Origin of the sequence: Nocardia acidivorans NBRC 108247 (genome assembly GCF_001625085.1) — a bacterium.
GTDB lineage: Bacteria > Actinomycetota > Actinomycetes > Mycobacteriales > Mycobacteriaceae > Nocardia > Nocardia acidivorans.
In genome coordinates, this window is record NZ_BDAW01000007.1 from 1 (window position 1) to 92,877 (window position 92,877).

General features: G+C 67.2%; 79 protein-coding genes and 3 pseudogenes. 52 read left to right on the forward strand and 30 right to left on the reverse strand.

From position 1 onward, the window contains the following. The 5 genes and pseudogenes from NA10_RS02395 to NA10_RS02415 form a co-directional block, all read right to left on the reverse strand. A pseudogene (locus NA10_RS02395) lies at positions 1-1,929 on the reverse strand (endonuclease); the annotation flags it as partial. A gap of 269 nt (positions 1,930-2,198) precedes the next feature. After that, positions 2,199-3,617 (reverse strand): annotated as a pseudogene (locus NA10_RS02400) (TIGR02678 family protein); the annotation flags it as partial. Then, positions 3,617-5,269 (reverse strand): TIGR02677 family protein, encoded by a 1,653-nt coding sequence (locus tag NA10_RS02405; RefSeq protein ID WP_373862331.1) that lies wholly within the window; start codon positions 5,267-5,269, stop codon positions 3,617-3,619. The pseudogene NA10_RS02400 and the gene NA10_RS02405, both read right to left, overlap by 1 nt. Before the next feature lie 175 nt (positions 5,270-5,444). Continuing rightward, entirely contained in the window at positions 5,445-6,341 is an 897-nt protein-coding gene (locus NA10_RS02410) for a serine hydrolase (RefSeq protein WP_067562747.1), read from the reverse strand. Continuing rightward, positions 6,338-7,213, reverse strand: coding sequence for a LysR family transcriptional regulator (locus NA10_RS02415; RefSeq protein ID WP_067562876.1), 876 nt, complete (start codon positions 7,211-7,213; stop codon positions 6,338-6,340). The genes NA10_RS02410 and NA10_RS02415 overlap by 4 nt, the downstream gene beginning before the upstream one ends. Before the next feature lie 178 nt (positions 7,214-7,391). Between NA10_RS02415 and bla the strand changes: the two genes are divergently transcribed. Next, positions 7,392-8,330 carry a class A beta-lactamase gene (gene bla / locus NA10_RS02420; RefSeq protein ID WP_067562878.1) on the forward strand — a complete coding sequence of 313 codons (939 nt, stop codon included), beginning with the start codon at positions 7,392-7,394 and terminating at the stop codon, positions 8,328-8,330. A 3-nt stretch (positions 8,331-8,333) separates the two neighbouring features. Here bla and NA10_RS02425 read toward each other — a convergent pair whose 3' ends face one another. Next, entirely contained in the window at positions 8,334-9,101 is a 768-nt protein-coding gene (locus tag NA10_RS02425) for a DUF2127 domain-containing protein (RefSeq protein WP_067562750.1), read from the reverse strand. Positions 9,102-9,351: 250 nt separating this feature from the next. Further along, entirely contained in the window at positions 9,352-10,545 is a 1,194-nt protein-coding gene (locus NA10_RS02430) for an XRE family transcriptional regulator (protein WP_218021427.1), read from the reverse strand. Positions 10,546-10,679: 134 nt separating this feature from the next. Between NA10_RS02430 and NA10_RS02435 the strand changes: the two genes are divergently transcribed. Further along, positions 10,680-11,039, forward strand: a complete 360-nt coding sequence (locus tag NA10_RS02435) for a hypothetical protein (RefSeq protein WP_084514231.1) — start codon at positions 10,680-10,682, stop codon at positions 11,037-11,039. Positions 11,040-11,084: 45 nt separating this feature from the next. On the opposite strand, the gene NA10_RS02440 is transcribed toward NA10_RS02435, so the two are convergent. Further along, positions 11,085-13,646, reverse strand: a complete 2,562-nt coding sequence (locus NA10_RS02440; RefSeq protein WP_067562752.1) for an AMP-binding protein — start codon at positions 13,644-13,646, stop codon at positions 11,085-11,087. Positions 13,647-13,714: 68 nt separating this feature from the next. Next, positions 13,715-14,608 carry a PAC2 family protein gene (locus tag NA10_RS02445; protein ID WP_067562754.1) on the reverse strand — a complete coding sequence of 298 codons (894 nt, stop codon included), beginning with the start codon at positions 14,606-14,608 and terminating at the stop codon, positions 13,715-13,717. Positions 14,609-14,808: 200 nt separating this feature from the next. Here NA10_RS02445 and metH point away from each other — a divergent pair, with 200 nt between their 5' ends. The 3 genes from metH to NA10_RS02460 all read left to right on the forward strand — a co-directional run bounded on the left by metH (position 14,809) and on the right by NA10_RS02460 (position 20,944). After that, positions 14,809-18,387 carry a methionine synthase gene (gene metH, locus NA10_RS02450; RefSeq protein ID WP_067562757.1) on the forward strand — a complete coding sequence of 1,193 codons (3,579 nt, stop codon included), beginning with the start codon at positions 14,809-14,811 and terminating at the stop codon, positions 18,385-18,387. Positions 18,388-18,467: 80 nt separating this feature from the next. After that, a complete protein-coding gene (locus tag NA10_RS02455) occupies positions 18,468-20,174 on the forward strand; it encodes a serine/threonine-protein kinase (protein WP_067562758.1) in 1,707 nt (568 codons plus the stop codon). An 83-nt stretch (positions 20,175-20,257) separates the two neighbouring features. Further along, positions 20,258-20,944 carry an HAD family hydrolase gene (locus tag NA10_RS02460; protein ID WP_067562761.1) on the forward strand — a complete coding sequence of 229 codons (687 nt, stop codon included), beginning with the start codon at positions 20,258-20,260 and terminating at the stop codon, positions 20,942-20,944. A 290-nt stretch (positions 20,945-21,234) separates the two neighbouring features. Here the strand turns inward: NA10_RS02460 and NA10_RS02465 are convergent, their stop codons facing one another. Both NA10_RS02465 and NA10_RS02470 read right to left on the reverse strand, forming a co-directional pair. After that, positions 21,235-22,041 (reverse strand): acyl-[acyl-carrier-protein] thioesterase, encoded by an 807-nt coding sequence (locus tag NA10_RS02465; RefSeq protein WP_245676973.1) that lies wholly within the window; start codon positions 22,039-22,041, stop codon positions 21,235-21,237. A 144-nt stretch (positions 22,042-22,185) separates the two neighbouring features. Then, the gene (locus NA10_RS02470) at positions 22,186-22,587 is read right to left on the reverse strand and encodes a hypothetical protein (protein WP_218021428.1); all 402 of its coding nucleotides are present in this window, start codon (positions 22,585-22,587) and stop codon (positions 22,186-22,188) included. A 141-nt stretch (positions 22,588-22,728) separates the two neighbouring features. Between NA10_RS02470 and NA10_RS02475 the strand changes: the two genes are divergently transcribed. After that, complete coding sequence (locus tag NA10_RS02475; protein WP_067562764.1) at positions 22,729-23,097, forward strand: MmcQ/YjbR family DNA-binding protein; 369 nt, start codon at positions 22,729-22,731, stop codon at positions 23,095-23,097. A 133-nt stretch (positions 23,098-23,230) separates the two neighbouring features. Here NA10_RS02475 and NA10_RS02480 read toward each other — a convergent pair whose 3' ends face one another. Together NA10_RS02480 and NA10_RS02485 are read right to left on the reverse strand one after the other, a co-directional pair. Continuing rightward, complete coding sequence (locus NA10_RS02480) at positions 23,231-24,151, reverse strand: toprim domain-containing protein (RefSeq protein ID WP_067562766.1); 921 nt, start codon at positions 24,149-24,151, stop codon at positions 23,231-23,233. 245 nt (positions 24,152-24,396) lie between these two features. Beyond that, on the reverse strand, positions 24,397-25,782 hold the full coding sequence (locus NA10_RS02485; protein ID WP_218021429.1) for an NAD(P)/FAD-dependent oxidoreductase: 1,386 nt from the start codon (positions 25,780-25,782) through the stop codon (positions 24,397-24,399). Positions 25,783-25,982: 200 nt separating this feature from the next. Between NA10_RS02485 and NA10_RS02490 the strand changes: the two genes are divergently transcribed. The 6 genes from NA10_RS02490 to hisG all read left to right on the forward strand — a co-directional run bounded on the left by NA10_RS02490 (position 25,983) and on the right by hisG (position 31,505). Continuing rightward, positions 25,983-26,900 (forward strand): HalD/BesD family halogenase, encoded by a 918-nt coding sequence (locus NA10_RS02490; RefSeq protein WP_245676974.1) that lies wholly within the window; start codon positions 25,983-25,985, stop codon positions 26,898-26,900. Between the two features lie 15 nt (positions 26,901-26,915). Then, positions 26,916-27,761, forward strand: a complete 846-nt coding sequence (locus tag NA10_RS02495) for a class I SAM-dependent methyltransferase (protein WP_245676975.1) — start codon at positions 26,916-26,918, stop codon at positions 27,759-27,761. Then, positions 27,758-29,560 carry a choline/carnitine O-acyltransferase gene (locus NA10_RS02500; RefSeq protein WP_067562774.1) on the forward strand — a complete coding sequence of 601 codons (1,803 nt, stop codon included), beginning with the start codon at positions 27,758-27,760 and terminating at the stop codon, positions 29,558-29,560. The genes NA10_RS02495 and NA10_RS02500 overlap by 4 nt, the downstream gene beginning before the upstream one ends. Before the next feature lie 47 nt (positions 29,561-29,607). Then, positions 29,608-30,189 (forward strand): TerD family protein, encoded by a 582-nt coding sequence (locus NA10_RS02505; protein ID WP_067562889.1) that lies wholly within the window; start codon positions 29,608-29,610, stop codon positions 30,187-30,189. 95 nt (positions 30,190-30,284) lie between these two features. Beyond that, positions 30,285-30,566 carry a phosphoribosyl-ATP diphosphatase gene (locus tag NA10_RS02510; protein WP_174562468.1) on the forward strand — a complete coding sequence of 94 codons (282 nt, stop codon included), beginning with the start codon at positions 30,285-30,287 and terminating at the stop codon, positions 30,564-30,566. An 87-nt stretch (positions 30,567-30,653) separates the two neighbouring features. Then, a complete protein-coding gene (gene hisG / locus NA10_RS02515) occupies positions 30,654-31,505 on the forward strand; it encodes an ATP phosphoribosyltransferase (RefSeq protein WP_067562777.1) in 852 nt (283 codons plus the stop codon). A gap of 112 nt (positions 31,506-31,617) precedes the next feature. Here the strand turns inward: hisG and NA10_RS02520 are convergent, their stop codons facing one another. Further along, positions 31,618-32,493, reverse strand: coding sequence for a RecB family exonuclease (locus NA10_RS02520; protein WP_067562778.1), 876 nt, complete (start codon positions 32,491-32,493; stop codon positions 31,618-31,620). 105 nt (positions 32,494-32,598) lie between these two features. Between NA10_RS02520 and NA10_RS02525 the strand changes: the two genes are divergently transcribed. Next, positions 32,599-33,432, forward strand: a complete 834-nt coding sequence (locus NA10_RS02525; protein WP_067562781.1) for a tRNA (adenine-N1)-methyltransferase — start codon at positions 32,599-32,601, stop codon at positions 33,430-33,432. 82 nt (positions 33,433-33,514) lie between these two features. Here NA10_RS02525 and NA10_RS02530 read toward each other — a convergent pair whose 3' ends face one another. Together NA10_RS02530 and NA10_RS02535 are read right to left on the reverse strand one after the other, a co-directional pair. Then, complete coding sequence (locus NA10_RS02530) at positions 33,515-33,940, reverse strand: MTB12 C-terminal domain-containing protein (RefSeq protein WP_067562784.1); 426 nt, start codon at positions 33,938-33,940, stop codon at positions 33,515-33,517. Positions 33,941-33,979: 39 nt separating this feature from the next. Next, positions 33,980-34,441 carry a WKL family lipoprotein gene (locus tag NA10_RS02535; RefSeq protein ID WP_245676977.1) on the reverse strand — a complete coding sequence of 154 codons (462 nt, stop codon included), beginning with the start codon at positions 34,439-34,441 and terminating at the stop codon, positions 33,980-33,982. A gap of 243 nt (positions 34,442-34,684) precedes the next feature. Between NA10_RS02535 and arc the strand changes: the two genes are divergently transcribed. Continuing rightward, positions 34,685-36,445: a proteasome ATPase gene (arc, locus tag NA10_RS02540; RefSeq protein WP_067562790.1), complete on the forward strand. Its 1,761-nt coding sequence runs from the start codon at positions 34,685-34,687 to the stop codon at positions 36,443-36,445. A 124-nt stretch (positions 36,446-36,569) separates the two neighbouring features. Here the strand turns inward: arc and NA10_RS02545 are convergent, their stop codons facing one another. After that, positions 36,570-37,013, reverse strand: a complete 444-nt coding sequence (locus NA10_RS02545) for a MarR family winged helix-turn-helix transcriptional regulator (RefSeq protein ID WP_084514234.1) — start codon at positions 37,011-37,013, stop codon at positions 36,570-36,572. A 74-nt stretch (positions 37,014-37,087) separates the two neighbouring features. Here NA10_RS02545 and NA10_RS02550 point away from each other — a divergent pair, with 74 nt between their 5' ends. Continuing rightward, entirely contained in the window at positions 37,088-38,848 is a 1,761-nt protein-coding gene (locus tag NA10_RS02550) for an ABC transporter ATP-binding protein (RefSeq protein WP_067562792.1), read from the forward strand. A 57-nt stretch (positions 38,849-38,905) separates the two neighbouring features. On the opposite strand, the gene NA10_RS02555 is transcribed toward NA10_RS02550, so the two are convergent. Continuing rightward, positions 38,906-39,316: a hypothetical protein gene (locus NA10_RS02555; RefSeq protein WP_067562794.1), complete on the reverse strand. Its 411-nt coding sequence runs from the start codon at positions 39,314-39,316 to the stop codon at positions 38,906-38,908. 234 nt (positions 39,317-39,550) lie between these two features. Between NA10_RS02555 and NA10_RS02560 the strand changes: the two genes are divergently transcribed. From NA10_RS02560 to NA10_RS02570, 3 genes are read left to right on the forward strand one after another with little or no spacing between them, the layout of a single operon-like run. After that, positions 39,551-41,062 carry a serine/threonine-protein kinase gene (locus tag NA10_RS02560; protein ID WP_067562797.1) on the forward strand — a complete coding sequence of 504 codons (1,512 nt, stop codon included), beginning with the start codon at positions 39,551-39,553 and terminating at the stop codon, positions 41,060-41,062. A 4-nt stretch (positions 41,063-41,066) separates the two neighbouring features. After that, the gene (locus NA10_RS02565) at positions 41,067-42,302 is read left to right on the forward strand and encodes a DUF7373 family lipoprotein (RefSeq protein WP_067562802.1); all 1,236 of its coding nucleotides are present in this window, start codon (positions 41,067-41,069) and stop codon (positions 42,300-42,302) included. Between the two features lie 3 nt (positions 42,303-42,305). Then, on the forward strand, positions 42,306-43,814 hold the full coding sequence (locus NA10_RS02570; RefSeq protein WP_067562803.1) for a serine/threonine-protein kinase: 1,509 nt from the start codon (positions 42,306-42,308) through the stop codon (positions 43,812-43,814). A 7-nt stretch (positions 43,815-43,821) separates the two neighbouring features. Here the strand turns inward: NA10_RS02570 and NA10_RS02575 are convergent, their stop codons facing one another. Further along, positions 43,822-45,273: an aminotransferase-like domain-containing protein gene (locus tag NA10_RS02575; protein ID WP_174562466.1), complete on the reverse strand. Its 1,452-nt coding sequence runs from the start codon at positions 45,271-45,273 to the stop codon at positions 43,822-43,824. Between the two features lie 122 nt (positions 45,274-45,395). Between NA10_RS02575 and NA10_RS02580 the strand changes: the two genes are divergently transcribed. From NA10_RS02580 to NA10_RS02620, 9 genes are all read left to right on the forward strand, one after another. Continuing rightward, positions 45,396-46,232: a nitrilase-related carbon-nitrogen hydrolase gene (locus tag NA10_RS02580; RefSeq protein ID WP_067562804.1), complete on the forward strand. Its 837-nt coding sequence runs from the start codon at positions 45,396-45,398 to the stop codon at positions 46,230-46,232. After that, on the forward strand, positions 46,232-47,650 hold the full coding sequence (hydA, locus tag NA10_RS02585; RefSeq protein ID WP_067562806.1) for a dihydropyrimidinase: 1,419 nt from the start codon (positions 46,232-46,234) through the stop codon (positions 47,648-47,650). The genes NA10_RS02580 and hydA overlap by 1 nt, the downstream gene beginning before the upstream one ends. A 19-nt stretch (positions 47,651-47,669) precedes the next feature. Then, positions 47,670-48,707, forward strand: a complete 1,038-nt coding sequence (locus NA10_RS02590; RefSeq protein WP_067562809.1) for a TIGR03842 family LLM class F420-dependent oxidoreductase — start codon at positions 47,670-47,672, stop codon at positions 48,705-48,707. 82 nt (positions 48,708-48,789) lie between these two features. Beyond that, a complete protein-coding gene (locus NA10_RS02595; RefSeq protein WP_084514236.1) occupies positions 48,790-49,752 on the forward strand; it encodes an ABC transporter permease in 963 nt (320 codons plus the stop codon). Positions 49,753-49,799: 47 nt separating this feature from the next. Further along, complete coding sequence (locus tag NA10_RS02600; RefSeq protein ID WP_245676981.1) at positions 49,800-50,600, forward strand: ABC transporter ATP-binding protein; 801 nt, start codon at positions 49,800-49,802, stop codon at positions 50,598-50,600. Beyond that, complete coding sequence (locus NA10_RS02605) at positions 50,597-51,370, forward strand: ABC transporter permease (protein ID WP_245676982.1); 774 nt, start codon at positions 50,597-50,599, stop codon at positions 51,368-51,370. Before NA10_RS02600 ends, NA10_RS02605 begins: the two co-directional genes overlap by 4 nt. Further along, positions 51,367-52,509 (forward strand): ABC transporter substrate-binding protein, encoded by a 1,143-nt coding sequence (locus NA10_RS02610; RefSeq protein ID WP_067562813.1) that lies wholly within the window; start codon positions 51,367-51,369, stop codon positions 52,507-52,509. Before NA10_RS02605 ends, NA10_RS02610 begins: the two co-directional genes overlap by 4 nt. 99 nt (positions 52,510-52,608) lie before the next feature. Further along, on the forward strand, positions 52,609-53,244 hold the full coding sequence (locus NA10_RS02615; RefSeq protein ID WP_067562905.1) for a TetR/AcrR family transcriptional regulator: 636 nt from the start codon (positions 52,609-52,611) through the stop codon (positions 53,242-53,244). Further along, entirely contained in the window at positions 53,241-54,764 is a 1,524-nt protein-coding gene (locus NA10_RS02620; protein ID WP_067562815.1) for a glycosyltransferase family 39 protein, read from the forward strand. The genes NA10_RS02615 and NA10_RS02620 overlap by 4 nt, the downstream gene beginning before the upstream one ends. A gap of 12 nt (positions 54,765-54,776) precedes the next feature. Here NA10_RS02620 and NA10_RS02625 read toward each other — a convergent pair whose 3' ends face one another. Beyond that, the gene (locus NA10_RS02625) at positions 54,777-55,508 is read right to left on the reverse strand and encodes a peptidylprolyl isomerase (RefSeq protein ID WP_084514237.1); all 732 of its coding nucleotides are present in this window, start codon (positions 55,506-55,508) and stop codon (positions 54,777-54,779) included. A 175-nt stretch (positions 55,509-55,683) separates the two neighbouring features. Between NA10_RS02625 and NA10_RS02630 the strand changes: the two genes are divergently transcribed. Continuing rightward, complete coding sequence (locus NA10_RS02630) at positions 55,684-56,364, forward strand: TIGR00266 family protein (RefSeq protein ID WP_067562818.1); 681 nt, start codon at positions 55,684-55,686, stop codon at positions 56,362-56,364. 414 nt (positions 56,365-56,778) lie between these two features. On the opposite strand, the pseudogene NA10_RS38425 reads toward NA10_RS02630, so the two are convergent. Together NA10_RS38425 and NA10_RS02635 are read right to left on the reverse strand one after the other, a co-directional pair. Then, positions 56,779-57,147 (reverse strand): annotated as a pseudogene (locus tag NA10_RS38425) (hypothetical protein); the annotation flags it as partial. Next, positions 57,051-57,569 carry an NUDIX hydrolase gene (locus NA10_RS02635; protein WP_067562820.1) on the reverse strand — a complete coding sequence of 173 codons (519 nt, stop codon included), beginning with the start codon at positions 57,567-57,569 and terminating at the stop codon, positions 57,051-57,053. The pseudogene NA10_RS38425 and the gene NA10_RS02635, both read right to left, overlap by 97 nt. Positions 57,570-57,710: 141 nt before the next feature. Between NA10_RS02635 and NA10_RS02640 the strand changes: the two genes are divergently transcribed. Together NA10_RS02640 and NA10_RS02645 are read left to right on the forward strand one after the other, a co-directional pair. Beyond that, a complete protein-coding gene (locus NA10_RS02640) occupies positions 57,711-58,088 on the forward strand; it encodes a nitroreductase family deazaflavin-dependent oxidoreductase (protein ID WP_067562822.1) in 378 nt (125 codons plus the stop codon). A gap of 408 nt (positions 58,089-58,496) precedes the next feature. Next, positions 58,497-59,930, forward strand: coding sequence for a glycosyltransferase family 39 protein (locus NA10_RS02645; protein WP_245676983.1), 1,434 nt, complete (start codon positions 58,497-58,499; stop codon positions 59,928-59,930). A gap of 264 nt (positions 59,931-60,194) precedes the next feature. Here the strand turns inward: NA10_RS02645 and NA10_RS02650 are convergent, their stop codons facing one another. The 3 genes from NA10_RS02650 to NA10_RS02660 form a co-directional block, all read right to left on the reverse strand. Next, entirely contained in the window at positions 60,195-62,255 is a 2,061-nt protein-coding gene (locus NA10_RS02650) for a CocE/NonD family hydrolase (protein WP_157555974.1), read from the reverse strand. Positions 62,256-62,410: 155 nt separating this feature from the next. Next, positions 62,411-63,685, reverse strand: coding sequence for a PucR family transcriptional regulator (locus NA10_RS02655; RefSeq protein ID WP_067562828.1), 1,275 nt, complete (start codon positions 63,683-63,685; stop codon positions 62,411-62,413). Positions 63,686-63,692: 7 nt separating this feature from the next. Further along, complete coding sequence (locus NA10_RS02660) at positions 63,693-65,498, reverse strand: AMP-dependent synthetase/ligase (protein ID WP_084514239.1); 1,806 nt, start codon at positions 65,496-65,498, stop codon at positions 63,693-63,695. Positions 65,499-65,762: 264 nt separating this feature from the next. Between NA10_RS02660 and glnA the strand changes: the two genes are divergently transcribed. Next, positions 65,763-67,199 carry a type I glutamate--ammonia ligase gene (gene glnA, locus NA10_RS02665; RefSeq protein ID WP_067562912.1) on the forward strand — a complete coding sequence of 479 codons (1,437 nt, stop codon included), beginning with the start codon at positions 65,763-65,765 and terminating at the stop codon, positions 67,197-67,199. Here the strand turns inward: glnA and NA10_RS38065 are convergent. After that, positions 67,184-67,798, reverse strand: a complete 615-nt coding sequence (locus NA10_RS38065; protein WP_067562833.1) for a TetR/AcrR family transcriptional regulator — start codon at positions 67,796-67,798, stop codon at positions 67,184-67,186. The two genes, glnA and NA10_RS38065, sit on opposite strands and share 16 nt — an antisense overlap. A 101-nt stretch (positions 67,799-67,899) precedes the next feature. Between NA10_RS38065 and NA10_RS02675 the strand changes: the two genes are divergently transcribed. From NA10_RS02675 to NA10_RS02695, 5 genes are all read left to right on the forward strand, one after another. After that, a complete protein-coding gene (locus NA10_RS02675; protein WP_084514240.1) occupies positions 67,900-68,388 on the forward strand; it encodes a nitroreductase/quinone reductase family protein in 489 nt (162 codons plus the stop codon). A gap of 35 nt (positions 68,389-68,423) precedes the next feature. Further along, positions 68,424-68,783, forward strand: coding sequence for a nuclear transport factor 2 family protein (locus NA10_RS02680; protein ID WP_067562836.1), 360 nt, complete (start codon positions 68,424-68,426; stop codon positions 68,781-68,783). 285 nt (positions 68,784-69,068) lie between these two features. Beyond that, a complete protein-coding gene (locus tag NA10_RS02685; RefSeq protein WP_067562837.1) occupies positions 69,069-71,039 on the forward strand; it encodes a hypothetical protein in 1,971 nt (656 codons plus the stop codon). A 32-nt stretch (positions 71,040-71,071) separates the two neighbouring features. Further along, positions 71,072-71,431 carry an arsenate reductase family protein gene (locus NA10_RS02690; RefSeq protein WP_067562840.1) on the forward strand — a complete coding sequence of 120 codons (360 nt, stop codon included), beginning with the start codon at positions 71,072-71,074 and terminating at the stop codon, positions 71,429-71,431. A gap of 292 nt (positions 71,432-71,723) precedes the next feature. Beyond that, entirely contained in the window at positions 71,724-71,945 is a 222-nt protein-coding gene (locus tag NA10_RS02695) for a TetR-like C-terminal domain-containing protein (protein WP_067562842.1), read from the forward strand. 13 nt (positions 71,946-71,958) lie between these two features. On the opposite strand, the gene NA10_RS02700 is transcribed toward NA10_RS02695, so the two are convergent. Both NA10_RS02700 and NA10_RS02705 read right to left on the reverse strand, forming a co-directional pair. Continuing rightward, complete coding sequence (locus NA10_RS02700; RefSeq protein WP_245676984.1) at positions 71,959-72,321, reverse strand: DUF4873 domain-containing protein; 363 nt, start codon at positions 72,319-72,321, stop codon at positions 71,959-71,961. Next, positions 72,318-73,235, reverse strand: coding sequence for an AurF N-oxygenase family protein (locus NA10_RS02705; protein ID WP_169812516.1), 918 nt, complete (start codon positions 73,233-73,235; stop codon positions 72,318-72,320). The genes NA10_RS02700 and NA10_RS02705 overlap by 4 nt, the downstream gene beginning before the upstream one ends. A 97-nt stretch (positions 73,236-73,332) precedes the next feature. On the opposite strand from NA10_RS02705, the gene NA10_RS02710 reads away from it, so the two are divergent. Genes NA10_RS02710 through NA10_RS02720 form a run of 3 tightly spaced genes read left to right on the forward strand, consistent with a single transcriptional unit; the run spans position 73,333 to position 76,294 of the window. Continuing rightward, positions 73,333-74,043 (forward strand): TetR/AcrR family transcriptional regulator, encoded by a 711-nt coding sequence (locus NA10_RS02710; RefSeq protein ID WP_067562920.1) that lies wholly within the window; start codon positions 73,333-73,335, stop codon positions 74,041-74,043. A gap of 54 nt (positions 74,044-74,097) precedes the next feature. Then, the gene (locus tag NA10_RS02715) at positions 74,098-74,712 is read left to right on the forward strand and encodes a TetR/AcrR family transcriptional regulator (RefSeq protein ID WP_245676986.1); all 615 of its coding nucleotides are present in this window, start codon (positions 74,098-74,100) and stop codon (positions 74,710-74,712) included. A 25-nt stretch (positions 74,713-74,737) separates the two neighbouring features. After that, on the forward strand, positions 74,738-76,294 hold the full coding sequence (locus NA10_RS02720; RefSeq protein ID WP_067562846.1) for an FAD-dependent monooxygenase: 1,557 nt from the start codon (positions 74,738-74,740) through the stop codon (positions 76,292-76,294). A 9-nt stretch (positions 76,295-76,303) separates the two neighbouring features. Here NA10_RS02720 and NA10_RS02725 read toward each other — a convergent pair whose 3' ends face one another. Further along, on the reverse strand, positions 76,304-77,476 hold the full coding sequence (locus NA10_RS02725) for a DUF418 domain-containing protein (RefSeq protein ID WP_067562850.1): 1,173 nt from the start codon (positions 77,474-77,476) through the stop codon (positions 76,304-76,306). Between the two features lie 255 nt (positions 77,477-77,731). Between NA10_RS02725 and dop the strand changes: the two genes are divergently transcribed. From dop to NA10_RS02790, 13 genes are all read left to right on the forward strand, one after another. Beyond that, positions 77,732-79,231, forward strand: coding sequence for a depupylase/deamidase Dop (gene dop / locus NA10_RS02730; protein ID WP_067562852.1), 1,500 nt, complete (start codon positions 77,732-77,734; stop codon positions 79,229-79,231). Between the two features lie 157 nt (positions 79,232-79,388). After that, positions 79,389-79,583 carry a ubiquitin-like protein Pup gene (locus NA10_RS02735; RefSeq protein WP_067536347.1) on the forward strand — a complete coding sequence of 65 codons (195 nt, stop codon included), beginning with the start codon at positions 79,389-79,391 and terminating at the stop codon, positions 79,581-79,583. A gap of 26 nt (positions 79,584-79,609) precedes the next feature. After that, positions 79,610-80,431 (forward strand): proteasome subunit beta, encoded by an 822-nt coding sequence (gene prcB, locus NA10_RS02740; protein ID WP_067562854.1) that lies wholly within the window; start codon positions 79,610-79,612, stop codon positions 80,429-80,431. Beyond that, positions 80,428-81,204, forward strand: coding sequence for a proteasome subunit alpha (gene prcA / locus NA10_RS02745; RefSeq protein WP_067562856.1), 777 nt, complete (start codon positions 80,428-80,430; stop codon positions 81,202-81,204). Before prcB ends, prcA begins: the two co-directional genes overlap by 4 nt. Before the next feature lie 340 nt (positions 81,205-81,544). Further along, entirely contained in the window at positions 81,545-82,903 is a 1,359-nt protein-coding gene (gene pafA, locus NA10_RS02750; protein WP_218021430.1) for a Pup--protein ligase, read from the forward strand. A gap of 123 nt (positions 82,904-83,026) precedes the next feature. Further along, entirely contained in the window at positions 83,027-84,019 is a 993-nt protein-coding gene (locus NA10_RS02755) for a helix-turn-helix transcriptional regulator (protein WP_174562467.1), read from the forward strand. Continuing rightward, the gene (locus tag NA10_RS02760; RefSeq protein ID WP_281180138.1) at positions 84,016-85,119 is read left to right on the forward strand and encodes a helix-turn-helix transcriptional regulator; all 1,104 of its coding nucleotides are present in this window, start codon (positions 84,016-84,018) and stop codon (positions 85,117-85,119) included. The genes NA10_RS02755 and NA10_RS02760 overlap by 4 nt, the downstream gene beginning before the upstream one ends. A 29-nt stretch (positions 85,120-85,148) precedes the next feature. Further along, on the forward strand, positions 85,149-86,159 hold the full coding sequence (locus NA10_RS02765) for a 2-dehydropantoate 2-reductase (RefSeq protein WP_067562859.1): 1,011 nt from the start codon (positions 85,149-85,151) through the stop codon (positions 86,157-86,159). 66 nt (positions 86,160-86,225) lie between these two features. Further along, the gene (gene tatA / locus NA10_RS02770) at positions 86,226-86,495 is read left to right on the forward strand and encodes a Sec-independent protein translocase subunit TatA (RefSeq protein WP_067562862.1); all 270 of its coding nucleotides are present in this window, start codon (positions 86,226-86,228) and stop codon (positions 86,493-86,495) included. A 94-nt stretch (positions 86,496-86,589) separates the two neighbouring features. Continuing rightward, positions 86,590-87,564 (forward strand): twin-arginine translocase subunit TatC, encoded by a 975-nt coding sequence (tatC, locus tag NA10_RS02775; protein WP_067562864.1) that lies wholly within the window; start codon positions 86,590-86,592, stop codon positions 87,562-87,564. Between the two features lie 2 nt (positions 87,565-87,566). After that, positions 87,567-90,263 carry a DEAD/DEAH box helicase gene (locus tag NA10_RS02780; RefSeq protein ID WP_067562867.1) on the forward strand — a complete coding sequence of 899 codons (2,697 nt, stop codon included), beginning with the start codon at positions 87,567-87,569 and terminating at the stop codon, positions 90,261-90,263. Between the two features lie 114 nt (positions 90,264-90,377). Then, positions 90,378-91,067 carry a DUF4333 domain-containing protein gene (locus NA10_RS02785; RefSeq protein ID WP_067562870.1) on the forward strand — a complete coding sequence of 230 codons (690 nt, stop codon included), beginning with the start codon at positions 90,378-90,380 and terminating at the stop codon, positions 91,065-91,067. Positions 91,068-91,216: 149 nt separating this feature from the next. Continuing rightward, a complete protein-coding gene (locus tag NA10_RS02790; protein ID WP_067562872.1) occupies positions 91,217-91,615 on the forward strand; it encodes a hypothetical protein in 399 nt (132 codons plus the stop codon). Positions 91,616-91,631: 16 nt separating this feature from the next. Here NA10_RS02790 and NA10_RS02795 read toward each other — a convergent pair whose 3' ends face one another. Then, entirely contained in the window at positions 91,632-92,600 is a 969-nt protein-coding gene (locus NA10_RS02795; RefSeq protein WP_067562874.1) for a 5'-3' exonuclease, read from the reverse strand. Between the last annotated feature and the right edge of the window lie 277 nt (positions 92,601-92,877).

A 92,877-nucleotide genomic window follows, 5' to 3' on the forward strand; every position in this document is an offset into this window, starting at 1 on the left:
CTGGCGGCGGCCGCGGATCTCCTCGGTCAGCGGCTCGGTACGATCGGCCAGCACCTCCGCCGGGGTGGCCGGGACCGCAGGGTCCTCGCCGAATGGGCCGCCGCTCGACATGGTGTCCGGACCGCTCGCACGGGCCGCTGCCGATGTCGTGGTGCCCTTACGATCGGAACCGTTCGGGGACGGGCTGACATCGGTGGGGCGCTCGGCCTCGCCCGCCTTCGCGACGTTGCCCCGGGCGGTCGGATCGGTCGCGCCCTTGTCCGCCGCCGCGCCCGTGGCGGCTGTGCTCTTGCGTCCGCGTCCCTTGCCGGAACCGCCTGGCGCGCCGAGCATTCCGGCGGCCGAGTTGTGGCGTTGCGGGCCGGGGTTCTCCGTGCCCGCGGCGGCGAGGGCGTCGTTGAGGGCTTCGAAGAGGCCGTCGCGGATGGGGGAGTACACCTCTCGGTGCTCATCCCACCAATTGCGCAGGGAGACCGCGGTATCGGAGCGTGCCAGGGTGACCGACGCCTCGGCCTGGGCGAGTTCCGCGGCGGCCGCCTCGCGGAGTTCGCCGGCGCGCTGGGCGGCTCGTTCGGCGCGGGTGCGCTCGGTCACCGCGGCATCGACCATGGTGAGGGCGCGGCGGACGGCGCGGACGTCGGCGTCACGCTCCTCGGCGTGGCTGCGCACGGTGGTGGTGAGGCGGTCGGCGCGAGCCTGTTCGGGCAGCGCGGTCCACGCGATACCGGCTTCCTCGGCGGCGGAACGCAATTCGTCCTCGCCGCGGGCCAGGGCGGAGGCGGCGTGCTGTACCGCGGACTGCGCGCGCTCGGATTCCTGGGCGCGCTGATCCACGGTCTGGCGGGCCTTGAGCGCCTTGTCGCGGTGCACGGCCGAGGAGGTCTCGAGGCGGCGCACCGCGTCGGCGAGATCGTCGAGCTGCTGCTTGCCCTCGTAAGCGCTGGAACGCTGCAGGGTTTCGCGATCGGAGAGCGCCTGTTCGTACGCGCGGTCGGCATCCTCGGCGCGGGTTTCGACGGCGGCGCGATCGGCTTCGCGGCGCCGGCGCAGGGCCGCGGCGGCGTGCAGGGCGGTGCTGGCGTGCGTCACTGTGTCGAGGCGGGAGCGGACCTGGTCGATATCGGTCTTCGCCTGCACCGCAAGGTATTTGCGATACACGCCGACGAACGCGCGGGTGGCGGTGTCGGCCTGCACGAGCCCCTCGAGGGTGCGCCCGACCTCCTCCATATCGCTGAACGAGCGTGCCGCGTCCAGGATCAACTGCTCGTCCAGGGGCCGCAGACCGTCGGTGAGCGCCTGTGAGAGTCCGCGCGGGTCCAGGTTCTTGGCCAGCTGCGGACGGCGCAGCGTCAGAATCAGATTGATGAGCTGGTCGTAGCGCTGCTGGCCGAGCCCGAACATGCGGGCGTCGATGGCGGCGCGGTACTCCACCGGCCGGTCGACAATGGCGTCGCCGCCGATCTGCTCGGCCAGCTGCTTGCGGGTGAGCGGCCGATCATCGGGTCCCAGCAGTGAGAAGTCCACGCCCACACGACCATCTGCGACGAAGTACCAGCGCGTGACCTTGTCCGAGGACCGGGTGGCGCGCATGCCGATGCCCACGGTCACCGTCTCGGGCTCGTCCCAGCTACCGCGCGCGAACTCCATCCACACGTACGAGTAGGCCGATTCCTGTTTGCGGTACAGCAGATTCGACTTCATGGTGCGCTCTTCGCCCGCGAACGGATTCAACCGGCGCGGTTCGATGCGCCCGTCCAGCACGAACGGGAACAGCACCTCGAGGGCCTTGGTCTTACCCGAACCATTGGGCCCGCGCAGCACCAAACGCCCGTCGGCGAAGCAGAACTCCTGGTCCCGGTAGTCCCACAGGTTGACGATGCCCGCGCGGGTGGGGACGAAGCGGACGCCACCGTGAATGAGGTCGGCCATCAGTTCCCGGATCCCTTCTCTGTAGCGACAAGCTCGGTGTGATCCGCTGCGGGATCGGGTTCGGCGTCGGCGGGTGGGTCGGCCTCGGAGATATCCGGTGCCGGAACCGGTTCGGCCTCGCCGGGTGTATCCACGGCCGCGACATTCGCCGCCGGGGCGGGCTCACCGTCGGGTGGCAACTCGGTGGCGCGATCGGGTGCCGGAACTGATTCGGCCGAGGCGGCGGTATCGAGCGGGGCCTGCTCCGCCGAGACCGATTCTCCCGGGTCCTCCGCGCCCATATCGCTCGGTGAGATGAACAATTCGGTCTCCGCGCGGGTGCGGATGGTGACGATCGCGCCGCGGTAGCGGGCCAGTGCGGGCAGGATGAGCAGGCCGGAGCCGAGGTCGTGCGGCGGTGCGGGGGTTCCGGATTCGCCGGTGTCGACGCGTTCGACGAGGTGGAGTCGCTCCAGGAGGCTGACGACCTCGGCGGTGAGGCCGGGTACATCGGCCTGCCACTGTGCGGCGAAGGTGGCCCCGTAGCGGGCCGCCAGCATTTTGACGGTTTCGCGGATCCATGCGGCGTCGATGAAGGGGTATACCGGGATCTCCGGCTCTTCCCGCTCGGCGAAGTCCGAATCCTCTTCGGTGGCAAAGATATCCACGGTGTCGGCGAGCGGTGCGAAGACCGTCGTCGCCGGAATCGCGGTGTCGAGTTGTTCGGCCAGGTCGGCGAGCGGGCGCTCCGGGCGGGGGATCTGCGCGACGGGATTGTCGAGATCCAGTACCAGATCGGCGATTTCACCGGCCAGCAGCAGTGCGACCTGGGCGAGGGTGCCAGTGCCCGGGAACCGCACATCGGAGAGCCGGCCCGAACTGTCGATCAGCGCAACGCCTTCCGCGCGCCGCTCGGCCTTGAGGCCGGTGACCTGCTCGACCTCGCGCACCAGTTTCTCCTGCGCGAGCAGTGACCGATGCGGCTCCCGGAGATCGGCGGCGTACACCACCGGCTGTTCCACCAGCGCCCGTCGCACCGCGCGTGAGGCCAGAGCCATTGCGGGGGAACGGGTATCGCCGCCACCGGCCTCCTCGCCGAGCAGCCCGGTGACGCTCTGCAAATGCTGCAACGCGCGCGGCGGGCGGAACAGCGCGAACACCACGGAGCGGTCGATATCGTACAGCGCCTCTCCCGCTTCGGGATCGCTCGCCCAGCCACCCGCGTCACCATCGGCGAGGGTGACCGCGCCGCGCGCGGCGAGCCAGCCTACCGCGTCCACGAAGGCATCGCGGTCCCCGGCTCGGTCGGCCGCCAGATCCAGCCCGTCCACCCGTTCGGTGTACGCCGCGACCTGATCGGCCAACTCGGACAGCGTGATCTGATCCCCGGCCCGGCCGAGCGCCGCGAGCGCCAAGGCGAGATAGGCGTACCGTCGCCGATCGAACAATCGATCGGCGGCCGTTCGCGCGGGTCGTCCCGCATCGAGCTTGTCCAGCACCGGGAACAGCCGTGCCGTCGTCTCGGTGACCTCGAGCCGATACCCGAACAGCTCCGCCAGATCCTCCCGCAGCTCGGTCGCCCACCGCCGAATCAACGGCAGCGCAATGCGATCCGGATAACTCCGGGTGATCAGATGATTGGCCAGCACCACCCGCGCGGCCCGCTGATAGCTGTCCAGCGCGAGTGAGTCGATGGTGCGCGCGTGCATCAGCCCACCTCCTGCTCAGTGCTTTGCCCCGCGCGCTCAGCCGCTTCGGCGCTTGCCGCTTCGCCGTCGAGCTCTGCCATATCGCGACCTGCCGCGTCACCGCGGTGTTCCCCGTGCGCATCCCGTCTGCCACCGGCCCCGGGAACACTTCCGGCCCCGGCGGCCCGGCCCACGGGGGCCTTGCTCTTTCGCGCGGACACTGTTTCGCGCACCTGAAGCCTGCGATTGTTGAGGTGGAGCAGTCCGCGCGAGGTGCGCACCACGGTCGAACCCTCGCATTCGGAGACCGTCAGTGTCACCCCGCTATCGGAACCCGTTGTGCCCGAAACCCTTCCGCTCACCGGCACCCATGCGGTGGAGGCGGCGTCGATGAGGCGCAGCAGCACCTCGGTCTCGCGTTCGTCGAGTTCACGCTCGTGCACGCCGGCCGCGGCGAGCGAGCGGGCGGCGGCCGAACGGGCGCGCTGGGTGTCGAGCTGGGCTGCGCGCAGACGGCGAATTCCCGCGTCATTGCGCTGCAATCGCGCGGGGGCTCCCGGCGTGGGCGGTCGCCCGGTCTCGGCGAGTGTGCGCGCGATCTCCAAAGGTGGTGCGTCCCACCAGGATCGAATCGCCGGAATGATATCCGCGTCCGGATGCTGCATGGCCAGATGCCGTGGCCGCCCCAATCCGAAGACCGCGTCGAACAGCGCGTGCGCCGCATCGGCCGTGGGTGCGGCGGTGAACCAGCCCGCCAGATGCCGCAGCGCCGATTCCCGGCTGACCCCGCCCTTGCGCGTCTCGGTCACCCGGCGCAGCAGGGACAGCACCGCCGCGATGGCGCTCATGGTCGCCTCGCGCAGCCGCTCGCATTCGGTGAGTCCGCCCTCGCTGCCGTCGCCCACGAACCAGGACCGCAGCCCCTGCCAGCGCGCCCGCCAATCCGCCTGGCGCTCGGCGTTATTGAGCAGTACGCGCTCATCGCAGCGCGCCGCCCGCTCGATGAGCTCCTCGACCCCGGTCTCCTCCACCTCCCGAATGGCGGCGGCCAGGCGCGGCGCGAACCGCGCCAGATCCATGGAGAACTCCCGCATATGCGCGAGCAGCGCGTCCTTATGCGCCAGGAACGCCTCGGGTGTGGCCTCGGTGGTGCGCACCAGATCGCCGAGCGTCAGGTAGAAATGCGCCGCCCGATCCGCCAGATCCGACAGCGCCCGATCGAGCCGATTCAGCACCCGATACACCCGCGGAGCGTCGCCGCTCCCGTTGGCCTCGGCCAGGGTGTGCAGATCCGCCAGCAACTCCGGCAACACCAGCCTCGACAGCGCCGCCTCGTCGAGCCGCGCCTCCAAAACCTCCGACACCGCCCGATAGGCCTGAAACCCGGCCTGTGAGAACTGATACACGAAATGCCGATTCCGATACTCGGCCAGCGTCGCCGCCCGAGTCCCGTCATAACTGCGCTCGAGCACCCCCCACTGATGCAACTGCTCCAACAGCGGCCCCACCTCCGTCGGCGTCAATTCCGGCCCCCCGGGGCAACGATTGAGCGTGTCGACAACATCGGAGGCGTGCAACAGCACCACATAGGCCCCCCGCGCCATATCGAAAGCACGCAAAACCCACAGGTAGTCCCCGCGCTTTTCGGCCGTGGCGAAGGAGAACAGCCGCAGCCGCCCGGCATGCGGAAACTCCTCCGCCCCGGCCCCTCCGGGGTGCTGTAGCAATCCGTCAGCGGACTCGGTCACCGGAGAAGAGTAGTACTCCCCACCGACCGCTCCGGAATCGCGCCGAATGTCGGCGCGCCAACCCGCCTCGGCCACCGGAGGTTGCCGCCGAGGGGGCGGCTTACTCCGGCAGGGGGCGGCGCAGTTCGGTGACGGCTATGCGGGCGGCTTCGGCTATGGCGGCGTCGACGGCGGGGAGGGTGGGGTCGGCGCGGGCGGCTCGGGTGAAAACGGCTACGGCTACCGGGTGTTCGTGGGGGAATTCGACTACGGCGACCTCGTTGCGGATGATGCCTACGGTGCCGGTTTTGCCGGCTACGGTGACGCCGCGGTGGGGGAAGCCGGCGGCGATGCGGTGCGGCCAGACCTGGTTGCGCATGACGGCGCGGACGAAATCGGTGTGGGCGGGGGTGAGCAGGGCGCCGGTCCAGAGGGCGGAGAGGAAGCGGGTCATCTCCTCGGGGGTGGTGGCGCTGGCGTAGGTGGGGTCGTAGGCGGCGATGGACCAGGCCTCGTCATTGTCGGCGAGGGTGGCGAAAGCGGCTGCGGTGCTGGGGGTGTCGGTATCGCGGACCAGGCTCTCGAACTGATCGGCGGTGCCGCCGACAATGCGGGTCTCGTGCAGGCCGAGATCGCGCAGCAGGTCTTCGACGGGGCCGAGGCCGACCTCGCCGAGCAGGACGTCGGCGGCGGCATTGTCCGAGACCGTCATCATGGAGGTGGCCAGATCGCGCCAGCTCATGGTGACCGGATCATGCAGTGCGGCAATGCCGGTCGGGCCCGGGGTGCAGTCGGAGGGGGTGACCGTGATGCGGGCGGTGGGGTCGATGCGCCCGGCCTCGACGCCGCGGCAGAAGGCGACGAAGAGCGGGAGTTTGTAGACCGAGGCGGTCACCACCCGTTCGTGCGCGTCCACCGCGACCTCGGTACCGGGGTCGGCGCACCGGCGGGCGTGCAGCCAGCCGCTGCATCCGGCGTCGGCGAAGACGGCGCGAATGCGTGCCGCGGCCATGCTCATCGCAGCCGCTCGCGATACAGCACCCGATCCACCGCATCGGCCTGCGCGTTCGCGCCGGGACGGTGAATCACCCGGAGCCGCAACGCGATTGCCTGCGGAGCCAGGCGTAACCAGGTGACCCCGGGCGTCTCGGCCGGAGGTGTCGCGGTGAGCCCGAAGCTGGTTCCGGCGGCGACCGCGGCGAGTACGGCGCGATCGTCCCGCGCGGTGAGGGTGGCGGCATCGAGGCCGCGCTCCCGCAGCAGATCCACCACGGTGTCGAAGGCGGGTGGATTGGCCGCGCGCGGCGAATGGGCGAAACTCAACCCCGCGAGCATCGGCAGCGTCGGTCGCTCGGCCTCGGCACTGCGGTGATCCGCCGGAACCACCAGCCAGCGCGGCACCTTGATGACCGGTCCGGCATCCACACCGTCGACCAGCGCCGGATGTTCGATCACCGCGACCTCGCACACCCCGGCCCGCACATCGGCCACCAGATCCACGGTGTTCCCGATCGTCGTGGAGACGGTCGACTCCGGACCGCTCATGTCCCGCAGCGCGGTGACGCAACCGGTCACCATCCGATCGGGCAGCGCGGTGATCGCACCCCAGGCCACCGTTCCGCGCGCCTGCGCGATGCGCTGCGCCTCGGCCAGCAGTCGCTCGGCGTCGTCGACCAGCAGCCGGGCGCGCGGCAGCAGTTGCGTGCCCGCCGAGGTGAGCATCGCCCCCTGCCGGGTGCGGTGAATCAACTCCACGCCCAGATGCTCCTCCAACCTGCGCAAACCCTGGGACAGCGGCGGCTGGGTCATATCCAAGGCGGCGGCCGCCCGGCCGAAATGCCCCTCGTCCGCGACGGAGACGAAGAAGCGAAGGTGGCGGACCAGATCCATGCCGCCATTGAACCAGCCGCACCCGCACGCACCCGGCGCACCGACGCGCACCGCCCGGTGATCGGCCCCGGGCGCCCGGGGTGAACTGCGGCGATATCGACTCCGACTCGCGGGCCCGAGGGTGTGCTATTGGCCGGGCCGCCGCCGGAGATGGTGAGCTGCGCTGGTGAATCCCACCGTGCTCAGCCCCCTGCTTCCGCACCGCCGACTCCTGGCGGCGGTGCTCGCCGTCGGCGCGTTGACCGCCGTCACCGCCTGCGGTGACCATTCCGACGACACCGCCGCCGCGACCTCCAGCGTCACCCCCGCAAACGCCGCCGACACCGGGGCATTCGCCGATCTGGAGGCGAAATCCGGTGGGCGACTGGGCGTATACGCGATCGACACCGGCAGCGGGAAGACCGTCGCCTATCGTGACGGCGAACGCTTCCCGATCGCCTCGACCTTCAAGGGTGTGGCCTGCGGCACGCTCCTGCGCGCCCACCCGCTGTCCTCGGGCTTCTTCGATCAGGTGATCCACTATCCCGCAAGTGATCTCGTGAACTACTCGCCCGAGACCGAGAAGCATGTCGACTCCGGTATGACGGTCGCCGAGCTGTGCAAGGCCGCGATCACCCTGTCGGACAACACCGCTGGAAACCAGATTCTCCAACTGCTCGGCGGTCCGGAGGGTCTCACCGCCGCCATACGCGCCCTCGGCGACCCCACCACCCGGCTGGATCGCTGGGAGACCGAACTGAACACCGCCATCCCCGGCGATGAGCGCGACACCACCACCCCGGCCGCGCTCGCCGCGGACTACCGCGCCCTGGTCCTGGGCGATGCGCTCGCCGAACCCGAACGCGCACAACTCAAGTCGTGGCTGCTGGCCAATACCACCGGCGGTAAACGCGTCCGCGCGGGCGTACCGGCGGACTGGACCGTCGCGGACAAGACCGGGACCGGAGACTACGGCGCCGCCCTGGACGCGGCCATCGTCTGGCCGCCGAATCACGCCCCGGTGGTCATCGTGGTGCAGACCGCCAAACCCGACCAGCACGCCGAGGGCGATAACGCCATGATCGCCGAGGCCACCAAACTGGCGGTTCAGGGCCTCGGCATACCGGGTCGGGGCTGATACTCAGGCGCCGGCCTGCGCCGCCACCGCCGAACGCTCCACGGTCAGCAGGCTTTCCGTGTGGTGTTCGGCGTAGTACGCCTTCGCCCCGCCATTGAGTCCGAAGAGCCGCTTACTCCACAGCAGCCAGATGACCGCGGCGAGATTGATCAGCAGCGCGCCCGCGCGCAACACCGTCACCTTCTCGGTCAGCTCGTAGATCTCCACGGGCAGGAAGATGCTGGTGGCGATGACCGCGAAATACTCGCCCCAGCGCTTGACCAGCCACAGCCCCACGGCCTCGATGATCTGGATGGTGGCATAGGCGAATATGCCGACCGCCACCCAGATCAGCACGGTGGGGGAGAGCGTGAAGGCGGTGTCGATCCAGTGCACCACCTTGGAATGATCGGGATCCCAGCCGATCTGATCGGCGAGCTGCCGGATGAGCGGCAGCTCCTCACCCCATTTGTCCCGCCAATGCTCCTGTGACCCACGAAGTTTGAGCACACCCGCGCCCACCAGAATGAGCACCAGCGCGCGAATCACCCGCTCGGCCGCGAGCAACCGCATGATGATGCGATCGCGCAGCAGATGCCCGCGCGGCACCTCGGGCGCGTCATCGGCCGGACCGTGCCGGCGCGGCTCACCCGGTACGAAGTCACCGCACCGCAGGCAACGCCATGACTCCCCGGCGGGCGTTGTCACATGCAGGCGCGCGGCCAGCTCGGGCTCATCGGGCGCATAGGTCTCGTGCCCGCGGGTAGCGCAGGTCCACAGACTGAAATCCATGGCGCGAGCCTAACCGGAAGGTCGGTCACCCGTGGTGAACGTCGGCCGCACGAGGTTGCGCTGCGCGGCGAACCCGTGCCGGGTCGGCCGTCCCGGGAACCCCGTGCCACATCGGTTGTCCACCCGGCGAACCCGCGCGAGTTGATGCCGAGGCGAACTTCGACCTCGAACGATGGCCGGGCGGCGCGCCGCCTCCGGCTCGAACGATGGGCCGGGGCGGCGCGTCACCTCCGGCGTTCGCGCCTCGTGCTCAGCCCGCGGCGAGTGAGCGCAGTTGATCCAGGTAGGTGCGGGTGCGCGGATCGCTCGGGAAGCGCTGGATCATTTCCCGCGCGGTCTCCCCGGCGATCCACATGAGCGAGGGGAGGGAGCGGCGCTTACCGGTGAAGGCGCGCATGCCCTCATCGAGTGCGAGCTCCAGATTGCGATCGCGCACCGCCACCACCGCGAGGGTCAGATGCGCTTCGGACACCCGCATGGGTTTGCGGATCGTACCGTCCGGTCGGGTGGCGGACGTGATCACCTGGCGCGCATAGCTTTCCGCGAGTCGATCGTCCCCGGCCACCCGGCAGCAGTCCATGGCGTAGAAGTCGAACTTCTGCGGATCCACCACGAAGTGATTGTCCAAATTGGCCGGATGGTCCAATCTATCCAGTATCGAACGCCCCTGGGCGAGTGCGGCTTCCACCTCGCGCCGATCACCGAGGCGGGCCCAGGCCTTGGCGCGCTGGGCGCACAGCTGCACCCCGACGCCGAGATGTCCGGTACTTGCGTGCGCGGCCTCGGCGGTCTCGATGGCCCCCCGATAGTTCGCCTGGGTGAGAGCGAACCAACTGGCCATTTCCGCGCCCCAGCCGATGATTTCGGCGTGTTCGGCCTCCTGTCCCAGGGAGAGCGCGGCCCGCCGGGTGGCCTCGGCGGCGGTGCGCCAGCCCAGGTCGTAGTCAACGCAACCGACCAGTAGGGCAACCCATCCCGCGAGGACGAGTACCTCGCGATGCTGCGCCAACGTAAGCCGACCGTCCAGTAGCGAAGTAATCCGCCGCAGCCATGCCGTGCCTTCGGTATGCAGCTCATGGGGATCCGCGCACGGATACTCCGAACACAGCCGATCCGCGGTGATGCGAATGGCGTCCAGCGTCGCCGACGAGACATCGGACATACGTAGCCGCCCGATGAACTCGAGGGTGTCCATCCCTGTCGCGGAGAGCAACTCGTCATCGCGATTGGGTCTGGCCTTGGGAAAAAATGCGGCCGTGACGGTGTCGAATGCCGCGGCGATGATGGGGGCGTAGAAATCATCGGGTCGCGACTCCCCGGATTCCCACCGTCGCCAGTTGCGCAAAAGTGTGCTGTCGGTTGGCAGATTGTGGCTCGACTTACCCCGCATGGCGCGCACGGCGTCGGCTTGTGACCACCCCCGAGCATCGCGTTCGGCGCGCATTCGGACAGCCCAGACAGGTCGATCGTCACCAGCGGACACGTCTGTAGTATCCCACTGGTTAACGTTTGGTGGACCCGGATAGGGCATGCAGATGTCAGTGGGTTGACATCTGCAATTGCATCCGCGAGAACGTCATGCTGATTTCGGGCACACTTCAGGACAGCGATCCCAATCCAACGGAGGTTCGGGTGGAAGCGTTGATCTATGGGTACGTGCGTGACGATTTGGCGGATGGCCGTAGCGATGAGCTCGAAGACGCTATGACCAGCCTGGCGCAGTCGGCCGGGTTCTGCTTCGCCGCAACGTTCCATGAATCGACCCCCGGCGATGGCACCGCATTCGCGGAGTTGACCGCCGAACTCAAGCGTGCCGATGCACACCATGTGGTGGTGCCGTCACTCGATCATCTTGCCGGCCAGACGATTCCACGCGATCTCCTGATCGCGAAACTGGCTCATGAGGCGGCCGCTCAGATTTGGGCCGTGGAGCATTGATTTCTCCGACGAACCGGTCGGCTTCCAACGATTTTCGCTCGTGACTCAGGCCCGTGCCGTCTCGGCGCTGCGTGCGCGCACCGGCATCGCGACACCGCGTTCGCCTCGCGTGCGAGCGCCGCGGGCCAGCACCCCGCGGGTCAGGGTGAGCAGGTGCGCGGCCGCGATTCCGGCCGCGACCGAGGCCGCCAAGGCCATCAGGTGATGCGCGCCGAACAACGGATACACCTGCCAATGCAGCAAATACGCGAAGAGTGACGCGTCCGCGAGCACGGCGGTCGCACCGGCGATGAGCGCGGGCACGCGCACCGACGGCACCCAGATCAGCAGCAGCAGTCCCGCCAGCACCAGATGCTCGCGGTTGGTTTCGCCGAAATAGCCGGGGACGGTGAGCAATGCGACCGCGGTGATCAGCGCGCGCTGCCGGACCGCTGTGGCCTTGGCCGCCGCCCAGCCCAGCACGAAGAACCACACGGCCAGCGGCGAGAACGGAATATCGTGCGGCGCATACAGATCGAATGACCAGTAGCGGAAGACGAGCGCCCCCGCGAGCACGGCCATGGCGAACCAGAAGGGTGCGCGGCGCTCGAGCGCATCGGCCACGGGCAGGCGCAGCAGTAGCGCGCCCGCGAGCATGAAGTAGACCGCGACCTCGACGAACCACAGGTGACCGGCGGTCGGACTGTCCTGCGGGCCGAGAATCTTATTGAGCAGCAAGACGTTCTGCCACGTGTAGTAATTGCCGAACGGCAGCGTGAGCGTCACCCACAGGGCGGTCGGTACGGCGATGAGCGCCACGGTCCGCAGCGTCTTGCGAAACCGCTGTGCCGCGGGCGCGGGCGTCACACCGAACCGCGCGAAATTGAATCCGGCCACCGCCAGCATGACGTGTGCCCCGCCCCACAGTACGAAAAGTCCGATATGCGAACCCAATACGGTGATGATGCCGACGGCGCGCAGCAGACTGGTGGTATCGAGCGATCTGCCGAATCGGCGTTTTCGACGCGGCAGCGACTCCAATTCGGCCACCGTCATGGTCTGCCAATTCGCCGGGAGCTGTCCCAGCGCCCGATCCAGCTTCACCGACAGCGCCACATAGGTGAGCGAATCCCCGCCGAGATCGGCGAAGGTGCGCTCGGGAGTGATTGCGGCCGTGGCGAGTCCGAGTGCACCGGCGAACAGCGTCCGGATATCCGCCGTCGGCCTGGTCGGTGCGACCGGTAAGCGTCGAATGGCTGGATAGTCCGGCTTGCCGGAGGGGAGGCGCGGAATCTCCGCGACCGTGCACACCCGCACCGCCGAGACCGGCAGACCAGACAATTGCGCCGCGAGCGGTGCCGCGGCGGTCGCATCCTCACCCGCGACCGCCACCACGAGGGTTTCGCCGTCATCGGTGCAGCAGACCGGATAGCCCGCCGCCGTCAGCCCGGATTCGATGCGCTGCAGATCGATTCGGAGACCGAAGATCTTGGCGAAGCGCGACCGCCGGCCGATCACCCGATAGAGACCGTCCTCGGTGCGACAGGCCAGATCCCCGGTGCGCAGTCGCGTGAGCCGGTGTCCCAGTGCGAGATCGGCCGCCGATTCCGCATAGCCCATCATCACATTCGGCCCGTGGTAGACGAGTTCATCGCCGTCCTCGACCGGCTCCAGGCTGAAAGATCCACCGGGAACCGGGATTCCGATGCAATCCGGATGCGCGGCCGCCAGCCGCGGCGGCAGATACGCCATGCGCGCGGTGGCCTCGGTCTGGCCGTACATGACATAGAAGCGCCAGCCCGCGCGCTCCCCGGCGCGCGCGTAGTGCCGGACCCGATCGGCGGCGAGTTTGCCGCCCGCCTGGGTCACATAGCGCAGGTGCGGCAGGGACATTCGCTCGAAGCCGACGCGTTCGAGCAGATCGAAGGTGTAGGGCACCGCCGCGAAAGACGTTGCGCGATGACATCGGAAGTCGTCCCAGAACTCCGGTTCCAGGACCGACCGGTTCGTCATGAGCAGGCTCGCACCGCGCAGCAGATAGCTGTGCACCACCGACAGCCCGTAGCAGTAGAAGAGCGGCAGGGTGGTCGCCGCGCGATCGGTGTCCTGGATATCCAGGTACTCCGCAATGGATTCCGCGTTGGCCAGCAGATTTCGATAGGAGAGCCGCACCAGCTTGGGTGATCCGGTCGACCCCGAGGTGCTCAGCATGAGTGCCAGCTCCGGATGCAGCTCATGCGCGGAACCGGTTCGCCGCCAGCGTGGTTCGGGAATCGGCCCGGCACCGGCCTCGATCACGATATCGGGATCGTAGACCCGCAGCATCTCGTCACCGACCGAACCGGTGAGCAGGACCGCGCAGCCCGCTTCGAGCGCCCCGAGATAGGCCACGAGCGATCCGAGGTCATTGCGCGCGGCCAGTGCGACGAGTCGCCGCACCGGCGGCGGTTCGGTTGCCAGGCATTCGCCGCATGGCCCCTCCGAAACCTGTTCCGCCCCGAGCCTGTTCGCGAACTCACACACCAGCGCGGCCAGTTCCGCATAGCTGACTTCGTGATCTCGGTCACCGATGACCGCGGATCGGTCGCCGAATGCGTTCAGGTGCGCGGCAATCCGAAGCGAAGTCACTCGGGACATTCTAGGCAGGTTAGGCTTGCCTCTCGAAACCCAGTCCCGAATGAATCGAAAGTTGACGCCTAGAGACCGAATCCGCCCCGGCCACGCCTGCGCAGGTACTTCTCGAACTCGGCCGCGATGGCATCCCCGTCGATCTTGGCCATGGCCTCGTTGAGATCGACCTCGGCATCGCCGCGCTCCTCGAGCGAGCGCACGTACTCGGCGATCTCCTCATCACCGGTGGTCATCTCATTGACCGCGCCCTCCCACTCCTCGGCCTGTTCGGGCAGGCCACCGAGCGGAACCTCGACATCGAGCACATCTTCCACGCGATGCAGCAGGGCGATGACCGCCTTGGGGTTCGGCGGCTGCGAGACATAGTGCGGAACCGCGGCCCAGAAGGAAATGGCCGGAACACCCGCGCGCACGCACGCGTCCTGCAGGACCCCGGTGATACCGGTCGGCCCCTCGTACCGGGTCTGCTCCAGGTTGAAGCGCTCCGCGGCTTCCTTGTTATAGGCCGTGCCGGTCACCGGAACCGGCCGGGTATGCGGGGTATCGGCCAGCAGCGCGCCGAGGATCACCACGGTCGACACATCGAGCTGCTCGACGAATTCGAGCAGGTCATTGCAGAACGACCGCCAGCGCATATTCGGTTCGACCCCGCGCAGCAGCACCACATCGCGATCGCTCCCCGGCGGTGAGCAGACCGAGAGCATGGTGGACGGCCAGTGAATTTCGCGGGTCACGCCGTCGACCTGGCGCACGGTCGGCCGGTTCACCTGGTAGTCGTAGTAATCCTCGGAGTCCAACTCGGCGAGGGGCTGGGCGTCCCAGATCAACTCCAGATGCTCGACTGCTCCACTCGCCGCGTCCGCCGCGTCGTTCCAGCCCTCGAAGGCGGCGACGAGGATCGGATCCCGCAGCGTAGGCAGGTCCGAATCGGGTGGCACCGGGGGTTCACTGGCGTTCACCCGGTCAGCTTAGGGGGTTGGGCTCGCGGACGCGCCAGCGACGCGCAACCGTGCTGGTGGGCGGGGGCGCACGCGGGTGGGGCGAAAGTGTTCGGAGAGATCCGGTGTGACACCCGAACCGCCGTGCGGCGCGCGGGCCGCGCGGGTCTCGGAGCGGTCCGACGCCGGGATTGTCCCCGGCTCCCACTACTCTTGAGTACATGTCTGTGTCCCCACGCGCCGAGTTCGACACCACCCTATTCGACACGCTCAGTCGGCGTGTCGTCATCGGCGACGGTGCGATGGGCACGATGTTGCAGGCTGCGGATCTGACGCTGGACGATTTCCGTGGCCTCGAGGGTTGCAATGAGATCCTCAACGAAACCCGCCCCGACGTGCTGAAAAGCATTCACCGCGCCTATTTCGAGGCGGGCGCGGACGCGGTGGAGACCAATACCTTCGGCTGCAATCTGCCCAACCTGGCCGACTACGACATCTCCGATCGCATTCGCGATCTGTCCGAGCGCGGCACCCGGCTGGCTCGCGAGGTCGCCGATGAGATGGGTCCGACCGCGGACGGGACGCCGCGGTATGTGCTCGGCTCCATGGGACCGGGCACCAAACTGCCCACCCTGGGTCACGCCCCGTACGCCACCCTGCGCGATGCCTATGCCGAGGCCGCCATGGGCATGCTCGAGGGTGGCGCGGATGCCATTCTCATCGAGACCTGCCAGGACCTGCTCCAGGTCAAGTCCGCGATCGTGGGCAGCCATCACGCCATGACGCGGCTGGGTCGCAAGATTCCGATCATTACGCACGTGACGGTGGAGACGACCGGCACCATGCTGGTCGGTTCGGAGATCGGCGCGGCGCTGACCGCGCTGGAGAACCTCGGCATCGACATGATCGGATTGAACTGCGCCACCGGCCCGGACGAGATGAGCGAGCATCTGCGCCATCTGTCCAAGCACGCGCAGCTGCCGGTGTCGGTGATGCCGAACGCCGGTCTGCCGGTGCTCGGCGCGCACGGTGCGGAATACCCGCTGACGCCCGAGGAACTGGCGATCGCGTTGAGCGGCTTCGTCTCCGAGTTCGGGCTGGCGCTGGTCGGCGGCTGCTGCGGCACCACCCCCGAGCACATTCGCCAGGTCGCCGAGGCGGTGCGCACCACCACGCCCGCCGTGCGCAATCCGGTCCACGAGCCCAGCGTCTCCTCCATCTACAGCCAGGTGCCATTCGAGCAGGACGCCTCGATCCTGATGATCGGTGAGCGCACCAATGCCAACGGCTCCAAGGCATTCCGCGACGCCATGCTGGCGCAGGACTGGCAGAAGTGCCTCGATATCGCCAAGGATCAGATTCGCGACGGCGCGCACATGCTGGACCTGTGCGTGGACTATGTGGGCCGGGACGGCGCGGTCGATATGACCGAGCTGGCCTCGCGCCTGGCGACGGCCTCGACGCTGCCGATCATGCTCGACTCCACCGAATTGCCGGTGCTGCGTGCGGGTTTGGAGCAGTTGGGTGGGCGCTGCGCGGTCAACTCGGTGAACTACGAGGACGGCGCCGGGCCGGAGTCGCGCTTCCAGCAGACCATGGCGCTGGTCGCCGAACACGGTGCCGCCGTGGTGGCCTTGACCATCGACGAACAGGGCCAGGCGCGCACCGCCGCGAACAAGGTCGCCATCGCCGAGCGGTTGATCGCCGATATCACCGAGAACTGGGGCCTGGCCGAGTCCGACATCATCGTCGATACGCTGACCTTCACCCTGGGCACCGGCCAGGAGGAGTCGCGCCGGGACGGCATCGAAACCATCGAGGCCATCCGGCTTTTGAAGCAGAAGCATCCCAATGTGCAGACCACGCTGGGTCTTTCGAATATCTCGTTCGGTTTGAACCCGGCCGCCCGCCAGGTGCTGAACTCGGTCTTCATGAACGAATGTGTCGAGGCCGGACTGGATTCGGCGATCGTGCACGCGTCCAAGATCCTGCCCATCGCGCGGATTCCCGAGGATCAGCGCAAGGTGGCGTTGGATCTGGTGTACGACCGCCGGACCGAGGATTATGACCCGCTGCAAGAGCTGATGGCCATGTTCGAGGGCGTCTCGTCGGCCTCGTCCAAGGCCTCGCGCGCCGAGGAGCTGGCGCAGCTGCCGCTGTTCGAGCGGCTGGCCCGCCGCATTGTCGACGGTGAGCGCAACGGCCTGGAGGCGGACCTCGACGAGGCCATGAAAGAGGTTCCGCCGCTGCAGATCATCAACGAGACGCTGCTCTCGGGTATGAAGACCGTCGGTGAGCTGTTCGGCTCGGGTCAGATGCAGCTGCCGTTCGTGCTGCAATCGGCCGAGGTGATGAAAACCGCGGTGGCGCACCTGGAACCGCATATGGAGGCCACCGACGACTCCGGTAAGGGTCGTATCGTGCTGGCCACCGTCAAGGGTGATGTGCACGATATCGGCAAGAACCTGGTGGACATCATCCTGTCCAACAATGGCTACGAGGTCGTGAATCTCGGTATCAAGCAGCCGATTTCGGCGATCCTGGATGCCGCGCTGGACAAGAAGGCCGATGTGGTCGGCATGTCCGGGCTGCTGGTCAAATCGACCGTGGTCATGAAGGAGAACCTCGCGGAGATGAACGCGCGCGGTGTCGCGCAACAGTTCCCGGTACTCCTGGGCGGCGCGGCCCTGACCCGCGGCTATGTCGAGAACGATCTGACCGAGGTCTATGAGGGCGATGTGCACTATGCGCGCGACGCCTTCGAGGGTTTGAACCTGATGGATCAGATCATGACCCGCAAGCGGGGTGGCGGACCCGATCCCGACAGTCCCGAGGCCCTGGCCGAGGCGGCCAAGGTCGCCGAACGCAAGGCCCGGCACGAGCGGTCCAAGCGCATCGCCGCCGAGCGCAAGTCCAAAGAGACCCCGGTCGAGGTGCCCGCGCGCTCGGACGTGGCCGCGGACCTGGCGGTGCCGACGCCGCCGTTCTGGGGCACCCGGATCGTGAAGGGCCTGTCCGTGGGCGAGTACTCGGGTTTGCTCGATGAGCGCGCGCTCTTCCTGGGGCAGTGGGGGCTGCGGGGTCAGCGCGGCGGCGACGGACCCTCCTACGAGGAGCTGGTGGAGACCGAAGGCCGTCCGCGGCTGCGGTATTGGCTGGACCGGCTGATCGCCGAGGGTGTGCTCCAGCATGCCGCGGTGGTGTACGGGTACTTCCCGGCAGTCTCCGAGGGCGATGATGTGATTGTTCTCACCGAGCCGAAACCCGATGCGCCGGAACGGTATCGGTTCACTTTCCCGCGTCAGCAGCGGGACCGGTTCCTGAATATCGCGGACTTCATCCGCTCGCGCGACCTGGCCGTACAGCACGGTCAGGTCGATGTGCTGCCGTTCCAGCTGGTCACCATGGGACAGCCGATCGCGGACTTCGCGAATGTGCTGTTCGCGCAGGACAATTACCGCGACTACCTCGAGGTGCACGGTATCGGCGTTCAGCTCACCGAAGCCCTCGCCGAGTTTTGGCATCGCCGAATCCGGGAAGAGCTGGTACTGGAAGGGCATTCCGTCGCCGAATCCGATCCGACCGACGTGCTCGAGTACTTCAATCTCGGCTACCGTGGCGCTCGGTACTCGTTCGGATACGGTGCCTGCCCCAACCTGGAAGACCGAGCGAAACTCGTTGACCTGCTGGACGCGGGCCGGATCGGAGTAGAGCTGTCGGAGGAGTTGCAATTGCATCCGGAGCAGTCGACGGATGCGTTCGTACTGCTGCACCCGGAGGCGAAGTACTTCAACGCCTAAGATTTGCAAGAGTTTCCGGGCTTGTCGCGCAACGTTGCAGGGTGGCTCGGCGCGAAGGCCAGCAGGAGGGGCACAACCACATGACTTCAGACCGGCTGATTACGGGGCGGTACCGACTAACGGATCCGATCGGCACCGGTGCGATGGGGGTCGTGTGGCGCGCGACCGATGTTCGACTGCGGCGCACCGTCGCGGTCAAGCAGTTGCTGCTCGGGCCGGGGCTCACCCGGTCGCAGGCGATCGAGGCCAAGATGCGGGCGATGCGGGAGGGGCGCATCGCGGCACGGCTGCACCATCCCAATGCGGTCACCGTCTTCGACGTGGCCGAGGAGGACGGTCAGCCGTGGTTGGTGATGGAGTACGTGGACGCGGTGTCGCTGGCGGCGCTGATGCGGGAGAAGGGCAATCTCGCGCCGACCGAGGTGGCCCGGATCGGGGCCAAGGTGGCGGCGGCATTGGCGGCCGCGCACAAGGCCGGGATCGTGCATCGCGATGTCAAGCCGGCCAATATCCTGGTGGCCGATGACGGAACGGTGAAGATCACCGATTTCGGCATCTCGCGGGCCATCGGGGATGTGACGGTGACTTCCACCGGATTTCTGGCCGGGACGCCCGCGTATCTGTCGCCGGAGGTGGCCCGCGGGGAGAATCCCGAGCCGCCGTCGGACGTATTCGCTTTGGGCTCAACGCTTTACGCGGCGGTCGAGGGGATGCCGCCGTTCGGTGAGGGCGATAATCCGCTCGCCGTCCTGCATTCGGTGGCGCGGGCGCAGGTGCCCGAGCCACAGCATGCGGCCGCGCTCGGACCGGTGCTGATGGAATTGCTGGCCGCCGAGGCGGAGGATCGGCCGACCATGGAGCAGGCGGCCGAGCGGCTCCAGGAGGTCGCGGACGGCCGGGCGACCGCGCCGATTCAGGCGACCAAGGTGCTGCCCGCGGTGAAAAGCGGTGCCGCCGTAGATGGTTCGGCGGCCACCACGGTGCTGTCCACCTCGCGGACCGGGCAGTCCACTGGGAACTCCGCCGAGGAGACCGTGCATATCGATATGGCGAAGCCGTCGGCGCGCTCCACCACGCCGGGGACACCCGTACCTCCCGCCGCGGGCTTGTCGGCCGAACTCGGTGGCGGAGACGGGAATCGGCGGCGGCTGGGTCTGGTGGCCGTGGGCGTGGTCGCCGCGCTGTTGATCGCCACCGTGGTGGCGTATGCGGTGAGCCGGAATTCCGTGAGTGAGGCTCCCGCCGCCAATGGGACGACTTCGGTTGCGGCGCCGGTGAATCCGCCGGCGGGTCCGGCGACCTCGCAGGCCGTCGGCCCGGCCGACAACGGTGCGGCCGATACGACCGCGCCGAGTCAGAGCGTTGCGCCGGTCACCCCGCCGCCCGGTACGACGCCGCCGAGCACGACCCCGGCTCCCAGCAGCTCCGCCAAGCCGAGTACGACCACGACCGTGCCGCCGACCACCGCGCCCGCCGGTCCGCCGTCGGCCGCCTCGGTGGCCTCGTTCATCCAGGGCTACTACGGGATGCTGCCCGGCAATGTGAATGGCGCGTGGGGCATGCTCTCGCCGAGCTATCAGGCGCAGACCGGAGGGTTCGGTTCGTATTCGCAGTTCTGGGGGAGCATCTCCTCGGTCAGCGTCGGCGGGGTGACCCCGGCCGGTGAGAATCGGGCCGTGGTGAATCTGACCTATCGCATGAAGAATGGACAGGTCAACACCGAGAGCCGATGGATTCAGGTGGATTCCACCGGCGGCCGAATGGTGATCGCGGCCTCGGGTCTGTAGCCGATCGCGCCGCTTCGTCCTCGCGTCGGGGCGGCCCGATACCCTGAACACCGCCTCGCCTCCGCGAGCGCCAGTGGGAGTGGATGACAGGAGTGGTGGTTCCGGTGACGCGTCTGGACGCGGTGTTGTGGGATATGGACGGGACCCTGCTCGACTCGGAGAAGCTCTGGGATATCGCGGTGCGGGAGCTCGCGGGCGAGCTGGGGCATGAGATGGATGATGCGATGCGGCATGCGCTGATCGGCGCGTCCGGGCCGAACGCCATGCACATCATGTTCACCGGGCTCGGGATCGATCCCACGCCTGCGGCGCTCGAGGATGCGGGGGAGTGGATCGAGCGGCGCATTATCGAACTGTTCCAGGATCCGGTGCCATGGCGGCCCGGTGCGCAGGATGTGCTGTCCACCTTGCACGCGGCGGGCGTTCCGATGGCGCTGGTCACCAATACCAAGCGGTCGCTGACCGAGTACGGACTGGACACCCTGGGGCGGCATCACTTCGGGGCCACCGTCTGCGCCGACGAGGTGCCGCAGGGCAAGCCGTCGCCCGATGTCTACCTGCGGGCCGCGGAACTGCTGGGCGTCGCCCCGGAATACACCGTGGCCATCGAGGATTCGCCCACCGGCGCCGAGGCCGCCGCCCTCGCGGGGTGCAATGTCCTGGTAATCCCTTGTGAGATAGCGGTTCCCGAGGCTCCGGGGCGCACCTTCCGTGAGTCCCTGGTCGGGCTGACCCGGGACGAATTGCTCGGGCTCATCCTCGCTCGCTGAGCGGAAGGCGTCCCGCGGGGTCTGACCCGTGATAGAAGTAGCGACGGACCGGCCTCCGAGGCGGTCTGGCTATTGCGGCGCGTGCTGCGCGAGGACGGTCGGAGTGGTGGGTGCTGCGCCCGATCTCGAAACGAGGCTGGAGCAACTCCGCGTAGCACGTGTGGCGGCGTTCGCCGATCGGGCCGGCGTCCAGGGGTGCGATCTCACGGGTGACGCGGGCTTACGACGGGCGGATATCGCGCGCGACCCGGTGCGGGGTTGATTGCCGAGCCCGCACCGGGCGGGCGGTGTCAGGGAAGGGGTGGGAGGGAGCGGAGTTGGGCTACGGCTCGGACGTCTTCTTCGATGGTGAACCAGAGGGTTTGGGATTCGGGGGTGCGGTGGGTGTGGATGGTGAGGGGTTCGCCGTGGCGGATGGGTTTGTTGTATTCGAGGATGAAGCGGTGCGAGGTGGTGGTGAGATCGGCTGCGCCGGTGGTGAATTCGTGGACCGCGTGCCAGTAGGCGGTATTGGTGACGTGCTGGAAGTGGTCGATGTCGGTGCGGCGCAGGGGGAATCGTGCGGGGGTGGCCCGGGGGAGGGGGTCGGTGAGCCATTGCTGCCAGCGCAGGCGCTGTTGTGAGGTTGTGGTGCACATCAATTCGAAGAATTCGTCCTCCACACGGGACGGGCTCATCGTCTGCTTGTTCATGTGGATCCAGAAGCCCTCGGTTTCGATGAGGCCGCCGGAGTCGGAGTCGATGCGCACGCGCATGGTGCACCAGCGGGGGGAGATGCCCGAGCACCAGCGGCGGGTGCGGAGTTTCGCGGGCCAGGTGATGGGACGGATGACGTCGATGACGGTGCGGCGGACTATCCAGTGCGGGTGGGATTCCAGGGCTCCGCAGTGCACCAGATGATCGACGCCCGCCTCCTGGATATGGCGGGCGATGCCGTCGATGCGCAGCGCCTCGTTCTCATCCATATCGACGGTGCCCAGGCGGCCCGGGAAGTCGAAGATGTGGCCGGACTCGGGGACCGGGGCCAGCGGGCGGAGCATGGGATGGTCGGACAGCGCCGGGAGGACCGGCGGTGGATCGGCGAGCTGGTTCATCATCGGCAAACCTCCGGGGCATCCATCCGAGCGGCGGGGCGGGGAGTGCGAAAAGGCCGCGGCGGCAATGCCGGGGCGCGATGGGACACAGCGTAATGCAGATTCGGGCGCGGCACCGGCTGAGCCCGGGCCGCGCTCGGTGGCGTGTCACCCCAGCGGGCCGAAGAATGCCCGCGGGTCCAGGGCCAGGTCGGCGGGTGCTTCCATGGCGGGGAAGTGCTTACCCCGCTCGAACTCGGTCCAGTGCGCATCGGCGGGGGCGGGCACCACGCGGCGCACCGTCTCGTCCGCGCCGAAGATGCCGAAACCCTGCGGGACGACCGGTTCGGCACCCCACTCCATCGAATGCGACTGCTCGTACAGAGTGTGCGCGGCGGTTGCTCCCGAACCGGTGAACCGGTAGAGGCTGACCGTGGTCAGCGGTTGATCACGGTCGATGGGCAGATCCGTCCATTGCTCGAATTTTTCTGCGATCCAAGCCAATTGGAGGAGCGGCGAATCGACCAGACCGTAGCCGAGGGTGGGCGGCCCTGCTTGATTGTCGGGCATTCGATCTCCGGAGGTGTGACCGCGGCGACGCCGCGCTCCGGCAGTCTGTCGCACTGGTTTCGGGACGGGCGTTTCGGGCCCTTCGACAACGCTTCCCATTCATACAGGGCCGCGCTCGACCCGAGCGATTAGCCTTCGGGTATGGGTGAACCCGTCGAGTCCCTGCGTGCCCTCTGCCTCGCCCTGCCCGAGGTCACCGAGCGCCTCAGCCACGGCGAGCCGACCTGGTTCGTGCGCGGTAGGAAGACCTTCGTCATGTTCGCCGACCATCACCACGACGACCGCCTCGGCTTCTGGTGTGCCGCCCCGCCCGGAGTCCAGGAGGAGTTGGTCGCCGAGGAACCAGACCGCTTCTTCCGCCCGCCCTACGTCGGCCACCGCGGCTGGCTCGGCGTCTACCTCGACGTCCCCGTCGACTGGACCGAAATCGCCAAAATAGTAGAAGACGCCTACCGCGTGATCGCCCCCAAAGCCCTGGTAGCCCAACTGAATTCCACCCCAGACCGCTAGCTGTCCCGGTGCATCCGCCGCGAACCCGCCCCCGCGCAACGTGCATGTAATGGCGCAGGGGCCCACTCGGCGTTTACCAGCGTCATTACATGCACGTCGTCCCCTGGCGGGCGCTGTGCCGAGGTCCGGGATGTCACTCCTGAAGTCGGAAGTGGGCGTCGAGGATTGGGACGGGGTCGAGGTCGGAGATGTGGTGGCCTGCGTTGCAGTGGTCGGTGAGGTCTTTGCCGTCTCGGGCTTGGACTATGCGGAGTTCGTCGACGCGGGAGGTGAGGGATTGGGCGACCTTCGCGGCGTGGCGGTAGCCGGGGGCGTCGCGGTCGGCGATGATCCAGACTCGGTGGGCGCCGGTGAGCCATTCGGCGTGGTCGGGGTGCCAGCCTTGGGCGCCACCGGCATTGCAGGTTGCGGTCAGGCCGGCGTGGGTGGCGGTCAGTGCGTCGGCTTCGCCCTCGCAGATGAAGATGTCCTGGCCGGTGCGGACGGCGTCGAGGAGTTCGGGGAGGTGGAAGGGGAGGTGGGCGAAACCGCCCGGCTCCCAGCGGTTGTCGGTGCGGCGCTCCTGCCAGAAGGATTTCGCGTAGCCGTGTAGGTGGGCAGTGTGGACTCGGATGACGCAACCGGCCGGGCGGCCATCGGGCCAGCGGTAGATATAGGTGGCTCGGCGCTGGGGGCGGGCCAGGCGGGGGCCGAGGTCGCGCTTGCGCACCTCCAAGGGCAGGCCCGCGGCCTGGAGTGCCTGATCGGCCAATACCGGTTCGGGAGACGGGGATTGGCGTCGGGCGGGATGCGGTGCCTGCGGATTGTCGAACAGGTCGCGGACGCGCAGGCCGAGGCGGTCCAGGACGTCCTCGTCGGAGCAGCCCGCGAAGCAGCGCACCACGGTGCGGCCGCGCGAGCGGTTGTAGACCACGCCGAGTGAGGGGTGGTGGCGACGGCCGTCGGATTCGTGAACGGGGCAGAGGTAGGTGGTCCAGTCGGCACCGCGCCTGCCCGGACCGGAGACTCGGTTCAGGGCTGAGGTGATGGTGTCCCAGGATCGGTTGGTGTCCATGACGCAGTCCTCTCACTACCGGTGTACCCGGTTTGGGAGAAGTGTCAAACGACGCGAAATCCGTTGGAGTGCACGTTAAATCGTGCTTGCAGATGTGCTCTGCGGCCCACCTCGGCCACAATGGCGTATGCAGATGGAAATATGCGCATCTAAACATGTGGCTCGGCATGTCGAACCACGGACCGACAACGGCCGAGGAGGCACGAGCCCCTGCCCGCGAGGTCGCCATCGCGGGCAGGGAGAGGTCAGCGGCCGGAGATGAGGTTGGCCATCTTGGCGATGCGCGACGTGTGGCCCAGTCGGGCTTCGCGGTGATCGGCGGCGCGGTAGAGGCTGTACATGAGCTGAACCCCGATCCAGCGCAGCGGCTCCGGCTCCCAGCGGCGCACCCGCCAGTTCACCCAGGGGAGCGAGGTGAGTTCTGTGTCCTGGCGCAGGAGCAGATCGCGCAGGGTGCGTCCGGCGAGATTCGTGGTGGCGACGCCGTGACCGGTGTAGCCGCCGGCGAACCCGAGGCCGGTCGTATGGTCCAGTGCCACACTGGAACACCAGTCGCGCGGGACCGCGAGCACACCGGACCAGGCGTGCGCGAGCGGCGTCCGGTCCGCGGCGGGGAAGAAGTCGGTGAGCATGGAGCGCAGCACGTCGACGGTCCACTGCTGGGTGTGCCCGCCGTCGTCGATGCGGCTGCCGTAGCGGTACGGTTTGCCGCGTCCGCCGAAGGCGATGCGCCCGTCGGCTGTGCGCTGGGCGTACATGTAGTAGTGCGCCATATCGCCGAGGAGTTCGGCCTGCTGCCAGCCGATCTGCTCCCACACCGAGTCGGCCAGCGGTTCGGTGACGATCATCGAACTGTTCATGGGCAGCCAATCGCGGTGTGTCGCACCGAAGGTGGCGGTGAAGCCCTCGGTCGCGCGAATCACGTACTCGGCGGTGACGGTGCCGCGCGCGGTGACGGCCGCTGCCGAACTGGTTTCGGTGCGCGGGCGTACGGATTCCACGGTGGTGTCCTCGTAGATCCGCACCCCCAGTCCGCGCACCGTATCGGCAAGTCCGCGTGCGAGTTTCGCGGGTTGTACGCGGGCGCAGTGCGGCGTCCAGAGCGCTCCGGTGGCGTCGGCGATGCGGATTCGCTCGTCGGCCCCGACGGTCATGAGATCGTCTTCGCCCCAACCCCATTCGCGTGCGTGCGCCAGGGTGTCGCCGAGCCGCGCCTGTTGCGCGCTGTTGCGGGCCACGGTCAGCTGTCCGCTCTTGACCACATCGGCGTCGATGCCCTCGGCCGCGGTGACGTTCACGATCTCCTCGACCGTGTCGAACATGGTGCGCTGGAGTCGCACCGCGGCCTCGCGACCGTGGGTGCGGGCGTACACCTCGGCCGATCCCGCTATTTCTCCGACAACCCAGCCGCCATTGCGTCCGGAGGCCCCGTATCCGGCGAACTCCTTCTCCAGGATGACGATCCGCAGGTCCGGTTGCGCCTTCTTGAGGTAGTACGCCGTCCACAATCCGGTGTATCCAGCTCCGATGATGCACACGTCCGCCTGGGTGTGCCCGGGCAGCGGCGATCCGGGGTCGACGGGGGCGAGCTCACGGAACCAATACGACACCGAACCATTGACAAAGGACATACCCGACATCCTGAGCTATCGCCGAGCATTCGGCTAGTCGGTATTTCAGATGCTCTCGGGGAGTGGGACCGGCCGAGACCTGCGGTGCGACGGGGATTCGAGATGACGCATGAAATCTGTTGGTGCACAGGAATAGTGAATTTGCACAATCCCTGCGCATCCCGGGCGTGTCGGACGATTCGCCATCCAGAATGGTCGGCATGGTTGCGACAGGGGGTGGGGCAGACGTGTGCGATACGGACGGGTCCGGGGTGATGAAGACCGCTCCGGCGGGTACGGCCGTGCCCGGTGTGGACACCGGCCGGTACCCGCTCGACGCGCCCGGCAGTGTGGGCTGGCGGGACGCGGTGGCGGCCGCGCGCGCCGAATTGGCCGCCGGCGGCTGCACCGTACTTCGTGGATTCATTCGGCCCGCCGAGGCCGAGACCATGCGCGAGGAGGGTGTGGCGCTCGCGCCGAATGCCCACTACACCGTCGAAAACGTCAATGCCTACAACATCCCGCTCGATGCGGACCTGCCGCCCGATCACCCCGGGCGCATTGTGCTGCGGCGCGGAAACGCCTTCGTCGCAAGGGATTTGATTCCCCGCGAGATGCTCATCCATCGGCTCTACACCGACGCCCGCTTTCAGCGCTTCATCGCCGACTGCTTCGCCCTGCAAGCCCTGTACGAATACACCGATCCGCTGGCCGGCCTCTGCCTCAATGTGGTGGCCCCCGGTATGTCGCATCCCTGGCACTTCGACACCAATGAGTTCACCGTCAGCATGCTCACCCAGGAGCCCGAGGCCGGCGGCGTCTTCGAGTACTGCCCCAATATCCGCTCCCGCACCGCCGAGCATCTCGACGATGTGCGCGCGGTGCTCACCGGCCACGGCGAACACCACATCCGGCGGCTCGAACTACGCCCCGGTGACCTACAGCTGTTCCAGGGTCGCTTCTCCCTGCATCGCGTCGCACCGGTCGGCGGCACGGTGCAGCGGCATTCGGCGATCTTCGCGTACAGCGACACCCCGGGCGTCATCGGCACCGCCGAGCGCACCCGGCAACTGTTCGGGCGGGTTCTGCCCGATCACCTCGCGGCCGATGCTGTCCGCGGCGACCGTCTGCTCGACTGAGAAGAGGACCTGCACGTGCCAGCCTCGTTCCGAAGCACCGTGCTGCACAGCACCGGGAAAGCGTCTTTCGACGACATCTACGACAGACCCGACCCGCGTGCCTACTACGCCCGCATGTCCGAATTGGATTATCGGATACCGGAACTGGCCAAACCACACTTCGAGCAGTTGCTCGCCGATCACCGCGCCGCGACCGGTATCGCCGCGCCGACGGTCCTGGACATCGGCTGCTCGTACGGTGTGAACGCGGCACTGCTGCGCCTGGACACCACCATGTCCGATCTGTTCGAGACCTACGCTGAGCCCACCGCGCCCGATCTGGCGGCCCGCGATCGGGCCAGGCTCGCCGCCGAGGACACCATGCCCGGTGTCCGATTCATCGGTATGGACGCCTCCGGTCCCGCACTCGATTACGCGCGCGACGCGGGCCTGCTGCACGCCACCGTGCACGCCGATCTGGAAGCCGCCGACCCCACCGAGGCGCAGCGGCGCATTCTGGCCGGCGCGGATCTGGTCATCTCCACCGGCTGCGTCGGCTATGTCACCGAGCGCACCCTGTTGCGGGTGGCCCGCGCGCACGGTGGAAAGCTGCCCTGGATGGCGCATTTCGTGTTGCGCATGTTCTCGTTCGATCCGATCGCCACCCACCTGGCCGCACTCGGTTACCGCACCGAACTCGCGCCCGGTGTCTTCCGGCAGCGTCGCTTCGCCTCGCCGGAGGAGCAATCGCAGGTGTGTAATACCTTGGCGGCCAATGGAATCGATACCCAAGGCATCGAATCCGAAGGCTGGCTCTACGCCCAGCTCCACCTGTCCCGCCCGTCCCCGAACCTATCCATCGACCACGAGGACCTGCATTGAGCGAACGGACCTTCGCCCACGACGACCGGCTGCCGCGGGTGCCGCTCCCCACCTTGGAGGAGAGCTGCACGCGTTTCCTGCACTGGTGCGCGCCGCTGCTCACCGGCGACGAGTACGCCGCCACCGCGGCGGCCGTCGAGGATCTGCTGCGCCCGGACAGTCCGGCCCGCACGCTGCACGCGGATTTGCAGCGCTTCGACGCGGAGCCGGGTGTGGGCAGCTGGCTGGACGAATTCTGGCCCTCGCGCTATCTCGGCCGCCGGGACCGCATCGCGTTGAACGCCAACTTCTTCTTCCTGTTCCGCGATGACACGGCGCTGGCCTCATCCACCTCCGCGGGGCAGAGCGAGCGGGCGGCGGCGCTGGTCAGCGCGGCGGTGAATTACAAACTGCTGCTCGACGCCGAGGAGATCCCGCCGGTCACCCAGCGCGGGCAGCGACTCAATATGGCGCAGAACAAGTTCCTGTTCTCCGAGACCCGGATTCCCGGGTCTCCGCAGGACACCGTGCGGGTGCCGTACAGCGCGGAATGGCCGGGCCCCTCGGATGCTCGGCATATCGTTGTCCTGTACCGCGGCAATATGTTTCGGATGGATGTGCTCGGGCCGAACGGCGCACCGTACTCGCCAGAGGATCTGCTCGCCGGACTGGAAGCGGTGAAGAAGGCTGGCGCGCGGCGCGCACCGGTCAATGCTTCGGCCGGACATCTGACGACCCTGGCGCGCAAGGACTGGGCGCCGCTGTACGAGCAGTTGCGGACCACCAATGCCGCCGCCTTCGATACGGTCGAAACCGCGCTGTTCTGCGTCTGCCTGGAGGATTTCACCCCGCGCGACACCCTGCACGCGTGTGATCAACTCCTGCACGGGGACAGCGGGAATCGCTGGTTCGACAAGTCGGTGTCGTTCATCGTCTTCGCCGACGGCCAGGCCGGAATCAATGTCGAGCACTGCGGACTGGACGGCACCACCATCCTGTCCTTCGTCGACACCCTGCTCGAGACCCCGGTCGCCGAGCATGCCGCGCGATCCGGCGCCCAGCCGCAGGGTCTGCCCGCCACCGAGCCCGTCGAATTCGTGCTCGACGACACGCAGAAGTCCCGGACGGCCGCCGCCGCAGCGGCTTTCGCGCAGTACGAGCTGGACAATGCCACCAGCACGGTGTCGTTCGACTTCGGCACCTCCCATATCAAGACCCTGGGCATCTCCCCGGACGCGTTCGCGCAGTTGAGTTATCAGCTCGCGCACAAGCGCAGCAAGGGGCTCACCGGTGCCACCTACGAATCCATCGCCACCCGGCAGTTCCGCAACGGCCGCACCGAGGCCATGCGCGTGGTGACCCCGGAGATCCTGGAATTCCTTGCCGCCATGGAGAATCCGGCCGCCAATGCCGACCGCAAGCGCGAGGCCGTGCGCGCGGCCGCCACCGCGCATGTGCGGCGGGCGCAGGAGTGTCAGCGCGGTGAGGCGCCCGAACAGCACCTCTGGGAACTTCAGATGATCCAGGGCCGTCGCGGTGACAAGCTCGGCGCCACAGCGCCGATGGCGTTCTACGACAGTCCGGGCTGGCGGATCGCGCGCGATGATTTCCTGAGCACCAGCTCCGCGCCGTCGGTGAATATCCAGTACTTCGGGTTCGGCTCCACCAGCCCGACCTGTATCGGCATCGCCTACGTGCTGCTGCCCGATCGCTGGAACCTGTACCTGGCCACCCCCAAATCCGTTGCGCGGCAGATGCACGACTTCGCGGGTCACCTGCGCACGGCGGTGGCGGAGCTGGAGAACCTGCTGGCCGAATGAGATTCGAGTCCACCACCGCTGTCTGATTTGTCGGTAACGTGACAATCGTGATTACGCTCAAGAAAGAAGACGGCGCAGCGGATCTCGGCGGCATCACCAAGATGAGTGTCGGGGTGAGCTGGGATCCGTCAGCCGGAAGCAGTGGTGGACTACTCGGTATCGCACGCCGCAAGAAGGGCGTCGATCTGGATCTGATCGCGGTACTCATGCAGGGCAGCGAACCCGTGCGCTTCGCGGGCCTGGACTCCCTCGACCCCTTCGGCAACGGTTCGGTGCAGCACACCGGCGATGAGCAGACCGGTGCGGCCTCCGGCGACGACGAGACCGTGCACGTCACCTTCGCGAATGTGCCGCCCGCCATCGACTCGATCATCTTCGTCGCGGCCGCCTTCAAGAAGGGCAGCAGTTTCGACAAGGCCAACAACGTCTCGTTCAAGATCTACGACGCCACCGGCGGCAGTACCCAGCAGGTGGCCGATATCTGGCCGTCCCTGCTGGGGGCCGACAATGCCAACGCGATTGCCCGGGCCTTCCGCAGCGGCCCGGCCTGGCAGCTCGAGGTCCTGGACCGCAAAGGCAAAGTGAAGCAGGGCGATATGCAGGCCCTACTGCGATTCGCCATGGCCTGACCTGGGATTGGTCCCGAAGCGGGTGGCCCGCGCCCGCGCATGCACGCGCGGGCGCACCGTCCGGACCGGGGACTTTGCGGGCCGGGTGCCGGGGTCTGGAACAATGGCTCATCGTGAAGTCTTTCGAAGCCCTGTTCGCCGAGCTGCAGGATCGTGCTGTCAACCGACCCGATGGGTCAGGAACCGTCGCCGCTTTGGACGCCGGTGTACATGCGCAGGGCAAGAAGGTGTTGGAAGAGGCCGGTGAGGTATGGCTGGCCGCCGAGCATGAGAGCGATGAGTCGCTGTCGGAGGAGATCTCCCAGCTGCTCTATTGGGTTCAGGTGCTGATGGTGGGCCGCGGTCTGCGGCTCGAAGACGTGTACCGACATCTGTGATGCGCCGTTTCACCGCACAGCCCGTGCGGCCGATGACCCCGCGTCCACTGTCCTCACGTCCCCCCACCCGTCCCGAAAGGAACATCTATGCTTCGCGTCGCCGTCCCAAATAAGGGCTCGCTGTCGGAGATGGCCGTGGCCATCCTCGGCGAGGCCGGATACCGCGGCCGCAAGGATGCCCGCGATCTGACCGTGCTGGATCAGGTCAACCAGGTCGAGTTCTTCTTCCTGCGCCCCAAGGACATTGCCATCTATGTCGGCTCCGGTGAGCTCGACCTCGGCATCACCGGCCGCGATCTCGCGCTGGATTCCGGTGCGCCCGTTCAGGAACGCCTGGCCCTGGGCTTCGGCGGCTCCACCTTCCGCTACGCCGCCCCCGCCGGCCGCGAATGGAAGGTCGAGGATCTCTACGACAAGCGCATCGCCACCTCGTACCCGAACCTGGTGCTGACGGATCTGAAGGCCCGCGGTATCGAGGCCGAGGTCATCCGCCTCGACGGCGCGGTCGAGATCTCCATCCAGCTCGGTGTCGCCGATGCCATCGCCGATGTGGTCGGCTCCGGTCGCACCCTGCGCCAGCACAATCTGGTCGCCTTCGGTGAATCGCTCGTCGACTCCGAGGGCGTGCTCATCGAGGCCAAGGGCTCCGACCAGCAGAACAAGGCCCGCAACCAGCTGGTCGCCCGCGTCCAGGGCGTCGTCTTCGCCCAGCAGTACCTGATGCTCGACTACGACTGCCCCAAGTCCTTGCTCGAGGCCGCCGTCGAGATCACCCCCGGCCTGGAATCGCCCACCGTCTCCCCGCTGACCGATCCCGACTGGGTCGCGGTCCGCGCCCTGGTCCCGCGCAAGAACGGCAACGAGCTCATGGACCAGCTCGCCGACCTCGGCGCAAAGGCCATCCTGGCCACCGACATCCGCTCCTGCCGGGCCTTCTGACCCGAGCCCGAAAAACGTGCGCCCGCCGCGACTTCGCGGCGGGCGCACGTGCATGTCATGGCGTAGGTGAATGTCGAGAGCACCCCTGCGTGAGTACATGCACGTCGCTGGTTCAGTCGGCTGTTTCCGTGGCGATGGAGAGGGTGTCCTCGAGGGCGGCGGCGGTCGGGAAAGGCGGTGGGGTGCCGCCGAATTCGGGGCAGAGGGGTTTGAAGTCGCAGTACTGGCAGAGCCAGGAGCGACTGGGTGGGAAATCGCCTGTCTTGGAAGCGGATTCGATGGCGACCCAGAGTGCGGAGACAATTCGTTCGAAGCGTAGCAACTCTTCGGCATCCGGCTCGTAGCTCAGTACCTGTTCATCGGCCAGGTACATCAGGCGGAGTTCGGCGGGGGCCGCGCCCAGGGTGCGCATGAGGACCAGGGCATAGAACTTGAGCTGGAACAGGGCTCTGGTTTCGCGTTCCGGACTGGGGGAGCGGCCCGTCTTGTAATCGATGACGTGCAGTGATCCATCGTCGGAGGCGTCGATGCGATCCACGAAACCGCGCAGCGGGGTGCCGTCGGGGAGTTCGGTTTCCACGAACGCCTCGAGCGATCGGGGTTCGAATGCGGTGGGGTCCTCCAGCCGGAAATACACCTCGACGAGGCTGTACGCCTCGGCCAGGAAGCCCGCCAGCTCCTCCTCGGCAATCAGGTCGACGGTCTCGGGGCGGGACTCCAGCAGCCGAGTCCACGCGGGGGCGATCAGATCACCCGCGTGCGCGAGATCGCGTTCGACCGCCGGCAGGCCGAACAGCGCCTCCAGCACCGCGTGCACGAGCGTGCCGCGCACCGCGACCCGCGAGGGCGCCTCCGGGATCTTGTCTATGGCGCGCAGCCGATACTTCAGCGGGCACTGTTTGAAATCCATTGCGCGCGAAGGCGAGAGTGCGAGCCTGCGCGGCGTGGCGCCCGCGGAGTCCGGGGTAGTGATCGCGGGTACCGACATACCTGGCAGGCTAAACGCAGGCACCGACAAGGTGTGAACCTGATCCACGCAGCAAAATCGCAGCGACTTTCGGCCCGCGCCGGAGTCGAACCAGAACGGAGATTCATGACGGCCAGACCGACCGGGCCTTTCCAGATCGGCGACCGGGTACAGCTGACCGACGCCAAGGGGCGCAAGTTCACCGTGATCCTGGCGCAGGGCGGCACCTTCCACACCCACGCGGGCGAGATCGCGCACGACGATCTGATCGGTGCGGACGAGGGCAGTATCGTCACCTCCGCCAAGAACACCGCCTATCTGGCGCTGCGGCCGCTGCTGACCGATTACGTGCTCTCCATGCCGCGCGGTGCGGCGGTCATCTACCCCAAGGACGCCGCGCAGATCGTGCACGAGGGGGATATCTTCCCCGGCGCGAAGGTTCTCGAGGCCGGTGCGGGCTCGGGTGCGCTGACCTGTTCACTGCTGCGCGCGGTCGGCCCGGAGGGCAAGGTCGTCTCCTGGGAGATCCGCGAGGATCATGCCGAACACGCCGTACGAAATGTGGAGCGGTTCTTCGGCGAACGCCCCGACAACTGGGAACTGACCCTCGGCGATGTCGCGGAGTACTCCGGCGAACAGGTCGATCGGGTCATCCTGGACATGCTCAAGCCGTGGGATACCCTCGAGGCCGTCTCCAAGGCGCTGGTCCCCGGCGGCGTGCTCATGGTCTACGTCGCCACCACCACCCAGATGTCCGAGGTGGTCGAGCATCTGCGCCGCATGGAGTGCTGGACCGAACCGCGTGCCTGGGAGTCCATGGTCCGCGGCTGGCATGTGGTCGGCCTGGCCGTGCGCCCCGAGCACCGCATGCAGGGCCATACGGCCTTCTTGGTGAGCGCCCGCCGCCTCGCCGACGGTGTGGTGGCACCCAAGCCGCAGCGCCGCGCGGGTAAGGGCTAGCTCGACCAGAACGCGCCCCCTTTCGAATTCGAAAGGGGGCGCGTCTTTTTCGCCGGGTGCGAAAATGCATCCTGTGCACGGATCAGCAGGGGGCGCGACCCATCGACAGGATGGTGCAGCCGGTGTTCTCCGAGAGCTGCCAGCCCGCGGCGGTGTGCGTCCACGACATCGGCACGCCCGGCATGGTGCCGTGCGGGGAGATGATCGCCACCGAGGCATTGGCGGTATCGCCGTCGACCTGGATGTTCGAGACGCCGAAGCCGATCTTGCCGTAGTTGCCCAGCTTCGAGGTCATGGTGTCGATATTGCTCGCGCGCCGATCGCCGCTCACCATGAGCCGCTCCTTGTCCACCGTGGCGATACCGGGATCGACGAAACGGTCGAGGGTGGACTGCAACTCCTCCGGCGAGGGCGCGGGTGCGTCGGCGTGCGCCAGGCCCGCACCGGAGGCGAGGGCGAGGCTCGCGCCGAGGGCGGCCAGGGAAATGCGGGCGGAGCGAGCGAGCATGAGCGGAAAAGCCTTTCGTGTGATCAGAGGTTTTTGCTATTACGGCTGGCAGGCGGCGCGCGCCATGCCGAGGATGGTGCACGCGCCGGAGTCGGCGAGCTTCCAGGTGCCGTCCACGTACTGGAAGGACATCGGCACATCGGGCATGGTGCCGTGCGGGGACGCCACCGACACCTTGGCCTCGGCCTTATCGCCGGTGGTCTTGATCTCGCCCACGGTGAACGACACCGCGTAATGCGCGAGTCCCTGGTTCATGGTCTCGATGAGCCCGATCCGCTTATCACCGTCGACCACCAATTTCGCCTTGTCCGCCGCGGGTTCGGCCGGATCGGCGAAGGCGGTCAAAACGCCTTGGAGCTGCTCGGCTGTCGGCGCGGGCGCGACGGCCGCGGCGGTCACACTCGCCGACGTGGAAACGGTCGTCTCGGCCGAGTTCTTGTCATCCGAGCCGCAGCCAGCCAAAGTGGCGGTAACGGCCAGGGCCGCCGCGACGGTAGCCACGGAAACACGAAGCGTCCGCGAGGCGTTGCGCATACCAGAGGTTCGACTGGTGGGAAGGAGCATCAACGGCAGCCTTTCGGATCGGCCGGCGATTAACTCGCCGGAAACATGTTAGGGCAGGCTAACATGTTCGTCCGGTCCGTCGGCCGCAGCCTAGATGTGATCACGACGAAACCATGTCGGAAAGCGAGAACGGTTATCGCCCGGTAGCGTTGATAGACCGGGACTGGGAGGAGCAGCATTATGAGCCCCAACGAACATTCGGATTCGGCGGCCTGGAGGGAACTCGAGGCGGTACGTGCCGAGGCGGCTGCACTCCGGAGGCAACTCGCCGACTCGCCGGATCGCTCACGGGAATTGGAAGCGCGCGTAGATTCGCTGACGATTCGCAACACCAAACTCATGGACACTCTCAAGGAAGCGCGCCAGCAGCTTGTCGCCCTTCGTGAGGAAGTGGACCGGCTCGGTCAGCCACCGAGCGGTTACGGCGTTCTGCTTGGTGTATATGACGATCAGACGGTCGACGTCTTCACCTCAGGACGCAAGATGCGCTTGACGTGCTCGCCGAATATCGACACCTCCACCCTCATCTACGGTCAAACCGTGCGTCTCAATGAGGCCCTGACCGTCGTCGAGGCTGGTCGTTTCGACCAAATCGGTGAAATCGGCACGCTGCGCGAAATTCTCGACGACGGACGTCGAGCTCTGGTGGTCGGCCATGCCGACGAGGAGCGAGTGGTGTGGCTCTCGGGCCCGCTCTCCGCACTCGTCGACGTGGACGATATGGAGGATCCGGATCGCCCCATTCGCAAACTGCGCCCGGGTGATTCGCTGCTGGTCGACACCAAGGCCGGCTTCGCCTTCGAGCGGATTCCCAAGGCCGAGGTCGAAGACCTCGTGCTCGAGGAAGTCCCCGATGTCGACTACCACGACATCGGTGGCCTCTCGCGCCAGATCGAGCAGATCCGCGATGCGGTGGAACTGCCGTTCCTGCACAAGGATCTGTTCCGCGAGTACGCGCTGCGGCCGCCCAAGGGTGTGCTGCTCTACGGTCCCCCCGGTTGCGGTAAGACGTTGATCGCCAAGGCCGTTGCCAATTCGCTCGCCAAGAAGATCGCCGAGGCGCGCGGTGAGGATGCCAAGGAAGCCAAGTCGTTCTTCCTGAACATCAAGGGCCCCGAGCTCTTGAACAAGTTCGTCGGTGAGACCGAACGGCATATTCGGATCATCTTCCAGCGCGCGCGGGAGAAGGCGTCCGAGGGCACCCCCGTGATCGTGTTCTTCGACGAGATGGACTCGATCTTCCGCACCCGCGGTTCGGGTGTCTCCTCCGATGTGGAGACCACCGTTGTGCCGCAGTTGCTTTCGGAGATCGACGGTGTCGAGGGGCTGGAGAACGTCATCGTCATCGGCGCCTCCAACCGCGAGGACATGATCGACCCGGCCATCCTGCGGCCCGGCCGTCTGGATGTGAAGATCAAGATCGAACGGCCCGATGCCGAAGCGGCACAGGACATCTTCTCGAAGTATCTCACCGAGACGCTGCCCCTGCACGCGGACGATCTCGCCGAATTCGACGGTGAGCGCGCCAAGTGCGTGAAGGCCATGATCGAGCGGGTCGTCGATCGCATGTACGCCGAGAGCGAGGACAACCGCTTCCTGGAGGTCACCTACGCCAATGGTGACAAGGAGGTCCTGTACTTCAAGGACTTCAACTCCGGCGCGATGATCCAGAACATCGTGGATCGGTCCAAGAAGTACGCCATCAAGTCGGTGCTCGAGTCGGGCAATCCGGGTCTGCGCATTCAGCATCTCTACGACTCCATCGTGGACGAGTTCGCTGAGAACGAAGATCTGCCCAACACCACGAATCCCGATGACTGGGCGCGTATCTCGGGCAAGAAGGGCGAGCGGATCGTGTACATCCGCACGCTGGTGACGGGCAAGAACGCCTCCGCCAGCCGGGCCATCGACACCGAGTCGAATACCGGCCAGTACCTGTAGGTTCGCACACGGCAGGCCGCGCTTCCCTTGGAGGCGCGGCCTTTTCGTGTCCCGGCATCCGGCGTGCCGAACTGCCCCGTCATCCCGGCGTGCTTGTGGCCGGGAGCCACCCTTCTCGATGGATTCAGCCCTGTGCGGCCTCGTCGAGTTCGGCGAGGATCTCGCGCAGGGTTTCGCGGCGTTCGGGGGAGAGGTTGGCGAACAGGTCGCGCGCGGCCTGCACGCGCGCGTCAGCCATCCGGGCCAGCAGTGCGTGCCCCGCGTCGGTGAGGCTGACTAGAATGGCGCGGCGGTTGGCCGGGTCGGGGGCGCGGGCGAGCAATCCGGCGGATTCCAGGGCGTCCACGACGGTGGTGGCCGAGCGCGGCACGATGCCGAGGCGTTCGGCGAGATCGGACATGCGCAGTGGTTCGCCCGCCCGGGCCAGGGTCCGTAGGGCGCGGGCGCGCGCGGGGGTCAGGCCGAGCGGTTCGAGGTTGGCCATCTGGGCGTGCCGGATGCGTTTGGCGGTGCGTAGATACAGGTCGGGCAGGTCGCCATCGGTCGCCTTCTCCATATCGCTGAGCATAGCTCACTGTTGTATGGAATAATTGTGAGCCTAGCTCAGTTATTGGGAGCGATTCTCTGTGGAAGGAGGCGCCTATGGCTGCCCGATCCGAACTCCGCCGGATACTCCGGCTGTTCCATCCCTATCGTTCCCGGCTGGCCGTGGTGGGCGCGCTGGTCGGCCTGTCCTCGATCGTGGGACTGGCCTCGCCGTTCATGGTGCGCGGCGTCATCGACGACGCCCTGCCGCACGGACGGACCGGACTGTTGACGCTGCTGGCGGTCGGCATGATCGCGGTCGCCGCGCTCAGCGCCGTCTTCGGCGTCTTCCAGACCTACCTGTCGACCGCGGTCGGCCAGGAGGTCATGCATGATCTGCGCACCGCGGTCTACGCGCGGCTGCAATCCATGCCGCTCTCGTTCTTCACCGCGACCCGCACCGGTGAGGTGCAATCGCGCATCGCCAATGACATCGGCGGTATGCAGTCCACGGTCACCTCGACCGCGACCTCGCTGATCTCCAACTTCACCTCGGTGCTCGCGGCTGTCATCGCCATGTTCGCCCTCGATTGGCGACTGACCCTGGTCTCGCTGCTGATGCTGCCGTTCTTCGTCTGGATCTCGCGCCGGGTCGGTTCCGAGCGCCGCCGCATCACCGGGCAGCGCCAGAAGCAGCTCGCCGGCATGTCCGCGATCGTCGAGGAATCGCTCTCGGTGAGCGGAATCCTGTTGGGCCGCACCATGGGCCGCTCCCCGGCGCTGGTCGAGGATTTCTCGAAGGAGTCGCGCGGTCTGGTGGATCTGGAGATTCGCTCCAGTATGGCCGGGCGCTGGCGGCAGTCGACCATCACCATCGTCATGGCGGCCATGCCCGCGGTCGTCTACTGGGCGGCCGGATTGACCGTCGCCGCCGGGCATCCGCTGGTGTCCATCGGCACCCTGGTGGCGTTCACCACCTTGCAGGCCGGGCTGTTGCGGCCCGCGGTCATGCTGCTCTCGACCGGTGTCGAGGTGCAGAGTTCCATGGCCCTGTTCGGCCGGATCTTCGAATACCTGGATCTGCGACCGGATATCGCCGAACCCGAGCATCCGGTGGCCTTGCCCGCCAAGGGTGTCACCGGTGCGGTGCGCTTCGACAAGGTCGGCTTCGCCTACGATCGGGCGGATCGGAATGTGCTGCACGACATCGATATCAGCGTTCCGGCCGGGACCAGCCTGGCCATTGTCGGTGAAACCGGTTCGGGTAAAACGACTCTCGGTTACCTGACCGCGCGGCTCTACGATGCCAGTTCGGGCAGTGTCACCGTCGACGGAATCGATGTACGCGACTTGAGTTTCGCGGATCTGTCCGCCACCGTCGGCGTCGTCTCCCAGGAGACCTACCTGTTCCACGCCTCGGTGGCCGAGAACCTGCGCTTCGCCAAACCCGATGCGACGGACGAGGAACTGTACGCCGCCGCCCGCGCCGCCCAGATCCACGAGCACATCGCGTCGCTGCCCGACGGCTACGACACCAAGGTCGGCGAACGCGGCTACCGCTTCTCCGGCGGCGAGAAGCAGCGCCTGGCCGTGGCCCGGGCCATCCTGCGCAATCCGCCGATCCTGGTCCTGGACGAGGCCACCAGCGCCCTGGACACCCGCACCGAACGCGAGGTCCAAGCCGCCATCGACGCCCTGTCGCAAGGCCGCACCACCATCACCATCGCCCATCGCCTCTCGACCATCCGCAACGCCGATCAGATCGTCGTCCTGGACCGCGGCCGAGTCGTGGAACGCGGCACCCACGCGGAACTGCTGGCCCGCAACGGTTTCTACGCCGACCTGCTCGCCCGCGACGAGGTCCTCGCCGTGGCATGACCGGCGCGCGAAAGGGCGCGCTCCGAATCCGAAGCGCGCCCTCGTCGTATCCGCGAACTACCCGATACCCGGAATGAACCCCGGGAACACGTAATGGCTGGCCCCGCCGCCGGGCGCGGCGGATCCGGTGAACGACGGGAAGTTGAACGGCAACGCGACCAACTTATGCGGATTCCCCTCCGCATCGGCCTGCCAACATCCCGTGGAAACCCCGTGGAACCCGGTGCACACGATCCGAGTGCTGGTCCCATACGGCGAGGTCAGCCGCGGGCTGGTATCGAGCGGATTCCAGTACCCGAGATCCCCGGGCGTCAGAAAGTTCTTGGTCTCGGTCACATAGATCGGACTGTTCGGCTGCTGCTGCGGCCACTCATCGGCGGCGGCCACCCCGGTGGCAACGGCGAATGCGGTGCCGGTGACGGCGGCCACGGCGGCGAGGCGGGCAATACTCCGAGTCACTGTCTTCATAACCCCTCCATCGAACGTCGTGTGTCATACAGCGTCGCAGAGACCATCGAACAGCGAACATGCGGCTGTTACGTGAGTTCTGGCCCATTGTCCGAATTGTGTGGCCTGTGTCACCTCGACATGGTGGTTCACCGCGGCCCACGCCCGGCACCGGCACCTGTTATAGTCCGTCCGGAGTCCTTGCCGCACAACCGGTTCGAGGCAGGGATGGGGTTGGCTGCGGGAGGGGACCCGGTGGATATCGCTGCGGGTACCGCATTCGCGGGTTATCGGATCGAACGGGTGCTGGGCTCGGGCGGTATGGGGACCGTCTATCTCGTGCAGCACCCTCGACTACCCCGCTACGACGCGCTCAAGGTGCTGGCGGCGGAGCGGTCGGGTGGAGCGCTGTTCCGGTCGAGTTTTCTGCGCGAGGGGGAGATCGCGGCGCGGGTGCGGCATCCGAATCTGGTTGCGGTGCATGATCGGGGCGAGTACGGCGGGCGACTGTGGATCGCCATGCAGTATGTGGCGGGGGTGAATCTGGCCGAGGTCATCCGGCGTGGTCCGCTATCGCCCGAACGCATTGTGCATGTGCTCACCGAGGCCGCGCGGGGGCTAGATGAACTGCATCGCGCCGGACTGCTGCATCGGGATGTGAAGCCCGCCAATATCCTGATCGACGAGCAGCCCGGCCGGCCGGACCGGGTGCTGGTCACCGACTTCGGAATCGCGAGTGCGGCAGAGGAATCGGCGGTGATCGCGGCGGGCGGATTCACCGGCACGCTGGCGTACGCGGCGCCGGAGCAGCTCGATGACGAGCCATTCGATCATCGCGTCGACGTGTATGCCCTGGGCTGCACGCTCTTTCAGATGCTGACCGGATCGCTGCCGTTTCCCCGCGATACCCCTGGCTCACTCATCTACGCGCATATGCACGAGGATCCGCCACCACCCTCGTCGCTGAATCCCTCCCTGCCGAAGGGATTCGACCGCGTGATCGCCAAGGCGATGGCGAAGGAGCGGGAGGACAGATACTCGAACTGCGGTGAGCTCGCCGCCGCGGCGGCGACCGCACTCGCGGGCGCGATGGATGAGCCGACCGCGCCGAAGTCCGGCATCACTCCGCGCCTGCACGGCCCGGGGGTCAGGCGTCGCGTCAAAGTACTGGCGGCCCTGGCCATCTCGGTTGTCGCGGTGGGTGCGGGCGTCGCGGCGGTGCGGACCCTGTCGGGCGATTCCGCACCTGGCGTGCCGGTGTCGAACCGCCCGGTCACCGGCACCATCGATCCCGCCTATTGGTCGGGTTACGCCTATATGGCGCAGACGTTCCCGGAATTGCTGCCGCCGACGCCGTACGGCAGCGGCTACCAGGAACTGACCGGGTGCATCCCGATCATCGGTGGCGATGACAAATCCTGGACCACCCCGGTCGCGGAGGGGCAGCTGTACTGCCTCGGCAATTCGGACCCGGTCTACTCGGTCTTCGTCAGCTGTAATGCCGATCGGTCGCCCATCTCACCGGACTTCGGCATCGCACGCGCCGAGGGTGACGAGCGCTGGAGTCGTGCTTCGGGTTCGGGTCATCTGTTCTGGGGCACCGGTCGGCTGCGCGGTTCCAACACCATTCTCGACGATCAGAGCGTCGGGGTGCTGGATGTGTACTTCGATGAGCCCAGCCGCAATTTCTGTCGGCTCGCTGTATATGGGAATACCGCCAGCGGCGCTGAACTCCGTGCGGGCTGGTGGCCGAATGCGCCTATCTGACATAATGTTTCGTTCCGCGCGCCGGTATGTGATCGCGCTGTGCGCGGTGGCGATCGCGAGCGGCTGCACGATCGCGGGCACGCCGATCGGCCAGTACCCCGATCCGTCGTCGATGGATGTGGGCGCGTTCGCGATCCATCGCCTGGAGGAACCGCCGGGCAATGAGGAATACGGCCGGGTGGTCGAATCCACCCGAATGGTCGAGGCGCTGATCGATCCCGTCGAAGCCGATCCGACCCTGGTGAATCCGCTGAGCCCCAATGGCGTTCATCTGCTGCCGACCCCGGCGAAAGCTACCCTGCTGCTGGCCGCACCCGTGCGCGCGGTGCTGCAACGCGAGGGGATGCTCGCGGGCGCGGCGGTCGGAGGCACCGAGACCCGGGCCGGCTCCAGTCCGGAGGTCGGGGCGGCACGGGTGCTGTCGCTCTTGCTGCTGCGCTTCCCGGATCCGGACGCGGCCCAGCGCGCGGCCCGGGACATCGACGCCGTCGACGCGGCGATGAGCTCGGACAATGCCGCCCTGCCGATCCCGGGATATCCTGCCGCGCACGCACATTGGCGTCCCGGCGTACCGACGGCGGCGGCCACGATGGCCGACGGCGTCTTCGTGATCAGTCTCTATGTCGGCGAGACCATCTCGGAACCGGCGGCACTGACCGATCTGGCGGGTAAGGGGTTCGCCGCGCAACTGCCCAGACTGCGGGATTTCGCGGTCACCCCGCGTGACCAGCTGCCCCATCTGCCACTGGATCGCGAGGGAATGCTGGCGCGCATCGTGCCGGAGGCTCCCGGCCACTGGCCGTATCCGGTCGTGGTGGTCAACACCCCGCAGCGCGCGGCTAGCTGGTCCGAGGTGATCCGCGGCGAGGGCGTGGTGTACGGCCCGCGCGGCGCACGCCTGTGGAACAACCACGCGCAGACCGACTCCGGGATCGAGTTGCAGGCGGTGAACGGCCTGACCTCCCTCATGCGGTACTCGTCCGCCACCGCCGCGCGCGCCGCGTACGACCGGACGGTGCGCGATTATCTGACCTCGGGGCTGCGGGAGGTGCCCGGTCCGACCGGCCTGCCGGATATCTTCTGCGCGGAGGACAGTGCGCGCGGCGGGAAGAAATGGCTGCTGCGATACGGCTGCCGACTGCTGTACGGGCGCTATCAGGCCATGCTGGTGGGCCCCGATATCGCCGCCATGCGGCAGCGTCTCACCGCCCAATACGGCCTGCTCGTGACCGGCGACTGAGCGATGGCCGCACTACCGGTCCCGGGCGAGATCTTCGCCGGATACCGCATCGAGCGCGTACTCGGCAGGGGTGAACGCGGCCGGGTGTACCTCGCCGCTCACCCCCGTCTGCCGCGCCGTGATGTGCTGAAGGTGCTGCCGCCCAGTGAGGATTTCGAGTTCACCGCCCGGTTCGCGCGTGAAGCGGAACTGGTCGCCGGGCTGGAGCATCCGAATATCGTGCGGGTGTACGACCGCGGTGTGGAACGCGGATGTCTGTGGCTCGCCATGGGATTCATCGACGGCGTCGACGCCGCCGAGCTGATCCGACGCAATCCCGAAGGCGTGCCGCCCGCGCAGGCGGTCCGTATCATCACCGAGGTGGCCCGCGGTCTCGATGCGGCCCATCACAACGGGCTGTTGCACCGGGATGTGAAACCCGCCAATATTCTGCTCGAAACCCGCTCCGGGGAAACGGATCTGGCGTACATCTCGGATTTCGGGGTGGCCCGATCCATGGCCGAGAGCGAGGCGCTGACCGAAGCGGGCGCGGTGCTCGCGACCCTGGACTATGCCGCACCGGAGTTGCTGGCGGGCGAGACCGTCGACGAGCGCGTCGATGTGTACGCGCTCGGGTGCACCATATTCGAACTGCTCACCGGCACCGTGCCTTTCCCGGCATGCAGTCCGGCCGCGCAGATCCGGGCGCAGCTGAACGCGCCGCCACCGCGCGCCTCGGAACGTAATCCCCAGCTGCCCAGGGCGATCGACGCGGTCATCGCCCGTGCCCTGGCGAAAAGCCCACAGCGCCGCTATCCCTCCGCCGGTGCGCTGGCGCGGGCCGCTGCGACGGCACTGGATCCCGCGGCGCTGCGGCGGACCCGGCGGCGTGGACGACTGCTCGCCGCCCTCGCTGCCGCCGCGGTCATCGCGGTGTTCGTCACCGGTGCGCTCGCGTGGCAGCGGGATTGGTTCGCGCATTCGCCGTCGGCACTGTCCACGACCCTGACGACCGGCAGCGCGACTCCGGTCGCCACGACGGACGGCACCAGGTCGTGGGGCTCCTACGAGTTTGTGGTGCGGGCCTTCGCCACACTGCTGCCGCCCACCCCGCTCGCCAGCGGTTATCAGGCCCTGCGGTGCGTTCCGGTTAATGCCCATCGGGGTGATGTCAAGATCACCGCTCCGCTCGGGGAGGTCGCGAGTATGCGTTGCAATGGCAATGGCACTCCGCTGGTGTGGTTGTTCGTGGACTGCAATGTGGATCGCACGCCCAGGAGCCTCGACGTGGCGGGCGAGGAATCGATTCAGGGCGATCGGCTGTGGAGCCGAACCTCCGGGAGTGGGCGGCTGGTGTGGGGGACCGGTATCGCGGTCGAGACCGGCCGGGGTGAGGATGCCGACGGCATGCCGACCGGCAAGTTGCACATCGCCTTCGACGATGCCGCGCGCAGCTTCTGCACCCTCGATGCCTGGGGCGGGGCCACCGGCCAGGATCTGGTCGACACCTGGTGGCCGACGGCGCCGCTGTGAGGGGCCGCTATACCCGCCGGATGCGCCGATAGGTCGGTGCCGCAGCGGCGGCCAGGACCAAATGGGCTGCGAGGGAGTCGATTTCGGTGCTGCGCGGGGTGGCGATGGTCAGGCGCAGGTGGTCGGTGTGCGGATGATCGGTGACTTCGAACGGACCGCCGGGGGCGGCTTTGATACCGGCCGCCGCCAGGGAGATCATGGCGGCGTTCTCATCGGCGACCGGGAGCCAGAGATTGATGCCGTCGCCGCGGGCCACGGGGATGTGCTGGCGGTGCAGGGCTTCGCGCAGCGCGTTGGCTCGGCCGCGGTAGGTGGTGCGGGCGGTGGCCACGGTGTGCCGGGCGGTGTCGTCGGTGAGCATATGCAGCAGTACCCGTTGCAGCAGGCGGCTGGTCCAGCCCGGGCCGAGCATGCGGCGTTCGATGACCGGATCGAGGAAGCGGGCCGGGCCGCCGACGACCGCCAGACGCAGGTCGGCGCCATGCGATTTCGAGTACGAACGGATATGCACGGTGCGGTCGGGTAGGCGGCTGCCCAGCGAACGCGCCGGCGTGTGGGCGATGCCGTCGGAATGGTCGTCCTCGATGATCAGCAGGGCTGAATCGGCCAGGGCGTCGGTCAGTTCGCGCACCCTGGCGAGGGAAAGGGAAGCGCCGGTGGGGTTTTGGGCGCGGGGTTGGAGTAGGAGGGCGGTGGGGGAATGGCGGTGGAGGGCGGCGGTGAGGTCGGTGGGGAGGGGGCCGGATTCGTCCAGGGCCACGGGGATGGGGCGGGCGCCTATGCGGCAGAGCAGGTCGAGGAAGGGTGGGAAGCAGGGGTTTTCGACGAGGACGGCGTCGCCGAGGCGGATATGGGCGGCGAGGAGGCGGTCTACGGCGTCGAGGGCGCCGTCCAGGACGGTGAAGCGTTCGGCGCGCATGGGCCAGTCGGCTCGGACGGTGGCCTCGAGTTCGGGCAGGACCGGTTCGCCGAGGTAGGTGGCGGAGAGGTCGTCTATGGCGTTGTCGCCGCCGAGGGCGCGCAGGGCGGCGGTGAGGTCGGGCAGCAGAGCCGGATCGGGGACGCCTCGGGAGAGGTCTATGCGGAAGTTGTTGTCGGACTGGGAATGCAGTCGCTGGTAGCGGCCGGCGGCGGTGATGGGGGGTGGTTGCGGGGGTGTGCCCACGAAAGTTCCGGCGCGGCCGCGGGCGACGATGGCGCCGGCGGCGGCCAGGGCGCGCCAGGCCTGGTTGACCGTGGCGGGGGAGACCTTGAGGACGCGGGAGACCTCGCGGACGGTGGGCAGTCGGGTGCCGGGTGGGAGGGCGCCGGAGCGGATGCGGCGGCTGACGGCGGCGGCTATGCCCGCGGCGGTGCGGTCGTGGACCCCTGACAGGAAGTCGGCGGCGTCGGGACCGGCCGGGACCGCCGTGGCGCTGGGAGCGCTGTCGGGGACGACCGGGCCGAGTTCCGTTGTCACGCTTTCATTCTGCGATGGCGCATGCGTCGGGAACGGTGTCGTCCCCAGGATTTACGGTCACGAAACTGTTTCCGTCAACTTGTAACACAACGAAATTCGTTTCAGGTGCAGTATCACAAAGTATGGCAATCGTTCGAGCTGCGCTGGTCCAGACGAACTGGACCGGCGACAAAGAGTCCATGATCAAGGCGCATGAGGATTATGCGCGGCAGGCCGCCGCGGCCGGGGCGAAGGTGATCTGCTTTCAGGAGCTGTTCTACGGGCCGTATTTCTGCCAGGTCCAGGACGCCAAGTACTACGAATACGCCGAATCCGTACCCGGACCCACCGTGGACCGGTTCGCCGCGCTGGCACGCGAACTGGGCATGGTGATGGTGCTGCCGGTATACGAGCAGGAGCAGTCCGGGCTGCTGTACAACACCGCCGCGGTGATCGACGCGGACGGCAGCTACCTCGGTAAGTACCGCAAACATCACATTCCGCAGGTCAAGGGTTTCTGGGAGAAGTTCTACTTCCGGCCCGGCAACTCCGGCTGGCCGGTGTTCGACACCGCAGTCGGCAAGGTCGGGGTCTATATCTGTTACGACCGGCATTTCCCGGAGGGCTGGCGCGCGCTGGGCCTGGCCGGCGCGGAGATCGTGTTCAATCCCTCCGCGACCTCGCGCGGCCTGTCGAGTTATCTGTGGAAGCTGGAACAGCCCGCCGCCGCGGTCGCCAACGAGTACTACATCGGCGCGATCAACCGGGTCGGCATCGAGGAACTCGGCGATGACGATTTCTACGGGACCAGCTACTTCGTCGACCCCGAGGGCAAATTCGTCGGTGCGGTCGCCTCGGACACCAGCCCGGAGCTGGTGGTGCGCGATCTCGATATGGATCTGATCAAGGTGGTGCGCGATCGCTGGGCCTTCTATCGCGACCGCCGCCCGGACGCCTACGGACCGCTGGTGAACCCCTGATGCGCACCTTCATTCACGGCGGAACGGTGGTGTCGCCCACCGGATCCCAATTGCTCGACGTGCTCATCGACGGGGAAACCATTGCGGCGGTGGTGCAACCGGGCAGTACCGCGCTCGGTGCGGATCTGGCCGCGGCCGCCGATACGGTCATCGACGCCACCGGCAAGTATGTGATTCCCGGCGGCGTGGACGCGCACACCCATATGCAGATGCCGTTCGGCGGCACCGAAGCTTCGGACACCTTCGAGACCGGAACCCGGGCGGCGGCCTGGGGCGGCACCACCACGATCGTCGATTTCGCCATTCAGAAACCCGGTGAGCACGTACAGGATTCGCTCGCACAGTGGCATCAGAAGGCATCGGGCAAATGCGCGATCGACTACGGCTTCCATCAGATCATCGGTGACGTCAATGCCGAATCGCTCAAGGGCATGGCGGAATTGGTCTCCGAGGGTGTCACCAGCTTCAAGCTGTTCATGGCGTACCCGGGTGTCTTCTACTCCGACGACGGGCAGATCCTGCGCGCCATGCAGACCGCCGGTGACCTGGGCGCGGTGCTGATGATGCACGCGGAGAACGGAATCGCCATCGACGTACTCGTCGAGCAGGCGGTCCAGCGCGGTGACACCGCACCGTATTTCCACGGCACGAGCAGACCCTGGCAGCTCGAGGAAGAGGCCACCCATCGCGCCATCATGCTGGCGAATGTCACGGGCGCACCGCTGTACGTCGTGCACGTGTCGGCGAAACAGGCCCTGGAACAGATCGCCACCGCACGCGGTCGGGGCCAGAACGTCTTCGGTGAGACCTGCCCGCAGTACCTGTACCTGTCTCTCGAAGAACAGTTGGGCGCACCGGGTTTCGAGGGCGCGAAATGGGTGTGCTCGACCCCGCTGCGCTCGCGCGAGGAGGGTCATCAGGACGAGCTGTGGCGGTACATCCGCACCGGTGATGTCGCCAATGTCGCCACCGACCACTGCCCCTTCTGCATGAAGGGCCAAAAGGAGCTCGGGCTGGGCGATTTCAGCAAGATCCCCAATGGCATCGGCGGCATCGAACATCGGATGGACCTGATGTTCCAGGGCGTCAAGGACGGCCGCATCTCCCTGGAGAAGTGGGTCGAGATCTGCTGCACCACCCCCGCGCGCATGTTCGGCATGTACCCGCGCAAAGGCATCATCGGCCCCGGCGCGGACGCGGACGTGGTCATCTACGACCCGAACGGGCACACCAGCATCGGGCTCGGCAAGACGCACCACATGAATATGGATTACTCCGCCTACGAGGGCTTCGAGATCGACGGGCACGTGGACACCGTGCTCTCGCGTGGCCGGGTGATCATCGACGGTCGCGAGTACCGGGGCAGCACCGGGCACGGCCGATTCGTCAAACGCGCACTGTCACAGAACCTCATCTGATTCGAACGGAGAGTTCCGCATGGATATCGGTGTGGTCCTGCAATGCACGCCGCCCGCCTCGCGGGTCGTAGAACTGGCGAGAGTGGCTGAGACGCATGGCTTCTCACACGTGTGGACCTTCGACTCGCATCTGCTGTGGCAGGAGCCGTACGTTATCTACAGCCAAATCCTGGCCGTCACCCGCAAAGTCGTGGTCGGGCCCATGGTGACCAATCCGGCCACCCGGGATTGGACGGTCACCGCCTCGACCTTCGCCACGCTCAACGAGATGTACGGCAATCGCACGATCTGCGGTATCGGACGCGGTGATTCGGCGGTGCGCACCCTCGGCGGGAAGCCCTCGAACCTGGCGACCCTGCGCGAATCCATCGGCGTCATCCGCGAACTCGGCAACGGTCGCGCGGCCACCATCGGCGACACCACGGTGCGATTGCCATGGGCGGGCGATTCCCGACTGCCGGTCTGGGTGGCCGGATATGGCCCGCGCGCACTGGATCTCACCGGTGAGGTGGCGGACGGCTTCATTCTCCAACTCGCCGATCCCGATATCACCGCCTGGACCATCGCCCGCGTGCGCACCGCCGCCGAACGCGCCGGGCGGGATCCCGGCGAGGTGACCATCTGCGTGGCGGCCCCCGCATACATCACCGACGGCAGCGAAGCGGGACTGAAACACGCCCGGGAACAATGCCGTTGGTTCGGCGGCATGGTCGGCAACCACGTCGCCGATATCGTCGCCAAATACGGTGCCGACAGCGAGGTTCCGGCCGCGCTCACCGAATACATCGCGGGTCGAGAAGGTTACGACTACAACGAACACGGCCGCGCCGGAAATACGCACGCGGAGTTCGTCCCCGACGCGATCGTGGACCGCTTCTGCGTACTCGGCACGGCCGATGAACATCTGGCCCGGCTGCGCGAGCTCGAAGCGCTCGGCGTGGACCAGTTCGCCGTCTACCTGCAACACGACGCCAAGACCTCGACGCTCGAGGCGTATGGCGAATCGGTCCTGCCGCGCCTGGCGCATCCGGTCACCGCCACGGCGAGCGCAATATGAAAACCGATGTGGCGGAACGAGATTCGCCGCCCGCGCGCATCCGGACGGCGCGTGGGCCGCTGTTCGAAACGAGAGATCGACTATGACGGATTCGACGACAGCCGCGGCCACCGGGCTCGTACCCGAACCCGCGGTGGTGCTGCGCCCGCTCCGGGTGACGTCCCCGTCCGGGCGTGGATCGATGGTGCGCGGACTCGGCTACCCGATCGCCGCGTTCGGATTGCTGCTCGCGGCATGGGAATTGGTGAAGGTGCTGGTGCCCGCCAACGGCATCAGTATCGGAGATCAGCGCATCCTGCCGCGCACCACCGATGGCGCGCTGCCGCACGTCTGGGCGGTGGTGACCGTGCTGGGGGAGAAGGACGGCAAACGCACCGTCGGCGCGACGCTTCTTCATACGGCCGGATTCACGCTCGGGCTGGCGCTGTCGGCGCTGATACTCGGGACCGTCGTCGGGGTGGCCCTGGCCGTACTCATGCAGCGGTTCTCCTTCGTGGAACGCGGCCTGCTGCCGTATGTGATCGTTTCCCAGACGGTGCCGTTGATCGCCCTGGCTCCGCTGGTGGCGGGCTGGGGCGGCAAGATCCACATCGGCGGCAGGCCGTGGGAACCCTGGATGAGCATTGTGGTGATCGCCGCCTACCTGGTGTTCTTCCCGGTCGCCATCGGCATGCTGCGCGGATTGCAGTCGCCCGCAAAGGCTTCGGTGGAACTGCTGCACAGCTGCGGGGCCGGATGGTGGCGCACGCTGGTGCATCTGCGCCTGCCGGCCGCGGTCCCGCACCTGCTGCCCGCACTGCGGCTCGGCGCGGCCGCCGCGGTGATCGGCGTGGTGGTGGCCGAGATCTCCACCGGAACGGCGGGCGGGATCGGCCGCCAGATCATCGTCTTCTCCCAGCAGTCCACCGGTAATGCGGCCCGGCTGTATGCGGCGGTATCGGCGGCGGCGCTGCTCGGGGTGGTGCTCACCGCGCTGGTTGGCCTGGCCGAGTTCACCCTGCGCCGTTACAGCAGACCCGGTCATTCGTCAGGAGGTTCCCGTTGACCGTCGAGACATCCCTATCCGAAGAACCTTCGGCCACAGCGGAATCCGTGCCCGCCGTAGAACTGAGCGAGGTCGGCAAGATTTTCACCGCCGGATCGGTCACCGCACTCGAGCAGGTGAGCCTGACCGTCGCCGCGGGCGAATTCGTTTCCCTCATCGGGCCGTCCGGATGCGGGAAATCCACCCTGCTGCGCATCGTCGCCGATCTGGAGCAGCCCACCTCGGGAACCGTTGTGGTGCACGGCAAGTCCGCGCGCCGGGCGCGGCTCGATCAGGAGTACGGCATCGCGTTCCAGCAGGCCGGACTGCTGGATTGGCGCACCGTGCAGGAGAATGTGGAACTGCCGCTCCAGCTGCACGGCATCGGGAAGCGCGAACGGCGCGCCCGCAGCGCCGAACTCCTGGAAATCACCGGCCTCACCGACTTCGCGCGACGCTATCCGGGCGAACTCTCCGGCGGTATGCAGCAGCGCGTGGCCATCGCTCGCGCGCTGGCCCGCAAACCACCGCTGCTGCTGATGGACGAACCCTTCGGCGCACTGGACGAGATGACCCGCGAGCGTATGCAGGGCGAACTCCTGCGCATCGCCGAAGAGACCGGGGCCGCGGTCATTTTCGTGACGCACTCGATTCCCGAGGCCGTCTTCCTCTCCGATCGTGTGGTCGTGATGACGCCGCGACCGGGCCGGATCACCGCGGTGCTGGACACCGGCGGCTGGGACCGGCACGCCGATACCGATGTGCGCGCCAGTGATGCGTTCTTCGCCTCCGTCGCAGCGGTCCGTGCGGCGCTGCACGAGGGACACCGCACCGCGCCGAATGACACCGCGGGACGGGATATCCGGTGATCCGACTGCTCAAAGCCGGGCTTCCGCCGGTGCTCTTCGGTGTGATCATGCTCGTGCTGTGGCAGGTGCTGACCGTCGCCGGGGGCGTGCCGTCCTTCCTCCTGCCCGCACCGTCCGCCATTGCCGATGCCTTTTCCAGCAATGTCGATTCGATCGGCAAGGCCGCCATGGCGACCGGGACGAACGCCCTCATCGGGTTGGTCGTCGGGTCCTTCCTCGGGATCGCCGCGGCCATGCTCGCCGTCCGGTTCGAGGTGGTGGGCGGCCTGCTCGGCGCGCTGGCGGCCGGTGCGGCCGCCATTCCGATCGTCGCGCTCGCGCCCCTGCTGAACTCCATGTACTCCACCACCACGGACCTGCCCCGCCGCCTGGTCGCCGCCATTGTGGTCTTCTTCCCCGTATTCGTCAGCACCGCAAGGGGTTTGCGTCAGGTCCCGCGCGTCCAGGACGACCTGATGACCGCGTACGCCGCCACCGGCTGGCAGATCACCCGCACCGTGCGCCTGCCCGCGGCGCTCCCGCACCTGTTCACCGGCCTGCGCATCGCCGCACCGGGCGCGGTGATCGCCGCCATCATCGCCGAATACTTCGGCGGTCTACAGCACGGCCTCGGCAGCCGCATCACCTCCGCCGCGGCCAATACCGCCTATCCACGCGCCTGGGCCTATGTCGTCGCCGCCATGCTCCTGGGCCTGATCTTCCTGGCCGCCGTCCTGCTGCTGGAACAGCTCACCCGCCGACCCCGCACCACCCTCTGGAGATCCACATGAGAAGTACCGCAAAGAAATACCGCCTCCGGGCCTGTCTGGCCGTCGCGGCGCTGGGCCTGGCGGCGCTGACGGCATGCGGCACCACCGACAGCAGCACCACCTCCGATGGCCTCACCAAGGTGAAGTTGCAGTTGCAGTGGTTCAAACAGGGCCAGTTCGCCGGCTACCTGGCCGCCGTCGACCAGGGCTTCTACAAGGAGCAGGGCCTGGACGTCGAAATCCTCGACGGCGGAACCGATATCGTGCCGCAGACCGTACTGGCACAGGGGCAGGCCGACTACGCCATCGCCTGGGTGCCCAAGGCGCTCGCCTCCCGCGAGGCCGGGGCGGGCATCACCGATGTGGCCCAGATCTTCCAGCGCTCGGGCACCAAACAGGTGTCGTTCAAGACCGCGGGCATCAGCGGCCCGGGTGATCTGCGCGGTAAGAAGGTCGGAAACTGGGGCTACGGCAATGAATTCGAACTCTTCGCCGGAATGACCAAGGCGGGCATCGACCCGGCCAAGGACGTCAAACTGGTGCAGCAGCAGTTCGATATGAACGCCTTCCTCGCACACGATATCGATGCCGCACAGGCCATGTCGTACAACGAATACGCGCAACTGCTCGAGGTGAAGAACCCGGCCACCGGAAAGCTGTACACCGCGGACGATTTCACCGCGATCGACTGGAACGACCAGGGCGTGGCCATGCTGCAGGACGCCATCTGGGCCAATACCGAGAAGTTGAAGGACACCAAGTACGCCGATCAGACGGTGAAGTTCATCGCCGCCTCGCTCGAGGGCTGGGCGTTCTGCCGCGACAATGTCGACAAATGCCGCGATATCACCGTGGCGGCGGGCTCGACGCTCGGCGCGAGCCATCAGCAGTGGCAGATCAGCGAGATCAACAAACTCATCTGGCCCTCGCCCAACGGTGTGGGGCTGATGGACAAGACCGCGTGGGATCGCACCGTCACCATCGCCAAGTCCACCAAGAATCAGGAGGGCGCGACCGTGCTCACCAAGGATCCGGACAAGGACGCGTACACCACCGAATACGCCACCAAGGCCCTGGATCTGCTCAAATCGCAGGGGCTCGATGTCACCGGCTCCGGCTACACCGCGCAGCCGGTGACCCTCACCGAGGGCGGCAAATAGCCTTCCCACCAGCTGTAACAGTGCCCGCTATGCCTCGCGTAGCGGGCACCCCTGTTTTCGGGGCTTCCACCCCCTGTCCGCCTGGCATAAAATTTGGCCGTGCGGTCAGAAAATGAGCCAGACGGTCAGCCGAGATCGTTCATCGAGGAGGCGCGACGGCGGCAGATCATCGCCGCGGCCGTCGAGGTGATCTCCGATATCGGTTACGGCAATGCCTCCCTGGCACGGATCGCCAAGCACGCCGGAATCTCCAAGGGCGTCATCTCCTACCACTTCGACGGCAAGGACGACCTGATGCGACAGCTGGTCATCCAGCTGTACGTATCCGGGGCGGAGTACATGACTCCGGTCATCACCGCGGCAGCGGGCGGCTGGCGCGGCAGGGTGCTGGCCTATATCGAATCCAATCTGGACTTCATCGACGCCAATAAGCGCTATGTGGCCGCCATGACCGATGTGGTGCTCAATCTGCGTGACGCCGAAGGGAAGTCGGTCTTCGCTACCGCGGAGGGCGCGGACGAGATCCTCGTCCCGCTCGCCGACATGCTGCGAGCAGGGCAGCGCGAAGGCGTCTTCGGTGAATTCGACGCCCTGCTCATGGCCAAATCCATCCGTGATGCCATCGACGGCATCGCCGGAAGGGCCATCAGCGAACCGGATTTCGACGTGCGTCGCTACTCGGCACATGTGTGCCGCATCTTCGATTTGGCAACGGGTAAGCAGGGGGACAAATGACAAGAACACTCGATACCGCGGCCGTGCGCGCGGAATCACCGCGCGAGGTGCCGCCGTTCGCGCTCGGCTGGGTGCTGGGCATCGCGGCGGTGGGTGCGCTCGCGCTGGTGGCCACGCTCGGCCAATACGGATTCTTCGGCGACGAACTGTATTTCGTCTCGGCGGGGCACCGGCTCGCGGCGAGCTATGCCGATCAGGGGCCGCTGGTGCCCGCCATCGCCCGGTTGATGGATCTGCTCGCACCGGGATCGATGGTGGCGCTGCGCCTTCCGTCGGTCGTGCTGACGGTGGCGGCCATGGTGGTCAGCGCGCTCATCGCACGGGAGTTCGGCGGTTCGCGCACCGCGCAGGCGCTCACCGTCATCGCCTACGCGACCTCGCCGTTCCTGCTCGTGCAGGGAACGCAGTTGTCCACCAACGCGATCGACACCGCGCTGTGGGTGCTGATCAGCTGGCTGGTCATTCGCTGGGTGCGCACCCGCCAGGACTCGCTGCTGATGTGGGCGGCCGTGGTGACCGCGCTCGATCTGCAGGTGAAGTGGCTGGTGCCGTTCCTGTGGGTGGCCATCGCCGTGGGCGTGCTCTGCTATGGACCGCGTGAGCTGCTGCTGCGGCCCGCGCTATGGGCCGGTGCCGCAGGCGTTTTCGTCACCATGATCCCCAGCCTGATCTGGCAGGCCCGGCACGGCTGGCCACAACTGGGAATGGGCGCGCAGGTGGCCGCGGAACAGGACAGCATCGGCGGGCGGCTCATGTTCGTGCCGATGGCACTGGCCTCGGCGGGGGTGATCGGTGCGATCCTGCTGCTGGGCGGCATCCTGGCACTGCTGAGCATGCCGGAGCTACGGCCCTATCGCTTCCTCGGATTGGTCCCCGTGGTGCTGACCCTCGCGTTCGTCATCACCGATGGGCGAGCGTATTACGCGGTCGGATGCTATGGCGCGGTCATGGCGGCCGGAGCGGTATTCGCCACCCGCAAGGCACAGGGCTGGCGGCGCTGGGTGGGCGGTGTGCTCGTGCTGGCGTCGGTCGCACTGGTGGCCGTGACCCTGCCGCTACAGCCGGAGTCCGCGGTGCGACCCGCCGCCTCCGAGAGCGCCGCCTGGCAGCAGCTCAGCGTGTACGGGCGCTTCGGCTGGGAAGAGCTGGCCCAGGCCACCGAGCAGGCGTATCTGGCGCTGCCCGAGGCCGAGCGCGCGAACGCCGTGGTGATTGCCGATTCCTATTGGCAGGCAAGCGCATTGGATCTGGATCGGACCGGGCACGGCCTGCCCCGGATCTACAGCCCGAACCGCGGCTTCGGCTACTTCGGCACGCCGCCGGACTCGGCCACCACCGTCATCTGGGTCGGCGGTGACGGCAGCGAACCCCGCGACTACTGCGCCGAGGTCACCGCCGTGGGCAGAGCCGATGCGCGCCTGGGCATTCCGGGCGTCACCCGGGACATCACGCTGTGGCGCTGTGACCACCCGCGCGCACCGTGGTCGCGCGAGTGGCCGGATATGTTGCGACTGGGGTGAATTCGGTCCCGCTCAGCCCCGTGACGTCGACACCGTGTTCAGGCTGACGTCCGCGGCCGGGGCGCCGTCGCCGGAGCCGTCCTGGACTCCGGCGGCGGCGATGTTCCCCAGCACGTCGAGTCCGCCGGTGATCCTGCCGAACGGGGTGTAGCTCGGGGGCAGCTGGGAGTCCTTGTACACCAGGAAGAACTGGCTGCCATTGGTGTTCGGCCCGGCATTGGCCATGGCCACCGTGCCCGCGGGATACGTTGCGCCCGCGAGGTTCTCATCGGCGAACTTGTACCCCGGGCCGCCGGTGCCCTTCGCGGTCGGATCACCGCACTGCAGGACGAAGATGCCCTCCGTGGTCAGGCGGTGGCATTTGGTGTTGTCGAAATACTGTTCACCGGCCAGGAATACGAACGAGTTCACCGTATGCGGTGCGCGCGCCGCTTCCAGGGCGATGGTGATGGTTCCGCAGTTGGTCTCCAGATTCGCGGTGTACGCGGCGTTCTGGTCGATGGTCAGGGCGGGCTCGGTCGGCCACTGCTTGCCATTGGCCTGAGCGCCCGCGGCCGGGTTGCAGCCCGCGGCCGTCTCCAATCGGGGCGCGGGGGTGGCCTGGGCGCGACCGGTGACCAGCACGGCGACCGCGACGGTCACGCCGAGCAGGCTGATCCGCCGTAGCGCCTTGCGATCGAGGCGGATTCGGCGGGGCCGGGCGATATCGCCGTCAATGGTGTGCGCGTGCGGTTCGGTATTCACCGGCGGGTGTCTCCTTCAGTCGAGGATTGCGCTCTGGACCGCATAGTGATCGGACTATGCGGTCGGCATCATTCCACCTCTCGACCGTGCGCGGAGCGGGTTGACCCGACCTGCCCGAGCGGACGCGCCGGGCGCACTCCCATTCGCCGGGTTCTCGCTGCTAACGTTCGCGCACATGAAGGTTCAACTGCGGCATCAACCGTCGTCGACCATTGCCCGCTGCTTCCTCGCGGGCGGTGAGCCCATGCGGGTCGAGAGCGGTGCCATGGTGGCACACTCCGCCGGAGTCAGCTTGGCCGCCAAGGCCGAAGGCGGCATCATCGCCGGGCTCAAGCGTTCGGTGCTCGCGGGCGAATCGTTTTTCGTCTCCACCTTCACCGCCCCGCCCACTGGCGGCTGGGTCGATGTGGCGCCCGCGCTGCCCGGAGATATGTTGGCGCTGACCATTACCCAGGATCGGCCGTACTTCATCAGCCGGGGCGGCTGGATCGCGAATTCGCACGCGGTGACCGTCGAGGCCAAATGGGGTGGGCTGGCGAATCTCTTCGGCGGTGAGGGCGGGTTCGGGCTGCGCGCGCACGGCGACGGCGAAGTGGTGCTCGGCGTCTTCGGCGCGATCGATGTGATCGACCTGGCCCCCGGCGAACCGGTCACCATCGACACCGGCCACGTGGTCGCCTACGACCTTGCCATGAACTTCACCATCCGCCGCGCCGTCTCCGGCCGCTCCCTGCAATCGCTCAAATCGGGCGAGGGCTTCGTTTTCGACTTCGTCGGCCCCGGCCGCGTCCTGCTGCAAACCCGTAATCCGGGCGCGTTCGCCGCCTGGGCCGGTTCGTCGGCCTCCTCCGGCTAGATATTGTGATGTACCCCACTTTTCCATCCGCTGAAAATCCCGCCCCGTGAAAGTGAATCGTGCATGATTCACAAGTCGACATGTCATTTCATAGATGAGGAGTAGCGCGTGTCCGGATCCGCCTCGGATTTCCTGTCTCAGGTACTGATCAAGACCCTCCAGGGCCTGTTCACCGGTAGCACCGGCCAGTAACTGCACGACGCGGAAACGCAAACGGCCCATTCGATCGCGCGGGATCGAATGGGCCGTACTCATGTCCGGACAGCTCAGCGGTCGAAGGGCGAAATCGATGTCGAGCGGGCAGGGCTCGGTGACTGTCAATCGGTCGCGGTGTTCGCCGGTCCTGACATACGAGCCGGTCGTTCGATCGACGGCGAAGGTGGTGATGACCGGTCGAAAACCCTTGTCCTGATCGATGATCCAGAAGTGTCGGATGCCCGCCCGCGCGTATTTGAGCGGCTTGATCTCGCGGTCGCGCTCCTCGGACTCCTCCGAGATCACCTCCGCGACAAGGGCTACTTCCCAGGGATCGTAGTAGGTCCGGGTCGGGTGCTGAGGTGGCGAGCAGGATGTCCGGGCGGTCGGAACCACTCCGGGATCGGCTCTTCGCGGTGCGAGGCTGTCATGATCATGCCCTCTCGGCCGGTGTCGGTTACCGGGGTAAAAGGTCGGCTCGGCAGCGATGGTCAGCGCAGGAGTTGGGGGATGAGGGTGCGGGTGTCGGGGACGAAGGGCCAGGTGGGGTCGGACAGGTGGGTGCGGAGTTCGGCGTCGGTCCACCACCAGGCGTCGGCGACCTCCTCGGGTTGGTGACGGAAGGGGCCGTCGGAGCGGATCTCGTAGGCGAAGAGGTGGCAGCGCATGGGTTTTCCGGCCCATTCGCCATCCCAGGAGGTGGTGACCACGTGGGTGGGGCGGGGGTCGGTGGGGGCGAGGTCGATGCCGAGCTCTTCGCCGAGTTCTCGGATCGCGGCTTGGGCGGGGTCTTCGCCGGGGTCGAGGACCCCGCCCGCGAGGCAATCGTGCATGCCCGCGAAGACGGCCTTGGTGTCGGTGCGGCGGTGGACGTAGACGCGGGCGCCGTCCAGGGAGCGGACCAGGACGCCCGCGCTGGCGTGCCAGAGGCCCTCGGCGTAGACGATCGCGCGTTCTTCCGCGCCGATCTCGTTGCCGACGGCGTCGTATACCGCGATCATCTCGGACATGGCGCTCCCTTCGGTGCCGCCGCGGGATCCGGCGGGTCTGTGGTGCAGATTAGCGAGCGGGCCGCATTCTCGGGCACACGGATTCGGTGAGGGAGGCGTAGCCTTTGGGGCGCACACGTTTTCGTCGGAGAGGACGAGATCATGCCGCTGCCGCAGGCACTCGCGCGGATCAATCGCCGGATCAGCAATCCCGTGCTCGGCGTAATGGCCAGGATCGCACCGGGATTCGGAATCGTGATCCATCAGGGGCGGAAATCGGGGCGGGTGTACCGGTCGCCGGTGATGGTGTTCCAGCGCGACGGCGGATATCGGATCGCGCTCACCTACGGGCGAAATGTGGACTGGCTCAAGAATATTCGGGCTGCGGGGCAGTTCGAGTTCGAGACCCGGGGGCGCACCGTCACGCTCGCCGATCCGCAGGTGGGGCATGACGCGTCGGCGGGCTGGGCTCCGCCCGGGGTGCGGCAGGTGCTCACGGCGCTGTCGGTGGAGTACTACGTGCAGGCCCGTCGGGCATAGGGGCGCTGCTCGGCGCGAGGGGTGGGTGATCGCCGGGCGGGTGCTCGCCGGGCGGCGGAGCGCTCGGTGGGAGGCGCGGTGGTTGGCGAGTGTGGAGACTCGGCGCGAGGTCCGGGGTTGTCGACGGGCGTGGATGCTCGGCGCTAGGTCCGGGGTGGCGGCGGGCGTGAGTGCTCGGTGCGGCGGGTGGCCGGTGTTGCGTGTAGGGGAGCCTCGGCGGTGACGCTGTAGATTTGCTGGCGACCGTATTAATCAGGCCGCGCAGCCTCGCCGGGCAGGAGCATACTGTTGACCGATGTGGTGCAGGGTCCGGCTCGGCCGAGGTCATCCGGGCGTCATCGGGTGGCTTCGGATCGTCCGGACCTCGCGTGGAAGGCGGTCGCGGCGGTTGCCGTGTCGGCTGCTGTGGTGTTGCTGTTATCCGCTACACGGTACGGCTACTTTGGCGATGAGCTGTATTTCCTGGCTGCCGGGCGACGGCCCTCGTTCGGATACGCGGATCAGGGGCCGGTGCTGCCGCTGCTGGCGCGGCTGATGGACACCCTCGTGCCCGGCTCGTACTTCGTGCTGCGGCTGCCCGCGGTGGCGCTGACCGTCACCGCAATCGTCCTGTGCGCCTTGCTCGCCCGGGAATTCGGCGGCGGCCGGTGGGCGCAGGTGCTCGCCGCGCTCGGCTACGCCACCTCGCCGTTTCTGCTGTTGCAGGGCACCATGCTCACCACGAACGCGGTCGATACCGCGCTGTGGGTGATCATCACCTGGCTGGTGGTGCGCTGGGTCCGCACCCGCGATGATTGGCTGCTTTTCGCCGCCGCACTGGTCACCGCGATCGATATGCAGGTGAAATGGCTGATCCCGTTCTTCTGGCTGGCGGCCACGGCGAGCAGTCTGGTCTTCGGCCCGCGCGAGTTGGTGCGCCGCCCGCTGCTGTGGCTCGGTGGCGCGATCGTGGTGCTCGCGACCGTGCCCGAACTGCTGTGGCAGGCCCACCACGATTGGCCGCAGCTGGAGATGGGCCGGGTGATCGGCGCCGAACAGGGGATTCTGGGCGGGCGGCTCCTGTTCGTGCCCATGTCGGTGAGCCTGGCCGGATTCCTGGGCGCGCTCCTGCTGCTGTGCGGTGTGTGGGTGCTGCTGGTGTGGGAGTCGTTGCGGCCCTATCGTTTTCTCGGTGCGACGCTCATCCTGCTGTATCTGGCCTTCCTGATCACCGGCGGGCGCATCTACTACGCCGCCGGAATGTACGGCGTGCTGATCGCGGCGGGCGCGGTCGGCGTGGTCGCCACCGCCGAGCGCATGCGTACCGACCTGCGCCGGGCGCTGGTCGCCGGGATCGCGGTATTGACTTTGGGCGCAACGGCTTTCGTGTTGTACTCCACCCCGTGGCGGTCTGCCGACGAGGTGCGCCCGCCCGCCGATGACGCCGAGGCCGCCATCAATATCGGCGTCTACGGCTCCTTCGGCTGGCATGAACTCACCGATGAGGTGGAGCGCGTCTACAACGGCCTCACCCCGCAGGAGCGCGCCACGGCCGTCATCCTGGCCGACACCTATTGGCAGGCAAGCGCATTGGATGAGCTCGGCCGCGACCAACTCCCGCCCATCTACAGTCCGAGCCGCGGCTTCGGCTACTTCGGCAACCCACCGGACGATGCCGGCGTGGTCATCGCCGTCGGTGGCTACGAGGCATTCATGCACTATCAGTTCGAGCATGTCGAACCGGTGGGAAAGGTGAACACCCGGATCGGCTTCTCCGGCAACACCCAGGATGTGACGATCTGGAAATGCGGTGGGCTCAAGAATTCATGGTCACGGGTGTGGCCGAATCTGATGCATCTGTAACCGGTCGCATTCCCAAGATCGGTGTCTCAGTGTGTCATGCGGCCGATCGGCACGGGTAGGCATATCGGGCAGGGGATCTGGTTGGCAGGTGCTCGGAAAGGCGATTCAGGCAGCTCTTTCCGAGACACGCACCTGTCTCAGCCAGGTGAATGCGGTCCGGCCTGCCGCGCCCATCGGGGCGGGTAGGGATCGCGAAGGGTGGTACGGCGGCGGCGACCGGCCATACCAACCATCCCCGGTCCCCCCGGGTCCCTGGGCGCGGGCTCAGTGCGTGAGTGAGCCCGCCGGTGCGAGCGGCAGCACCAGCGCGGACGGCCACACCGTATTGCGCTGCACCTGCTGCGAGGTGCCCAGCAGCCGCGGCAGATCCGTCGGGATCGGCATGGTCGACGGGAAGGTTCCGGTCGAAATACGCAGGCGCAGGGCGTGTCCCGGCTCCAGACGATAGAAGGTGGGGCGGAGCTTGATATCGAGCTCGACCACCTCGCCGGGCGTGAGCAATTGCTGATTCTCCTGGCGCAGGACATGTTCGGGCGCGTACACGCTGCCGTCCGGCCCCCGCCAGGTCTTGTCCTCGTTCAGCGTCCGCTGACTCGCCAATTGCGAACCGCCGGTGATGTTCACGGCCGAACCGTCCGGCGCGATATCGTCCAGCCACACCTGGAAGGCGGCGTCGGTCCCGGTGGAGGAGGCGTACAGGCGCACACTCGACGGCCCGGCCAAGACGGTCGGCTCGGTCACCGGATCGCCGGTGTACTTCAGGCCCGCGGTCGGTTCGAGCACCCGCTCCGTGCACGGGTTGTAGGCGGTGAAGACTCGGAAGACGAAGTCGAGCAGCCCCGCGGTGTACTGGCCCAAACTCTGTCTGTTGCACAGATTGTCGATACCGGAGTAGTCCAGCCGATCCGAGGCGTCGGTCACCGGGGGCGGCTGCGCGGTGAGGCGATCGCCGTCGAAGTACCGCCGCACCACGGTGGTCTGCTCGAACGGGTAGCGCGCGGCATCGGCGGCATTGTTGCCCGGATCGATGACGTGCAGCGGCTTATCGGTGTTCTCGACACCGTTCGGAATGTCCTTGAGCCAGCGGTCGAACCAGGCCAGGGTGATCATATCGGTGTCCAGCCGCGAGCCGGGACCCACGCCCAAGCCCACGTGATACCAAGGGCCCATGAGCAATTGGTACCGGCCGTCGGCCCGCTGATCGCCCGCCATCGGCGCGAACTGATCACGTCCGGCCGAAAGATTCTGCAGCTGAGCGTAATTGCGGAACGGACCCTCCTGATACAGGTCCCACAACCCGCCCACCTGGTACATGGCGATGCCGTTGTCGACCAGATTGTGCAGATCGGTCTCGAAGCGCCGCTCCTGCCACCACGAGGTGTCATAGGCCAGCGGCCCGCCCGCGTACGCCTCCAGCAGCAGTTTGATGGTGGAGTCCGAGGAGACGAGCGCCTGAAGGTGATCCACCAGCGATTTCACGAACGTCTGCGGTGACACCAGCGCGGTCATGAACGGACCCATCAGGCTCAGATACGGCACCATGAGCGAGATCGCGGTGAGCAGGATCGGGCTCATCATGCCGTCGTGGCCGAGCACCTCATTGAAGATATTGTTCGGCATCGCCATGGGCACAATGGCTTTGAGCGGCGAATCCGGACCGACCGCCTCCGCGGTGCGCAGTGCGCTCAACGCCGGGAACGAATACCCGTACATGCCGACCTTGCCATTGGAACCCGGCAGCTTCGCCGCCCAATCCACCAGCTGCACACCGTCGATCCCGTCCTGCCGGGACGCCGGATTCCACGCCCCCGTGGAGCCGCCGGTGCCGCGCACATCCGCGATCACCTCGATGTAGCCGTGCCGCACCAGCATGTCCTGTGCGCTGGTGGCCTGATTGATCACGCGCCGAACGTCTTTGATCTGATCGGGCAGCGCGATGTGCAGTTCGTCGATGACGCTGGTCAGCACCGCGGTCAGGGCACTGGTGAGCGCGCCGTAGGTGGTGAAGTTGACCACCACCGGGAAGTCGCCGGTCGCGCGCTGTCCGGTCGCGGGATCGGTGGGATACCGCACCTCGGCCTGCAACTGGGTGCCATCGGAGAGCGGAACCACATGGCCCAGTTCATAACTCACGCCGTACGGCGCGGGCGTCTGCTGGTATCCGGCGGGCAGGCCGAAGTTGACCGGTGCGTTCGGCACCGGCCCGGAGGCCGGCACCGCTCCGGCGAAGGTGGAGCTGGACACGGTCATGGCGAGCGCGGAGAATCCCGCGACCGCGAGGGGAACCAGACGGCACCGGCGTGGCGGCCGTGACTTACTACTCAACGATCTACCTTCTGCGGATGGTCAAGAGGCCGTCGGGCATCCCGCCCCGCGCGACCTCGTCGTCGGATTTCAGCACACCGCACAGTCCCCACCCGCGGCCACCGTCAATCCCCAAGACTCGGGCCGGGTCGGTTGTGCACTCGACCAAAGACGGCTTACGGGGTGAAGGAAGCGGATTCCAGGCGGCGGGCGATGCGCGCGGCGGACAGGGTCATGGCATCGGTGGGGCGGTGCGGGTCCAGGCCGGTGAGTTCGTGAACGCGGGCCAGGCGGTAGGTGACCGTATTGCGATGGATATTGAGCAGGCGAGCCGTGGCGAGCTGGTTGAAACCGCTGTCCACGAAGACCTCCAGGGTCTCGGCGAGCAGCGGCTGCGGATCGAGCGGGAGCAGGACCGCGGCCAGGCCCGCGCGCGCCGAACCACCGGCGGCGACGGTGTACTCGAACATGAGATCGCTGCGGCGGCAGAGCGTCTGCGGGCGCTCCAGACAGCGGCCCAGTTCGGCGAGCATGCGGGCCTCGGCGAACAGCGCGGGTACCTCCGCCCGGGTGGCGGCCACCGCGACGCCGACCCAGAACGGTGCGGGCCGAGTGCCGCGCGGCGGTGAATCAGCTTGCGGCGCGGTCTGATTCGATGCCGGGCGGACCGCGGCCGCGGTCAGGGTGCCGGGCTGTTCGGCGCTGCGCTGATCCGCGTGCGTGGGAGCCAGCCGGGCGGTGAGGGCGGCCGTGGTGGCGGTGCCGTCATCGCCGGGATGCAGCGGCAGCAGCGCCGTCCAGCCGCCGCTGTCCAGGCGCAGGAACACCCCGGGAATCGCCTCGATCCGATGCCGCAGATCACCGGTATCGGCCGCCCGCGCCGAACTGAGCCGGAATACCGCGATGACGAACGCGTCCGGGACCGCGATGGCGGGCTCATCCGCCCACGCGATCGGATCGCGGCCGGTGAGCAGTGCGTCGGCGATGGCGCGGCGGCGTTCGAGCAGCTCCCACCGCGGATCGTGCACCCGCCGCACGCACGCGGTGGCGATGCGCCCGGTCAGCAGGGTGACGAAGTGCAGCAGCGGCAGCGCCGCGTCGGCGAGCAGTTCGCGCTGATCCGCATCGGCTGCCGCTCGGATACGCGACCAGATGAATTCCGCGCCGATCCGATAGCGGTCGAGCACCTCGTCGAGCGGTTCGCCGTCGCGCACCCGGCCCAGCGCGATCTCCACGGCCTCGCGGGTGTCCTCCTCGCTGGGGCTCGTCCCGGTGCGCAGGAAATCGAAGAACAGGTCCACGGTGAGTTTGGTGCCGCGTTCGAAACCGCTGGCCACCAAGGGTTGCGGCAGAGTTCGGTACGGCGGCATCGCGGTGGGGACTTCCTCCCGCACCGCGACCGCGCGCCGATACAACTCTTCCAGCGCCCGGTCCCGGTTCAGCGCTCGCATAACTCTCCTACTGGCCGTACAGCGAGTCGATAGTAGCCGCGTAGGCGATAGCTATCGGTTTGCGCCTCAATTTTCCGGTCGCGGTGAGGCAGTCGCTGCCCGGGAGCCACACCTCCGGCAGGATCGCGAACTTCTTGATCTGCTCCACCCGGGAGAGCTTGGCGTTCGCCGCGTCGATGCCCTCCTGGACCGATGCGCGCACGATCGGGTCCGCGGCCAGGGCGGCGATACTCCGGTCGGTTAGCTGATGCCGTTCGGCGAAGGCGGCCGCCAGATCGGGGTCCAGGCAGATGAGCGCGGTGTTGTACGGCCGGGCCTCGCCGATCACCGCGACCGCACCCGCGAGCGGGGTGTTCTCGGTGATGGTGTTCTCGATATTGGTCGGGGACATGTTCTTGCCCGCCGCGTTGATGATGATCTCCTTCTTACGATCGACGATCGTCAGAAAACCCTCGGCGTCGAGTGCGCCGATATCGCCGGTGTGCAGCCAGCCGTCCGCGTCGACGGTCTCGGCGGTCTTGTCCGGGGCATTGCGATAGCCGCGCATGACCATCCGGCCGCGCACCAGCACCTCACCGTCCTCGGCGATCCTCACCTCCGCGCCCGGCAGCGCCGTGCCCACGGTGCCGATCTTGATGCGTTCCGGGCGGCCGACGGTCGCGCCCGCGGTGCATTCGGTCATGCCGTACCCCTCGCACAACGGCAGACCCAGGCCCAGGAAGAACTCGTGGGTATCGGGCGGGATGGGCGCGGAGCCGGTGACGGCGACGCGAACCTTGTCCAGCCCCAGGCGTTCTCGCACGGTGGCCAGCACCAGACGATCGGCCAGGCGGTACCGGAGGGTGTCGAACGGGCCCTGCGCGCGACCGTCCGAGACCGCGCGGGCGCGCGCACGGCCGGTGCGCACGGCCCAGTCCACCAGTGCGCGGCGCACCGGGCTCGGCTCGGCCGCGAAGCGATCCTCCAGGGCCGCTTTGACTTTCACCCATACCCGGGGCACGCCCAGGAAGACCGAGGGATGCACCTCGACCAGGGCCTCGGCGACCTGTTTGAGATCCGGGCAGGTGGTGATCTGCGCGCCCCGGGTCATCGAGAGATAGTGCGCGAACCAGCGATTGGCCGCGTGCGCGTCCGGCAGATACGAAACCACCTTGTCCTCGGGGCCGCCGCCGCCGAATTCGTCGACCACGCGGGAATTCTCGATGAAATTGGTGTGGGTGAGCTCCACGCCCTTGGGCGGTCCGGTGGTGCCGGAGGTGTAGACGATGGTGAGCAGATCCTCGGGATCCACCGCGCGCCACGACTTTTCGAAGTCGAAGCCAGGATCCGGATCGGCCTCGAGCGCGGTGAGCGCGAGCGTGCCCGCGGGCGCGTCGTCCACGCAGATCACGTGCTCGACCGTAATGCCCTGTGCCGCGGCCTTCTCCACCGCCGCCAGGATCTGCGGTGCGAACTGGCGCTCGCAGATCACGGCCCGATTGCCCGCATTGCCGAACTGGTAGACCAGCAGATCCACCGGATTGGTGTTGTACACCGAGAACGGTGTCGCGCCGGTGTGCAGGATCGCGGTATCGCAGAGATGGAATTCCGGGCGATTGGTGAGCATGATCGCCACCGTGTCGCCGGGCCCGATCCCCAGCTTGGCCAGGCCCGCGGCAATGGACCGCACCCGCTCACCGTATTCGCGCCAGGTGAGGGACTGCCCGCCGCCGAGGGTGCGCAGCGCGACCCATTCGGGATTGGCCGCGACATTGGCCTGGAACGCCTCACACAGCGTGCGCGGCCGCACCGCCGACACCTTTGATGAACTCACGACCTACCTCTGGCTCGCATTGTCGAGAGCGCCGCGGCTCTCGGGTGGCATCCAGCACACCGCACAAAGCCGGGTCGATACCAGTGGCAATCACGCAGATATGCGCTGAGCGCTTTGTGCATATGACCAAAATGCGGTGCGAGCGGCTCGGAATGGTTTGGCCGGTCGGCGTGCGACGTATCGTTCTTCCAAGCCAACTAGGACCGCCGGACCCCGACCGGGCCGTCCGATCGGGTAGCGGTGCGGCTGTACGAGGAGCCCGCAGTGATCACCCCTACCGTCAACGGAGTACGGGACTACATCCGCGCCGAGGAAGTCGAGTACATCGACATCCGCTTCTGCGATGTCCCCGGTGTGCAACAGCATTTCTCCATTCCCGCCAGCATGTTCGGGGCCGAACTGGTCGAGGACGGTGTCGCCTTCGACGGCTCGTCGGTGCGCGGCTTCCAGGCCATCCACGAATCCGACATGCTGTTGCTGCCGGATCTGCGCACGGCGCAACTGGATTCGTTCCGCCGGGCCAAGACGCTCAATATCAACTGCTTCGTGCATGATCCGCATACTCGGCAGGCGTACAGTCGTGATCCGCGCAATGTGGCGCGCAAGGCCGAGGATTACCTGCGCAGCACCGGAATCGCCGACACCGCGTACTTCGGGCCCGAGGCCGAGTTCTACATCTTCGATTCGGTGCGCTACGACACCGGAATGAATAGCGCCTTCTACGAGGTGGATTCGGTGTCGGCGGCCTGGAACACCGGTGCGAAGAACAATCCGGACGGCAGCCTGAACCGCGGCTACAAGGTGCGGCCCAAAGGCGGTTATTTCCCCGTCGCACCCTATGACGCCGATGTGGATCTACGAGATCGCATGTGCACCAACCTGATGGATGCCGGATTCGATCTGGAGAAGGGGCATCACGAGGTCGGCACCGCCGGGCAGGCCGAGATCAATTACCGATTCAATACCCTGCTCGCCGCCGCCGACGATCTCCAGCTGTACAAGTACATCATCAAGAACACCGCCTGGGAGAGCGGCAAAACCGTCACCTTCATGCCGAAGCCGCTGTTCGGCGACAATGGCTCGGGAATGCATGTGCACCAATCACTGTGGAAAGAGGGAACACCGCTCTTCTACGATGAGTCGGGCTATGCGGGGCTCTCGGATCTGGCCCGCCATTACATCGGTGGTCTGCTGCACCACGCGCCCTCGCTGCTGGCCTGGACCAATCCCACGGTGAATTCGTACAAACGGCTGGTCCCGGGGTATGAGGCTCCCGTGAATCTGGTGTACAGCCAGCGTAATCGGTCGGCGGCCGTGCGCATTCCGGTCACCGGCGCGAGCGCGCCCGCCAAACGCCTGGAATTCCGCTGCCCCGACTCCTCGGGCAATCCGTACCTGTCCTTCGCTGCCATGATGATGGCGGGTCTGGACGGCATCATGAACAAAATCGAACCCGCCCTTCCCATCGACAAGGATCTCTACGAGTTGACGCCCGAGGAGTCCGCCGAGGTGACCCAGACCCCGGGCAGTCTCGCCGCGGTCATCGACCGTCTCGAAGGCGATCACGAATACCTCACGCACGGCGGCGTATTCACCGAGGATCTCATCGAGACCTGGATCCGCATCAAACGCGATAATGAGATCGCCGAAATCAACGTCCGCCCGCATCCGTACGAATTCAACCTCTACTTCGACGTATGAAAAAGGAGCGCAACGGTTTCGGCCACGGATTCGGGGGACGGCAGTTCCACGAACGCGTCCGCGGGGCTGAGCCGGCGTTGCAGGGCGCGCTGGTGTGCTGCGCCCACCAGCAGCAGGGCGGTGGGGCGCAGATCGGTGTCCGGGTCGGCGTGCCGGGAGAGCTGGGCGACCACGGCCTCGATCGCCCGGTGCGGGCCGAGGTCCAGATCGCGGCTGCGCTGCTGGTAGACCGCGCGCAATTCGGCATCGGATTCGATGGCGGCCATGACGGGTACGGCGGTCAGGAAGAAGTCCTCCAAGATGGTCAGGAGTGAGCGCAGATCGGTGCGGAGATCGGTTGCGGGGGAATCGTCCCGGTTCGCGAGCAGGTCTTTGAGCGGGCGCAGTTGATGCTGGATGACCGCCTGCAGCAGGCCCATGCGGTCGCCGAAATGGTAGAAGATGCTCGATTCGGCGACGCCCGCGCGTTTGGCGATCTCCCGGGTGGACAGACGGGCCACACCGGATTCGGTGAGCAGTTCCCGGGCGTGCTCGACCACCGATTCGCGGACGCCGGTGCGCGGGCGGCCTCGGGGGCGGGTGTCGCGGTCGGGGGTCACATTCGCTCCTGGGGTGTGGGTTCCAGCCCTTGCAGTATGCCCGAAGCGGACGTATTTTTTGAGTAGGAACTCAGTAAATAGGTGACTCGGAGGTAGTACCGATGTCCAACCCCGCCACCAGCGTTCAACCGGGCAGAGCCGCGCTCATCCAGCGCACCGGGGACGCGTTCATGCGCAGGCTGCTGCGCTCGCCACTGCATCGGATGGTCAGCGACAAACTGCTGATCGTCACCGTCATCGGTCGTAAGGCCGGGCACGTCTACGAGAATCCGGTCGGCTACGCCGAGGACGACGGCGCGATCCTCATCGGCACCGCCGCGCGCTGGCCTCGCAATCTGCGTGCGGGCGAACCGGTTTCGATCACCCTGCGCGGGCGGACCGTGCACGCCGATTGGGAGGTGCTCGACGAGGAGGAGGCCGCGACCGAGTGCTACCGAATCATCCTCGAGCACAACCCCACTCACGGGAAGTTCGCGAAGGTCAGCTTGGATCCGATCGGGCGGGTCAATCGCAATCAGATGCGCGCGGCCCTGGATCGGGGCACCGTCGTGGTGCGCTTGCGGCCCCGCCCCGCTTTACCTGACGCGTAATCGCTTCTGTGCGCAGTAGCGAAGAAGCTTGGTGCATGAGCGAATACGAGAACATTGCACAGCGGTACATCGACACCTGGAACGAGAAGGAGGCCGGGAAGCGCCGGGCCCTCATCGAGGATCTGTACGCCCCCGATGTCCGGTTCACCGATCCGCTGGTCGAACTCACCGGCACCGACGCCGTCGCCGAGATGGTGGCCGGGGCCCAGGAACAGTTCGCCGGACTGGAATTCGGGCTCGGGCCGGTCGACGGACACCACGATATCGCCCGATTCACCTGGACGCTGAACGCGCCCGGCGCGGCGGAGCCGATCGTCATCGGATTCGATGTGATCACCATCGCCGACGGAAAGATCCAGCGGGTACACGGATTCCTGGACAAGGTGCCCGGCTGAGTGTTGAAGTATTCGGTGGTGTGGCGCGAATCGTGGCCGCACCACCGGATATTCGGTTGTGAGCCCGATCAGGGGGTGGTGCCGTCGGCGTCAGCGCGGCGGAAACTGTTGTGGGGGAACGTAGTTGAGAGGTGGGGGAGGAGCAGTCCCGGCGACCGGAACAGGTCGCCGGGTGACCGGTCATGCCCGCCCCCGCCGAACTATGACGTTTCCCTCACTGCCCGCGCGAGTCCGGTGGTGCGCCATACGATCCGGGCCTGAAGAAGGCGGGAAGGCGAAGAGGCCATGGATCGAAATGCGTTCGTCGAAGTGATGAACGAGGCGAGCGGCATGCTGGAGTCCGGACGTGCGACCGAAGCACTTGCCAGACTGACGGCGTTCGATGACGCGCTGCTGAGCCCACCGGACCCCAAGGACTACGGCTGGGTCGTGTCCTACACCTTCCGATCCGCCTTCGCCGCGGGCGAATTCGAGCAGGCGCTGCGCATCGCCGAAAACGGTCCCGCCCGCTTCCCGGCCGATATCCCGCCCGCCACCCTCGCCACCATGTACTCCATGGCCGTGGAGGCGGCCACCCAACTCGGCCGACCCGACAGCGCCGTCACCATGGCCGACCGCTGCATCGACATCCGCCGCAGCCACGGCGACCACGGCGAAGTCCTGATGGCCGCCATGACCGCCTGCACCCTGCTCGGCGATATCGAACGACACGACCTGGCCGGCCGATACGCCCAACTCCTGATCGCCGAGGGTGACGGCGAACACCGCGCCTACGGCTACTACGCCGTCTGCGCCGCCATCGAACACGGCGTCGGCGGCCACCTCGTCGACACCCTGCGCGCGGGCCGCGACTGGTTGCAGGCACACGACAACGAATTCGCCCGCGAGGCACTGCAATACCTGGACAGCTCACCGGCCGTTGCGAACAGCGCACCGTCCGGCCTACCTCCGACGGGTGCGGATGCCTTTCCGTCGCCCGGTGTTGCCCCGGGCGTAGCTGCCTTCCCGTCGCCCGGCTTTTCTCAGGGTGCGGACGGTGTCTCATCAGACGGCCTTCGTTCGGGTGTGGACGCGTTCCCGCCCCCGACCGGAAACCCCGCGGGATCGGACGCCTTCCAGGCCCCGCCCGGAAATCCCGCGGGACCGGACGCTTTCCAGCCCTCGTACGGCTTGCCGCCGAACGGCGTAGACGCCTTCTCGCCGCCGAGTGCGGACCCGTTCGGCGGTCCGCAGTCGGGCCAACCCCCCTTCGCGCAACCTCCGCTGGGACCCGATGCTTTCTCGCAGTCGCTGCCCGGTCGGGGGCCGAGCGGGCAGCCATCGCTCGCTCCCGGCGATATCGGCCCAGGTTCAGACGGTCCCGGGCCTGTCGGCCAGCCTCCGTTCGGGCAGGAGTCGTTCGGGCTGCCGCCCACGGGATCGGATCCGTTCGGCCAGCCGCCCGAAGGTGCGGACGCCTTCGCCCAGCCGCCCCAAGGTATGGACCCCTTTGCCCAGCAGCCCGGGCAGGAGCCGCGGCCCCCGCTGGGGCCGGATACGTTCGCCCCGCCGCTGCCGGACCCGGTGCTGATCGAGCTGCCGCCGCTCGGCCCGCCCCTGGGTGAGGTGGAGCAGACCGAATTGCTCAGCGTCTCCGGGAACGGCATCGAATCGACCACCGGGCCGAAACAGCCACCGGCAGACCAGCTTGCGGGCGGTGAGACCGCCGACGCGCTGCTCGAGGCACAGCGGCCGGGTATCGCGGCCGTGGCGTATCGCGCGCTCATCGACGATGCCATCGCCACCGGCAATCCGGATCCGCTGATCGTGGGCAAGTCGGTGCTGGGCATGCTCATGGCGCTGATCTTCGACAATCGGGTCGGCGAAGCCCACTCGGTGTGGATCGACGAGCAGGGGCCGACCTACCTCGGGGTGTGGGCACTGGAGAACGGTCAGACCTCCGTGCACGACGCCATGGCCTACAACCTGGTCGCGGCCTTTCTGCATTCGCTCAGCACCGGCGATCCGAATGCCGCCAACCATGCGGTCGACACCCTCATGGGTCGCTGCGTGAACTGGGCGTTCGGCACCGACCCGCAGGTGGTGCCCGCCATGCTCAACACCTGGCGTCGGCACCTCTACGAGATTCACGAGGGCGAACCCGCTCCCGAGTACCGCTGGGAACTCGGTCAGGCCGAACAGCGCTGGGGCGGACCGCTGCCGGAGTCCGGTCTGTACTGGATGCGGCCGTATCCGTGGGTCGTCGACTGGCTGTGATCAGCGGGGGTGGTGATCGCTAGGCTGCCGGTATGGCAACCGAGATCTGGCACAACCCGAAGTGCTCGAAGAGTCGCACCGCGAAGGCGACGCTGGACGAAACCGGTGTCGAGTACGTTGAGCGGCGGTATCTCGACAATCCGCCGACGGTCGCCGAAATTCGCACGGTCCTCGGCAAACTCGACCTGGAGCCGTGGGACATCACCCGCACCGCCGAGGCGGAGGCGAAGGAACTGGGTGTCTCGGCGTGGGGTCGAACCGCTGCCGACCGCGACCGCTGGATCGAAGCCTTGGCGGCGCATCCGCGCCTGATTCAGCGGCCCATCGTCCTGACCGACGATGGGCGGGCATTCGTCGCGCGGGATGATGCCGCGCTCGACGCGCTGCGCTGAAAGATCAAGAGCGCAAATAGAAAAGACAAAAACCTAAAAGATAAAAGACGCCAGGACAAGAAGAACGAAAACAAGACAAGGGGACTGCCTGTATCGAACCCCCAGCGCGGCTTGACAAATATAGAAGCATCCCCGGTTCGGTTGACTACGGTGGTGCGCCATTCGCCGGATTTGCGGCTGCGCGCGGCGAGCAGGCGCGATCCGGCGACGCTGATGCCGAGTGTGGGCGGGGTGTTGAAGACGCGGTTCATGATCGGGTCCAGGCCGCGGGGGCTGATGTAGCGGCGAGGAGATGTCCGCCGAGCTGACCGCGCAGTCCACCGAGACCACCGCGCGGATCGCGCCCGGACTGCCGCCGGAGTACATCGCGCGCCCCGTCGTGGCGTGGACCCAGCTCTTCGGTGCGGTCACCTTCGAACTGACCGGGCAATTGGTCGGCATCATGGATCCGGCCGGACCGTTCTTCGAGTATGCCGTGGAGAGGATGGCGGATCTCGTCGGTCTGCCCGGCTGACGCGCCGCGCGGTTCAGTGCGTGCCGGGGTGAATCTCGGCCCGCTCCAATGGGAATGGCGGCGTGCCGATGCCGACTATCCGTAGATTGCCCCACGGGTCACGCTCCTGGAGCACCCCGCGCGCCGGGGTGCCGCCGGGCAGGGTGAGGAAGACCTGACCGCGTCCGGGATCGGGCAATTCGATGCCCTCCGGCGCGGAAACCCTTCCGTACCAGTGGAAATTGCCGTCTATCGGATCCACGTGACCGTTCAGGCTGACCGTCACCGCGAGTTCGGCGCCCGGCGCGTCGAGTAGCGCCGGGCCCGAATACTCCGGTGCGGGTACGGGATCCGGGTAGTCCAGATCCTCGGTCACCGCCCGCCGTGAACGCTTCACAGCAGCCCCCTGCGCTGCCAGATGCGCTTGCCGATCGGCCCGATCAAACCCTGTTTTTCCAGGAACGCACCGAGATTCGCGGCCCCGATACCGAGCGCGCGCCGGGCGTGCGGATTGGCGCGCGCCATGCGGCGGGCCGCCCGGCCGTCCTCGACCCCGGCACGGGCGTACATATGCCAGTTCGTCATCAGGTGCACGAACAGCGGTGCGGCGATCGCCACGCAGAGCCTGGTGTACGCCCGCTCGGCGGCCGACATCTCGGGCACCCTGCGCGCCAAGGCATCTCGCGCGAATCCGATATGCCGGGCCTCCTCGGTCACATGGATCCGCATCGCTCGCGCCACCACCGGCTGCAACTGCGGATCGTCCAGGGTCTGGCGCTGGATGGCGTCGAAGATCTCCTCGCCCACCAGCGCGCCGACCCACACCATCGACCCCTGTAGGAACAGTTGCAGCGCGCTGATGGTCAGTCGCTCATAGCGATTGGGCCAGTACGGGCGTGCCTCGACCTTGTCGATGAGTTTGCCGAACATCATCATGTGCCGGCATTCATCGCCCATCTCGGTGAGGGTGTAGTGCGAGTGCCGGGTGGTCGGATCACCGTTCATCAACTCGCGCAACAGGAGTCGGTTCAGCAGGTTCTCGAACCAGATGCCGACCGAGAGCACATTGGCCAGCTCCTGGCGGGAGAGCTCACGGCGCTGCGCGTGATCCATGGCCTCCCACAGCGGCGTGCCGTAGAGGGAGACGACCTCGGCGGGGAGGAAGAGTTTGTCCGGGTCCAGGGGTGCGTCCCAGTCGATGTCGACGACCGGGTCGTAGAACTTCTTCACATGCCCGGTGAGCAAACGCTGGGCGAAGGAGTCCCGGGGGAGCACGGTGTTCTTGGCGGCGGCGATGGCGTCATTGCTCACGGCAGCATCCTGACTCGAATTACTGGTACACGCTGTTACACTCAGATTAGTGGTACATGGTGTATCGGTCAATAAGCGGGTGGGTATCGTGAAGCGGGTGACCGGAACCAGCGCACATTCGACCTCGACGGCCTCCGACGGCCGCAGCACCCGCTGGAATGGCCATAAGGCCCGCCGCCGCGCCGATATGCTCGACGCCGCGCTGGCCGTCATCGAGGCCAATGGCACCGAGATCTCCGTACAGCAGATCGCCGATCGACTGAAGGTGCCGCGCCCGGTGGTCTACCGGCACTTCGACGGTCGCGCCGATCTGGATGAGCAAATCCGCCGCCACATTCTGGATTCGCTACTGGCCGAACTGCTTCCGCGGCTGCGACCGGACGGCACCGTGCGCGATGCGGTGCGCGGCGCGGTCGGCACCTACGTGGGATGGGTTGAGCGGCACCCGAATCTGCATCGCTTCCTGGCCGCGGGGGATCCGCACGGGGCGAGCGGGAGCGCGCTGGCCGGGGCGCGCGATCGTATCGGCGCACAGCTGGCGGATCTGTTCGCCGATGTCCTCGGCGGCTTCGGCCTGGACCCGAATCGCGCCCGCCCCACCGCCTTCGGCATGGTGGGCTTCGTCGACGGCGTGGTCAACAGCTGGCGCGCGGACGGCGTGCTCACCTCCGAGCAGGTCGAGGGCATTCTCACCGAATCGGTGCTGGCGCTGCTGGAGGGCAATGCGCGCAGCCTGGAGGTGCCGATGACCCGCGATACCGTCGTCGCCGAGCTGGTGGCGCGCTCGGTGGCCGCGCATACCGCATAATTTTGCCGCAGGGGAAATGTTGCCGTCGCGGCAACAATCTGTATCCTGGGTGTCGTGAGCGATGGACTGCGTGAGCGCAAGAAGCGGGAAACCCGGCTCGCCCTGAGTCTGGCCGCCATCCGGCTGGGGGTCGAGCGCGGCTGGGACAACGTGACGGTGGACGATATCGCCGCCGCCGCCAATGTCTCGGTGCGCACCTTCCGCAATTACTTCTCCAGCAAGGCCGAGGCGGTCGCGTCCCGGCATCTGGAGCGCATGGAACAGGTCGCCGAAGAATTCGCCGCCCGACCGGACGACGAAACCCTCTGGGAGGCGATGACCGCGGCGGTACTGGACCGGTTCGCCCTCGGCGAGACCGTCACCGCAGCGACCACCACCGACCGGCACTGGGTCGACGGCATTCGCATCATGCTCGGCACACCGGCGGTGCAGGTCGCGATTCTCGAGGCCAATGCGACCGCGCAACAGACGCTTTCGGCCGCGGTGGCCGTGCGGACCGGCACCGACGTCGCGCGGGACCTGTACCCGAATCTCGTGGCCGCGGCGGTGTCGGCCGCCATCAGCACCGCCATCGATCACAGTCAGCGCGCCGATCCGCCGCAGCCGCTCATGGGACTGCTGCGCGAAGCGCTCGATCGGCTGGCCGCGGGCCTGCCGGTACCCAACTGAACAACGCTGTTTCTCAGGAGAAGTCATGACGCACGATGTGATCATCGCGGGAGCGGGCCCCGTCGGCCTGATGCTGGCCGGTGAACTCGGCCTGGCTGGTATCCGGCCGCTGGTGCTCGAACGCCTCGCCGAACCGAGCACCGAACACAAGGCCAACGGGCTGGTCGGCCAGGTGGTGCCGATGATGGATCGGCGCGGGCTGTACGAGCGCCTCGGCGGTCCGCCCGGGCCGCCGCAACCCAACGCCAACTACTTCATGTTCGCCGCTCTCCCTTTGGATTTGAGCCTGCTCGAACGCAGTCCCGTCTACAACCTGGCGGTGCCGCAGCCGCGCATTGTGGAGGTGTTGCGGGATCGGGCACTCGAACTCGGGGCCGAAATCCTCTGGGGCACTGAGATAACCGATATCGCACAGGACGATGACGGTGTCACCGTGCGGATTTCGGACACGGAAGGGGCTCGTCAGGTGCGCGCCCGCTACCTGGTCGGCGCGGACGGTGGTCACAGTCTGATTCGCAAGCGCGCCGGAATCGATTTCCCGGGAGTCAGTTACGACCGCACCACCGGACGCACCGTGCACGCCGCGATACCCGAGGAGTGGGTGGATCCGGCGACCGGCAGTCTGCGGGTTCCCGGTATCGGCGAGATCCGGCCGTTCCTGCCGATCCGCACCGAGCGCGGCGGATTCGCGTACGCGCCGTTTCCGGGCCGGAGTCCGCTGCTCAATACGACCGAGTGGGATCGGCCCGCGCCCGAAGGGCCGTTGACGCTGGAAGAGATGCGGGCCAGTATCGCGTACGTGCTCGGCGCGGAGATTCCGCTCGGTCCGCCGACCGGTCCGGGCGAACCCGCGCTGCGCCGTCAGCTCGGCGGAAACACCAGGGTGGCGGCGCAATTCCGCGATCGGCGAATCTTCCTCGCCGGTGACGCGGCGCACGTCCTGGTCTTCGGCGGCGGTCCCGGGCTCAATCTGGGTCTTCAGGACGCGATGAACCTGGGCTGGAAGCTCGCCGCCGATCTCGCGGGCCACGCGCCCGCGGGTCTCCTGGACACCTACGACGTCGAACGCCGTATCGCGGCCCGCCGCGCGGTGGTGCAATCTCAGACCCAGGCCGCGCTGCTCGCCCCGGGTGCGGATGTCACCGCCATGCGCGAGGTCTTCGCCGAACTCCTCACCGACCGATCCACCGTGCAGCGGCTCGCCGATCTGATCTCGGGCGCGGATATCCGCTACGACATGGGCGAAACCGATCCGCACCCGCTCGTGGGGTGGCCCGCACCCGACTTCGATCTCCGTATCGAGTCCGGTCCGGTCCGACTGGCCGAATTGACCAGAGCGGCAAAGCCTTTGCTCCTCGATTTCACCGCCGAGGGATCCCTGGCCGCGGCGGTGAGCCGGTGGAGTGACCGGGTGGAGATCATCGCGGTACCGCTGGATCAGCCGCCCGCGACCGCGCTGCTGCTGCGCCCGGACTCCTACGTCGCGTGGGCCTGCGACTCGGGGCAGCCGAATGCCGCCGAAGTCGAGGCATTGCGCGCGGCTCTCGAGCGCTGGTTCGGCCCGGTGCGGGTGGCGGTGTAACGACCCCGTCTACGCGGTCTGACCTGCACGACCGCCGCGCTCGGCGAGGGCGCGGTAGCTCGCGTTCCACAGCCACTCGACCGGGCCGCGGTCGAAGCGGCGCAGCCAGGCGTGGGCGAAGATCAGGATGCAGGCCGAGACGATCAGGTAGACGGCGAGGGTGAAGGGGACTCGGGAATCGGGGGAGAACAGTTGCGATAGCCCCAAACCCCAGCCGTAGCAGAGGAATCCGGCGATCAGGTTCTGCAGGATGTAGCAACTCAATGCCATCCGGCCGACCTCGGCGAAGCAGCGGCCGATGAAACCCGGTGCGGGACGGCGGGTGTAGACGTGCGCCACCAAGCCGAGGATGCCGAGGGCGACGAATGGGGCCAGACCGTAGCGGGTGAGCAGGATCAGGTCGCCGCCGAGCATGCCGATGACCAGGTCCAGCGGTGCGGCGATGGCGAAGCCGATGATCATGAGCCGCTTGCGGATTCGCGCGCCCGCGGGTGCGAAGACTCCCGCGCGGAACAGGTGCGCGCCGAGTAGGAACAGGGCGATCGACATCGGGAAGATGAAGAGCGGCTCCAGGCGGAACAGCAGGGCGTGATCGATTCGGAAGACCACCAGATCCCAGAAGGAGCCGTCCGCATAGGGATTCGGGTCCGGCGGCTCCGGGGTGCTCGAATCGCCTTGTGCGGCAGCGAGAGTGATGCCCACGACGATCACCGTCAGCATGGCGGTGTGGATCGCGGCGGTGAGGTACAGCCAGCGGCGCCGGCACCGTTCGCCGGTGGCGAGAACGAATGCCACCACCAGTCCGGTCACCGCGTAGCCCATGAGCACGTCGAATTCGGCGACGAACAGGAAGTTGACGAGGCCGTCCAGGAACAGCAGCCCGCCTCGTACGGGGTATCGGCCCGGCCATGCGCGCCCGCCGCGCGTGGCCGAGCCCTGCTGAATCGCCAGGCCGATACCGAACATGATGGTGAGCAGGCCCAGGAATTTGCCCTGCGCGAGCTGTTGCAGGAAGCGCTCCGTCCAGAGCCATATCCCGGTCGGCTCGTCCAGTCGTGCGAGGTAACCGACCAGTCCGAATGAATTGGTGAAGATCCAGACGTTGGTGCCCAGCGTGCCCAGAATCGCGATGCCGCGCAGCACATCCAGCGCGGGCAATCGTGTCGACCCGGTCCGCGTCACGACCTTCCTGGATCCGGTTGGAACGGGATGTCGCTCTGCCGTAACACGATTCGGCTCGATCCCGGCCCTCGTGAGGGGTGTCGACTGCGCGGGTGTGACGGGTTCGACCATATCGGTCATTCTGCGATCCGAGCAGGTCAGCGCGGATCGCCCGGGAGGACGACCCGGGGTCGTCCTCGCGAATGATCCTCCCGGAGAATCGGCCCGGACCCCGCTCGCGCCCGATCCGCCGTCGCGTCGCCTAGGCTCGACCGTATGCAGCGCATCATCGGAATCGAGGTCGAGTACGGCATTTCGACGCCTTCGGAGCCGTCGGCCAACCCGATTCTCACGTCGACCCAGGCGGTTCTCGCCTATGCCGCAGCCGAAGGCGTGCCGCGCGCCAAACGCACCCGCTGGGATTACGAGGTGGAATCACCGCTGCGCGATGCGCGCGGTTTCGACCTCGGCAGGCTGAACGGTCCCGCCCCCGTCATCGACGCCGACGAGGTCGGCGCGGCGAATATGATCCTCACCAATGGCGCGCGGCTCTACGTCGACCATGCGCACCCGGAGTACTCCGCCCCCGAGGTCACCGACCCGCTCGACGCGGTCATCTGGGACAAGGCCGGTGAGCGCGTCATGGAGGCCGCCGCCCGATTCGCCTCCAGCGTGCCCGGAGCGCCGCGGATGCAGCTGTACAAGAACAACACCGACGGCAAGGGCGCCTCCTACGGCACCCACGAGAACTACCTGATGAGCCGCGATACGCCGTTCAACCAGATCATCGTGGGTTTGACGCCGTTCTTCGTCTCCCGTCAGGTGATCTGCGGCTCCGGCCGCGTGGGCATCGGCCAGAACGGCGATACGCCCGGTTTCCAGCTGTCCCAGCGCGCGGATTACATCGAGGTCGAGGTCGGCCTGGAGACCACGCTCAAGCGCGGCATCATCAACACCCGTGACGAACCGCACGCCGACGCGGACAAGTACCGCCGTCTGCACGTCATCATCGGCGATGCCAACCTCTCCGAATGGGCCACCTACCTCAAGGTCGGCACCACCGCGCTGGTGCTGGACATGATCGAGGCGGGGGAGGATCTCTCGGATCTGCAACTGGCCCGCCCGGTCACCGCCGTGCACACCATCAGCCACGACCCGACGCTGCGCGCCGCCGTGGCCCTCGCCGACGGCCGCGAGCTCACCGGCCTTGCGCTGCAACGCATCTACCTCGACCGGGTGGAGAAGTTCGTCTACCGCCAGGGCATCGACGACGCGCGCATCCAGGATCTGCTCACCAAATGGGCGCATGTGCTCGACCTGCTCGAGCGCGATCCCATGGAGACCGCGGACCTGCTCGACTGGACCGCCAAACTCCGCCTGCTGGAAGGCATGCGGACCCGCGAGGGCCTGAACTGGGCGGCCCCGAAGTTGCACCTGGTCGACCTCCAGTACTCGGACGTCCGCCTCGACAAGGGCCTGTACAACCGCCTGGTAGCCCGCGGCTCCATGCAGCGCCTGGTCACCGAACAGCAGATCCTCGACGCAATGACCAACCCGCCCACCGACACTCGCGCCTACTTCCGCGGCGAATGCCTGCGCCGCTTCGGCGCCGATATCGCCGCGGCAAGCTGGGACTCGGTCATCTTCGACCTCGGCGGCGACTCCCTGGTCCGCATCCCCACCCTCGAACCCCGCCGCGGCACCAAAGCCCACGTGGGCAAGTTGCTGGACGGTGTCGGCAGCGCCGCGGAACTGGTCCAGCAACTCACGCACTGAGTCGCTTTCGATGCGCGGGGGACAGGCTTCCGGAAGATCGCGAAGCGACGTCAATGCGGTTAATCCGGCGCGTTGTCCTCGACGCTGGGTAGTGTTGAGCTACGGGCATCGGATTTTCTCCGGTGCTCGCCGATGATCACAGAGGAGGTCGGCTGCTATGGCACAAGAGCAGACCAAGCGCGCCGGTGGTGGCGACGAGGACGAGGGGCCCGTCGGGGACGGTGCTGCGGGGCAGGAGCGCCGGGAGAAACTGGCTGAGGAGACCGACGACCTGCTCGATGAGATCGACGATGTTCTCGAGGAGAATGCCGAGGACTTCGTGCGTGCGTACGTTCAGAAGGGCGGCCAGTGACCCAAGGCGACCCACTGCGTCTCCAGATGGGGAACGCCCTCTCGTCCTTCTCCGAATACCTGCGGTTGCACGCTCCGGAACTGTTGCCCGGCAACAATTTCCGGAGCGACGGTTACCCCCACGGGGGCGCACCGGCCGATATCGCACCGCACGGCACCACCATCGTCGCGGTCAGTTACCGCGGCGGTGTGCTGATCGCGGGTGACCGCCGGGCCACCCAGGGCAACCTGCTGGCCAGCCGTGACATCGAGAAGGTGTACATCACCGACACCTTCTCCGCGGCCGGTATCGCGGGCACCGCGGGTATGGCCATCGAGATGATCCGGCTGTTCGCGGTGGAACTGGAGTACTACGAGAAGATCGAGGGCGTCCCCCTCACCTTCGACGGTAAGGCCAACAAACTCTCGAAGATGGTGCGCGACAACCTCCCCGCGGCCCTGCAGGGCCTCGCGGTGGTGCCGCTGCTGGTGGGTTTCGACCCGGACCAGCAGGACCCGGACAAGTCCGGCCGCATCATCTCCTACGACGTGGTCGGCGGCCGCAGCGAGGAGCGATTCGGTTACACCGCGGTCGGTTCCGGTTCGCTGTTCGCCAAATCGTCGCTGAAGAAGACCTACCACCGCGGCATCGATCAGGACAAGGCGCTCAGCATCGCCGTGGAGTCCCTGTTCGACGCCGCGGACGACGACACCGCCACCGGCGGCCCCGATCAATTGCGGGGCATCTATCCGACGGCGATCGTCATCGATTCCGAAGGCGCCGTTGAGGTGTCGGAGGGTCGACTGGCCGAGATCACTCGCGAGATCGTGGCCGAGCGCGTGGACGAAGAGGGGAGTGCCCGAGCATGACACTGCCGTATTACGCGTCCGCCGAACAGATCATGCGCGATAAGACCGAACTCGCGCGCAAGGGCATCGCACGCGGGCGAAGCGTCATCGTGCTGGTGTACGACAAAGGTGTGGTGTTCGTGGCCGAGAACCCCTCGGCCACACTGCACAAGGTGAGTGAGTTGTACGACCGCGTCGGCTTCGCCGCGGTCGGCAAGTACAACGAGTTCGAAAGCCTGCGCCGCGGTGGCATTCTGCAGGCCGATCTGCGTGGTTACCAGTTCGACCGGCGCGATGTCACCGGTCGATTCCTGGCCAACCTTTACGCGCAGAGCCTGGGCACCATCTTCACCGATCAACTCAAACCGTTCGAGGTGGAGATCTGTGTGGCCGAGGTCGGCTACCCGGACGCCGATCCGAGTTCGGTGCTGTACCGCATCAACTTCGACGGCTCCATCGTCGACGAGCGCGAGTTCGTGGTGATGGGCGGCAATACCGAGCCCATCGTCACCGCGCTCAAGGCCTCCTATCAGCCCGGTCTGGATCTGCACGCCGCGGTCACCGTGGCCATGGCGGCGCTGGCCAAATCCGCGCCCGAGGGTGCGGACAAGGACAAGAAGGCCGCGGGTTCCTCCTCGCTGGAGGTCGCCACGCTCGAACAGTCCCGGCCGCGACGGGCCTTCCGCCGCATCACCGGAGCCGCACTACAGGAACTGATCACCGGCAAGGCGCAGAGCGCCGCGGCGGCGGCCGAGGCCGACAAACCCTCGTCCGGAGATCCGTCCCAAGCCTAGTGTTCGCACAATTCCCGACCGATTCATTCCGTACGGTCGGGAATTTGCGCTGTTTCCGGCAATTTCGAATCGGGCCACGGACTTTCGAGTTCGTGGCCCGAAATCGTTTGTCGCGCATCCGCATTCAACCGCAAATCCCCAGGTTGGCGGCCCGTCTCGCTTCTGGACTGATGGAGCGGGGGAGCGGAGGAGGGAAGAAGCGGGACTTCCAGGGCCGCGAACTGCCGAGCGGAGCGAGGCAGTGCAACACGGCATCCCGTGCTAAATCGTTGTGAATACGTTTGCATCGGGTCTGCCACACCGCCCTTATCGGGCACTACAGCGCTGTAATGTCGATAGGGTGCAGCGACGAATCATGGGGATCGAAACCGAATTCGGGGTGACGTGCACCTTTCACGGTCACCGTCGGTTGAGTCCTGACGAGGTGGCCCGGTATCTCTTCCGCCGGGTGGTTTCCTGGGGCCGTAGTTCCAACGTGTTCCTCCGTAATGGCGCCCGGCTCTACCTCGATGTCGGTTCCCATCCGGAGTACGCGACGGCCGAGTGCGACAGCCTGGTGCAGCTGGTCACTCATGACCGCGCCGGTGAACGGGTCCTGGAGGATCTGCTCATCGACGCCGAACAGCGTCTCGCCGAGGAGGGCATCGGCGGCGACATCTACCTGTTCAAGAACAACACCGATTCCGCGGGCAACTCCTACGGCTGCCATGAGAACTTCCTCGTGGTGCGCGCCGGTGAGTTCTCCCGCATCTCGGATGTGCTGCTGCCGTTCCTGGTGACCCGTCAGTTGATCTGCGGCGCGGGCAAAGTGCTGCAGACCCCGAAGGCCGCGACCTTCTGTCTGTCCCAGCGCGCCGAGCACATCTGGGAGGGCGTCTCCTCGGCGACCACGCGGTCCCGGCCCATCATCAATACCCGTGATGAGCCGCACGCCGATGCCGAGAAGTACCGCCGCCTGCACGTGATCGTCGGCGACTCGAATATGGCCGAGCCGTCCACCATGCTCAAGGTGGGCACCGCCTCGCTGGTGCTGGAGATGATCGAGGCGGGCGTGGCCTTCAGGGACTTCGCCCTGGACAACCCGATTCGGGCGATCCGCGAGGTTTCTCACGATCTCACCGGTAAGCGTCCGGTGCGATTGGCGGGCGGCCGTCAGGCCAGCGCCCTGGAAATCCAGCGCGAGTACTACGCCCGTGCCGTGGAGCATCTGCGCAATAGGGATCGCGATCCGCAGGTCGACGCGGTGGTGGATCTGTGGGGCCGCACCCTCGACGCGGTCGAGGCGCAGGATTTCGCCAAGGTCGATACCGAGATCGACTGGGTCATCAAGCGAAAGCTGTTCCAGCGCTACCAGGATCGCTACAGCATGGAACTGTCCGATCCCAAGATCGCTCAGCTGGATCTGGCCTACCACGACATCAAGCGCGGTCGCGGGGTCTTCGATCTGCTACAGCGCAAGGGTTTGGCCAAGCGCATCACCGAGGACGAGGCGGTCGACGCCGCGGTCACCACCCCGCCGCAGACCACCCGCGCCAAGCTGCGTGGTGATTTCATCACCGCCGCGCAGGAGGCCGGTCGTGATTTCACGGTCGACTGGGTGCACCTGAAGTTGAACGATCAGGCCCAGCGCACGGTGCTCTGCAAAGACCCGTTCCGCTCGGTCGATGAACGCGTGGATCGACTGATCGCCTCGATGTAGACCCGCGGTAAAGGGACGGGCCGTAGACCTTCGTGGTCCGCGGCCCGTTTCGTTTGCGGTCCGCACGACCCGCATGGCCGGGTCGTTCCACGTGACGTCGGCGGGCACACTACTCTCTAACGGGTGGCGATATCCAAGGTCGAGCGGTTGATGAATCTGGTTATCGCGCTGCTGTCCACCCGCCAATTCCTGACCGCCGAGCGGATTCGGGATTCGGTGGCGGGTTACGAGGAGTCGGCGAGCGACGAGGCCTTCAGCCGAATGTTCGAGCGCGACAAGAACGAGCTGCGCGATCTGGGCATTCCGCTCGAAATCGGGCCCATCAGCCGGTACTCCGGCGCCGAGGGCTACCGCATCAATCGGGATGCCTACGAGCTACCCGATATCGATCTGACCAGCGCGGAATCGGCTGCCGTCGCGGTGGCCGTGCAGCTGTGGGAATCACCCGAACTGGCCGCCGCGGCCGAGGGCGGACTGCTCAAACTGCGGGCGGCCGGCATTCACCTGGAGCCCGATGCCGGTGTCGCCTCGGTGCCCGCGGTCCCGGCGCGCACGCGCGGTTCGGAACCGGTGCTGGGCAAACTGCTGGCCGCCATCGACGCGGGCCGCGCGGTGAAGTTCCTGCACCGGCAATCACACGGCGAACCGATCGAACGCGATGTGCAGCCCTGGGGTGTGGTCACCCATCACGGCCGCTGGTACCTCGCGGGCTACGACAACGCCCGCAACGCCCCCCGCGTCTTCCGCATCTCCCGGATCGGCGAGGCCATCACCGAGTACGGCCCGGCCAATACCGTGCACAAGCCCGAGGCGGTGGACCTGCGCGCCCTGGTCGCCGAGGTCACCGGGCAGGCCCCGATCACCGGTTCGGCCACGGTCTGGGTGGCAGACGGCCGCGGTCAGGAGATCCGCCGGCTCGGCGCGACCATGGAGGAGCGCGAGCTCGGTGGTCGCAAGGGCTCGATTGTGGAGGTGCCCATTCGTTCTCGCGACTGGCTGGCCCGGCTCATCACCGGTCTCGGCGCGGATGCTCTGGTGCTGGCGCCGGAAGAGCTGCGCGAGAACGTGATCGCCCGGCTCAAGTCGGTGCTGGAACGGACGGAGGTCTCCGCATGAGCGACGAATCGGGCAATACGCGCAAGGTTGCATCGAATGCCAATGACGGGGCGCGCATCTCCACCGGGGCCCGCGACCGCCGCGCCAATGCCGCTGCCAGCAGCCGACTTTCGGTCCGCCTGTCCCGCCTGCTGAATATGGTCCCGTACTTCCAGGCCAACCCGGGCATCAGCGCCGCCGAGGCCGCGAGCGAACTCGGCGTCACCACCAAACAGCTGATGAGCGACCTGAACCAGCTGTGGATGTGCGGACTTCCGGGCTACGGTCCCGGCGATCTGATCGATCTGTCGTTCTCCGAGGAGAGCATCGAGGTCACCTTCTCCGCCGGTATCGATCGCCCGCTGCGCCTGACCTCGCTGGAGGCGACCGCCCTGCTGGTGGCGCTGCGCTCGATCGCGGACCTGCCCGGCATGGTCGACCCCAGCGCCGCGCATTCGGCCATCGCCAAAATCGAATCCGCCATCTCCGGCCGGGAATTCGAGGCGCTGCCCGCCCCCGCCGAGGCGCCGTCGGTGGCCACTGTCCGCTCCGCGCTCGCCGCCGGGCATGCCCTGCGCATGGTCTACTACTCCGCCAGCCGCGATGTGGTCTCCGAACGAACAGTGGACCCGATTCGTATTGTCTTGGTGGACAACAACAGCTATCTGCAAGCCTGGTGCCGGGAAGCCGAGGGCGTGCGCCTGTTCCGCCTCGACCGCATCGAGGAGGCCACCGAACTCGACCAACCGGCCCGCCCGCCCGCCGATGCCACCCTCGACGAGACCTCGGCGCTGGACCTGTTCGTAGACGATCCCGCCGTGCCGCTGGCCCGCCTCCTGATTCACGCCGACTACTCGTGGGTCCTGGACCAGTACCCGATGCATCGGGTCGCGGTGCATCCGGACGGCGGTGTCGAGGCCACCATGCGCTTCGCCACCCTGGACTGGATGGCCCGCCTGCTGCTCGGCTTCGGCGCGGGTGTCACCGTGCTCGGTCCGCCCGAACTGGTGACCGCCGTGCGCGAACGCTCCGGCACCGCGCTGGTGGCGTATTCGGCCCTGGCCCAGGACGATTCGACCGACCTGCAACTGACCGGCTTCGAGGAGGTCGGTCCCGCTTGACCGCCCCGAGAACGACCGCCCCGCGGGTGATGGTGCTGGGCGCGGGCAGTATCGGCATCTATGTCGGCGGCACACTCGCCGCCGCGGGCGCGGATGTCACCTTCATCGGCCGTCCCCGGCTGCTCGATGAGATCGCGACCCACGGCATCCGGCTCACGAATCTCGAGGGCGCGGACGAACGGGTCGACCCGGCGCTGTTCCGCACCGCCACCGATCCGGCCGAGGCCGCCGACGCCGACCTGGTGCTCATCACGGTCAAGTCCGCCGATACCGAGCAGGCCGCCCGCGAACTGTCCGGCCTGATCAAGCCCGGCACCGTGGTGATCAGCCTGCAGAACGGCATCGGCAATGACGCCGTCATCCGCGATGTGCTGCCCGGCTGCGTGGTGCTGGCGGGCATGGTCATGTTCAATGTCGTGCACCGCGAGAGCGGCCGCTTCCATCGCGGCACCGCGGGTGGGGTGGCCGTCGCCGACGATGCGGTGCTGAACCGTTTCGCCTCGGTGCTGCACGCCTCGGGCCTCGGGGTGAAGCGTCATCCCGACCTGCTGCCCGTGCAGTGGGCCAAACTCCTGCTGAATCTGAACAATCCCATCAACGCGCTGTCCGGTCGTCCGCTGCGGGAGGAACTGGGCACCCGGGATTACCGCCGCTGTCTGGCCCTGACCCAGCGGGAGGCGCTCGCGGCCATGTCCCGCGCGCGAATCCGCCCCGCCCGGCTCACCTCGCTGCCGCCCGAGGCCATGGCGCGCCTGCTGACGGTCCCCGACGGGGTCTTCCGCCGGGTCGCCGGCCGCGTGCTCGCCATCGACCCGATGGCGCGCTCATCCATGGCCGATGACCTGGCGGCGGGTCGCAAAACCGAAATCGCTTGGCTCTGTGGTGAAATCGTGAGCCTCGGAGCCATGGTCGGATTGCCCACACCGGTCAACGCGCGCCTTATCGAATTGGTCACGGCCGCGGAGAACGGGGACCGTCGCACCTGGTCCGGGCCGGAGTTGCTGGCCGAACTGACCGCGGTGGCGCATTCGGAGTCTTGACGAAAAACCCGGGCATATGCATGTCCGGTAGCATCTGAAACACCACAGTCTTTGGAGGTTGGAATTATGGGCAGCATCAGCCCGTGGCACTTGCTGATCGTCGCACTGGTCTTCCTGCTGTTCTTCGGTTCGAAGCGGATGCCAGACGCGGCCCGCAGCCTGGGCCGCTCCATGCGGATCTTCAAGAGCGAAGTCAGCCAGATGCAGAACGAGGCCACCAAGCCGGCCGAGACCGCCCCCGAGGCGGCCGCCCCGCAGCAGCTTCCGCCCGCGCAGCCGGTGGTGCAGCAGCCCGCCGCCGCGCAGCCGGTGAACGTCGAGAAGCCCCAGGTCTGACCGCATCTGACGCCGGGGTTGAGTAGACGCTCACCCCCGGTCAAGCGTTGTCCAGGTCCGGGGCGTTCACTCGCAGCGAGGCAGTCACACACACATGCGCATTCCGTTCGATCCGCGCCGCAGCAAGCGCAGGACCAATCCCGAGGGCACCATGTCCCTCGTCGAGCATCTGGCCGAACTCCGCTACCGGCTGCTCGTGGCGCTGGCGGCCATCTCGGTCACCACGCTGCTCGGGTTCTTCTGGTACTCGCATTCGTTCCTCGGCATCGAGAGCCTCGGCGATATCCTGACCGGACCGTACTGTGAACTGCCAGCCTCCTCGCGCGCGAATCTGAGCCCGGACGGCGCGTGCCGATTGCTGGCGACCGCGCCGTTCGAACAGTTCATGTTGCGCCTGCAGGTGGGTGCGACCGCGGGTGTGGTCATGGCCAGCCCGATCTGGCTGTACCAGCTGTGGGCGTTCGTCACCCCCGGCCTGTACGCCAAGGAGCGCAAGTACGCGGTCTCCTTCGTCACCGCGGGTGCGAGCCTGTTCGTGGCGGGCGCGGTGCTCGCGTACTGGATCGTCGCGCACGCGTTGAGCTTTCTGCTCACCATCGGCAACAACACCCAGATCACTGCGCTGAGCGGTTCGCTGTACTTCGGGTTCATCATCAAACTGCTGATAATCTTCGGCGTCAGCTTCGAAACACCGCTGCTGATCGTGGGTTTGAACTTCCTGGGTGTGCTCACCTATGAGCGGCTCACCAAATGGCGGCGAGGGTTGATCTTCGGCCTGTTCGTCTTCGCGGCCATCGTGACTCCGCAGGACCCGTTCTCGATGCTGGCGCTGGCGCTGGCGTTGACGGTGCTGTTCGAGATCGCCGTGCAGATCGCGCGCATCAACGATCGGCGCAAGGCCCGCAATGCCGAGAACTGGGACAACCTCTCCGATGACGAGGCCTCACCGCTGTCCGACAGTGGCGAGGGCATCGGTCACGCGAGCCCGGTCGAGGCGCCCGAACCGGTTCCCGCGGCCACGCCGGAGAAAACAACGCGAAGCGTGTCGGATTACTCCGATACCCTCTGACGGTGACATCAAGGTCGCTTACTGGCGAACTGGCGGCATTCGCCGAAGAGCTGAAATTCGAGCTGGATCCGTTCCAGCGCAAGTCGTGTGAGGCGTTGCAGGGCGGGCACAGTGTGCTCGTCTGCGCGCCCACCGGTGCGGGCAAGACGGTGGTCGGCGAGTTCGCGGTCCACCTGGCCCTGGCCTCGGGCGGCAAATGCTTCTACACGACGCCCATCAAGGCGCTGTCGAATCAGAAGTTCGCCGACCTCACCGCGCGCTACGGCCGGGAATCGGTGGGTCTGCTCACCGGGGACCAGTCCATCAATCCGCACGCCCCCGTCGTGGTCATGACCACCGAGGTGCTGCGCAATATGCTGTATGCGAGTTCCGATGCGCTGCAAGGACTCTCGTATGTGGTGATGGACGAGGTGCACTACCTGGCCGACCGGTTCCGCGGCGCGGTGTGGGAAGAGGTCATTCTGCACCTGTCGCCCGAGGTGCGCCTGGCCTGCCTGTCCGCCACGGTCAGCAATGCCGAGGAGTTCGGCGCGTGGATGGAGACGGTGCGCGGCGATACCGCGGTCATCGTGGACGAGACTCGGCCGGTGCCGCTGTGGCAGCACGTCATGGTCGGGCGGCGTATGTTCGACCTCTTCGACACCAGGTCCAGTGATCAGAAGGTGCTGGTCGACGAGGATCTGGTGCGCTTCATCAAACAGCGCGAAGCCGCCGACCGGATGGACAATTTCGGTATGCCCGGCGGGCGCGGGCGGGGTGGGCCGCGCCGGTTCTTCCGGCCGGTGCCCAGGCCCGAGGTGATCGCCAAACTCGATGACGAGGGTCTGCTCCCGGCCATCACCTTCATTTTCAGCCGCGCGGGATGCGATGGGGCGCTTGCCCAATGCGTGCGCTCGCGGCTTGATCTGGCCCGCGAGGAGGATCGCGCCGAGGTCGACGCGATCATCGAGAAGCACACCGGTGATCTGCCGCGCGGTGATCTCGAGGTGCTCGGCTACTGGGAGTGGCGCGAGGGGTTGCATCGCGGCTTCGCGGCGCATCACGCGGGGATGCTGCCCGCCTTCCGGCACACCGTCGAGGAACTGTTCGTGCGCGGGCTGGTCCGGGCCGTATTCGCCACCGAGACACTGGCTCTGGGCATCAATATGCCCGCGCGCACGGTGGTGCTCGAGCGGCTGGTGAAGTTCAACGGTGAGACGCACGCGGAGTTGACGCCGGGGGAGTACACCCAGCTCACCGGGCGCGCGGGGCGGCGCGGTATCGATGTTGAGGGCCACGCGGTGGTCATGTGGCATCCGGATGTGGATACCAGCGCGGTGGCCGGATTGGCCTCCACCCGAACCTATCCGCTCAAGAGTTCGTTCCGGCCCGGATACAACATGTCCATCAATCTGGTGGATCGGATGGGCGCGGAGAATTCGCGGACCCTGCTGGAGCGGTCCTTCGCGCAGTTCCAGGCGGACCGGTCGGTCGTGGGTCTGGTGCGCGGTATCGACAAGAGCGAATCGCAGATGCGCAAACTGCGCTCCCAACTCGGCGATGACGATTTCCTCAAGTACATCCAACTGCGCGAACGTATTCGGGCCCGCGAGCGCCAGATCGAGAATCAGGGTCGCACCGATCGGCGCTCGGCCGCGGTCTCGGCGCTGGCCGCGCTGCGCCGCGGTGATGTGGTGGCGATTCCCGGCGGACGTCGCCAGGGGCTCGCGGTCATCCTCGAGCCCGATGCCACCCCGGGCGATCCGCGCCCGCTGGTGCTCACCGAGGACAAGTGGGCGGGCCGTATCTCCGCGGCCGATTTCCCCACCCCCGCGCAATCCCTGGGCCACCTGCGCCTGCCCCGGCACGTGGACCATCGCACCGCGCGGGTGCGCCGCGATCTGGCCTCGGCGCTGCGCAGCACCGGCATCGTGGTCCCCGGTCGCGGCCGCACCGGCAAGAAGTCCCGGGCCGCGGACGATCACGAATTGCAGTCGCTGCGGCGCGCGCTGCGGAACCATCCGGCGCATGCCCGCCCGGATCGGGAACAGTTGGCGCGCATAGGCGAACGCTACAACCGCATCGCCCGCGAAGCCGAGTCCATGCGCCAGCAGGTGGCGGCCACGACCAATTCGCTGGCCCGCACCTTCGATCGGATTGTGGCCCTGCTCGCCGAGCGCGGATACGTGCGGGACGGCGAGGTCACCGCCGACGGCCGCCGCCTGGCCCGCATCTACGCCGAAGCCGATCTGGTGGTCGCCGAAAGCTTGCGGCAGGGTTTGTGGCGTGGCCTCGGACCGGCCGAATTGGCCGCGGTGGTGTCCATCCTGGTGTTCGAATCACGCCAGGAGGGTGGCTATCTCGGCGCTTCGGGGCCGACCGCGCCGATTCGCCGGGCCGTCGACGCCACCATCGCGGTGTGGTCGCAGCTGCGCGCGGACGAGGCCAGGCATCGGCTCTCGCCCACGCGCGAACCCGATCTCGGTTTCGTTACCGGTATGCACTCGTGGGCGCGCGGCGATGATCTCGCCGACGCCCTGCTCGCCAGTGGGGATCGCGGAAATCCGCTGTCGGCGGGCGATTTCGTGCGCTGGTGCCGTCAGGTCATCGACATGCTGGACCAGATCCACAACACCGCCGACGATGTGGAGGTCGCGGCCACGGCGGCCAAGGCGGTCAAGGCTATTCGGCGGGGTGTCGTCGCGGTGGACGCCGCGTAGCGAATCGGTCTGTGCTTTGATTCTTGAAGACGTACCGACCGCGGTGGGCTCACGAGCGTGTTCCCGCTCGGGGGGCTAGCGTGTGTACATCGGATTGCGAGTGGAGGCAAGCAAATGAGCGGCCCGTACGGACCGAACGACGCCCCAGGAACTGGGGAGGGACGCAACGATCCGACGCAGCAGTGGGGCGGCGGTCAGCCGCAGCCCGGTAGTGCCGGACCGAACTGGGGTGGTCAGCAGCCGGCGCAGCCGACCACGAATTGGGGCGACCAGCAGCAGCCGTGGGCGCAGAGTCAGCCGCAGCAGCCGCAGCCCGGTCAGCAGTGGGGGCAGAGTCAGCCGCAGTGGCCGCAGCAGGGTCAGCCCGCCACCGGCGGACATGAGTGGGGTCAGCAGCCGCAGCCGGGTCAGCCGCAGTGGCCGCAGCAGGGTCAGCCCGGCTGGGATCAGCAGCAGCCGGGCCAGCAGTGGCCGCAGCCGCAGCCCGCGAAAAAGAAGAAGACCGGTCTGATCATCGGCATTGTGGCAGCCGTCGTGGTCGTACTCGGTGCGATCGTCGCCGGTGTCGTGGTGCTGACCGCCAAGGACCAGTTGGACAACAAAGCCGTGGCCACCGGTGTGCAGAAGGTGCTCAAGGATTCCTACGGCATCGAGGATGTCCAGGATGTGAGCTGCCCGTCCGGCCAGAAGGTCGAGGTGGACAAGACTTTCGACTGCACCCTCAAGGTGGGCGGTGAGGCCAAGAAGGTCACCATCAAGGTCACCAAGGATGACGGCACCTACGAGGTGGGTCGTCCCAGCTGATCGGCGGGAAAGTCGAACTTCTGAAACATCGTGCGGCCCGGGGCGATCAATGATCGTCCCGGGTTTCGTCGTCCCGGGCAATGGTGCCGCGAGTTTGCCGGAGTACAGTGGCCCGAAGATCGTGAAGTAGATAGGAGTTGGGGGTGCCGATGAATACGACTGTGCGAAAAGCCGGTTGGAGCGTCACCGCCGTCGCCGCGTTGGCCGCGGCCTTCGCCCCCGCGGTCGTGGTGCACGCCGCGGGACCCGATCCGGTCGTCTACGACTGCACCCGAAGCGCCGACCAGGCCGTGCAACGGCCGTCGAATATCCTGCTGGCCTGCGGGGATGGCGGACTCTGGGTCAAGGACATCACCTGGTCCAGCTGGGGCCCCGATACCGCCGAGGGCGACGGCACCCAATCGCGCCGGGTCTGCGTGCCCGACTGCGCCAGCGGTGGGGTGCGCACCGCGCCCACGCACATCACGCTGCGCAATCTCGACGGCAATCGATTCCGCCAGGCCCAGATCTCCGACCTGAACGGTCAGCCGGAGACCTGGCCGCTCTGATCACCGCGACAGCGGTTCAGCGCTTGGCCATGGCGGTGATGAGCCGCTTGACCGGGGATTCGGCGTTGTAGGCCACGGCCAGTTCCGCGAGCCGGTCCGAATCCTCGGGTTCGCGAGGCAGGGTGTCGGGCCGCGAGAATTCGACGGTCGCATCCTGAACGACCCGTACGACGGGACCGGCGACCTTCAAATAGTCTTCCGCCGCAACGAGTTTCGCGCGCACGCCCTTGGCGAGGTCCGAGGCCGGGTCGGTGGCCGCGGCGCGCAGGGCGTCCAGGGAGCCGAATTTGGTGATGAGCTGGGCCGCGGATTTATCGCCGATGCCCGCCACACCCGGCAGACCGTCCGAGGCGTCGCCGCGCAGCGCCGCCATATCGGCGTAGGCCGGGCCCGCGTTCTCCAACGGCACACCGTATTTCGCGGAGACCTCGGCGGGGCCCCACAACTCGGCCTTGGCCAGGCCGCGCCCGACGTAGAACACCCGCACCGGGGGAGCGGGGGTGTCGCGCACCAGTTGCAGCAGGTCGCGGTCGCCACTGACCACGATCACCTCGCTATCGCGTTCGACGGTGGCGAGAGTGCCGATCACATCGTCGGCCTCGAGTCCCTCGGCCCCGGCGGTGGCGATGCCGGCGGCCTCCAGCACCTCCAGGATCATGTCCACCTGCGGGGTGAGGGTATCCGGAACCTCTTCCGCCACAGCGGCTATCGCGTCGGCGGGCTGCTCCTGCGCGACCCGGTGCGCCTTGTACGACGGAATCAGATCGACCCGGAACTTGGGCCGCCAATCCAGATCCAGACATACCACCAGCCGACTCGGGGCGTGCTGTTTGGTGAGCGCCGCGACCATATCGGTGAACCCTCGCACCGCGTTGACCGGCCGCCCGTCCGGCGCGGTGATCTTCTCGGGAATCGCGTAGAAGGCGCGGAACCAGAGGCTGGCGCCGTCGAGCAACAGCAGGGGACCGGTGGCGGGTTCGCTCATGCGCCAGACGCTACCGCGCGCGGGTGACACGGTGCGGTGACATCCCACGGCGCGCCCGGACCATGCGACTGTCCAACCGCCGTGTTCCCACCGCGCGGCGCTCGGGTGCACGAATCAGTCGGCCAATCGCGGTCGCGGCGTTCGGGTGCCCGAATCGAATGGGGGTGCGGTCCACCACCCGTAAACAGTCGTCACGCGTGCTCGCCGTGGTGGCTTGCGGGGCACGGTGCGATCACCCGGGAAACCAGGCCCGGGTTCGGGTGGACCACCCCCTGCG

Excerpts from the sequence above, each read along its gene's own strand:
- NA10_RS02410 (WP_067562747.1), bottom strand. The coding sequence starts at position 6,341 with ATGAGCATGGCCGCGGCACGCATTCGCGCCGTCTTCGCCGACGCCGGA.
- NA10_RS02415 (WP_067562876.1), bottom strand. The coding sequence starts at position 7,213 with ATGGATCTGGTCCGCCACCTTCGCTTCTTCGTCTCCGTCGCGGACGAG.
- NA10_RS02425 (WP_067562750.1), bottom strand. The coding sequence starts at position 9,101 with ATGGATTTCAGTCTGTGGACCTGCGCTACCCGCGGGCACGAGACCTAT.
- NA10_RS02430 (WP_218021427.1), bottom strand. The coding sequence starts at position 10,545 with ATGCGCGCCGAACGCGATGCTCGGGGGTGGTCACAAGCCGACGCCGTG.
- NA10_RS02435 (WP_084514231.1), top strand. The coding sequence starts at position 10,680 with ATGCTGATTTCGGGCACACTTCAGGACAGCGATCCCAATCCAACGGAG.
- metH (WP_067562757.1), top strand. The coding sequence starts at position 14,809 with ATGTCTGTGTCCCCACGCGCCGAGTTCGACACCACCCTATTCGACACG.
- NA10_RS02455 (WP_067562758.1), top strand. The coding sequence starts at position 18,468 with ATGACTTCAGACCGGCTGATTACGGGGCGGTACCGACTAACGGATCCG.
- NA10_RS02460 (WP_067562761.1), top strand. The coding sequence starts at position 20,258 with ATGACAGGAGTGGTGGTTCCGGTGACGCGTCTGGACGCGGTGTTGTGG.
- NA10_RS02465 (WP_245676973.1), bottom strand. The coding sequence starts at position 22,041 with ATGATGAACCAGCTCGCCGATCCACCGCCGGTCCTCCCGGCGCTGTCC.
- NA10_RS02470 (WP_218021428.1), bottom strand. The coding sequence starts at position 22,587 with ATGCCCGACAATCAAGCAGGGCCGCCCACCCTCGGCTACGGTCTGGTC.
- NA10_RS02475 (WP_067562764.1), top strand. The coding sequence starts at position 22,729 with ATGGGTGAACCCGTCGAGTCCCTGCGTGCCCTCTGCCTCGCCCTGCCC.
- NA10_RS02480 (WP_067562766.1), bottom strand. The coding sequence starts at position 24,151 with ATGGACACCAACCGATCCTGGGACACCATCACCTCAGCCCTGAACCGA.
- NA10_RS02485 (WP_218021429.1), bottom strand. The coding sequence starts at position 25,782 with ATGTCCTTTGTCAATGGTTCGGTGTCGTATTGGTTCCGTGAGCTCGCC.
- NA10_RS02490 (WP_245676974.1), top strand. The coding sequence starts at position 25,983 with ATGGTTGCGACAGGGGGTGGGGCAGACGTGTGCGATACGGACGGGTCC.
- hisG (WP_067562777.1), top strand. The coding sequence starts at position 30,654 with ATGCTTCGCGTCGCCGTCCCAAATAAGGGCTCGCTGTCGGAGATGGCC.
- NA10_RS02520 (WP_067562778.1), bottom strand. The coding sequence starts at position 32,493 with ATGTCGGTACCCGCGATCACTACCCCGGACTCCGCGGGCGCCACGCCG.
- NA10_RS02525 (WP_067562781.1), top strand. The coding sequence starts at position 32,599 with ATGACGGCCAGACCGACCGGGCCTTTCCAGATCGGCGACCGGGTACAG.
- NA10_RS02530 (WP_067562784.1), bottom strand. The coding sequence starts at position 33,940 with ATGCTCGCTCGCTCCGCCCGCATTTCCCTGGCCGCCCTCGGCGCGAGC.
- arc (WP_067562790.1), top strand. The coding sequence starts at position 34,685 with ATGAGCCCCAACGAACATTCGGATTCGGCGGCCTGGAGGGAACTCGAG.
- NA10_RS02545 (WP_084514234.1), bottom strand. The coding sequence starts at position 37,013 with ATGCTCAGCGATATGGAGAAGGCGACCGATGGCGACCTGCCCGACCTG.
- NA10_RS02550 (WP_067562792.1), top strand. The coding sequence starts at position 37,088 with ATGGCTGCCCGATCCGAACTCCGCCGGATACTCCGGCTGTTCCATCCC.
- NA10_RS02555 (WP_067562794.1), bottom strand. The coding sequence starts at position 39,316 with ATGAAGACAGTGACTCGGAGTATTGCCCGCCTCGCCGCCGTGGCCGCC.
- NA10_RS02565 (WP_067562802.1), top strand. The coding sequence starts at position 41,067 with ATGTTTCGTTCCGCGCGCCGGTATGTGATCGCGCTGTGCGCGGTGGCG.
- NA10_RS02570 (WP_067562803.1), top strand. The coding sequence starts at position 42,306 with ATGGCCGCACTACCGGTCCCGGGCGAGATCTTCGCCGGATACCGCATC.
- NA10_RS02580 (WP_067562804.1), top strand. The coding sequence starts at position 45,396 with ATGGCAATCGTTCGAGCTGCGCTGGTCCAGACGAACTGGACCGGCGAC.
- hydA (WP_067562806.1), top strand. The coding sequence starts at position 46,232 with ATGCGCACCTTCATTCACGGCGGAACGGTGGTGTCGCCCACCGGATCC.
- NA10_RS02590 (WP_067562809.1), top strand. The coding sequence starts at position 47,670 with ATGGATATCGGTGTGGTCCTGCAATGCACGCCGCCCGCCTCGCGGGTC.
- NA10_RS02595 (WP_084514236.1), top strand. The coding sequence starts at position 48,790 with ATGACGGATTCGACGACAGCCGCGGCCACCGGGCTCGTACCCGAACCC.
- NA10_RS02610 (WP_067562813.1), top strand. The coding sequence starts at position 51,367 with ATGAGAAGTACCGCAAAGAAATACCGCCTCCGGGCCTGTCTGGCCGTC.
- NA10_RS02620 (WP_067562815.1), top strand. The coding sequence starts at position 53,241 with ATGACAAGAACACTCGATACCGCGGCCGTGCGCGCGGAATCACCGCGC.
- NA10_RS02630 (WP_067562818.1), top strand. The coding sequence starts at position 55,684 with ATGAAGGTTCAACTGCGGCATCAACCGTCGTCGACCATTGCCCGCTGC.
- NA10_RS02635 (WP_067562820.1), bottom strand. The coding sequence starts at position 57,569 with ATGTCCGAGATGATCGCGGTATACGACGCCGTCGGCAACGAGATCGGC.
- NA10_RS02640 (WP_067562822.1), top strand. The coding sequence starts at position 57,711 with ATGCCGCTGCCGCAGGCACTCGCGCGGATCAATCGCCGGATCAGCAAT.
- NA10_RS02655 (WP_067562828.1), bottom strand. The coding sequence starts at position 63,685 with ATGCGAGCGCTGAACCGGGACCGGGCGCTGGAAGAGTTGTATCGGCGC.
- NA10_RS02675 (WP_084514240.1), top strand. The coding sequence starts at position 67,900 with ATGTCCAACCCCGCCACCAGCGTTCAACCGGGCAGAGCCGCGCTCATC.
- NA10_RS02680 (WP_067562836.1), top strand. The coding sequence starts at position 68,424 with ATGAGCGAATACGAGAACATTGCACAGCGGTACATCGACACCTGGAAC.
- NA10_RS02685 (WP_067562837.1), top strand. The coding sequence starts at position 69,069 with ATGGATCGAAATGCGTTCGTCGAAGTGATGAACGAGGCGAGCGGCATG.
- NA10_RS02690 (WP_067562840.1), top strand. The coding sequence starts at position 71,072 with ATGGCAACCGAGATCTGGCACAACCCGAAGTGCTCGAAGAGTCGCACC.
- NA10_RS02695 (WP_067562842.1), top strand. The coding sequence starts at position 71,724 with ATGTCCGCCGAGCTGACCGCGCAGTCCACCGAGACCACCGCGCGGATC.
- NA10_RS02720 (WP_067562846.1), top strand. The coding sequence starts at position 74,738 with ATGACGCACGATGTGATCATCGCGGGAGCGGGCCCCGTCGGCCTGATG.
- dop (WP_067562852.1), top strand. The coding sequence starts at position 77,732 with ATGCAGCGCATCATCGGAATCGAGGTCGAGTACGGCATTTCGACGCCT.
- NA10_RS02735 (WP_067536347.1), top strand. The coding sequence starts at position 79,389 with ATGGCACAAGAGCAGACCAAGCGCGCCGGTGGTGGCGACGAGGACGAG.
- prcB (WP_067562854.1), top strand. The coding sequence starts at position 79,610 with ATGGGGAACGCCCTCTCGTCCTTCTCCGAATACCTGCGGTTGCACGCT.
- prcA (WP_067562856.1), top strand. The coding sequence starts at position 80,428 with ATGACACTGCCGTATTACGCGTCCGCCGAACAGATCATGCGCGATAAG.
- NA10_RS02760 (WP_281180138.1), top strand. The coding sequence starts at position 84,016 with ATGAGCGACGAATCGGGCAATACGCGCAAGGTTGCATCGAATGCCAAT.
- NA10_RS02765 (WP_067562859.1), top strand. The coding sequence starts at position 85,149 with ATGGTGCTGGGCGCGGGCAGTATCGGCATCTATGTCGGCGGCACACTC.
- tatA (WP_067562862.1), top strand. The coding sequence starts at position 86,226 with ATGGGCAGCATCAGCCCGTGGCACTTGCTGATCGTCGCACTGGTCTTC.
- tatC (WP_067562864.1), top strand. The coding sequence starts at position 86,590 with ATGCGCATTCCGTTCGATCCGCGCCGCAGCAAGCGCAGGACCAATCCC.
- NA10_RS02785 (WP_067562870.1), top strand. The coding sequence starts at position 90,378 with ATGAGCGGCCCGTACGGACCGAACGACGCCCCAGGAACTGGGGAGGGA.
- NA10_RS02790 (WP_067562872.1), top strand. The coding sequence starts at position 91,217 with ATGAATACGACTGTGCGAAAAGCCGGTTGGAGCGTCACCGCCGTCGCC.
- NA10_RS02795 (WP_067562874.1), bottom strand. The coding sequence starts at position 92,600 with ATGAGCGAACCCGCCACCGGTCCCCTGCTGTTGCTCGACGGCGCCAGC.